Below are 109,363 nucleotides of genomic sequence, written 5' to 3'. Positions count from 1 at the left end.
AAGATGGAAGAGGCCGACTGGGATCTGGTCTACAGGGTCCATGTCGAAGGCGCCTACAAGACCACTCATGCGGCCTGGCCTTACCTGCGCGAGCAGAACTTCGGCCGGGTCATCTTCACGTCGTCCACCTCAGGGATCTACGGCAATTTCGGCCAGAGCAACTACGGCATGGCCAAGCTCGGCCTGTACGGCCTGACGCGTACCCTGGCCATCGAAGGGCGCAAGAACAACATCCTGGTCAACGCCATCGCACCGACCGGTGCCACGCGCATGACCGAAGGGCTGATCCCGCCGCAGGTGTTCGAGCAGCTCAAGCCCGAACTGGTCAGCCCGTTGGTGGTGTACCTCGGCAGCGCCGCCTGTCAGGACACCGGCGGCCTGTTCGAAGTCGGCGGTGGTTGGGTGGGCAAGGTGCGCTGGGAGCGCAGCCTGGGCGCCGGCTTCGACCCCAGCACGGGCTTCAGCCCCGAGGATGTCGCGGCGCAGTGGCAACGCATCTGCGATTTCGAAGGCGCAGCGCACCCGGCCGACAACGTCGAGGCGCTCAGGGAAATGATGGCAAACCTGCAGAAGTACGCGCTCTGAAACACAGGCGAGCACTGAAAGGCCGGCAGTGATCGGATAAGGCGCTCAATGCTGCGTCTGGTGGGACGAGGCGAAGCTTTTCGCTGCTGCGCCGGCCAGATTCGCGGCGGGGCGCCACTCCTGCACTGTCGGTGCATCGACGCGTGACTGTTTGCTGCAGTGAGTAGTACCCGGCTGTTACCTGTCGGAGGAAATAGGGGCGAATAATGGCGTTCGTTCCACCTACCTTCAGGAGACGATCATGGCTGCCAAGAAGATTCTCATGCTGGTCGGCGATTACGCCGAGGACTACGAAACCATGGTGCCGTTCCAGGCGCTGCAGATGGTCGGCCACACCGTGCATGCGGTCTGCCCGGACAGGGTGACCGGCCAGACGGTGCGCACCGCTATCCACGATTTCGAGGGCGACCAGACCTACAGCGAGAAGCCGGGGCACAACTTTGCCCTCAACTTCGATTTCGCCAAGGTCCGTGCCGAGGACTACGACGCCCTGGTCATTCCCGGTGGCCGTGCTCCCGAGTACCTGCGCCTGAATGCCGACGTCATCGCCCTGGTGAAGGCCTTCACCAGCGCCGACAAGCCCATCGCTGCCGTCTGCCACGGTGCCCAGTTGCTGGCGGCCGCCGGGGTGCTGGAGGGCCGCGAGTGTAGTGCCTATCCTGCCTGTGCGCCGGAGGTGGCGTTGGCCGGCGGTAAGTACGTGGACATCCCGGTGGATCAGGCCCACGTGCAGGGCAAGCTGGTCACCGCGCCGGCCTGGCCCGCGCATCCGGCCTGGCTGGCGGCGTTTCTCAAGGTGCTGGGGACTGAAATCCGCTTGTAGCTAACGTAGCACGGATGCAATCCGGGGCCGCACCATTGTCGGCATCCCCGGATTGCATCCGGGCTACGACGCTCGTGAGGAGATAAAGCCGATGTGCGAACTCTATGTGAAGGCCGACCCGATTCTCTACGAGTCGCGCTCACGCTCATTGCGCATCCGCGGTGTGGTCACCACGCTGCGTCTGGAAAATCAGTTTTGGGACATCCTGCGCGAAATCGCCGAAGTCGATGGCATGACCACCAACCAGCTGATCGCCAAGTTGCATGACGAGGTCATGGACTTTCGCGGCGAAGTGGTCAATTTCGCCTCGTTCCTGCGTGTCAGCTGCACCCGCTACCTGGCACAGAAGGCCGGGCGTCAGGTGCCGCTGAGGGTGGTCGGTGCAAGCGGCTGAGTCACTGGTACATCCAGAAGTTCGGGTGTTCCTGCACGTTCGGTGTGGTCGGCTGCTGGCTCGGTTGGGATTGCTGGAAGAAGCGTTTGATCAGGCTCATGCGAAGTTACTCCTGTAGGTAGTGGCTGTTGAACAGGTGTGCATGATCGGAGAAGCGCTTTGATTGATAAAACGGATTGTCTCTATCTTTGTGATTGGGTATGGCTATACCTGACCATCGATATTTGTCGTTGCGATCATTCAGGCACGGCTGCCGGGACGCCGGGGCAAGCGCACGCTGACACGCAGACCGCCGAGCGGTGACTCATCGAGGGCAATACTGCCCTGATGCAATTCCACGATGCGGCGCACGATGGACAAGCCCAGCCCGGCGCCCTGGCCTTCGCCAACGCGGAAGAAGCGCTCGAACAGCCGCTCGCGCAACGCCGCTGGCACACCTGGGCCGCTGTCGAGTACCTGCAGCAGCAGGTCCTGAGGGGTGGCCTGCAGCTGTACCTGAACGCAGCCTCCCGCCGGGGTGTACTGCACGGCATTGCTCACCAGATTCTGCAGCAGGATACCCAGGCTGGGCGCGTCCGCAGGCAGGTAGTAGTCACCTGGTTCCTGTGCGTCGAGAGTCAGCTCCTGGCCGCGATTGAGCGCCAGGGGGGTCAGCTCGGCCAGCTCGCCACGCAGGAAGGCCAGCAGGTCGAGGTGATCCATGTTCAGGCGGATGCCGTTGGGGTCCAGACGTGCCAGTGTCAGCAGTTGTGCGACCACCCGGGTCGCGCGGTCGACACCGCTGCCCAGCTGTCTCAGCGCCTCTTCGCGGTCGCCGGCATCCGGCGCCTCGAGTGCGTTCTGGGCGTGGATGCGCAGCACCGCCAGCGGCGTACGCAGCTCGTGGGCGGCATCGGCGATAAAGCGCTTTTCCTGTTCCAGCAACTGCTTGACCTGCATCAGCAGGCGGTTGAGCGCAGCGGCCATCGGCTCCAGTTCATTGGGCAGCGGTGGGAAGACCAGTGGCGCCAGGTTGTCCGGGGCGCGGCCGCGAATGGCATCGGCCATGCGCTTGAGTGGATACAGGCCCCAACCCACGGTCAGCCACAACAGCAGACCGACGATGGGCAGGCCGATCAGCAGCGGTTGCAGGCTGCGTCGGGCAATCTTGTCGATCAGCTCGCCGCGCACGTCCTCGCGTTCGCCCGCCAGCACCCAGTGGTGGTCGCGGCTGTCGTGCAGGACGAACACGCGCCAGCGATGTTCGCCGATATTCAGGGTGTGATAGCCGATCAGGTAGCGGGCCAGTTGGACCAGGCGCTCGCGCATGGGCTGGCCATCGTTGGGCAGCGCCAGGCCGAGCTGCGCGATCATGTTGTTCAGCAAACCAGGCGGGGCACTGGCAGACTGGAACAGCAGCTCGCCATCGTCATCGAGCATCTGAAAGGCCAGCTTGCCCTCGTATTCGTGACCGAGCAGGTTGTCCGGGTTGCGTGCGCTGTGCAGCAGCAGCGCTTCGTCGAGCACTGCCTGCATCTCACTGCGCTCGCTTTCGCTGAGGTCGTGGCGTACCAGGCCCATGAGCAGGCGCGCGGTCTGCGACAGCTGAGCGTCGAACAGCTCGCGCACCTCATGCACCGAGTCGTTGTAGATCTTGTGGCTGATCAGCCCGAAGCTGGCCGCTACCAGCAGCAGGAGCAGGGCGAGCAGGCGGGTGCGAATGGAACCGAAGGTTTTCAGCAGCCTCATTTGTCCACCAGATAACCGACGCCGCGCACGGTGCGGATCAGCTCCGGGAAGAATTTCTTGCGCAGGTGGTGCACGTGCACTTCCAGGGCGTTGCTTTCCACTTCCTCATCCCAGCCATAGAGCGCCTGTTGCAGCTTGTCGCGGGTCAGCACACGGCCGGGCTGGATCAGCAGTTCGTGCAGCAGCAGAAATTCCTTGCGCGGCAGGTTGATGACCTGACCCTGGTATTCGACCACCTGGCTGGCCGGGTCGAGGCTGATGCCACGGTATTCCAGTGCCGGTTGCGGACGCTGGAAGCTGCGCCGCAGCAGGGCGCGCAGGCGAGCCTTGAGCTCGGCGACGTCGAAGGGCTTGACCAGGTAATCGTCGGCGCCGGCATCGAGGCCCGCGATGCGGTCGCTGGTGGCGTCACGTGCGGTGAGCACCAGCACCGGTACCGGGTTGGCTGCGGCGCGCAGGTGCTTGAGCACCTGCAGGCCGTCCATGCGCGGCAAGCCGAGATCGAGAATGGCCAGCTCGAAGCTCTCGTGGCTCAACGCATGCAGCGCGCTGGCGCCGTCCTGCAGCCAGTCCACGGTGTAGCCTTCGGGTTTCAACGCGGTGCGAATGCCTTCGCCCAGGGCCTGGTCGTCTTCGACGAGAAGAATGCGCATGGTCACTCCTGCAGAGGGTTACTGGAGTTTACCCGTCACCTGCTGCAAAAGCGCTCTGGCTTCTGCGCGGCGGCCCTGGTCGGCCAGTTCACGGCCAGGACGGTCCTTGGCCGCCAGGGCCTTCTCCAGCGCGGCGCGGGCTTGCTCGTAGCGTTTCTGACGTTGCAGGAAGTCGCCGTAGAAATAGTTCGGGTCGAGACCGTCCGGGTTGATCGCCAGTGCCTGCTCGAGCATTTTCTCGGCCTGTTCGTCGTCGCCGAAGCCGATCGGCCAGCCGGGGACCTGGTAATACAGGCTGCCGAGGCTGGTGTAGGCCGAGCCGGCCAGGGCCTGTGGATCGATGGCCAGCGCCAGTTCCAGGCTGGCCTTGGCCTGCTTGACCAGGCCCAGCGCGCCGAGACCACCCTTGGCACCGGCCTGGGTGCTGAGGATGATGCCGCGCCAGATCAGCAGCTCCGGCGCCCTGGGTTCGCTGGCCAGGGCCGCATCGGCTTGCGTGACGAGCCTGGCGAAGGCCGCTTCGCGCTGCTTCTCCGGCGTCTGGTAGTTGATCTCGGCCCAGCGTGTCTGCAACTGCTGCAACTGGGCCTGGCCGTTGTCACTGAGGGCGAAGGCGGGCAGGGCGGTGAAGCCGAGGGCGGCGATGATCAGGGTGCGAAATGCGTTCACGGACAATCTCCTAGTGCTTGTGGCGGGCAAAGCGTTGAATGATCGGCAACTGTTTGCGCAGGGCCTGGTCGACCACGCGCGGCAGCAGACCGTTGAGGCGCACGAACAGGCGTTCCGGCCAGCCCAGGTGACGTTCTTCCTGCTCGCGGCGGAGGGTGTGGAGCAGTTCCTCGGCCACCTGCGCGGGGTCATCCATGGCCACGCCCAACTCATCGTTCATCGCCACCACGCTGGGGGCGTTCATCGATGTGCGGGTGGCACGCGGGGCGAAGTAGAGGACGCCTACGTGGGTGTCGGCCAGCTCGCGGCGCAGTGCCTCGGAGAAGCCGCGCAGGGCGAACTTGCTGGCGCAGTAGGCGGTAAAGCCGGGGTAGCCGATGGCGCCGAAGGTGGAGCCGACGTTGATCACCAGCGCACGCCGTTGTGCTCGTAGCAGTGGCAGCAGGCGCAGGGTCAGTTGCAGCGTGGCGGTGACGTTGAGGCCGATCAATTCGGCGATCTGCTGCTCGTCCTGCTGATCGAGCAGGCCGAAGCGGTTGACCCCGGCCGCGTTGATCAGGCAGTTCAGCCCACCGAAGTTCTGCGCTGCGGCGACCAGTGCATCACGCCCGCTGCGGCTGGCGATATCGGCCTGCACCAGTTGCACGTGCTGCGGGAAGCGTTGCAGCAGTGGTTGCAGGGGCTCCAGTCGGCGCCCGACCAGCAGCAGATGGGCGCCTTCGCTGGCCAGGCGATGCGCCAGGGCCAGGCCGATGCCGCCACTGGCGCCGGTCAGCAGGGCACGGCAATCCGTCGGTTGCATGACCTTACTCCTCGCCAGCCAGCGGCAGGCTGCGGAACATGTCGCCGTACAGGCGGTAGACGACCTTGGCGGTGTGCACCACGGCGGCCTTGTCATCGTCGTTGTCCAGTTGGTTCATCAGCTTCTTGAAGAACTCGATGTGCTCCAGGTCCAGGCTGCCGTGGGAATTGAGGTAGCTGAAGGCCTTGTTCGGCAACTGCAGCTTGTCCTGGATGATGCCGGCGGCCTGGGTGGCCAGGGCGATGCTGGTGCCTTCGAGCACGTTGACCATGCCGAAGAAACTCACCGGGTTGTGCCGGGCGATGCGGTCGTAGACATAGGCCACCATCAGTTCGGTAGCCATGTGCGGGGTGCCGTTGCGCACCGCTTCCTTGTCGGCGCCGCAGGCCGCGATGTCATTGAGCACCCATTCCTGGTGGCCGGTTTCTTCCTCGATGTACTCGGCGATGGCTTCGCGCAGCCATTCCAGGCGTTCCGGCAGGCGTGCGCCACAGGCCATCAGCAGCGGTACGGTGTGTTTGACGTGGTGGTAGGCCTCGGTGAGGAAGGCGAGGTAGCTGGGCAGGGCGACCTCGCCGGTCATGGCCTGCTGGATGATCGGTGCACTCAGCAGGTAGTCGCGTTCGGCCTGGGTCTGGCTCAGCAGGGAATCGTAGAAGCTCATGCATGTACTCCTTCTGCCATCAAGTCATGGATGGCGCTCTGGTAATGAGTGAACAGGGCGGCGCGGCGCAGGCGACCATTGGCCGTGGCCAGGTCGTTGCTCGCGCTGAACGGGGCATCGGCGCGCAGCCAGTGGTGCACGCGGGCGTAATCCGGCAGGCCGCGATTGACGGCGTCCACGGCCGACTGCAACTGTATGTCCGGGGTATTGGGCAGGCGCGGTACCAGCACCGCGACGTTGCCCGGCAGCGCCTCGCCGTGCAGCCAGGCCTGGGCGATGGGCAACTGCTGCACCAGTTCTGACTCCACCCATTCCGGGTTGACGTTGCGCCCATAGGCGGTGATGAACTGATGCTTCTTGCGCCCGTGCAGCACCAGAAAGCCATCCTCGAAATGACCGAGGTCACCGGTGCGCAGCCATTCGCCTTGCGGTGCCGGCTCACCCAGATAACCGAGCATGCGCGCGCCCTTGACCAGCACTTCGCCGTCGTCCGCCAGCGTCACCTGCAGGTGGCCGAGGGGCTGGCCGGTGCTGCCGATGCGGCGCTGCTCGGGCGTGTTCAGGCACACCACCGAGGCGCACTCGGACAGGCCATAGCCCTCGAAGACCGGCAGACCCAACGCGTCGGCGCGCTCCAGCAACTGCGCGGAAACCCGTCCGCCACCGACCGCGACGAAACGCAGCGAGTTCGGCACCGGCAACTGGCGTTCGCCGGCGCTGACCAGCGCCAGCAGCAGTTGCGGCAGCAGGATCAGACTGTGCGGTTGAGCGGCGTGCAGGGCCTGGAGAAAGCGCGCCAGGTCGAAGCCGCTGGCACCGGTCAGGCCGATCTGCGCCATGGGCATCAGTTCGACCCGGGCGCCGGCCAGCAGCGGCGCGTAGACGCCGGCGATGTTCTCCAGCAGGGTCGCCAGCGGCAGGATGCACAGGTGCCGCTGCACATCGCGGCTGGCGCTGGCTTCGACCAGGCTGTCGGCCACTGCCAGTTGCGTTTTCAGGTCCAGGCACACGCCCTTGGGCTGGCCGGTGGTGCCGGAGGTGTAGGTGATCTTGCAGGTGCCCGGATGCAGCGCGGCCGATCGCGTCACCGTGCGGCGATGAATGTTGCCCTCGGCGGTGGCGAAACCGGCGGCACCGTTGCCGATCAGGCAGTCGATGCCGGCACTGTCGAGCACATGGCGCTGCTGCTCGACAGAGAAGAACGCCGGCACCGGTACGCAGACCAGGCCCGCGTGCAACGCCGCCAGATCCCACAGCACCCAGTCGATGCCGTTGTCCAGGGCCAGCGCCACGCGTTGGGCGTCAAGGGCGCGCAGGTGCCTGCCGCGCGCCGCCACCGCGCCGAGCAGTTCGGCATAGGTCAGCGTGCGTTCGCCTTCGGCCAGGGCGATGTGCGGGCCGAACTCGGCCAGGCGGGCGAAGAAGGATTCAGCTGCAGACCACATCGGGCATCTCCTCCGGGGCATAGAGCGGTTGATGACCGAGGCGCGGATAGGCGCCCAGCTGCAGCAGACGCTGGTGGCCGCCATGGATATCACCGGCCATGAGCAGCGGGCGGCTGTCGTAGTAACTGCCCCAGTCGGCCAGCTCCTCGCCCATGCGTGCCGGATCGGCTTCGCCCAGCGCGATGGGGGTCAGGCCCAGGCGCTGGAAGCTGTTGAGCAGGGTTGGGGTGCCGGTGAAGGTGACCCAGCGAAAGCCCAGGGCCACCAGCAGATCGGTCAGCGCGACGATCAGCAGACGCGCGGCGCCGGGGCTGTCGGCGGCCAGGTTGCCGACTTCCACCAGCTCGCCCCGGCTGGGCTCGCTGTGGCCCAGGCGTGCGCCGATGGCAGTCTGGATCGGCTCGTTCAGGTAGCGCTCGAGAAACAGCGGGCCGCTGTTGCCGCTGCGCACGCCTACCGCGCCGAGCAACTGCCCGCGCTGATTTTCCAGGCCGAACAGGCAGGGCATGAAGTGACGGATGCGTGCGCCGTGCTGCAGCTCGAAGCGCTGGCGGATGAACTGTTCCAGGGCAGCGCGCCGTGCGCTGTCGGGAGACGCCAGGTGGAGCTCGTAACTATCGCCGCGCCCGATGCGGGCAACGGGACGATCATGCTGCGCCCAGGGGAGTTCCATGCTCGGAACCTCGGTAATGAATCTGGCGGCGATTGTGTGAGGGGCTGGCTTAACGCTGTATTAAGACTTTGCAGAATGTTTCGGGCTTATGGTCTCGGCGTTGGCCATCGCAGATGAATCCGCTCACAAACGGTTCGAACACTGGCACTTGGCCGGTTGAGTGGGTAAGTTTCGGACTGAATGGCTATCGCTGGCAGGATCAAGACCGAGCATTCAGGGAGGAAAGATGACGTCACTCAATGCTGACCCCAAGTTGCAACCTCTGCTCACCGAACTGGCTGAGCTGATCTGCCAGGCCCGGCAGCAGGCCGTGCGAGCGGTGGATGCGATCCAGGTGCAAACCTGTTGGGAAGTGGGTCGACATATCGTCGAGTTCGAACAGGGCGGGCAGGCGCGTGCTACCTACGGCAAGAAGCTGCTGCCGACGCTGGCCAAGGGACTGACGGCCGAGTTCGGCAAAGGTTTCGATGTAACCAATCTGCGACATATGCGGGCGTTCTTTCTGGCTTTTCCAATTCGCGACGCACTGCGTCGCGAATTGAGCTGGACGCACTATCGCACTCTGCTCAAGGTGGACAGCGACAGCGCCCGCCAGTGGTACATGAACGAGGCCGCTACGCAGAACTGGAGCACCCGCGCGCTGGAGCGGCAGATCGGCACGCTGTATTACGAGCGTCTGCTGGCCAGCCAGGATCGCGCGGCGGTGGAGCAGGAAGCCGCAAGCAACCTGCAGGCGCTGGGCAAGAGCCCGCGCGACTTCGTACGCGACCCGGTGCTGCTGGAGTTTCTTGGCCTGCCCAATGCCGGCACCTTGCTGGAAAGCGAGCTGGAGCAGGCGCTGATCGACCAGTTGCAGCAGTTTTTGCTGGAGCTGGGCAAGGGTTTCGCCTTCGTCGGCCGGCAACAGCGCATCAGCACCGAGAGCAAGGATTTCTACATCGACCTGGTGTTCTACAACTACCTGCTCAAGTGCTTCGTCATTTTCGATCTCAAACGCGGCGAGCTGACTCACCAGGATATCGGCCAGATGGACATGTACGTGCGCATGTTCGATGACCTCAGGCGCGGCCCGGAGGACGGCCCGACCGTGGGCATCATCCTCTGTGCGCAGAAGGATGCGTCCGTGGTGCGTTATTCGGTGCTGCAGGGCAGCGAGCAACTGTTCGCCAGCAAATACAAGCTGGTGTTACCCAGTGAAGACGAGCTACGGGCCGAGCTGGATCGGGAGCGAGCGCGGCTGGCCGAGCAACGTGGGCTGTACTGGGTTCACTGAGCTGGGAGGGGGTTGTGCATCAGGGCACCGAGAGGCTGCCAGGCTCGGCCCCGGGCCTGAGGATATTCAGCCCACCTGCGCAACCCAATCATTGAGGTTGTAGTAGTTGCTGATGCGCGCGACCTTGCCGTCCTTGATCTCGAAGAAAGCGCCGGCCGCTAGCACGTAGGTCTGGCCATTGGCGGGTGGCAGGCCTTCGTCGTCGGCCAGGTACTCGCCGTGCACCACGAACTCGGCAGCGGCGCGGCTGCCATCAGCGTTCTGCATCACCACGAGGTCTTCCAGGCGTTCGCGGTAGCAGCGGTTCATCTTGTCCATGAAGGCGGTGAAGGTGGCCTTGCCGACCTGGCGCTCGCCCTGGTTGATGTCGTGCACCACGTCATCTGCCAGCAAATCGAGGAAGGCGTGCATGTCGCTGGCGTTGAAGGCGGCGTAGTAGGCCTGAACCAGTTCGGTGGCGGTCATGGCTAAGTTCCTTGCGTTGCGTGGTTAGTGGTTTGCCGGTGGGCATGATAAGTTCGCCGCTTCCCGCCGGCATAGCCGTCGGCGTCACCCTGCTGTTGGCCAACGACTGCGCATGGACATTCAGTTGCTCCACGGGGCCGAGATTGCGCCCCATATCGACGACCTGGCGCGCCTGCGTATCCAGGTGTTCCGCGAGTTTCCCTATCTCTACGCTGGCGACCTCGACTACGAGGCCGAGTACCTGGCCACCTACGTGCGCAGCGCCGATAGCCAGTGCGTGCTGGTCGTCGACGCCGGTCAGGTGGTAGGCGCTTGCACGGCGTTGCCGCTGCAGGACGAAACCGAGGCGTTCCAGCAGCCGTTCATTGCTGCGGGCTGGGACCGGGCGCGGATTTTCTACTGCGCCGAGTCGGTGGTCTTGCCGGCCTGGCGTGGGCGCGGCCTGGGCGTGCACTTCTTCGCCGAGCGCGAGGCCCATGCACGCAAGCTGGGGCGTTTCGACTGGTGCGCCTTCTGCGCCGTGCAGCGCCCCGTCGATCACCCGCGACGGCCTGCCGACTACCAGCCGCTTGACGCCTTCTGGATCAGACGCGGCTACCGCCATCACCCCGAATTGCACACCCATTACCACTGGCGTGACCTGGACGAAGCCGAGGAGTCGGCCAAGCCCATGTCGTTCTGGTTGAAGGAACTCACCGCATGATCAAGGTTGCCGCCTGCCAATACCACATCGATCTGCTGCCCACCTGGGATGCCTACGTCGAACACCTCACCACACTCTGCGAAGAGGCTGCCGGGCAGGGCGCTGAACTGTTGTTGCTGCCGGAGTACGCCGGGCTGGTGCTGACCGGGCAGTTGCCGGAAGACGAGCGCGGCGACCTGCATGGTTCAATCGCCGGTATCCAGCCGCTGTTGCCACGCTGGCAGGCGCTGTGCGAGCACCTGGCGCGGCGGTTGAATCTCTACCTGCAGCCCGGCTCGATGGCGGTGCTCGATGACGACGGCATCTACCGCAATCGCGCCTGGCTGTTCGGCCCCGATGGCTGCCTGGGTACCCAGGACAAACTGATCATGACCCGCTTCGAGCTCGAACAGTGGCATATCGCGGCGGGCAGCGGCCTCAAGGTGTTCGACACGGCGCTGGGCAAGCTGGGCATCCTGATCTGCTACGACAACGAGTTTCCGCTGCTGGCGCATACCCTGGCCGAGGCGGGTGTCGATCTGATCCTGGCGCCCAGTTGCACCGACACCCTGGCCGGCTTTCACCGCGTGCGCATCGGCGCCCAGGCTCGCGCGCTGGAGAACCAGATCGCCGTGCTGCACTCGCCCACCGTCGGCCTGGCGCCCTGGTCGCCCTCGCTGGACGAGGGCTATGGCCGCGCCTCGCTGTACGTGCCATCTGACTACGGCATGCCGGCCAGCGGCATCGTCGCCGAGAGCGAGGAGCTGTGCCCCACGGGCAGCCACTGGCTGATCTGCGAGCTGGATCTGGATGAGGTGCGCCGCGTGCGCGAGCAGGGCCAGGTGTTCACCCGTCGCGACTGGCCACGACAGTTCGATGACGGCCGGTTGGTGCTGCGTTGAACGCGCCGCAGGCCCTGCCGGACTCGCCTCGTGCTGCCTACGCGCGTGCGCTTTCAGCCGGCTTCGTGGTCGATGCTGCACAACGCCGCGCGGTCGAGGCGCTGCAGCAGTGCTTCGAGGCCGCGCAACGTGGCGAACGGCCGCTCGGCGTTTATCTCTGGGGGCCGGTCGGCCGTGGCAAGACCTGGCTGATGGACAGCTTCTACAACGCCCTGCGAGTGCCGGCGCGGCGGCAGCATTTTCATCACTTCATGCAATGGGTGCATCGCCGGCAGTTCCAGCTGACCGGCAATGCCGACCCGCTGCGTCTGTTGGCCGAGGAACTGGGGCGCGAGGTACGCGTGCTGTGCTTCGACGAGCTGTTCGTCAGCGATATCGGCGATGCCATGCTGCTGGGCCGCCTGCTCAGCCTGGTGGTGGAGCAGGGCGTGGTGCTGGTGGCCACCTCCAACCAGCCGCCGGATCAGCTCTATGCCGAAGGCTACAACCGCGAACGCTTCCTGCCGGCCATCGCGACGCTCCAGTCGCATATGCAGGTCGTTGCCGTTGACGGCGAACAGGATCATCGCCTGCATCCCGGTGCCGAGGTTCAACGCTATTGGGTGCAGCAGCCACAGGCGCTGGGCGAGCTGTTCGCCCGCTTGAGCGAGGGGCAGGTCATCCGCCGTGAACCGCTGGAATTGGCCCATCGCAGCCTGGTGAGCCTCGGCCACTGTCCGGCGGCGCTGTGGTGCCGTTTTCACGACCTGTGCGAGCAGCCACTGGCGGCGGTGGATTTCATCGAACTGTGCCAGCGCTTCCCGGCCATCCTGCTCGGCGAGGTGCCATGCCTGGGCGCAGAGCCGCGTGAAGGACGCATCGCCCGTGGCACCGAGGATGGCGCCGAACGGGTCGATGCCGGGGATCGACAGTTGCCGGCGCTGTCGCGCAACGACGATGCGGTACGGCGCTTCATTGCCCTGGTCGACGAGTGCTACGACCGCCGCGTGCCGCTGTATATCGAGGCCGAGGTGGCGCTGGATGAACTCTACACCCAGGGTTACCTCGGCTTCGCCTTCCGGCGCACGCTAAGCCGCCTGCGCGAGATGCAACTGCAGCGTTTCGGGGCAAGCTGACTCAGCCCGCCAGGTACTGCTCGGTCGAAACCACGCTCGCATAGGCGAAAGCCAGGGCGGCCATGTACGCGGCATGCACCTGGGCGGCCGCAATCGATTGGCCCTCGAACGCCTGGTCGCGCGTCGCGCAGGCATCGTGAATGACGGTGGTGGCGTAACCAAAGTCGCTGCTGGCGCGTGCGGCGGCATCGATGCACATATGGCTCATGGCGCCGACCAGGGTTACCTGCTCGATGCCGGCGTCGTCCAGCTGGGCCTTGAGGTCGGTGTCGAGAAAGGCATTGACCTGATGCTTGAGCACCACCGCTTCGCCTGCCAGGGGTTGCACCAGCGCATGGATGCGCGCGCCAGTGCTGCCGGGGGCGAAGAAGGGCGCGTCATCGCTCCCGAACTCATGGCGTACATGGATGACCTTGTCGCCCGTCTCGCGTGCGGCCGACAGGACGCGAGCGGCATTGGCGGTGGCACTGTCCATGCCCTCGAGCGTCCATTTGCCGCCTTCGAAATAGTCATTCTGGATATCGATCAGGATCAGGGCGCGCTTGCTCATGGTGTTCTCCGTGGGATGATGTGCGGCACACCTTATCGCCCTGGCACGTTTGCGAGGATGGGCAAGGCCGACAATCTGCGGGGAAAAACTGACAATGAGCGAGCGCTGTCTGGAGATCGGATTATTGCTCTACCCCGGTGCGCAGCTCGCTGCGGTGCATGGGTTGGGGGATCTGTTCAGCGTGGCCAATCGGATGGCGACGGGGCAGGAACGCCAGGCAGTGCCTCGGCTGCGGGTCAGTCACTGGCAGGCCGATGAGGCGGGGGGCGTGCGTCGTGTGTTCGACAGCCTGCCGCTGGATGAGGGGGCGCCGCAGGTGGTGATTTTGCCGCCCTGTCTGGATGGCGATGCCGCGCAGCCGCTCGCCGCGTGTTATCGCGACTGGCTGCGTGAGCAGCATGGCGCGGGTGTATTGCTGGCGTCGGTCTGCGTCGGGGCTTTCGCGTTGGCCGAGGCCGGGTTGCTCGATGGTCGTACGGTAACCACCCACTGGGCGCTGGCCGCGCAGATGGCGGCGCGTTTTCCGCTGGTCCAGGTACTCCCCGAACGCATGGTCATCGATGACGGTGATCTGATCACCGCCGGGGGCTTGATGGCCTGGACCGATCTTGGCCTGGCGCTGGTGACGCGGCTGATGGGGCCGACCATCGCGGCGGAGACCGCGCGCTTTCTGGTGGTCGATCTGAACCGTGAGTCGCAGCGGCATTTCAGCAGCTTTGCGCCCAGTCTCGATCATGGCGACGCAGCGGTACTGGCCGTGCAGCGTTGGCTTCAGGGGGCGGCGGAGGCGAGCCTGGCCGACATGGCCGCCCGTGCTGGCCTGGGGGAGCGTACGTTTCTGCGCCGTTTTCGCGCGGCCACGGGCATGAAACCGACCGAGTATTGCCAGCAGTTGCGCGTGAGCAAGGCGCGCGAGCTGCTCGAGTTCACTCGCCAGAGCATCGAGCAGGTGGCCTGGCAGGTGGGATACGGCGACACTGGTGCATTTCGCAAAGTGTTCACCCGCCTGGTGGGGGTATCGCCTGGCGATTATCGGCGGCGCTTCGGTGCGGCGGCGCGCTAGACCGAATCCTCCGCCGCCAGGCCTGCTGGATTGTCACGTGTGGGCATGGCGAGGATCTCCGGCAGTACGTCGCGGGCGAACACCTTGTGCAGACGGCGCAGTTCGGCCAGCGGATCGAGGTGATGGTCGACGCGGATGTCCCACAGTGGATACTCCTGCTGATCGACCACGTAGATCACGGCGGACGACTCGCCATGCCGGTCGCCGCCGCAACGGTCGCCGGCGGCCAGCGCTTCGATCAGGCGTTCGATCAGCGGGCGTTTCTCGGTGCGGCGAAATGCTTCGGCCGCTGCATCCAGCACCTGCGGGCCGACCAGGCGATTGCCCTGTACGCAGAACTGTGCGCCGGCCAGCGAGCCGGCCCAGGGGATGCATTTCTCTCCGGTCCAGCAGACCGTATCGCCCTGGGCGTCGATCAGCGCGCACTGGCGCAGTTCCATGCAGGGATCGGTGACTTTGAGTCGCTGCAGCGCTTCGTTCGCCGATAAACCCTGACGCAGCAGCTCCAGGCCATCGAGTCCCAGATAGGGATTGACCTGCGCCTGGGTCGCCACTGCTCCTGCACCGGCGGCGGCGTGGCTGAGCAGCTTGCCGACGGCAGGCATCGCCGTGGCGGCGGCTACGCCGAACTGGCCACTGCGGGGGCAGCGGGCAATGATGGAAAAGGTCATGGCACCTCCTTGACGATTTCCGTGTTAGGCCGCGTATGGGCGGGTATCGTTCCGCTTGGCTGATCCATGCCGGCAGCTCCGATTCAATGTCAGCGCCCGGAAACGCAGAAGCCCGGCACAGGGCCGGGCTTCCTCTTGCAGCTTGAAGCTTGTCGCTTGCGGCTGCCTTACTTCACTTCCACCGCCAGGCTTTCGGCGATCTTCTTGTTCCAGATCGCAGGGCCGGTGATGTGCACCGACTCACCGTTGGTGTCGACCGCGACGGTCACCGGCATGTCCTTCACGTCGAACTCGTAGATGGCTTCCATACCGAGTTCTTCGAAGGCCAGGACCTTGGACTTCTTGATCGCCTGGGCCACCAGATAGGCAGCGCCGCCGACGGCCATCAGGTACACGGCCTTGTTGTCCTTGATCGCGTCGATGGCGATCGGGCCACGCTCGGACTTGCCGATCATGCCCAAGAGGCCGGTCTGCTCGAGGATCTGACGGGTGAACTTGTCCATGCGGGTCGCGGTGGTCGGGCCGGCCGGGCCTACCACTTCGTCACCGACCGGATCGACCGGGCCGACGTAATAGATGAAGCGACCCTTGAGGTCCACCGGCAGTTGCTCGCCCTTGTTGAGCATGTCGACCATGCGCTTGTGCGCCGCGTCGCGGCCGGTGAGCATCTTGCCGTTGAGCAGCACGGTCTCGCCCGGCTTCCAGCTCTGCACGTCTTCCGGAGTCAGGGTGTCGAGGTCGACGCGACGTGCGCTCGGGCCGGCTTCCCAGACGATTTCCGGGTAGGCGTCCAGATCCGGCGCTTGCAGTTCGGCAGGTCCCGAGCCGTCGAGCACGAAGTGGGCGTGACGGGTGGCGGCGCAGTTGGGGATCATGCACACCGGCAGCGAAGCCGCGTGGGTCGGGTAATCCATGATCTTCACGTCGAGCACGGTGGTCAGGCCGCCCAGACCCTGGGCGCCGATGCCCAGCTGGTTGACCTTCTCGAACAGCTCCAGGCGCAGCTCTTCGATGCGGTTCTGTGGGCCACGGGCCTGCAGCTCGTGGATGTCGATGTGCTCCATGAGCACTTCCTTGGCCATCACTGCCGCTTTTTCGGCAGTACCACCGATGCCGATGCCGAGCATGCCCGGCGGGCACCAGCCGGCGCCCATGGTCGGCACGGTCTTGAGCACCCAGTCGACGATGGAGTCGGACGGGTTGAGCATGGCCATCTTCGATTTGTTCTCGGAGCCGCCGCCCTTGGCCGCGACGTCCACTTCCACCTTGTCACCGGGAACGATGGAGTAGTGGATCACCGCCGGGGTGTTGTCCCTGGTGTTCTTGCGGGCACCTGCCGGATCGGCCAGGATCGAGGCGCGCAGGACGTTCTCCGGCAGGTTGTAGGCGCGGCGCACGCCCTCGTTGATCATGTCGTCGACGCTCATGGTGGCGCCGTCCCAGCGCACGTCCATGCCGACCTTGATGAACACGGTGACGATGCCGGTGTCCTGGCAGATCGGGCGGTGGCCGGTGGCACACATGCGCGAGTTGATCAGGATCTGCGCCATGGAGTCCTTGGCGGCCGGCGACTCTTCCTTCAGGTAGGCCTCGTGCATCGCCTGGATGAAGTCGACGGGGTGGTAATAGGAGATGAACTGCAGTGCGTCGGCGACGCTCTGAATCAGGTCGTCCTGCTTGATCACGGTCATTGGGGCGCTCCTCTATCAGGGAACATCTACAAGGAAGCGCCGGACAACGACCCGGCGCAACGGCGGAAGGGCGTCTCTGAAAGCTACCTTGAATATTTTTCAGAGCCACCCAAAAAGGCGCGGCAGTATACCGCAGCCGGCTGGGGCGGGCACAGCACGCGAAGGTCGATGCCAGAGGCAGAGGGCGGTTATCGGCACCCTAGGCTTTTTGTGATCACAGGCGTAGAGTACGGCCAGATGCCAGTATGGGATGGAGCCCATGAGCTCAACGACTCGCCGGGGAACGCAACGCAGCCTGCAGAGCCTCCTGCTCAAACGCTTCGCCATGGCCTTCGCCACTTACGCGATGATGGCGCTCGTCTGCTGGTTCGCCGTGTTCAATGGCCTTTTCCTCGGTTCCTTCAGCACTGCCGCCTGGCTGACACTGGGCGTGTTTGGCAGCCAATTGGTGTTTCTGTGGCTGTTTCTCTCCGGGCGCAACCTGCGTTGTGACGATCCCAGCCTGACCGAAGCCCAGGTGCTGGTGGCGCTGGCCTGGCAACCACCGGTGCTGGCGCTGTTCGACAGCGCGCGCGGCGTGTTGATGGTCTTCTATTTGCTGATCCTGCTGTTCGGCGTGTTCCAGTTGCCGCCGCGGGTATTCGTGCGTTGCGCTGCCTTCGCCTTCTTCGGCTTCACGGCCATGGTGCTGATCGAGGCCTATCGCATGCAGCTGGTGGACCCGAGCATGGCCTGGCTGCAGGTGTGGGTGCTGTTCATTCTGCTGGTCTGGCTGTGCCTGTTCTCCAGCTACGTGCAGGCCATGCGCAAACGCATGCGCCAACGCCGCTTCGCCTTGCAGGCGCATCAGGACACCCTGCGCGGGATGATGCGCCAGCTCGAGGATCTGGTCGCCACCGACGAACTCACCGGGCTGTTCAACCGTCGCCATTTCCTGCGTCTGGCCACCCGCGAACTGGAGCATCTGGAGCACGGGCGGCATCACGGTCTGGCATTGATCGATCTGGACCATTTCAAACGAATCAACGATGCTCATGGCCATGCCGCCGGGGATCGGGTGCTACAAACCTTCGCCGCCGTTGCCCGTGCCTGTCTGCGTGACGGCGACATCATTGCCCGCTACGGCGGTGAGGAATTCGTCCTGCTATTGCCCAATACCGATGCCGACCAGTTCACCGCCTGCTGCGAGCGCCTGCGCGAAGCCTTCGCCAGGGCCGAGCCGTTGGGCGTGAAGGTCGACAATCTCAGCCTGTCCGCCGGCATGACGCTGCTGGTCGCCGGTGACGATCTCGATGAAGCCCTGCAGCGTGCCGATCAGGCGCTTTACCAGGCCAAGCGCGGCGGGCGCAATCGTTGCGATGCCAGCTGGGAGAATGCGGGTGCCTGAACTGCGTGTGGGTGACCTGCAGTTGCAGGTCGTCCAACAAACCAACTTGCTCGATGCGTTGCTTGGAGGCGGTGTAGCGGTGCCTTACAGCTGCCGCGCCGGCAGCTGCCACGCCTGTCTGGTGCGCTGCGTAGCCGGTGAGCCGCTGGATCGTCAGCCCGAGGCGCTGGCGGCCGACAAGCGTGCCGAGGGCTGGCGCCTGGCCTGTCAGTGCCAGGTGATCGACGACCTGCAGGTCGAACCCTTCGACCCGCAGCGCGATGGCCTGGCGGCCAGGGTGGTCGCTCTGGACTGGCCCAGCCCGCAGGTTTTACGTCTACGCTTGCAGCCGGCCAGATCGTTGCGCTATCGCCCCGGCCAGCATCTGCTGCTGTGGAATGAACAAGGCGTTGCCCGGCCCTATTCACTGGCCAGTGTGCCAGGCGAGGACGACTGCCTGGAATTTCACATCGACTGCCGCCTGCCCGGTGCATTCTGCGATGCAGCGCGGCGCCTGCGGGTTGGCGACGCGCTGCGCCTCGGTGAGCTGCGCGGTGGCGCCCTGCATTACGACGTCGATTGGCAGGCGCGACCGCTCTGGCTGCTGGCTGCCGGTACCGGTCTTGCGCCGCTCTACGGGGTGTTGCGTGAAGCGTTGCGCCAACAGCACCAAGGCGCCATCCGCCTGCTGCACGTGGCGCATGAGCCGGCCGAGCACTATCTGGCGAGCGAGCTTCAGGCACTGGCGGCGCAATACGCCAACCTGCAGGTGGAGCTGGTAACGGCGGCGCAGTTGCCGGCTGCTTTGGCCGAACTGCGCCTTGTTTCGCGGCAGACCCTCGCCTTACTCTGCGGCGGTCCTTCCACGGTCGACAGCTTTGCGCGGCGCCTCTACATGGCCGGTTTGCCGCGCAGCCAGATGCTCGCCGACGTCTTTCTCACTCGCGCGTAGGCCGTGCGCGGCCGTCAGGCCCGATGCAGGTGCGTGCGACGTACCCATTGGAGCCTTGCATGAGCGAACACCTGCATATCGAACGCGACGGTGGTTTGTTGACCCTGCGCATGCACCGTGCGGACAAGAAGAACGCGCTGACCCGCGCCATGTACGCCGGTATGGCCGAAATGCTGGACGAGGCCGAGCGCGACCCCAGCGTGCGCGTGGTGCTGCTGACCGGTGGCGAGGCGTGCTTCACCAGCGGCAATGACGTTGTCGACTTCATCCAGGCGCCGCCCAGCGGCCTGAACAGCGAAGTGTTCCAGTTCATGCGCGCCCTGTTCGAATTCAGCAAGCCGGTGGTCGCTGCTGTGGCTGGCCCGGCAGTGGGGATCGGCACCACCTTGTTGCTGCATTGCGATCTGGTCTACGTCAGCCGTGATGCGCAGTTGAAGATGCCCTTCGTCAATCTCGGCCTGTGCCCCGAATATGGCTCCAGCCTGATCCTGCCGCGTCTGCTGGGGCATGCCCGAGCTGCCGAGCTGTTGTTGCTCGGCCAGGCCTTCAGCGGGGAGCAGGCTGCAGAGTGGGGCATTGCCAACCAGGCGCTCGATGGCGGCGCCGCGACGCTGAACAAGGCGCGCGAGATGGCGCAGCGTTTTCTCGACCTGGCGCCATCGGCTGTTGCCGACAGCAAGCGTCTGATGCGCGCGCCGGGGCGCGAGGAACTGCGCAAGGTGATCGAGGAGGAGGGCGCCCTGTTCGGCCAGCGCCTGCGCTCGCCAGAGGCCGTCGAGGCGTTGACGGCATTCATGCAGCGCAGGAAGCCGGATTTCTCCCGCTTCACCTAGGGTGCTGCCGGTGCGGTGGTAGCGGTCAACCGCCAGTAGGGTGCGCCGTGCGCACCGGGGGCAGTGTCGTACTGATCTATTCCCAAGGCGGTTCGAGCAGGCGCTGCTGGAGAAACTCGCAAAGCGCCACGACCTTGCGTGAAGCCCGCCGGGAGCGCGGGTACATGGCATAGATCGAGTAAGGCTTGGGCCGCGCCTGAGGCAGGATCTCGACCAGCGAACCGTCTTTCAGATGCCGGTGGACCAGGAAGCTTGGCAGCAGCGCCAGACCCTGGCCGGCCAGCACCAGTTCGCGCATGACTTCGCCGTTGTTGCTGGAAAAACGTCCGCGTGGTGCCACGCTAGCCAGTTCGCCTTGCTCATCGTCGTTTTCGAAGGACCAGAATTGCCGTGAAGCGACGTTGCTGTAGCCGATGCAGTCGTGCTCACGCAGCGCCTCGACATCCTCTGGTGTGCCCTGCCGTTGCAGGTACTCCGGGCTGGCGCAGAGTATCCGGGCGCTGCTGGCGAGCCTGCGGGCGATCAGCGCGCTATCGCCGATGCGTGAGATCCGTACACAGAGGTCGTACCCTTCGCGCTCGAAATCGCTGATGCGATCTTCGAGATACAGGCTGACTTCCAGCTGTGGATGCAGACGCATGAATTCGGCGATCAGCGGCGCCAGCCATAGCGTGCCGAAACTCATCGGCGCCAGCATGTTCAGGCGGCCGCAGAGACCACTGTCGTTGAAGGCTGCCGCCTCGGCCGCTTCGCTCAGTTCCAGTAGCGCCTGCTTGGTCTGCTGGTAGAAGGCCAGGCCGGTGTCGGTCGGTGTGATCTTGCGCGTCGAGCGGTGCAGCAGCTTGCTACCGAGACGTTTTTCCAGATCGCTCAAACGCTTGCTGATCACCGACTTGGATAGCGCCAGGTCCTCCGCTGCCCGGCTTACGCCACCCAATTCCACCACGCGCAGATAGGTTTCGATTTCCTGCAGATCAAGCTTCATGTGCGGGCTTCTCCCCGATTCGATTGGAGGAGGGTAATGCCTTCGTCGAGGTATTTTGTTCTGTTTTTTCGAAAAGCTATTTTCCCTCTGTGCGGTCGATTGCCTGCGGCCCCTGCCACTAGGCTGAGCGTCCTCCGAGATCGCAATGGTCTCGAGGTTCAGCCTCATCACCCGTACAGGAGTTTTCCCATGGCTTTCACTTACAAGCGTTTGGACAAGGACGATGCCGTCGTATTGTTGATCGATCACCAGGCGGGTTTGCTCTCGCTGGTGCGCGACTATTCGCCCGACGAGTTCAAGAACAACGTTATGGCACTGGCCGATATCGCCAAGTTCTTCAAGCTGCCGACCATTCTTACCACCAGCTTCGAGACGGGCCCCAATGGTCCCATCGTGCCGGAGCTCAAGGCCATGTTTCCGGATGCGCCCTATATCGCTCGCCCGGGGCAGATCAATGCCTGGGATAACGAGGATTTCGTCAACGCGATCAAGGCCACAGGGCGCAAGCAGCTGATCATCGCGGGTGTGGTCACCGACGTTTGCGTGGCATTTCCCACGCTCTCCGCACTGGAGGCCGGTTATGACGTCTTCGTGGTGACGGACGCTTCCGGCACCTTCAACACCGCAGTACGCGATGCCGCCTTGGCACGCATGGCCCATGCCGGCGCCCAACTGGTCAACTGGTTCAGCGTCGGTGGTGAGCTGCACCGCGACTGGCGAAATGATGTCGAAGGGTTCGGCGGTATCCTCGGCGGCCACTTGCCGGCTTACGCCAACCTGATCCAGAGCTACAACCAGAAATGAAGCGAGATCGCTGAAACGCAAAAGGCCGCTCGATGAGCGGCCTTTTGCATTCACGCGGGGATCACACCATCGGATCGCCGACGTGGAGGATCTTCATGGTGTTGGTGCCGCCGGTGCCGTGGTAGCTGTCGCCCTTGGTCAGGATGACCCAGTCGCCCGGCTCGACCACGCCGCGCTTGAGCAGCTCGTCCACCGCCGCCTGGCTGACCTTGTTGGCTGGCAGCGAGGCCGGGTCGAACGGCACGGTGTAGACACCACGGAACAGCGCCACGCGAGCCTGGGCTTCGCGGTGCGGGGTGAAGGCGAAGATCGGGATCGACGAGCGGATGCGCGACATGATCAGCGGGCTGTAGCCACTCTCGGTCAGGCTGATGATGGCCTTGACGCCCGGGAAGTGGTTGGCGGTGTACATGGTCGCCAGGGCGATGCTTTCGTCGCAGCGCTCGAAGGTGCGGCCCAGACGGTGGCTGGACTGCTTGCTGGTCGGGTGCTTCTCGGCGCCCAGGCACACGCGGGCCATGGCCTGCACGGCTTCGACCGGGTATTCGCCGGCGGCGCTCTCGGCCGACAGCATCACCGCATCGGTGTAGTCCAGCGCGGCGTTGGCCACGTCGGAGACTTCGGCGCGGGTCGGCATCGGGCTGTGGATCATCGACTCCATCATCTGCGTGGCGGTGATCACGGCTTTGTTCAGGCGACGGGCGTGGGCGATGATCTTCTTCTGGATACCGACCAGCTCGGCATCGCCGATTTCCACGGCCAGGTCGCCACGGGCAACCATCACCGCGTCACTGGCGCGGATCAGGCCGTCCAGCGCTTCGTCATCGGCCACGGCTTCGGCGCGTTCGATCTTGGCCACCAGCCAGGCTGTGCCGCCGGCTTCGCTGAGCAGGCGCCGGGCGTAGTCCATGTCGGCGGCATCGCGCGGGAAGGACACGGCCAGGTAATCCAGGTCCATCTCGGCAGCGACCTTGATGTCAGCCTTGTCTTTCTCGGTCAGCGCCGGTGCGGTGAGGCCACCGCCACGGCGGTTGATGCCCTTGTTGTCCGACAGCGGGCCGCCGATCAGCACGCGGCAGTGCAGCTCGTCGGCACCCTTGAGTTCGACGCGCATGACCACGCGGCCGTCGTCGAGCAGCAGTTCATCACCGACATCGCAGTCCTGGATCAGCGCCGGGTAGTCGATGCCGACCACGTCCTGGGTGCCGGCCGTGCGCGAGTGGCTGGAGGAGAGGCGGAACAGGTCGCCGTCCTTGAGCTCGATGCGCTTGTTCTCGAATTTGGCGATGCGGATCTTCGGGCCTTGCAGGTCGCCGAGCAGGGCGACATGACGGCCGTGCTTGGCGGCCAGCTCGCGAACCAGAGTGGCGCGCGCCTTGTGGTCGTCCGGCGTGCCGTGGGAGAAGTTCAGACGGGCCACGTCGAGACCGGCGAGGATCAGTTGTTCCAGCACTTCCGGCGAGTTGCTGGCCGGGCCCAGGGTGGCGACGATTTTGGTGCGGCGAAAGGTCATGCACGAACTCCCTAGTGAACTATGTCCGGGAGGCTACTACGGCGCCGGGCTGTAGTCATTGTTCCTGTGCACTACCCTTTGCCGTGCGGTTTTATCACCTGCTGATCGTACTCGACAGGTTCCAGCACCCGTTCTGCGGTGTGGCCGACCAGATGGACATGGGGGAGGGCGCCCATCACCAGCGGACCGATATTGTGCTCATGCACGAAACGCTGGATGACGTGCTCTGCAAAACCGTCCAGCAGATGGGCCTGCGCTCTATCGATGGCGTGCTGGGTGATCAGTCTGTCGCAGGCTTCGCGCTGCTCGCGGCTGCACCGAGTCACGTAGTCTTCATATGCCTGCGCTACCTCGGCGTCGAGCAATAATGATGGAGGGCGGCAGGTTTGCCGCTGTTCAGTTTTTGCCTGGGCTGTCGATACACTGCTCATTGGAGGAATTGCCCATGCGTACCCTGATCATTCTGGCCGTGGCCCTGGTTGCCACGGGTTGCACCCGTGTCTCGCTCGACCATCATCTGAACAACGCCTATCGCGCCTACCACGAGGGCGATTGCGCCCGTGTCGCGCTGGAGCTGTCGCAGGCCGAGCGCAAGAGCCGCTCGCGCAATTATCTGCAGCCGGAGATTTCCCTGTTGCGCGGCCAATGCCTGGAGCGCGAGAGCCTGTTCGTCGATGCCGCGCAGACCTACCAGTTCATCATCGCGCGCTATCCGGCCAGCGAGTACGCCTACCGTGCCCGCGCGCGGCTGCAGACGCTGGAGCAGTTGGGGCATCACAGCCCGGCGACTGCGGCCAAGGTCAGTCCGGCCACCCTCTGAGCCTTCGGTCGTCCTGCGTTCCTCGACGACGTGGTGCGGTATAAGCTGGCATATGTCGCTCATGGAGGATGAACATGCGCCACTTGTTGTTGATCGTTGCACTGTTGCCCACGCTGGCCACAGCCGAAATCTATCGCTGGACGGACGAGCAGGGGCGAGTGCATTTCGGCCAACGGCCCGTTGCCGGGGCTGAAACCGTGCAGGTGAGGCCGCAGGTGATCGAGCGCGATGAACACACGCGTGAGCGTGAGGAGCGCCGTCAGCGTTTCTACGATGCGCGTCGTGAAGAGCAACAGCAGGCTGCGGCGTCAGCAGCTGCGCAGCGCGAAGAACGGGCCAACGAATGCCGTGATCTGCGCCGACACCTGGCGCAGATGCCGGAAGGTTTTCGCTACTATCGCAAGGACGCCAGCGGCGAGCGCATCTACTACAGTGATGAAGAAACCGACACCGCTCGTCGCCAGCTGCGTGAGCGGATAGCCCAACGCTGTTCTTGAGGGTGGTTAAGTGGTCGTAGTAGGGCCATACTCAAGCTCCTTTGTAGCGATTTGCCACTATGCGTAGCCAGCGCCGAATCGAACGCCATCAGTTGCCCTACTACCTGAAGGTGTTCAATCGCATCACCGACAAACCGATGGGCTCCATCGGCAATGTCTCCCTCGACGGTCTGATGCTGATCAGTCAGTTGCCGATGCTGGTGGGCGCACGCTTCGACATGCGCCTGAAGATTCCAGGCCAGCCTGGCATGCATTTCATCGACTTCTCCGCCAACTGCCAGTGGTGCCGTGAAGATGTCACGCCCGGCATCTACGACTCCGGGTTCGCCCTGGTGGCACCGCCTGCCGACTACGTCGAGATGATCGACGCGCTGCGTTACTACTTCAGTTTCCACGGTCTGGCGGCGTCTGCCTGATAGGTCGCTCGTGCGAGCCGCCTGAGGCGGCCGTGCTCTGCCGCGTCAATGCACCGCGGGCGCATGTGCCAGGCTGCGCAAGCGCTGGCTCAACTGCAGGCGCAGCCCTTCTTCCTCACAGAACAGCAGCGCGTGTTCCAGGTCATAGCGCTCACCCTGGGGGCAATCCAGTCGTCGATAGACGTCCGCGCGCGCCAGGTGATCGACCAGGTTCGGCGGGCCGAGCTGCAGGACGCGCTCGGCATCCTTGAGTGCCGCCTCGGGCGCATCGTGCTGCACGTGCAGCAGGCGCAGATTGCGAGACAGGCGTCGCAGCATGTCGGCGGCATTGGCTGTCTGCAGGTGCACAGCGCTGAGTTCGACATCCGGGCCCACCTGGCGATAGAGCTGATCACGGCAGTCGCGGGTGTACAGGCGGCGCCCGCCGCAGGGGTCGAGCAGGTGATCGGCGCCAGGTACACGGAGCATGAAATGACCCGGGAAATTCACGCCCTGCAGTGGAATATCCAGGCGGCGCGCCACTTCCAGCGCGATCAATGCCAGGGGCAGCGGCTGGCCGCGTCGGCGGCGTAGCACTTCATGCAGCAGGGAATGGTATGGACGTGTCACGCCTTCGTCGTCTTCCTGGAAATCGAGCTCGGCCAGTCGGCGCAGCAACGGCTGCGCCAGTTCGCGAGCGGGCAGGGCGGGTAGCCCGGCGCTGACCTGCAGCAACAGGCTGTGCAGGTCGCTCAGTATCTGCGTGGGCTGGAGCTGATCATCGTGTTCGGCGGCGATCCACAGCGCCGCCTCGAACAGGGCGGGTGGATCGCGTTGCAGGCACTGCAGGCAGGCTTGGCGTGGGTTCATAGCATTCTCCACTGGATTGTGCTTTTGTAGCCCCTGGCAAGGTCGTCGTCCAGTGTGGCTCTCCTATACTGAGGCCTGAAGTCCGACCGGGAGCTCGCCCATGTTCAGCATGATGGAAGCCGCCCGCCTCGAGGCCCTGCACCTGGCCGAGGATCCGGCCAGCGGTCTCAAGGCCGTTATCGCCATTCACAGCACCCGCTTCGGGCCAGCACTCGGCGGCTGTCGTTACCTGCCCTATGCCGATGAACAGAGTGCCATTGGCGATGCCATTCGTCTGGCTCAGGGCATGAGCTACAAGGCGGCGCTGGCGGGCATCGACCACGGTGGTGGCAAGGCGGTGATCATCCGTCCGCCGCACCTGCAGAGCCGCGCCGCGCTGTTCGAAGCCTTCGGGCGTTTTATCGAAACCCTCAATGGGCGTTACATCACCGCCATTGACAGCGGCACCTCCAGTGCCGACATGGACTGCATCGCCCAGTACACCCGTCACGCAACCAGCACGACCAGCGAGGGTGATCCGTCACCGCACACCGCAATGGGCGTGTTCGCGGGTATTCGCGCCACCGCCCAGGCGCGTCTTGGCAGCGACGATCTGGAAGGACTGCGAGTCGCCGTTCAGGGCCTGGGCAATGTCGGCTTCGCCCTGGCCGAAGCGCTGCATGCCGCTGGCGTCGAACTGCTGGTCAGCGACCTCGATGCCGGGCGCGTGCAACTGGCCGTCGAGCAGCTGGGGGCGCACCCGATTGCCAGCGATGCGCTGCTCACCACGCCCTGCGACATCCTTGCGCCTTGCGGCCTGGGTGGCGTGCTGAATGCGCAGACGGTCGCCCATCTACGCTGCGCAGCGGTGGCAGGGGCTGCCAACAATCAGCTGGCCAGCCCCGAAGTGGCCGACCAACTGGAGGGTCGCGGGATTCTCTACGCGCCGGATTACGTGCTCAATGCCGGAGGGCTGATCTACGTGGCACTGCGTCATCGCGGTGAGGAACTGCCGGCGATCACCGCGCACCTGGCGCAGATCAGCCGGCGTCTGACCGAAGTCTACGCCCATGCCCAGGCTGAAAAACGTTCCCCTGCGCGAGTCGCCGACTATCTGGCGGAGGGCCTGCTTTATCGCACCTAGCTGCTATCCGAGCCTTTCCAGACGAGGGGCGAAGCGAAAGACCAAGGCCAGACCGAGCAGGATCGCGACCATCCCGACCAGAGCGCTGGCCGAAAGGCGGTTCCCCAGCAGCACGTAATCAAGGACAGCCGTAGTCACCGGCACCAGATAGAACAGGCTGGTGACATTGACCAGATTGCCGGTCTGGATCAGCCGATACAGCAGCAGCTGTGCGCCCACCGAAATCACCAGTCCCATCCACAGCAGCGGTACGATCAAGCCGACTTCAAATCGCACCTGCCACTCCTGACTGGGCAACACTATCAGGCTGACCCACAGACAGAGGCCATACTGCAGCGGCAGGGCACGCATGGGCGTCTGTCGCAGGTTCTTCTGGACGATGGTGCCGCAGGTGATGCAGAACAAGGCACCAAGAGCCAGCGCCACGCCGGACAGTGATATCGCGCTGCCCAGTAAGCCGTCCGCGACGATTATCACCAGTCCGGCCATGGCCAGCAGCAAACCGAGCATACGCAGCAGCGATGCGCGCCGCTCAAGCAGCAGGAGGGTCAGGATGGGTTGTACGCCGAGTACCGTCGTCAGTACACCGGGGGTTACGCCTTTGGCCAGCGCCAGCATGTAGCAGATGCTGTAGCCGCCGATCATCAGCAGGCCGGCCTTGGCGGTTGGCCAGCGCAAGTCAGGTTCGGGTAGCCGGACCCCGGAAAAACACGCGATCAGCAGCAGTGCTGCAAAGGCGAGGGCAAAACGCAGGACCAGAAAGGCGAAGGGAGAGGCATGGTCCAGCCCCAGGCGAGCGAATATCGCACCACCGGACCAGAGCAATACGAACAGAGCCGTCGCACCAAAGGTGCGCACAGAAGTCGAGTCGAAACACATGATGGAACACCTGTCGAAAAATCCGCATGAGCTCCGCGCAGGCGAAAATACGCGTATCGGCAGGGCCGACAGAGCGGAGCAAGGAAAGGCGGGATTAGCCCGCTTGGACGGAGGCCGGCGGTGGAGGTGTGCCGGCGCGACAGGCTGGTGGTGGCGCGCAGCCATCGGCAGCGGCGCGGCAGGCGACGCTGGCGAAATCGTGTAGGCAATGCGCGGAGATGGTCATGCAAGCAGGTTCGACTATGTTGCACAAGCCCGAAGGCTAGCCTGCCACGCCAGCCTGGTCAATCGTTGACAGCTTCCTTGGCCATGGCCGCTCAACCAATATCTGCTGGTCACCGCCGGCGTGAGCATCGAGATAGACCCCGCTTGCAACGGATCATCGGATGTCCTCCATGGCCTGCGGCAATGCCGCACCTGGCGCGGCTTGCGGGGCATCTGCCTGTGCGGCGGGGGGCGAGCAGGTGAGCGGCGCCAGGTACACCTAGCAGTGAATGACCAGGGTCAGCGGCTCTGGCTTCAGGCTCTTTTTTGCAGAGTGGCCAGACTGCCATACAGCGCCAGAAGACGCTGGTATTCATCCTCGTCGTGAAAGCGACAGGTGCCGTGCCCGAACTCCTTGGCCACTTCCACGACGAATTTCACCGCCAGAGCAATATCCACCTCATGGCTGGCGCCTGTGGCACAGCCGGGCACCAGCGACTCGCTGCACAGGGCGACGCCCACTACCGGCACGGGGGTGGCCGTCGAGGGTTGCAGGATGCTGTTGAGGTGGTACACGCCGTTGCCGTAAGGCGTGATGTCCTGAGTGGTGATCGGAAAGGTGACCGGCGCACGCCCACTGGTGGCCTCCATGATGCGCAGCAGGTCCTCGGCGACGCGCAGGATGTAGCCCTGCTTCACGGTCGGTGAGAGCGCGTAGCCCTTGTGGTTGAGGATTCGATTGCCCTTGGTGGCATCGATCGACAGAATCGCCTCAGCCTGGGCAATGGCTTCGTTATCGACCATCGTCACATCGTCGATGGGCGCGTCCATGAAGTCCACAGGCGTGCGTGGCAGGGTCGGCGCGTCGGGACAGATATGCGTGATGATGGTCACGTCGCCGGCCAGCACATCGCCTTTACCCTGCATTTCGGCCAGTTTCAGCGCGCTGGCCAGCGCCGCGATGGCGCCGTCGGCGTCAGAAACCAGGCCCAGTCGTGCCGGGCGCGCGCCAATGCCGCCCAGGCGGCCGATTATGCCCAGGGTCGGCGCCAGGCCGCCGGCTTCCTTGCCGTTGCTACCGATCACGTCGATGCGCACGAAATCCGTCGTACCCCGCGCGCCATCGACCTGCCAGGTTCGCGCTCTGACCCGTGGGCAATGCTCGAACAGCTCGATCACCTGCTGACCACTGATGAAGGCATCGTCGAGCAACTCGAAGATCTGCAGCGTCTGTCGCAAACTCATGGTCTATTCCTCGCGAGTAGGGTGAGCGGCGTGCTGCCAGGCTTTTCTCAAGGAACAGCCAGCGCCGGGCTGGCGTCACTTGCGTGCGCTGGAAAGCATCGAACTGAAGAAGCTGTACAGCGCGTCACCGGCAATGAAGCCGGCCGCGACGATATCCATCTGATCCTGGCCCTTCTCGCCCCAGCGGCGCAGTACCAGCAGGCGCAGGGCGATGCCCAGGAGCACCGCCCAGCCGGCAGTGGCACTGTTGATCAGCAAGCCGGTGGCGAGTAACACGCCGAGCTGGCGTTTCGGGCCGCCGCAGAACTGCACGATGGCGCCAGGAATGGCCCAGGTCAGCAGGGCGATGGCAATGCCTGGCTGCAAGCCTGCCTCGATGGTCTTGGCGAAAACCCGCGCAGCCGGTGGCACCAAGTCCTGCTGGAAATAGCTGGCGTGAGACAGATAGACCACGATGATGGCGATGACGAAGGCCAGCATGGCGGCGATCAACTGGGTGCGTCGTCCCAGCAGTTCCTGCGGCATGTCCTCGCCGTATCCGCGCAGAATGAAGCCCGTTTTCAGATCGAAGCCCATATCGGCGAACGCCGGCCCGGTGGCAGCGGTAAAGCCGGTGAGTACGCACAGGGCCAGAGGTGGAAAACCGAGCAGAATGCCGATGATCAACGTGATGAGGGCCACCGCGAAGGCCGGAAACCAGCCCGAATGCATGGCGGCAATGCCCACGATCAGCTCGTGCACGAATGCGGCAAAGGCCGCGTACAGCACGAATGCCGTGAGCATGACCAGCGACATCTCGCTGTACAGGCCCGTCGCCAGTGCGAGCAGCGCGGCAATCGTGACGTAACCCAGCGCACCCAGGCCCAGCGCCACGCGCACTTCGCTATCGGGCTGGCTGTGTGTCGCGGCCGTGCCCGCGGTTTTCCGGCAGATGATCAGCACTACCTGAGCCAGCGCTACCAGGCCGGCGCCGACCATCACGCCATGCGGCAGGTAATGAGCGTTGAGGTCGAACCCGGTCAGTGGTTCGCTATAGGCCCGGATCAGCAGCCCCACACCGAACATCGTCAGTGCCCAGATATTGCCGATGAAGGCGGTACCGAAGGCCGCCATCGGGATTTTCAGGATGGAGCCGACAATCCCGATGGCCACGCCAATCAGCAGCAGGCGTGCCTGGATGCCGCCACGGTCACCGGCCTTGATGGATTCGGCTGCGGCGATACCGGGGGGCCAGGCGGCGGTGGCGGGAAAGACTTTGGTATCGAAGAGCCGATACAGCAGGTAGGCATCGAGCAGCATCGCGACGGCCACGCCGCAGAACATCGGCATGATCAAATGCGGCAGGCCCATCACGTAGGGCAGGGCAATGGGCGCCAGCAGGCTGTTGGCTGCACCGAAGGTGGCCGAGGAAATGACCGTTTGCGCCAGGTTCTGCGTCTCCAGTACCCGAAAGCGTTGAAAAGCCTGCCAGGGCAGGCGAGCCAGCAGCATCGCCACCAAGGCGCCGATGATCGAGGTGATCGGCGTTACCCCCAGTGTAGTGATCAACTGTATGCCGATGATTGCGCCCACCACGGACAACAGCACCATGACGAACAGTATGCCGATATCGCTCAATAAAGGGTTGTGCTGCGCAGGCTTCATAATTGGTCCCTGACGGGTTCGGTGGTTATTGCGAAGGACGTGCAAATTGTTTTTATGAGTTTCGCTATAAGGAACTTGTGGGGCGCAATTACGGGTAGGACTTTAAATGGAGAGTTGGGCTTCTGTAGGTTGTGTGCAAGTGTTTACAGTGCGGATGCTGGCAATTGGCTGGGTGGCTCCCAGTAACTGTCTCCCAGTGTTTCGCCCAGTGTTCGCGATACAGCCATCAAGGCTGCGAGCACTTCGGGTGCACAGGGTTGACCCTCGCTCAGTGAGGGGTACGACAGGCACAGTCCCACCGTTTCGCTGCGGTGCTTGTTGCAGACGGTCGTCGCCAGCGAGCTGATGCCGGGCAAGATTTCATTGCGTGCCAGTGACCAGCCGCGCGAGCGGATTCGCGCGAGCTCGGTCAGCAATGCCTCGAGTGTCTGTGGGGACCCAGGCGACTGCACGCGGTAGCCTTCGGCATAGTGGCTGCGCACCTGCTCATCGCTCTCTCGCGCCAGCAAGGCGCGGCCTACGGAGGTTTCGGCGGCAGGCGACAGGGCGCCAACCGGCGTCACGACATGCATGAAGTGCCTGCCCGGCAGCGCGCGCATCACCCGCCCCTCGCACCCTTCCAGCACCGCGATGTACCCCGTGCACACGCTCAGGTGATCGAGTCGCCTCATGGCCGTCGCGGCACTCTCGACCAGCGGTGTCGACAGGTAGAAGCCGGCCACTTTCAGCAGCAGACTGCCGATGTGGTAGTGGCGAGTGTGCGGGTCGCGTTCCAGCCAGTGCTGACTTTCCAGGGTTTTCAGTAAACGCGACACGGTACTTTTTGGAAGTTCCAGTTGCGCGACTACTTCACTGAAGCTAATGCCTGGCTGACTGAAGTTTGTTTGCCGTTGCGCAAATAAAGACAATATTGCAGCGGCGTTTTCCAATGTGCTCATACCACTCCTTGTTCCGTTATATGGAACTCTATATGTGGCCGATTTTGGAAAAATTAAAACTCGCGCTAATGATCGTCAAGTCATTTATTGGTTATTGTTGAAGTGGCTATTATTGTGGGTGATATCTATTTAGTGGCATCGGAATTGACCTGCGCGCTGCCGTTATAAACCGCGCACGCGTTGCGATTACCGCTGAGAAGCGGTGTCGCGCTGGCGTTGGCGCCTGCGGCAATGCTGCACTTGGCGCGGGGGCCGGGCTGGATTAGCGTGAGGGGAGGGGGAAATTGCCATGGACTATTTCATTGTCGTCGTCACTAGCGCTGCAGGGCTGTATTTCCACTGGTGGCTGTACCGGCGCATCCGCCAGTGGAGTGACCGTGACCTGGCGCTGTCACTGGCCGAAGGCGATGCAGCCAAGCGTGCGTACATGCTGGAACAATTGGCCAGTGCGCAGCGTGAGGGAGTCAGGCGACGTGACCTGCCCACCTGGTTGCAGGCGGCGGCTGCAGATTATCGGGTGAGCAAGGGCTGAAACGATGCTGGCCGGACCCGCATTGCGCGTGCCCGGGCTGTGTGCTTGATCACTCGCTGGCTGCGTCGACCTCGAGTTCGTCGAGGGCATCGGGCTGGCTCTTGAACGCCTTGGCAAACACGTCGCGATTCTTGGCCATGAAGATACCCAGTTCCTCGCCCTGTTCCTCGCTCAAGGACGGCACCGCCTTGTGCAGCACCTCGCTCAGGCGCTCGGCCAGCTCCAGCATCTTGTCGTAACGATCGGCTTCGGCCTTATCCATAAACAAACGCTCCGGATCGCGACTGCTGCGGTACACCACTTCGACGGCCATTCATCACCTCGTCTGCCTTCATGCGTGTCGGTCAGTATTTAACTGGTTGTTTGTACAGTGGTGGCGAGAATAAAGGACTCGCTGCCGTTTGGCCAGTATTGAGTTCGACGCAGAGTATGGATGGCTCGGTTCGCATCTGCTCGCGGTGACTGGTTGCTCCTTGGTGGTGAATGGGCAAAGGCAGTCAGAATCACTCGCTCTGTAAAAGTATTTGTACAGGTGTGTCTGATGCCGGAATGGCCATGCAAGCTTTTCCAGATTAGCGCTTGTACGGCGGCTCAGCAGGCATCTATAGTCTGGCCAGATGTGCCGTCGCGGCCCTTTGCAGTGCCCATTTCATGAGGTGTCCAGCTTGAGTTCAGTGGGTCGGATCGAGCGCAAGCTGCTCGCGCTGGTGGCGCTGTTCTACCTCAGCCTGATGCTGCTGGTCGGCGCGATATGGGGGAGCCAGACGAGCCTCTCCAGTGGTCGTGATGTACAAGAATTGTATCGATCTCTCTACCGGCTATCGTCACTGCTTTCTACCCTGCAAGATGCAGAGATCGGTCAGCGCGGTTATCTGCTGACCGGTGACCTTCAGTACCTCGCACCTTATGAACGAGCCATCGGACGCCTGGACGAGCACCTGTCATTGCTTGTCGAAAGCTCCATGCTGAGGGCTTACAGGCCTGATATCGATGCGATTGCCAGACTTAGTGAGCTCAAGCGCAACGAACTGGCACAGACCATCCTCGTGCGCAGAGAGCAGGGACAGAGCGCTGCGCAGCGTATGCTGGCCGAGGACGTCGGCAAGCTTTACATGGATGAAATGCGTGTCCGCATCGGCAATATCGCACGAGGCGTGACGGCGTCCCTTGAGGAGCAGAAGGCGGATCTGGAGTGGCGCTCGGAGCTGGCGCTATGGGGCGGTGGCGGTGGTGCACTGTTGATGCTCGGGCTGCTCACGCTGCTGTTTATCGATTTGCGTCGTGATCTCGGTGAGCGTGCCGAGTTGCTCGAGCGCCTGGCCTTCGAGTCGCAGCATGACAGTCTCACCCAGATAGCCAATCGACGAGCCTTCAACGAAACGCTGGATCAGGCATTGGCGCTCGCCAGGCGGGGAGAGCGTCAGGTGGCGCTGCTCTATCTCGATCTCGATGGCTTCAAGCCGATCAACGATCAGCATGGCCATGCTGCCGGAGACGCGATACTCAAGGCGGTGGTTGCACGGTGGCAGGGTTTGATGCGTGAAGGTGAAGTGTTGGCACGACTCGGCGGGGATGAGTTCGCTGTCATCGCGGCCGGTGATGCCGAGGCTGTCGAACGCCTGGCTCAGCGTCTGATCGAGGCGCTGGATGCGCCACTGCTGGAGCGGCTTCCCGGCGTGCGGGTCGGCGTCAGCGTGGGGCTGGCGCGCTATGCCGAACATGGCGAAGATCGCCGCCGGCTTATCGCGGCGGCCGATACGGCCATGTATCGCGCCAAACAGGCGGGCAAGCACTGCTTCGCCTGGCCTGAATCACGTCAGCCGGTGCGCGCCGTCGTCTGAACGGCCTGTGTCTTTCCGTCACATCGCTGCATCATCCTCAAGCGGGTGTTTTTCCTGCATGCTCGTCGGCGTGCATCCATGTCGGATGCACGGGCGTCATGTCTGGTTGGGGAGAAGTGACACGATGAATTGGGCGGAACGTCTGCGCACGGGCATGCATGGCCTGGCGGAATCCTTGGGTAATCTGCTGATGGAGGCCTTCCATTACCTGGCGCTGTTCGCCATTGGGGCGATCACGGCCTGGGCGGGGGTGATGACCTTCATCGGCATGCTCGAGAAGGGGCACATCACGGTCGATGACATTCTGTTGCTGTTCATCTATCTGGAATTGGCGGCGATGGTCGGAATCTACTTCAAGACCAACCACATGCCGATTCGCTTCATGATCTACGTGGCGATCACCGCGCTGACCCGTTTGCTGATTTCCGACATTTCCCACACGCACAAGCCAAGTTGGGGCGTGGTGATGGTGTCGGGGGCGATCCTGCTGCTGGCCCTGGCGATTCTGGTGGTGCGCTACGCATCGTCGCGCTTTCCCGCCGTGGCCGGCCCGCATCCGCGCAGCCAGGCGCGCAACCGCGAGGACGCCGAGTCCGAGCGCGACGATGCGTCTGACTGAAATTTAGGGGGATGACGCTGTTTTCATCCACCACTGTCGGCGTGATGGTGGATCGATGAAGCGTGATCCACCCTACGAGGCCTGGCGTCAGTCGAGCGGCGCGAACAGCGCTGCCAGATCGTCTTCATCCAGTCGCCACTGACCCTGGCTGCCACCGTCCAGCACGCCTTTGGCCAGGTTGGCCTTGGTCTGCTGCAGTTGCTGGATTTTCTCTTCGACGCTGCCACGGGCGATCAGCCTGTAGACGAATACCGGCTTGTCCTGGCCGATGCGGTAGGCGCGGTCGCTGGCCTGGGCTTCGGCGGCCGGGTTCCACCAGGGATCGAAGTGGATCACGGTGTCGGCGGCGGTCAGGTTGAGGCCGCTGCCACCGGCCTTGAGGCTGATCAGGAACACCGGAAACTCCCCGGCCTGGAAGCGCGCGACCGGTGTGCGCCGGTCCTGGGTGCTGCCGGTCAGCTTGGCGTAGGCGATCTTGCGTGTCTGCAGTTCTGCTTCGATCAGCGCCAGCATCGAGGTGAACTGGGAAAACAGCAGCACGCGACGACCTTCGTCGACCAACTCCACGAGCATGTCCAGCAGGGCGCTGAGTTTGCCCGAGTCGGCGGCCGTCAGTTCGCTGCCGGCCTCACCGAGCAGGCGCAGGTCGCAGCAGCTCTGGCGCAGGCGCAGCAGGGCTTCGAGGATGACGATATGGCTGCGGGCCAGACCCTGGCGGGCGATTTCGTCACGCACCTTCTGGTCCATGGCCAGGCGCAGCGTCTCGTAGCGGTCGCGCTGCAACTGGGTCATCTCGACCCATTGGGTGATCTCGGTCTTCGGCGGCAGTTCGCTGGCCACCTGTTCCTTGGTGCGGCGCAGCAGGAAGGGGCGGATGCGCCCATTCAGATGGTTCAGGCGCTGGGCGTCGCCACGTTTCTCGATGGGCGTGCGGTAGTCACGGGTGAAGGCCTTGGCGTCGCCGAGCCAGCCGGGCATGAGGAAATGGAACAGTGACCAGAGTTCGCCCAGGTGGTTTTCCAGCGGCGTGCCGGTCAGGCACAGGCGCAGGTCGGCCTGCACCTGAGCCGCTGCGGTGGCCGCCTTGCTGCGCGGGTTCTTGATGTTCTGCGCTTCGTCGAGGATCAGCAGGCGGTAACGCTGCTGGTTCAGCGCCTTGAGGTCGCGTGGCAGCAGGGCGTAGGTGGTGAGGATCAGATCGTGCTCGGCGATCTCCTCGAACAGCGCCTTGCGCTTGTTGCCATGCAGGGCCAGCACGCGCAACTGCGGGGTGAAGCGCGCCGCCTCGTCCTGCCAGTTGGGAATCAGGCTGGTGGGCATGACGATCAGCGCTGGGTGCTTCAGGCGCCCGGCCTGTTTCTCGCACAGGATATGCGCCAGGGTCTGCAGGGTCTTGCCCAGGCCCATGTCGTCAGCCAGCACGCCTCCGACGCGCAGTTCGGCCAGGGTCTGCATCCAGTTCAGGCCCTGCACCTGATAGGTGCGCAGTTCGGCCTGCAAATCCCCGGGTGGCGCAATCTCGCGCACCGCCAGGTTCTGCAGGCGCTCGGCGAAGCCGCGCAATTCATCGCCGCCCTGCCAGCTGAGTTCGGGTCCCTGAGCCAATTCGGCCAGGCGTGCGGCGTCGGCGCGCCCGAGGCGCAGCGGCAGGTGATCGTCGCCGGGGTCGCGGAAATACAGCTCGCCGAGCGTGGCCAGCAGCGGTTTCAGGCGGGCAAAGGGCAGGGCGATGCGTTTGCCGCCCTGCGGCAGGCTGACCAGCAGGCGATCCTCGTCGGCGCGCTGGGCCAGCGCTTCGGGCGCCAGCAGCCAGGGCGTGCGGCGAATGGCCTGGAGCAGGATCGGCAGCAGACTCAGGCGCTGGCCTTCGACTTCGATGCCCAGCTCCAGATCGAACCAGTTCTGCTGCGGATCTTCCTCGACCTCGGCGTACCAGTCGTCGACCTCGGCGAGGTTGTACTGGAAATCTGGGCGCATGTGGATCTGCCAGCCCTCGGCACGCAGTTGCGGCAGTTGCTGCTGGACGAAATCCAGCCAGTCGCGCTCGCGCTCCAGCTCGAACGGCTCGCCAGCTTCGGCGGGCAGCGCTTCGCTCTGGCGCAGGGCGACCTGCAGACCGAAGCTTTCCAGGCGTCTGCGCAGGCTGGCTTCGGCGCCGCCGTCGCGGATCAGGCGCAGGTTGGTTTGCTCGTCCAGGCGTTTGACCAGATCCTTGGCCGGCTTGCCGAAAACCCTGTGTCCGGCGTAGTCGAAGGCCAGCGCCGCACGGTGCTGGGTCTGTTCATGCATGCGTCCCTTGCGTGCGTCGAAGTGCACGCGCACCTGGCTGCCAAGGCTGAGGATGGCGGTGGGGATGACGCCTTCGAGGCGCGTTTCCGCCAGCTCCTTGTTCAGCACGATGATGTCCGAGAGATCGCAGCCGGCACGTTGCTGGTCTTCCAGGGTGAGCAAGGCGGCGACCACGTGCTTGCAGTTGAAACCGACCGGGCAATTGCAGTGGCCGGTCACGCTCCACTTGCGCCCGTAGGGGTGCAGGGTGATGCGCTGCTGATAGGTCTGCCCACCTGAGCCCCGGCAATTGGCGAGCAGGCTATGGTCCTTGAGGCTGAGCAGTTTGCTGCGCTTTTCTTCGGCGTAGGCAATGCCGCGGCGCAGGTCGCCCGCGCCGAACTCGGAACGCCAGTCTTCCTGGCGTAACTGATGGATATCCAGAGGCATCAACGAAGCCCCATGGGGAACAGTGATGGGCGCATGACTGGGCCGTGGCAATGCAAAGCCGCAGATTTTCGCATAGCCGCGCAGGGATTAGCAGGCGTTGCCAGCAGATTGCCGACGGTAGGGCGGGTGGAACTCGTCAGCGCAGTTACTGGAATGCCGCGCGGTACTGCCCCGGTGTGGCGCCCAGTGCCTGGCGAAAACGGTTGCTGAAATGGCTGGCGCTGGCGAAGCCGCAGGCCAACGCCACCTCGCTCAGAGCGGGACCTGGCTGACGCAGCATCTGGCAGGCACGCGCCAGGCGCCGGGCCAGCACGTAGCGATGAGGCGACAGGCCGAAGCTGCTCTGGAACATGCGCGCGAAGTGGTATTCCGAGAGGGCACAAAGCGCCGCCAGCTGGCTCAGCGGCAGTGGCGTCTCCAGATGCTGCTCGATGAACTCGCGCACACGCCTGCGTTGCAGCGGTGCCAGGCCACCCTTCAGGCGCAGGCCCTGGCGCAGGCCGACCTGATTGAGCAGCGCATGGTCGAGCAACTGGTGCGCCAGGCTGCTGGCCAGCAGGCGTTCGCCCGGCTCCTGCCAGTCGAGGGTGCACAGTTGACGAAAGCGTGCGGATTGTTCGGCGTCCTCGAGAAAGGTCGCTTCTTCCAGTTGCAGGCTGCGCGGTTCGCGATCGAGCAGGGCGACCGCGCCGAGGGCGAACTGCTCCTGCTCTATATAAAGATGGGCAAGCTGAATCTCGCCGTTGATGATCCAGGCCGACTGATGCTCGGCCGGCAGGATGCACAGTTTGTCTGGGGCGCCCTTGTTGCCGGGCTGCTCGCGGCGAAAGGTGCCAGTGCCGCCACTGAGGTAGCACGACAGCGTGTGATGGCTGGGGGCCAGGTAGTCACGCGCATCATGGGCGTTGCTCCAGCGTGCCACGCCCATGCCGTTGCCCAGTTCGGCCATGGCGTGCAGCCTGGCGTTGGGCGAGCGGCTCATGCTCTGGAATACCTGCAGGTGTTCGAATTGCGCCATCATTTCCTCCCGAATGCGGCCATGCTACGCCTGCCGACATGCAAAACCAGTGTCGACGAAAAAAATGCGCAAGTTTGTGAAAGTCTGGGGTCGTAATAGCTGGAACGCCTGTGAATGGTGCTTGAGTTTTTTTGCGCCGACCGGCGGCGCGGCACGAGGACTCGGAGTATCGTGGCGGCCATTCAAACAATGATTCGCATCCCGGATGCCGCTCTCGATGAAATACCTGCACCACTTCGCGCTCGCCTCTGCCCTGATCGTCCCCAACCTGCTGGCTGCCGCGCCTTCGATCGATGACAAGTCGGCCTTCATCGCCGATCTGGTAGGTCGCATGACCCTCGAGGAAAAGGTTGGCCAGCTGCGCCTGATCAGCATTGGCGGCGACATGCCGCGTGAGCGCATCCGTGAGGAGATGGCCGCAGGGCGTATCGGCGCCACCTTCAACTCGGTGGTGCGTCCGGAGAACCGCCCGATGCAGGAGGCGGCGCTGCGCAGCCGTCTGGGTATCCCGGTGTTCTTCGCCTATGACGTCATCCATGGCCATCGCACGACGTTCCCGATTGGGCTGGGGTTGGCTTCGAGCTGGGACATTGCGGCCATCGAGAACAGTGCCCGGGTCGCGGCCTTCGAGGCCAGCGCCGACGGCCTGGACATGACCTTCGCGCCGACCGTGGACATTTCCCGCGATCCGCGTTGGGGCCGCACTTCCGAAGGTTTCGGCGAAGACCCGTATCTGGTTTCGCGCATCGCCGCAGCCATGGTGCGTGGCTATCAGGGCGAGCATCCCAGCGACCCGCAGCGCATCATGGCCAGCGTCAAGCACTTCGCCCTGTACGGCGCCGTGGAGGGTGGGCGCGACTACAACGTGGTCGACATGAGCCCGATGCGCATGTACCAGGACTATCTGCCGCCTTATCGCGCTGCCATCGATGCCGGCGCCGGCGGAGTGATGGTGGCGCTGAACGCGATCAATGGCGTGCCGGCTTCGGCCAACACCTGGCTGCTGCGTGATCTGCTGCGTCGCGACTGGGGCTTCAAGGGCGTGGCGCTGAGCGACCACGGCGCCATCACCGAACTGCTGCGCCATGGTGTGGCGGCCGATGGTCGCGAGGCTGCAAAACTGGCGGTCACGGCGGGCGTCGGCATGAGCATGGCCGACACGCTCTACGATCAGGAGCTGCCGGCTTTGCTGCGCAGCGGCGCGGTAGCGCAGAGCGTGCTGGATGAAGCCGTCACCCATGTGCTGAACACCAAGTACGACCTTGGCCTGTTCCACGATCCGTTCCGCCGTATCGGCCGCGCCGAGGACGACCCCGCCGACGTCAATGCCGAAAGCCGCCTGCACCGCGCCGATGCACGGGTCATGGCACGCGACTCCCTGGTATTGCTGGAAAACCATGGAGACACCCTGCCGCTGAGCAAGCAGACCACCGTCGCGCTGATCGGCCCGCTGGCCGATTCGCCGGTGGACATGCTCGGCAGCTGGTCGGCGGTCGGCGTGGCCGAGCAGGCCGTCACGCTGCGCAAGGGCATGGAGGCGGCGCTCAACGGCCGGGGCACGCTGCTCTACGCCGTGGGCGCCAACGTCACCGACGATGCCCATGTGATCAATTACCTCAACCAGCTCAACTGGGACCGTCCCGAGGTGGCGCTGGACAAACGCACGCCACAGGCAATGCTCGAAGAGGCCGTGCGTGTCGCCGCGCAGGCCGACGTCATCGTCGCGGCCGTAGGGGAGGCGCGCGGCATGTCCCATGAGTCGTCCAGCCGCACTCGCCTGGACCTGCCGGACAGTCAGCAGGCGCTGCTGCGCGCACTCAAGGCCACCGGCAAGCCATTGGTGCTGGTGCTGATGAACGGCCGGCCGCTGGCGCTCGGCTGGGAGAAGGAAAACGCCGATGCGATACTGGAAACCTGGTACAGCGGCATCGAGGGCGGCCATGCCATCGCCGACGTGCTGTTCGGTGAGCACAACCCTTCCGGCAAGCTGCCGATCACCTTCCCGCGTTCGGTCGGGCAGATTCCCACCTACTACAACCATCTGCGCCTGGGGCGTCCGTACACACCCGGTACGCCGGGCAACTACACCTCGCAATATTTCGAGGAGCCCAACGGCCCGCTCTATCCCTTTGGTTACGGTTTGAGCTACAGCGACTTCCAGCTGTCGGCGCCTAAACTGTCTGCCGAGCGCATGATGCCGGGCGAGAAAATTCGCGTCAGCGTCACGCTGAAGAACGCCGGGCCCAGGGCTGGCGCGACCGTGGTGCAGCTGTACCTGCACGACGAGGCCGCTTCGGTGATCCGTCCGGTGAAGGAACTCAAGGATTTTCGCAGGGTCAAGCTTGAGGCAGGTGAGGCGCGCGAGCTGAGTTTCGAGATCGACGAAAGCATGCTGCGTTTCTACAACGCGAGCCTGCAGCATGTCAGCGAGCCAGGTGCCTTCCGTGTTCAGTTGGGGCTGGATTCGGAGAGCGTGCAGGAGGCGCGTTTCGAACTGTTGCCACGCCAATGATGGCGTGGCCCAAGGAGGCGAAAAATATACTCGCGCGAGCACCTGTGCCGGACTTCACTATCTGGTAATAATGCGCAGAAAGAATCCGCGCATGCGGAGACGTCGCCGTTCGGTTGGCTGTCTGCATCGTGCTCGCGTTGCTTTATACCTTTCGCCCGTTTTCAACTCCCTGCAGCGGCAGCCCGTGGGCTTGCCGCTGCCTGTCAGTACGTGTTGCCCTGGAGGCTGTGTGTCGATGAGTCGTTGTTCTGGAGCCCGTATGGGCAAGGCCGGCAAGCTGGCCCTTTGTGTGCTCCCTCTGCTGTTCGCTGCCCAGAGTTGGGCCTTCGATCTGGACGATGTGGCGGTCAAGGCCAAGGCTCTCGCGGCCGAGAGCTACAGCGCACCGCAAAGCCGGCTGCCGGCTTCGCTGCGTGAGCTGCCGTTCGCCGGCTATCAGAAAGTTCGCTTCCTCGAGGAAAAGGCGCACTGGGCGGACGGCAAGACACCGTTCCGGCTGTACTTCTTCCACCAGGGCATGCACTTCGACGTGCCGGTGAAGATCAACGAAGTGACCGCCAGCGGCACCCAGGAGATCAAGTACGACCCGTCGATGTTCGACTTCGCCGACCTCAACCTGAACCCGGATGACCTGAAGGATCTGGGTTTCGCCGGTTTCAAGGTGATCCACGAGCTGAACGACAAGGGGCGTCACGACGAAGTGATGAGCGTGCTCGGCGCCAGCTACTTCCGTATCGTCGGCAAGGGCCAGGTGTTCGGCCTGTCCGCCCGTGGTCTGGCCATCGACACCGCGCTGCCGTCCGGCGAGGAATTCCCGCGCTTCAGCGAGTTCTGGATCGAGAAGCCGCAACCGGACCGCCGTAGCCTGGTGATCTACGCGCTGCTCGATTCGCCGCGGGCCACCGGTGCTTACCGCATGGAAATCAAACCGGGCCGCGACAGCGTGCTCGATGTGCAATCGAAGGTCTACCTGCGTGAGAACGTCGAGAAACTCGGCATCGCGCCGCTGACCAGCATGTACCTGTTCGGTGCCAACCAGCCCTGGCCGCGCCCGAACTACCGTCCGCAGTTGCATGACTCCGACGGTCTGGCCATTCATGCGGGCAATGGCGAGTGGATCTGGCGTCCGCTGAACAACCCGCAGCGCCTCAACGTCAGCAGCTATCGTATCGACAACCCGCGTGGCTTCGGCCTGATGCAGCGTGGTCGCGACTTCAGCCAGTACCAGGATCTCGACGACCGCTACGAGCTGCGTCCGAGCGGCTGGGTGGAAACCGTCGGCGATTGGGGTACAGGTCATATCGAACTGGTGGAGATCCCCACGCCGGACGAAACCAACGACAACATCGTCGCCCTGTGGCGCCCGGAGAAGCTGCCGGCCCCGGGTGAGTCGCTGGATGTGGCCTATCGCCTACACTTCAGCCGGGATGACGCCAAGCTGCACGACCCGCAACTGGCCATGGTCAGCCAGACCCGTCTGTCCGAGGGCGATATCAAACAGGCCAACCTGATCCGTCAGGCCGATGGCAGCACTGCGCTGATGGTCGACTTCGTTGGTGAAGAGCTGGCCAAGCGCTCGCCTGATGCAGCGCCGACCGTTCAGGTCAGCGTCGATGGCAACGCCGAATTGCTGGAGGACAGCCTGCGTTACAACCCGGTCAGCAAAGGCTGGCGCCTGACGCTGCGCATCAAGGTCAAGGACCCGGTACAGCCGGTGGAAATGCGTGCTGCCCTGGTCGAGGACGGCAAGCCCTTGTCGGAAACCTGGAGCTATCAGCTGCCTGCCCATGAATAACACTCTAGACCCTACGCAAATCCAGGAGTATCTGGAGGAACTGCCGCTCGATCCTGAGCAGCAGGAGGCTTTGGCTCATCGCCTAGAAGAGGAGGGCGGGGATCTCGCCACCTTGCACCGTGCCCTGCACGAGGACGATCTCGCGGTTGCCGAGCCCCTGGAAGAAACCCGCGAGATGCTCGAGTCGGTGCCGGCTCGTCTGTCGCTGGGCTGGCCGGACGCGCTCGAGCGCGGCTGCCGCATCGTGCAGGATCACCAGGGCCGGCCCACCATCGATTCGACGCCGCCGATCAAGCGCACACGCATGGTGCCGGAACCCTGGCAGACCAATATCCTGGATCGCGGCTGGCGTCGTCTGAAGGGCGAGAAACCCGCGCCGCGGCCGCGCACGCGTGAGAGCGAAGACTTCGCCGAAGAGCGCTGGCGCCACGTCGCGGCCGTGCGCCGTGCGGCGCTGCTGGTGCTGATGCTCGTGCAGACGGTGGTCGCCACCTGGTACATGAAGTCGGTGCTGCCCTATCAGGGCTGGTCGCTGGTCGACCTGGGCCTGGTGTTCGAGCAGCCCTGGCAGGAGTCGGCGCGGCAGATCCTGCCTTACGTGGTGCAGACCAGTATCCTGGCACTGTTCGCCCTGCTGTTCTGCTGGGTGTCGATGGGCTTCTGGACCGCGCTGATGGGCTTCTTCCAGCTGCTCAAGGGGCGTGACCGCTACAGCATCTCCGCCAGCAGCTGCGGTGATGAGCCGATTTCGCCGCGGGCACGTACCGCGCTGGTCATGCCGATTGCCAACGAGCACGTGCCGCGCGTGTTCGCCGGCCTGCGCGCGACCTTCGAGTCGCTCAAGGCCACCGGGCAACTCGAGCATTTCGACTTCTTCGTGCTCAGCGACAGCAACGACCCGGACATCTGCGTGGCCGAGCAACAGGCCTGGATGGACCTGTGCCGTGAGGTGGAAGGCTTCGGTCATATCTTCTACCGCCGCCGTCGGCGCCGGGTGAAGCGCAAGAGCGGCAACATCGACGACTTCTGCCGGCGCTGGGGCAGCAACTACCGCTACATGGTGGTGCTCGACGCCGACAGCGTGATGAGCGGCGAATGCCTGACCCGCCTGGTGCGGCTGATGGAAGCCAACCCGGGTGCAGGCATCATCCAGACCGCGCCCAAGGCGTCCGGCATGGACACCCTCTATGCGCGGCTGCAACAGTTCGCCACCAGTGTCTACGGGCCATTGTTCACGGCTGGCCTCAACTTCTGGCAGCTGGGTGAGTCGCACTATTGGGGGCATAACGCGATCATTCGGGTCAAACCCTTCATCGAGCACTGCGCCCTGGCACCACTGCCGGGCACCGGTTCTTTTGCCGGCGCGATCCTCTCCCACGATTTCGTCGAAGCCGCGCTGATGCGCCGCGCCGGTTGGGGCGTATGGATCGCCTACGACCTGCCGGGCAGCTATGAAGAGTTGCCGCCGAACCTGCTCGACGAGCTCAAGCGTGACCGCCGCTGGTGCCATGGCAACCTGATGAACTTCCGCCTGTTCCTGGTGCGCGGCATGCACGCCGTGCATCGCGTGGTGTTCCTCACCGGTGTCATGTCCTATCTTTCGGCACCGCTGTGGTTGCTGTTCCTGCTGCTCTCGACCTGCCTGCTGGCGATTCATACGCTGATGGTGCCGGAGTACTTCCTGCAGCCCAACCAGCTCTACCCCCTGTGGCCGCGCTGGCAACCGCACGAGGCTATCGCTCTGTTCTCCGCCACCATGACCTTGCTGTTCCTGCCCAAGCTGCTCAGCGTGCTGCTGATCTGGATCAAGGGCGCTGAAGCCTACGGTGGTCGCACGCGGGTGCTGTTGTCGATGCTGCTGGAAGCCTCCTGCTCGGTGTTGCTGGCGCCGGTGCGCATGTTGTTCCACAGCCTGTTCGTCACCGCGGCCTTCCTCGGGTGGTCGGTGCAGTGGAACTCGCCGCAGCGTGTGGATGATTCGACGCCCTGGAGCGAGGCTTTCCGTCGTCACGGTACCCAGGTGCTGATCGGTATCGGCTGGACCGCATTGGTGGCCTGGCTCAACCCTGACTTCCTCTGGTGGCTGGCGCCTATCGTGGTCTCTTTGGTGCTGTCGCCCGTGGTGTCGGTGCTGACCAGCCGCACGGCACCGGGGTTGGCGGCGCGGCGCAGCAAGCTGTTCCTGATCCCGGAAGAGCACAAGGTACCGGTGGAGCTGAGCAACACCTCCGAGTACGAGCAACTGAACAGCGCGCGGGCGCTGCGCAAGGGCTTCCTGCGTGCAGTGGTCGATCCGCTGTACAACGCCCTGGTCTGCGCCATGGCCCGTGCTCGCCACGCCAAGGTGGTGCCTGCCGCCGAAGCGCTGCGCGACGAGCGTATCGATGAGATCCTCAGCGCCGGGCCTGAGGGCAAGGTCGAGGCGACCCGCTGGCGTCTGCTCAACGACCCTGACGGCATGGCGCGCCTGCATGCGCGCATCTGGCAGGAGCCGCAATACCACGCCTGGCGCGAAGCCCTGCGCGACGCCTGATCATCCGCCACGCCCCCGGCTGCCGGGGGCGTGGCGTGATGCATTGCTGACATACCCGCTAACATCTGTAGGCGCATCAACGCTCTGCTGCGCGGCACCATTGCGACTGGGTCGGGTCTTTGCCTCGGATGGAGCATTCTGCCGCCTGGCCCGAACACCGTTTTCGTACATGACATTGGAGAGGAACCAGGATGTCGAATCTGCATGATTCCGCGCAGCGCTATGGTGCGGTTACACGCTGGCTGCACTGGGGGATGGCCGTTGTGCTGGGGTGGCAATTCTCGACCGTATTGGCGCATGCCCTGATGGAAGATAGCGCGCTGGATAAATTCCTCTGGGGTACGCACAAGGCGACCGGGCTGTTGCTCATGGTGCTGGTGGTGATTCGCCTGCTCTGGGCGCTGTACAACAGCCGCCGCCGGCCGGCGCCAGTCAGTGCACTGGCACGTTTCGGCCATCTGGCGTTGTATGGTCTGCTGTTCGTGATTCCCTTTGTCGCGCTGCTGCGCCAGTACGGCTCGGGCCGCGAGTTCGTGGCCTTCGGCATGACCATCATGCCCGGCTTCAGCGACGCCAAGATCGAGTGGATGATCGCCCCCGCCAGCCTGCTGCACGGCAACCTCGGCTGGCTGCTGCTGTTCATGGTCATCGGCCACGTGGCCATGGCGTTCGTTCACCGCCGCCAGGGCGGTGAGGATGTGCTGGCGCGGATGATCGGGCGCTGACTGCCAATGGCAACCGTCTTGCACGCAGTGACGGTGGGCACCCCTTTGGCGAGGCCGACCTGATCATGAGTCTGCACACATCCTTCTGCAGCGACGGATCGCTGAGCATCGGCTAACCGACCCGGCCAGGACTGGCTGACGACAGGATGTCCGGAACCCGCTTCGGTGGGTTTTTTCTTGCCCGTGACAGCTCAGCCCAGGGTCAGGTGATTTCGGCCGGCCTGCTTGGCCTGATAGAGCAGGCTGTCTACTCGGCGATACAGCTCTTCGCTGCTTTCTCCATCCTTGGCCAGGCGTGCGCCCATGCTGACGGTGAGGTGGTTGGCCGTCGGTGAGGCCGCATGGGCAATGTTCAGTGCGGCCAAACCGCTACGCAGCGCTTCTCCGAGTGTTTGCAGCTGCCCAGCATCGCAGCCATACAGCAGCAGGGCGAACTCTTCCCCGCCCAGGCGTACTGCCATGTCCATGGGGCGACGAGCGAAGCCCTGCAGCACTCGGCCCACCTGACGCAGAGCATCGTCGCCGGCTTGATGCCCGTAGTGATCGTTGAAACGCTTGAAGTGGTCGATGTCGAGCATCAGCAGCGCGACCTTGGCCGACTCGCGTTTGCCCTGGCGCAGGGCAAGGTCCAGATGTTGAGTGAAGCTACGACGGTTGTTCAGGGCGGTCAGTGGATCGTGATTGGCTTGCCAGTCCAACAGTTGCAGCAGCAGAAACTGCTCGCGCTGAGTGTGATCTCTGACATAGGCCCCCATGGCACAGATCAGCAGGGCCAGGCTGAAGATGAAGCACAGGCGCAGGTAATCGACCTGTTGCGTCTGCCCCAACAGCCAAAGGCCGGGCGCCACGACCAGTGGCAGGCTGGCCGTTGCCAGCAGCAGATTGCTGCGAAACGACAGGCCGAGGGGAAAGAACAGCGTGATGGCCATCAGCAGCAGCACGCTGTTGGAGATGGGCACGTTGAGCCTCTGGTAGAAAATGATGGTCAGCGTGGTACCCAGCACCAGACTCAGCAGAGTGACGGTGATCACCAGCGGGCCGTAATGCCTGCGGCTGCCGTTGAACAGCAGCAGGGTGAGCAGGAGGAGGGTGAGGATGATCGACCAGCGCACCAGCAGCAGTGCCCAGAGCTCTGCTGGATAGTCGGGGAAGCGTTGCCACAGATCCAGGCGCAGCAGGTCGACAAGGGTGAAGATCATCCATACGCCCAGCCCGAGGAGCACGGCGATTTTCTGATAGCGTGCCTGCACCTTGCTGATGTACTGGTGATATTCCTGTTCCAGCGGCTGGCTGAAACGCAAGAAACGAAAACCGCGGCGCAACTGTTCGGCGTAGCGGTTTTCCGGGAGTGCACGGAGAGCTTGCGGGACAGAATGCATGACGACTCCTTGTTTCACTGAGCATAAAGTGCCCGGTGGGATCGTCGATCAGTAACGCTGTAGTCAATGTCTTACACGCTCTGACGCCAACCGCTGCTATTGCTACTGAGGCTTGATCAGTAGTCTACACACATCCCCTGCAGCAATGGACCGCTGAGGATCAAGGACGATGACCAGGCCAGGATTGGCGACCGACAGGATGTCGGTGGTTGGGAAGAAACCCGCTTCGGCGGGTTTTTTGTTGCCTGCCGGAAAGCGCCAGCGCTTGACAGGCCACTCGCTCAATACCCCGAGCGGGCAGGAGCGGCGCCCTGTCGCGAAGCTGGGCGACCTGAAAGGCCGCGCCCCGGGGCGCGGCTCCCAGGCAAAGGTGCCTGGCGGGCGTCATGACGTCGGAGTCAGCCAGTCTCTATGTCGCCGGGCGATTTAGCCGACCAGGCACTGCGTTGGCCCCTGCGCCTTGCGCGTGTACCACAGCACACGGCTCACACCTCGGGTGATGGCCACGTAGGCCAGGCGACGGGCTTCGTCCTGCATGGCCTGGTCGTAGCTGCCGGCGAAGAAGCCGCAGTGGGCGTAGAGCGCGTTGCGCAGCGGGTGCTTCTCCACCGGCAGGCAGTCGTCGAGGATGATCGCTACCTCGGCCTGCAGACCCTTGGCGCGGTGGATGGTCATGGTTTTCACCGGAAGGTGTTTGTCGAGCTGCGCGCGCACCTGTTGCAGCGGCTCGTTGCGCCGGCTGAGCAGCAGCACGGCGGTGCGATCCGCGTTGGCGCGCTGGCTGACGTGCTGGCACTGCGCGGTGATTTCCTTGAGCAGCGCCGGCAGGCCGCTGACCAGGTCGAAGCGCTGGATCAGCCTGACGCCATGGTCGCCGGGTTGCATCGCCTTGGCCGCAACGCAGGTCTTGGTCTGCTTGTTCTGCACCTCGGCCAGCACTTTCTCGCCGTCGCGGATCACCGGCTCGATGCTGCGGTAGTTGGTGCCCAGCAGCAGCGTGGTGCTCTTGCTGCGACCCCGGCTGGGGAAGTGCCGGTCGAAGTCGATGAACAGCTCCGGCGAACTGCCGCGCCAGCCGTAGATCGATTGCCAGTCGTCGCCGATGGCCATCAGGCTGATACGCTCGCCTGCGCGGTGCAGCCGGCGATGCACGGCCTGCAACCACAGCACGATCTGTGGCGAGATGTCCTGGAATTCGTCGATCAGCAGGTGGCTCAGGGCGAGCAGGGCCGGGCCGGGTTTGCCGTCGTCAGCGCCTTGCAGGCGCTCGCTCAGGTGCGCGAATGCACCGTTGAAACTGATCAGCCCCTGATGCTTCAGCAGGGTGTTGAAGTGCTGGTGCAAGCGCTGCATGGCCTCGATGACATCGCGCTCGCGTGCGCCGCAGTCCAGGGTTTTCACGTCCAGACGGTCGAGACGAATCCCCAGGCTCTCGGCGAAATCGATCTGCCCGTGCAGCAGCTCGAACAGTGGCTGGGCGGCGAACTCGCCGGCCAGCTTGCAGGCATCCAGCGGCGCCTTGGCTTTGCCCTTTGGCGGCTCCTCGGGGGCGGGTAATCCGAGCAGACGATGGGTCAGGGTGCGAAAGCGCGCGTCCTCGGCGTAGGCATTCTGGTAGGCCTGCCTGAGCAGGCGCTGCTGCGCGGGGCGCAGACGGGCGCCGGCAAGTGGGTTGTCCGGCTCGTCGCTGGGGTCGTCCAGTTGCTCGAACCAGCGCGGGTTACCCAGGTTCTCCTTGGCCAGCGTGGCCATGGCCGCATGGAAGGTACGCACGCACTGGCGTGCATCGTGCGGGTAGCGCCAGAAGTCGAGCAGGCGTTGCAGGCGCTCGCGCAACTCGCTGCAGGAGGCGTTGGTGAAGGAAATCACCGTCAGGCGCTTGGGGTCGACCTCCAGGTGGCAGAGCAGGAACACCACGCGCAGTACCAGGGTGCTCGACTTGCCCGAGCCGGCGCCGGCGAAGATGCGTGCCAGCGGCGCACGGCAGAGGATCATCGCCCATTGTTCGTCTGACGGTGCGCCGATCAGCCTGGCGTTCACCGCCTGCGCCACGCGTTCGCGCATCGCCTGTACCTGAGCGTCTTCGACCTTCAGCCGGGTGCCGGGGTAGATGCCGGCAGGGCCGGGTTTACCGCTGCCAGCTTTGCTGCTGGCGGCTTTCTTGTTGCCGGTGGATTTCTTCTTGCCTTGCTTGCGTGCAGGTTTGCGGGGCTGCGCGGCTTCGCGCTCGGCGCGCAGGTAGGCGGTGGTGTGAGGGAAGTAACGGGCGAGGGCGCTGGACAGCAAGTGTTTGTAGCGCGCGACGGCAGAAAGCATGTGCTGAGGATGACCTGGCTGGCAAAGCCGGAATGATAAGCCCTGTGACGCGATGGCAGGCAACGATGGCGCTTTGATAAATGCGCAACTTTGTGCAAGCGCCTGGAGTTCTCCGGTTCCAGACTGTAGTCAGTCTTGGAGAACCTACGATGAATCTGTCGCTATACCTGCTTACCGTACTGATCTGGGGCACGACCTGGATCGCCATCAAATTGCAGATGGGCGAGGTGGCTGTCGCCGCTTCCATCGCTTATCGCTTTGCCCTGGCTTCGGCGGTGTTGTTCGCCATACTCTGGTTCAGCGGCCGCCTGCAGCCGCTGGATCGCCGTGGCCAGGGCATCTGCCTGGTGCAGGGGCTGTGCCTGTTCTGCCTCAACTTCCTGTGCTTCTACACCGCCAGCCAGTGGATACCCAGCGGCCTGATCGCGGTGATCTTCTCCACGGCCACCCTGTGGAACGCGATCAATGCGCGGTTGTTCTTCAAACAGCGCATCGCGCCCAATGTGTTGTTCGGCGGTGCGCTGGGGCTGGCCGGTCTGGGCTTGCTATTCTGGCCGGAGTTGGCCGGGCATGAGGCCAGTCGTGAAAGCCTGCTGGGTATTGGCCTGGCGCTGTGCGGCACGCTGTTCTTCTCGGCCGGCAACATGCTTTCCAGTCTGCAGCAGAAGGCGGGCCTCAAGCCGCTGACCACCAACGCCTGGGGCATGCTTTATGGCGCGCTGATGCTGGTGGGGATCTGTCTGGTCAGCGGCACGCCGTTCGCCTTCGAGTGGAACGCGCGCTACGTCGGCTCGTTGTTGTACCTGGCGATTCCCGGCTCGGTGATCGGCTTCACGGCCTACCTGACCCTGGTCGGGCGCATGGGGCCGGAGCGCGCGGCGTACTGCACCGTATTGTTCCCGGTGGTGGCACTGAACATCTCGGTGTTCGCCGAGGGCTACCAGTGGACGGCTCCGGCGCTGTTCGGCCTGGGGCTGGTGATGTTGGGCAATGTGCTGGTGTTTCGTAAGCCCAAGCCGGTGCTCTCGGAGGCCAGGGTTTGATTGCCGGGTTAGTTCGATGCGCATGGCGCACCCTACGCGGCTACACGGCAGGGTGCGCCGCGCGCCCGTCGATCAGCTCCCGCGAATCAGCTTGCGCAGCATGAAGCGGTTGGGGTGGCAGGCCTCGGCCACCTCACGTGGCAGCGGCAGGGGTTCGTTCTCCAGCCAGGCGGCGATCAGTTCGCCCGACAGCGGGGCGCTGATCAGCCCGCGTGAGCCGTGGCCGCTGTTGATGTACAGGCCGTGCAGCCAGGGGCAGGGTGCGTCCGGTACCTGGCGGGCGTCCTTGGCCAGTACCGCATAGGCCTCGGCGAAGGCTTCGGCATCGGCCAGCGGCCCGACGATCGGCAGGTAGTCCGGGCTGGTGCAGCGGAACGCGGCGCGGCCCTGCAGCGTCGCCGGGTCGAGCGTCTGTGCATCCAGGCGTTCGGCGAGATCCGTGGAAATGTCCCGCAGCAGTTGCAGATTACCGGCGTGCTCGGCCGCGCTGGGCGTGAGGTCGTCGCTGTGGAAGTCGAAACTGGCGCCCAGGGTGTGTTCGCCTTCGCGCGGCGGCGCGACATAGCCCTCGGCGCAGACCACGGTGCGCAGCGCACCGCTCGCGTCACTGGCCGGCAGGCGGCTGATCTGCCCACGGATGCGCTTGAGCGGCAGGTTCGCCGCCGGCAACAGGCGGCCGATCTCGGCAGCGCAGGCCAGTACCAGCACCGGGGCTTCGACCAGCGTGCCGCTCGACCCTTCGACGCGCCAGCGATCATCCTGCCGGTACAGGCTCAGCGCCTCGTGATAGGGGCGCAGTTCGATCGATGGGTGTTGCACCAGTTGCCGGCACAGCGCCGGTGGATGCACCCAGCCGGCGTCGGGGTAGAACAGACCGCCAGCCGGCAGGCCGATGCCGGCCAGCGCTTCGGCCTGCTCGCGCGCCACGGTGTGCAGCAGGTCGGCAGGGAAGGCGTCGGCCAGCTTGGCCTGGCGCGCGGTTTCCTTGTCATCGAAGGCCAGTTGCAGCACGCCGCAGGCGTCCCAGTCCGCACCGCGCTGCAGGCGTTCGAGCAGCCGGCGAGTATGAGCGAAGCCGGCGACGATCAACTGCGACAGCGCGGTGCCATGGGCCGAGAGCTTGAGGTAGAGCACGCCCTGCGGGTTGCCCGAGGCCTCGCAGGCAACCGCCGCGTGGCGCTCCAGCAGGCTCACTCGCCAGCCGCGCGCGGCCAGGCTGGCGGCCGTGGCGCAGCCGGCCAGACCGGCGCCGATCACCACCGCGTGTTTTGCCTGCGCGGGGAGGGCGGGGCGGGCGAACCAGGGTTTGCCCTCGCCTTGCGGGTGGCCGATGAAGTGGCCCCTGAGCACCTCCCATTTCTTGCCCAGGCCGGGCACTCGGCGCATTTTGAAACCGGCCTCGTTCAGCGCCCGGCGCACCACGCCAGCGCTGCTGAAGGTGCCCAGGGTCGCGTTTGCCGCAGACAGTCGGGCCAGTTCGGCGAACAGTTCGGGCGTCCACATCTCAGGGTTTTTCGCGGGGTTGAAACCGTCGAGAAACCAGGCGTCGATGCGCGCATCCAACTGCGGTAATTGTTCCCTCGCGTCGCCGATCAACAGGGTCAGCACCACCCGACCACCGGCCAACAGCAGGCGCTGGAATCCGGGGTGAATGGCGCGGTATTGCGTCAGCAGTTCGGTGCTGAACGGCGCCAGCTCCGGCCACAGGGCCAGGGCGCGCTGCAGGTCGTCGTGACGCAGCGGGTACTTCTCCACGCTGACGAAGTGCAGGCGGGCGCCGGCGGGCGCCTGTTGCTCGAACAACTGCCAGGCGCAGAGAAAATTCAGCCCGGTGCCGAAACCGGTCTCGCCGATGTTCAGGCATTGGCCGTCGGCGAGAGCGGCGAAGCGCGTCGTCAGGTCGTTGTTGGCGAGGAACACGTAGCGCGTCTCTTCCAGGCCGTTTTCCTGGGAGAAATAGACGTCGCCGTAGCTGCGCGACAGAGGCTGGCCGCGCTCGTCCCAGTCGAGCTGGGCGTGATGGGTGTCTGGCATGGCAGGGGTCCGCTGGATCGTGTTGCGATTCTACCGTGCTCGGCTACCCCGGCGCTGGGACAAGGCGCCGCGGCTGCAGGCAAAAGCGGGCTTCATCCGTTACTCTGTGAGGATCGTTTCCAGGGAGGTTGCCGCATGTTCGAATCCGCCGAAATCGGCCGCAGCATTGATAAAACCGTGTTCGAGGCCGAAGAGCCGGCACTGCGCGAGGCGCTGCTGGAAGCGCAGTACGAGCTCAAGCAGCAGGCGCGGTTTCCGGTGATCGTGCTGATCAACGGCATCGAGGGCGCCGGCAAGGGCGAGACGGTGAAACTGCTCAACGAGTGGATGGACCCGCGGCTGATCCAGGTCAGCACCTTCGACATACAGACCGACGAAGAGCTGGCGCGGCCGCCGGCCTGGCGCTACTGGCGGCAGTTGCCGCCCAAGGGGCGCATGGGCGTGTTCTTCGGCAACTGGTACAGCCAGATGTTGCAGGGGCGGGTACACGGCAAGTTCAAGGATGCGGTGCTGGACCAGGCCATCGACGGTGCCGAGCGCCTGGAACGCATGCTCTGCGACGAGGGTGCGCTGATCTTCAAGTTCTGGTTTCACCTGTCCAAGAAGCACATGAAGTCGCGCCTCGAAGCGCTCAAGGACGACCCGCTGCACAGCTGGCGCATCAGCCCGCTGGACTGGCAGCAATCGAAGACCTACGACAAGTTCGTGCGCTATGGCGAGCGTGTGCTGCGCCGCACCAGCCGCGACTATGCGCCCTGGTACGTGGTCGAGGGCGTCGATCACTATTACCGCAGCCTCACCGTCGGGCGCATTCTGCTCGAAGGCTTGCAGGCGGCGTTGGCCAATCCGCAGCGCAGCCAGTTGCAACCGCATGCCGCGCCGCTGGTTTCCAGTCTGGACAATCGCGGTTTGCTGGGCAGCCTGGACATGACCCAGGCACTGGGCAAGGACGACTACAAGGAGCAGCTGGCCACCGAGCAGGCGCGTCTGTCCGGCCTGATGCGTGACAAGCGCATGCGCAAGCACGCCCTGATCGCGGCATTCGAGGGCAACGATGCTGCCGGCAAGGGCGGCGCCATCCGCCGCGTGACCGGTGCGCTCGATCCGCGTCAGTACCGCATCGTGCCGGTCGCGGCGCCGACCGAGGAAGAACGTGCCCAGCCCTACCTGTGGCGCTTCTGGCGACACATTCCGGCGCGCGGCAAGTTCACTATCTTCGACCGCAGCTGGTATGGCCGCGTGCTGGTGGAGCGGGTCGAGGGCTTCTGCAGCCAGGCCGACTGGCTGCGCGCCTACGGTGAGATCAACGACTTCGAGGAGCAACTGACCAATGCCGGCGTGATTCTGGTGAAGTTCTGGCTGTCCATCGACCAGCAGACGCAGCTGCAGCGCTTCAAGGAACGCGAGCAGATCCCGTTCAAGCGCTTCAAGATCACCGAAGAGGATTGGCGCAACCGCGACAAGTGGGACGACTACGGCGATGCGGTGGGCGACATGGTCGACCGCACCAGCACCGAGATCGCGCCCTGGACCCTGATCGAGGCCAACGACAAGCGCTTCGCCCGGGTCAAGGTGCTGCGCACCATCAACGAGGCCATCGAGGCGGCGTTCGCCAGGGATTGAAGCGTTAATCGCGGCTAAAGCGGAATGCCGCCCAGCCGCTCCTACGGTATTCACTGCACTGTGGGAGCGGCTTCAGCCGCGATGCTTTTGTGCCGCTCCCGATGTCCCCGGATTGCATCCGGGCTACGTCCCCGCATCGCCCCGTATACGCCAGATCAATGATGGTCGCATCCTGGGATCGGCTGGATTTATCTTCACGCCATTCGCCATCCAATAACAACGAGGTGCGTCATGCGTGAAGTGGTGATCGTCGACAGCGTCCGGACCGGCCTGGCCAAGTCCTTCCGCGGCAAGTTCAACATGACCCGGCCGGACGACATGGCCGCCCATTGCGTCGATGCGCTGCTGGTGCGCAACGGCATCGACCCGAAACGGGTCGATGACTGCATCGTCGGTGCCGGTTCCAACGAGGGTGCGCAAGGCATGAACATCGGCCGCAATGTCGCCGTGCTCTCGCGTCTGGGCAATCCGGTGGCGGGCATGACCCTCAACCGCTTCTGCTCCTCGGGCCTGCAGGCTATCGCCATCGCCGCCAACCAGGTGGCGTCCGGCTGCAGCGAGATCATCGTCGCCGGCGGCGTCGAGTCCATCACCATGACCCTGAAAAGCATGAACATGGACAACCTGTTCAACCCGCTGCTGCAACAGGACAACCCTGGCATCTACTACCCCATGGGCAAGACCGCCGAGATCGTCGCCAAGCGCTACGGCATCACCCGCGAAGCCCAGGACGCCTACGCCCTGCAGAGCCAGCAGCGCACCGCGCGGGCTCAGACCGAAGGCCTGTTCGCTGACGAAATCGTGCCGATGACGGTGCAGTATCTGGTCGAAGACAAGACCACTGGCGAGAAGAAGATCGTCGATGGCGTGGTCGAGGCCGATGATTGCAACCGCCCGGACACCACCCTGCAATCCCTGGCCAAGCTGCAACCGGCGTTCGACCCGGCTGGCAGTGTGACGGCCGGCAACGCCTCGCAACTGTCCGACGGCGCTTCAATGACCCTGGTGATGAGCCTGGAAAAAGCGCTGGAGCTGGGTCTCAAGCCAAAAGCCTATTTCCGCGGCTTCACCGTTGCCGGTTGCGAGCCGGACGAGATGGGCATCGGCCCGCTGTTCTCGGTGCCCAAGCTGCTCAAGGCCAAGGGCCTGAGCGTGGCCGACATCGACCTGTGGGAGCTCAACGAAGCTTTCGCCTCGCAGTGCCTTTACTGCCGCGACACGCTCGAGATCGACAACGAGAAATACAACGTCAATGGTGGCTCCATTTCCATTGGCCATCCCTTCGGCATGACCGGCTCGCGCCAGGTCGGGCATCTGGTACGCGAGCTCCAGCGACGCGAGCTGCGCTACGGCATCGTCACCATGTGCGTGGGCGGTGGCATGGGCGCCAGCGGGTTGTTCGAGGCGTATCGCGGCTAATCGTAGGGTGCGCCGCGCGCACCACCGGCAATACGCATCGCATGAGCGAACCACGCTGCGCACGGCGCACCCTAGGGTTTGAACGGTGCGCTGTTTATACTCGCGCTCTGCCCTGTTGACGGAGCGCCTGCCGATGCCCTTTGCCGAAAACCTGGTCGCCTTCACTCTGGCTGCCACACTGCTGACCCTGACGCCAGGGATCGATACGGCGCTGGTGCTGCGCACTGCCGCAGTCGAGGGCCGGCAGCAGGCGTTTCGCGCAGCGCTGGGCATCAATGCCGGCTGCTTGCTTTGGGGCGTGGCGGTGGCCTTCGGCCTCGGCGCGCTGCTGGCGGTTTCCGAGTTCGGCTACAACCTCCTCAAGTATTGCGGTGCGGCTTATCTGGCCTGGCTCGGGCTGAACATGCTGCTGCGCCCGCGTACCTCGCTGACACCCGCACAATCGAGCGGCATTCCCGATGCCAACTGGTTCCTGCGCGGTCTGCTGGGTAACGTGCTCAATCCCAAGGTGGGGATTTTCTACGTCTCCTTCCTGCCGCAGTTCATTCCGCCGGGGCAGCCGCTGATCACCTGGACATTCGCCCTGGTGGGTATCCATGTCGCGCTCAGCCTGGTCTGGGCGCTGCTGCTGATCGGTGCCACCCAGCCACTCGGCCACTGGCTGCGGCGCGAGGCGGTGATCAAGTGGATGGATCGCAGCACCGGGCTGATCTTCGTCCTGTTCGCTGCGCGTCTGGCCTTGAGTCGGCGTTGATTCTGGACGCGGCCTCGGCATGAGGTACGCTGCGTCGATGCAACGAAGAACCAGGCGGTGACGATGGATCGGTTTCAGGAAATGAGGGTGCTGCTGGCGGTGACCGAGGCCGAGAGCTTCGCCGGTGGTGCCAAGCTGCTGGGCATTTCGCCGCCCAGCGTGACCCGCGCCGTCGCGGCGCTGGAGGCACGCCTGGGCACGCTGCTGCTGGCGCGCAGTACCCGCAGCCTGCGCCTGACCGAAGCCGGCCAGCGTTATGTCGAGGACTGCCGGCGCATCCTGCTGGAGCTGGAAGAGGCCGAGGAACTGGCCGCCGGCGGCAGCGTGCGCCCGCGCGGGCGGCTCACCGTGACGGCGCCGGTGATGTTCGGCGAACTGTTCCTGATCCCGCGCATCGCCCAGTACCTCGACACCCACCCGGACGTGGAGGTCAATGCGCTGCTGGTCGACCGCGTGGTGAACATGATGGAGGAGGGCATCGACGTGGCCGTGCGCATCGGCTCGTTGCCCGAGGGCGATCACCCGGCGTTGCAGGTCGGGCAGATCCGCTCGGTGGTGTGCGCCTCGCCAGCCTTTCTCGACCGTGTCGGGCGCCCGCGCCACCCGGATGAGTTGCGCGCTGCGCCCATCGTCATGTCCAGCGCCAGCACCCTGCTGTCGCACTGGCAGTTCGTCGGCGCGGACGGCCCGTTCGGCTTCATGCCGCAGCCACGCTTCACTGTCAGTTCCAACCAGGCGGCAATCAGCGTGGCGCGCCTGGGCTGGGGCTATACCCGCGTGCTGTCCTACCAGGTGGCAGCCGCAGTGGCGCGTGGCGAGATCGAGCTGGTGCTCGAGGCCTTCGAACCGCCGGCCTTGCCGGTGCACATCATTCACCAGGGCGGTCGCCAGGTCTCGGCCAAGGTGCGTACCTTCGTCGACCACTGCGCTGCCAGTTTTCGTGCCGACCCGGCGCTGCGTGCGGCCGGTGCAGCGCCTGTTTCATGAACGCTCACCGCGAGATGCAGGTGTTTCTCGCCGTGGCCCAGGCGGGCAGCCTGGCGGCGGCTGCTCGGCAGTTGCAGCTGTCGCAGGCCACGGTGATGCGGACCGTTGCAGCGCTGGAGAACCGCCTGGACAGCACCTTGCTGCTGCGCGGGCCGCGCGGTGTGAGCCTGAGCGCGGCGGGTGCGGCGTTCGCCGATAGCTGCCAGCGCATCCTGCGGCGGGTGGAGGAGGCCGAGCGCTCCGTGACCGGTCTGCACGCCAGTCCCGCCGGACAGCTCAATCTGGCCTTGCCGCTGCTGATGACGCATCAGGTGCTGACGCCCATCGCCGTCGACTACCTGGCGGAATTTCCCGACGTGAGCCTGGCCACCCTGGCGCGCGAAGAACCGCCGAGGTTGCTGGAGGAGGGCATCGACCTGGCCGTGGTGGTCGGCCATCTACCCAGTTCGTCCGGTTTTGCCGTGCCGTTGGGTTGGGCGCGGCCGCTGGTCTGTGCAGCGCCGGCCTATCTGCAGCGCTGGGGCTGGCCGGCCAACCCGCAGGCCTTGCTCGCGCACCGCACCATCGCCCGTTCTTCGACCGGCCACGCGGGGCAATGGCGCTTTGCCGACGGCGCGGTGAAGCTCGCCCCGCGATTGACCTGCAGCACGCCGCAGGCCGCGATCCGCGCAGCGCTCGCCGGTTTTGGCCTGACCCGCTGCCTGAGCTACGAGGCCTATGAGGAGTTGCACAGCGGGCAATTGCAGACGGTGCTGGAAAACTTCGCCGCAGCGCCCGTGCCGGTGCAGCTGTACTACCGTGAAGGGCGCCGGGCAGCGGCGCGGGTACGCAGCTTCCTCGACTTCGCCGTGCCGCGTCTGCGCGCCCATCCGGCGTTTCAGGCTTGATGTGAGGTGATTGCAGAAAGTGAAATAGTGGATTGTTCTGTGTGGTGATTCTTCTTGGGTTTGGATAGGGCGAAGATGCCCCCATCGTCGCGAAGACAAGCTGTCTCGCGGTGACCTTATCCAATCACGCTCGAAGGAGTCATCGCCATGTCCCGTCCCGCCATCAAGCTGTACAACTTTCCGCGCTCTGGCCACGCCCACCGCGCCGAGCTGATGCTGTCGCTGCTGCAACTGCCCACCGAGCTGATCTTCGTCGATCTGGCCAAGGGCGAGCACAAGACGCCGGCGTTTCTGGCCATCAACCCCTTCGGCCAGGTACCGGCGATCGATGACGGCGGCACCATCATCAGCGATTCCAACGCCATCCTCGTCTACCTGGCCAAGCGCTACGGTAATGACGACTGGCTGCCGCAAGACCCCGCCGCCGCCGCTCGCGTACAGCGCTGGTTGTCCGTGGCCGCGGGTCCGGTGGCTTTCGGCCCTGCTGCCGCGCGCCTGGTTACCGTATTCGGCTACTCGTTCAACACCGAAGAAGTGATCAACCGCGCTCATGCGCTGTTCACTGTGATGGAAGGCGAGTTGGGCGAAACCCCGTTTCTCACCGGTGACAAGCCGAGCATCGCCGACGTCGCCAACTATTCCTACATCGCTCATGCGCCGGAGGGCAACGTCTCGCTGGAGCCCTACCCGAACATCCGCGCCTGGCTGGCCCGCATCGAGGCGCTACCAGGTTTCGTGCCGATGCCGCGTACCGCCGCCGGTCTGCAAGCCTGATACACAGCCGCTGCCGGGTACACCGGCAGCACCTCTGAAGGAGGGCGCAGCATGCAACAGCTCCCCAGCCATCGGCACTCGCCCTGGCATGCCGGTGAAAAGCAACTGCAGGAAAAGGTCGGCGTCGGCGAACGCATGGAAGTGCTCGGACAGAAGGTGATCCGCGACTACATGCCGGATCAGCATCGTGAGTTCTACCAGCAACTGCCGTTCATGATCGCCGCTTCGGTGGATGGCAGCGGCCAGCCCTGGGCCACTTTGATCGAAGGCGAAGAAGGGTTCGTCACCTCGCCCGATCCCCGTCACCTGTCGTTCGACCTCGCCGCCATGGCGCTCGACCCGCTCGATCCGGCCACGCCCGGTCTGGGCAGCGGCGAGGCCATCGGCCTGCTTGGCATCGAACTGCATTCGCGGCGGCGCAATCGCATCAACGGGCATATTCATCAGGCGTCGGCACAGCGTCTGGACATCACCGTGGAGCATTCCTTCGGCAACTGCCCGCAGTACATCCAGCTGCGCCATTACCGCCGCGTACCCGAGCGGGGCGTCGAGCGCTTCGATGCGAGCGAACTGGATGCCCGCAGCGCCGAGATGATCCGCAGTGCCGACACCTTCTTCGTTGCCAGTTACGTCGAGCACGACGATGGCCAGCGCTCGGTGGACGTCTCCCACCGTGGTGGGCGCGCCGGCTTCGTGCGGGTGGAGGGCAATCGCCTGACCATTCCCGACTACGCCGGCAACCTGTTCTTCAACACCCTGGGCAATCTCAGCGTCAATCCGCGCGCCGGCCTGCTGTTCGTCGACTTCACCTCGGGCGACGTGTTGCAACTGGCTGGCCGCGCCGAGATCATCCTCGACAGCCCGCTGATCAACCTCTTCGAAGGCGCTGAGCGACTGTGGACCTTCGACGTCGAGCAGGTGGTACTGCGCCCGGCGGCGGCCTCGCTACGTTGGGCCTTCGAGGAATATGCGCCGACCAGCCTGATGACCGGCACCTGGGCAGAAACCGATGCGCGCCTGCGCGAGCGTGAGCAGCGCAATCAGTGGCAGCGCTGGCGTGTGCAGCGCCAGCAGCAGGAGAGCACCGATATCCGCTCGTTCGTGCTGGCGCCGGAGCAGGGCGCTGCACCGCGCTTCGCCGCCGGTCAGCACCTGCCGATACGCATCACCACCGCCACGGGCGACACCCTGCTGCGCACCTATAGCCTGTCCAGCGCGCCGTCGGATGGCCAACTGCGTATCAGCGTCAAGGCGCAGGGCCTGGTCTCGCGGCACCTGCACGAGCAGATCCGGGTTGGCGATGTGCTGGAAGTACGTCCGCCGCTGGGCAGCTTCACCCTTAATAGCGACACCAACCGGCCGCTGGTGCTGATCGGTGCCGGTGTCGGCATCACGCCGTTGCTGTCGATGCTGCGCGAGCAGGTGGCGCTGAGGCAGGGCAAACGCATCCATTTCTTCCAGGGCGCGCGGACGCTGGGCGACCTGCCCTTCCAGGCCGAGCTGCGCGAGCTGGTGCAACGTGCGGGTGGCCTGCTGCACGTTCACCGTGCCCTCAGTGCGCCGGAGCAGGACGCAGTACTCGGGCGCGACTACGAGCAGCACGGGCGCATCGAGCTGGCGCAGATCAAGGCGGCGCTGTCGTTCGACGATTACGATTTCTACCTGTGCGGCCCGGCCGCCTTTACCCAGGCGATCTACGACGGCCTGCGCGACCTGAACGTCGCTGACGCGCGCATCCATGCCGAGGCGTTCGGCCCTTCGACACTGGCGCGTCGCACGGATGGGCAGGGGACGACCTTCGTGCAGCCGCCAGCGGCAACCGAGCCGGTGCCGGTGTATTTCACCACCTCGAGCAAGGAAGCGCGTTGGACGCCGGATAGTGGCAGCCTGCTGGAACTGGCGGAAAGTCGTGGCCTGACGCCCGAATTCAGCTGCCGTGGCGGTTCCTGCGGCACCTGCAAGACGCGCCTGGTCAGCGGCCAGGTGCATTACCCGAACCCGCCAGCCGAGTTGCCGGAGGGCGATAGTGTGCTGATCTGCTGCGCGGTGCCGGCACAGGGTGAGGATGGCGTGCAACCCCTCGTGCTCGATCTGTGAGAGGGCCGAGTCGATGAGCATTCGATCTGAACGTCGTGACATCTGGCCAGATGGTGAAACAGGCGAAGTGCGCAACTCGCCTGGGCGTTACGAGCACGGCGAAATGGAGGTCGGCTATCTGGCGTCGCAGTTGTTGCTGTCGCGCGAGTTGCCCAGGCATGCACCTGAACGCTCGAGGTTCTGGCTGCATATGCTGTGGTGCCTGCGCTATTGGTCGGCGAGGGATTGTCGGGGCTTGCAGGCTGCTGGCGAGGGAGCGTCGGTGGCGCGGTTGAGGGCGCAGAGTGCGTTGGGCTGAGTGCTCGTCTGAAGCTGTTGCCGTTTCGCTCGAAACGGCAACAGCCTCCGCTTAGCCTTGCGGCTGCGCGTCTTCCAGCGCTTTGCGGTAGGCATCGGCTTCGTCCTGAGACGGGAAGATACCGACCAGCTGTCCATTCTGGATCACGTCCCAGACGAGCATCCCCATGGCACGGGCTTCACGGGAAAGGTGCTGGTGGTCACGTTCACGTACGATCACGTTCATGCTGTCTCCTCGAAATGCGGATGCGGCGAAATGTCGCGGTTCGTTTATACACTTCGTTAGCAAGCTAATTAAACCGGAGATTTAGCAAAGGACTGTTCTTTTAATGCAACGAACAGTTGGGTTTTTATTCAGTCGTTTCCTGTCCGGGACGTTTTGAATCATCTTGAAATATTCAGTGGTAAGGATTGGGCCGGAAACTCTGTTTCAGGTCTTTCCGAATTACTGACGACCGTACTGCTGGCGATATTTCGCAGGTGTCAACCCGGTCAGCGCCTTGAACATGCGCCGCAGATTGGCCGGGCTGCTGAAGCCGAAGTTCTGCGCGGCTTACTGCACTGCGCGTCTCTCCATCCGCCGCCGATATTGGCGAGTACGGAAGAGGTCTTTCACCTGCTGCGTCACCAGCGCCCACAAGGGGAATACGCCGGGCTGGGTATCCCGGCCCTGGCTGAGCTTGTGCAGCTGATACTTCACCACCGCCATATTGGCCAGCGAGGCCAGCACCTTGTTGTTCCAGGTGATCGGTGGCAGCTGGGGGGCGCTGCCGAGGCCGAGCTGCCAGTCACGCGGCAGGTTCGGGTCGATGGCCAGGGCCGTGCCGATGCCGACCATCTCGATACCGCTGTCCAGCACCTCTTGTGCAACGGTTGCACGGCGGATGCCGCCAGTGACCATGATCGGCATGCTCGCCACTGCACGAATCTCGCGGGCGAACTCCAGGAAGTAGGCCTCGCGCGCCAGGGTGCGACCGTCGCGGGCCTGGCCCAGCATGGCCGGCGCCTCGTAGCTGCCACCGGAAAGTTCGACCAGATCCACATTCATCTCGCCGAGCAGGTGCACCACCTGTTGCGCGTCCTCGGCGCTGAAACCGCCGCGCTGGAAGTCTGCCGAGTTGAGCTTGACCGCCACGGCGAAGCCCGGTGACACCACGGTACGCACTGCCTTGACGATCTCCAGCAGCAGGCGCGCGCGGTTTTCCAGCGAGCCGCCCCATTGGTCGTTGCGCTGGTTGGTCAGTGGCGACAGAAACTGGCTGAGCAGGTAGCCGTGCGCCGCGTGGATTTCCACGCCCGTGAAACCGGCCTGCTCGGCCAGGCGCGCAGTGCGGGTGAAGCGCTCGATCACGTCCTGAATGACTGCCGGGGTCATTTCCCGCGGCGTGGCGAAACGCTTGGACAGGTTGCCCAGCTCCAGCGCTACGGCCGAAGGCGCCCAGGTTGGCTGGCCCAGGTTGGACTGCATCTGCCGGCCGGGATGATTGATCTGTAACCAGAATTGCGCCCCCTTGGCGCGGCCGATACGGGCCCAGCGTTCGAATCGCGCCAGTTGTTCGTCGTCTTCCAGCACCACGCCGCCGGGGCCGGTCATGGCGCGGCTGTCGACCATCACGTTACCGGAAATGAGCAGGCCGGCGCCGCCCTCGGCCCAGGCCTGATAGAGACGCATCAGGTGCTCGGACGGTGCGTGGTTGGCGTCCGCCATGTTCTCTTCCATCGCCGCCTTGGCGATGCGGTTGGGCAGGGTCGAACCATTGGGCAGGACAAGGGGATCGAACAGGGTCATGGGCGCTTCCTCGGTTGAGTCAGCGCCGACCTTAACTTTAAAGTTCACTTTAATGTCAATGGGCGTGCTCGCCCACTAACGTTCCGAGTCTGCATATGGCCGTGAGTCGTGCAGATGGGGTGCGGTGCAGTGCGTTCGAAGGTGGAAAGGGTCTCAGGTGCGCCCACGGATTTTGCCGGCAGGTCTGGGTAGCTCGCTCGTCTCGCCCAGGTTCATCTTCGACAGCACCCGCTTGGCGTTGGTGGCGCAGTCGATATCGTCCGGTTTGCTTTCGATCTCGTCGATCAGTGCCAGCAGGTGCGCCTTGCTCTGCGCGAGGCGCTGCTCCAGCGCTTCGATGTCCTTCACTTTTGCCTGCAGGGTATCGAGCAGCTTGCCCTGTTCCCACTGCGCCAGATCCTGCGGCAGCAGGGTGCGCAACTCGTCCAGGCTGAAGCCGGCCTGCTGGGCTGTGGTGATCAGGTTGAGCACCAGCACGGCTTGTTCCGGGTAACTGCGATAGCCGTTGGCTTGGCGCTCCACCAGCTTGAGCAGGCCGATGCTTTCGTAGAAGCGAATGCGCGAGGCCGCAAGGCCTGTGCGCTGCGCGAGTTCGCCGATCTTCATCTGGGTGTATCACCGTGGCAGGGGCGTTGAGTTCAAGGTTAACTTTAACCTTCGGCTCTGGCCATGAGGCTGCAACACTGGCATAGCGTCTATGCTTGCCGAGCCACCCTGATCAGAGCCGCTCTTGAACCGCATCCCCTCCAGCAGGTACAGCCCGTGAAGCACTCGATACTCATCGCCGCGCTGCTCTGCCTGCTGATGGGGGCGCTTGCCAAGGCCGAGACGTATCAGCTCGTCACCGAGGAGTGGGCACCCTACAACTACCGGGAGAACGAGCAGATCACCGGCATGGCCACGGAAGTGGTGCGGGCCATCATGGCGCTGACCGGCGACGACTTCGAGATCAGGATGAGACCCAGCATGCGCGCCACTCGCGTGCTGCACACTCAGCCCAGAACCATCATGTATTCGCTGTTTCGCACGCCTGAGCGAGAGCCTTTGTTCAAGTGGGTCGGGCCCATCGCCGAGGAGTCCATCTATCCCTACCAGTTGGCCGCTGCAGCGCAGCCGATCCACACGCTGGAGCAATTGCTGAATGCCCCGCGCATCACCACCCGGCACGCAGGCCTGGTGCCCACGATGCTGGCTTCGATGGGGTTCGACAACCTCGACACGAGCGCAACGGAGAGCGAGCAGCTCTACCGCATGCTGTTGGCCGGTCGCACCGAGGTCATCATCGGCGACACCGACGCCGGCGTGGCCTACTACAGTCGCCGGTTGAACATCACTCCCGACACGATGCGCCGAGTCCCCATCGAGCTGTATCGCTCATCGCTGTACATCGCTTTCAGTCGTGACAGTGACGATGACCTGGTAGCCAACTGGGCCAGAGCGCTCGAGCATCTGCGCGAAACGGGTGAGCTGGAGCGCATTCATGGCCGCTATCGGTAATCCCTCATACCGCTGAGCGGTGGTCACCCGCCGCGCAGCGAAACCGCAGTGACGCTGCGGGCCAGCCTGCGCTAGCCGACGCCTCTCATCTCGCACAAGCAAAGGCATGTGCTTTTGCCGACAGCTCGCACCGAGACTGCATACAATGGGCGCCTGATCATTCCAGGCCATCAACATGGCTGCAGCAACCAAGGAACCCGCCTTATGGCCTCCCCTGACAAACAGAAGAAGCGCGCCCAGCGGGCCAAGACCAAAGCGAAGCAGAACCGCATGGGCAAGCCCAAGGCGCAGGCCAATGTCGTCCATCCGATTCTCGCCAACCCGTTGATCAATGAGCCGTTCGATGATGTCGAGATCGACCTGAGCACCTTCGATTTCAAGGACATCGAGGAGAATGGCTTCGACCCTGCGCTTTTCGATGATCTGTTCCAGGCGATGAAAGTCGGCGAGGGCATCAGCCTGCTCGCCTTGTGCCTGATATTCCTGCAGTACCCGGTGCTGGAACTGGTGGTCGCCGAGGAGTCGGAAGAGGCCGCGACCGACTTCATGATGGGCCTGCTGATCGTCTACCGCGGCATCTTCCACGATGAAGACGAAGAGGCGGCGATCACCTGGATCGGCAGCGACGCCTTCCAGAGCGCCTATAACGAAGCGTCGCTGATCCTGCAGAAGAAGAACGCCCGCGCCTGATCCGCCACGCCGATCAGCCTTTCAGCGCCGCCTCGATGCTGGCGATGTCGATCTTGCTCATGCTCATCATCGCCTCGAAGGCGCGCTTGGCGGCTGCGCGGTCGGGGCTGGCGATGGCGGCGCTGAGGAGGCGCGGGGTGATCTGCCAGGAGATGCCCCATTTGTCCTTGCACCAGCCACATTCGCTGGCCTGGCCGCCGTGGTCGATGATCGCGTGCCACAGGCGATCCGTCTCGGCCTGATCGTCGGTGGCGACCTGAAACGAGAACGCCTCGTTGTGCTGGAATGCCGGGCCGCCATTCAGACCCAGGCAGGGAATGCCCATCACGTTGAACTCCACCGTCAGCACGTCGCCCTGCTGGCCAGAAGGGTAGTCGCCTGGGGCCTGATGCACGGCCAGCACGGCGCTGTCGGGAAAGGTCTCGGCATAGAAGGTCGCTGCCTCCAGCGCGTCGCGGTCGTACCAGAGGCAGATGGTGTTCTTGCTGGTCATCCTGAGTCTCCCACCGTGGGTTGAGACTCAGCAGTCTAGACGGCAGTGGGGCGCTGGCTTGTCCTTGCCTGTTCGTCGTTACGGCTGCGGTTCTGTCATCCAGAACGTCGGGAACTGATCGAAGGGGTAGTGCTTGCCATCGTAGCGGACGGTGGTGCTGACCTTGCGTAGCACGGGCTCCTGCCGGCCAGCACTAACATGAGCGGTTAGCATCAGGTCGGCGTAGCCATGAGCATGCTTGGGCCCAAGGCCCAGCGTCAGGTCGGCACGCTCCGATTGGAAGTCACTGTCCATCACGCAGGACGTGCCCTTTACCGTCGTCCATGAATGCAGATAGGTAGCAAACACCGGCCTCAGCCGAGGGCCTTGCGGCACTACCAGCGTCAGCAGGTCATTGAAGCCGGCATCCGGACAGCTCGCCCCGCGCGCGACACTGCGCACCACTACACCGAACGCGCGAACGCCTGGCGCCAGGTGATAGCGCGCGGTATCCAGCCACAGGCTACCGGCATCGATTTCCAGTGCGGCATCTTCGCCAAGGTAGTCGTCATGGCGTTCGCGCAATTGCCCGCTCTGCGTGTCCACCTTCGCCACCAGCCAGTTGAGGCTGCGCTCGCCCGCTGGCGTGGCGTCCTCGGCGTCACGGTAAGCCAGGGTCACCACGGACAACGCCGGATCATCCGGCCAGGGCTTGCAGGCAGCCGCCAGCAATGGCCCGTCGCCGCGCCCGTCAGGGGGCGTCCACCCGCGCTGCCCCAACTGGGTGGCCAGTGAATCCAGCACTGCAGCGTCGCAAGGCTGTGGCTGGCGCGTATCGGCATGCGCGAGAGGCAACAGGCAGAGCGCCAAGGCGGGCAGGGTGCTGCGTAGACGATCCATGTGGGGGAGTCCTTGTTTGGCGCCATTCATCTGAACGGCAACCTGGGGTGTGGGGTGTGGGGACTTTACGCTGATCGACAACAAGGGAAAGGGGGAAATAGCCGGACTATTTGGGGAGGGCTGCGTCTTCGGGGAAGCGAGGTGGACAAGCTTCGCGTTGTCCACCCTACCCGAGGTTTCACCGGGTGGATGACGCTCTTTGCATCCACCATTGATGGTTCCCACGCTCCGGCGTGGGAGCAAGCCCGTGACGCTCTGCGTCACAGCACAGCGCGCAACTGCCCGTGGTGGACGCTGGAGCGTCGAGGGCTGCATTCCCACGCAGAGCGTGGGAACGATCATGAACTCAGAACGCTAAATAGCGGCAGCGGAGTGAAAAAGACCACGGCTTCTCCGTGGTCTTTTTTATTTGCCTATCCGCCGGGGATTGGTTCTTTCTGAGTAACAATCTATGAGCTGATCAGTGCTCTATTGCAGGCAAGAGGCTCAGTAGCATCGACACAACTTTTCAGAAGTGACCGTTGTCTCTTGCCGTTAATGAGGTGTGCCATGCCCAAGGTTGTCCATTTTCACCGTACCGGTGACGCTGATGTTCTGACTCTCGATGAGGTCGCCGTACCATCGCCGAAAAGCGGCGAGGTTCAGATCGAAGTAAAAGCCATCGGCCTGAACCGTGCTGAAATCATGTACCGCACTGGGCAGTACGTGATCGATCCGCAGTTCCCGGCCAAGCTTGGCTACGAAGCGGCCGGCATTGTCCGCGCGGTCGGCAGTGACGTTAGCGACTTTGTTCCGGGTGACGTAGTAAGCGTCGTGCCGGCGTTCTCCTTCGCTGACTACGGCATGTATGGTGAGGTGGTCAATGCGCCTGTGCATGCTGTCGTCAAGCATCCGTCCAACCTCAGCTTCGTGGAGGCAGCGGCCAGTTGGATGATGTTTGTGACTGCTTACGGTGCCTTGATAGAGTACGGAAATCTCCAAGCTGGTGAAACCGTGCTCATCCCTGCTGCTTCGAGCAGTGTCGGGCTGGCAGCGATCCAGATCGCAAACATGCAGGGTGCCATCCCGGTGGCCCTTACCCGCACAAGTGCCAAGCGTCAGGCATTGCTGGATGCGGGTGCAAAACATGTCATCGCTACCCAGGAAGAGGATCTGATTGCCGAGGTGGCATCGATCACCGATGGCAAAGGTGCGCGTATTGTTTTCGATCCCGTTGGTGGCCCCGAGGCAACCAAGCTGATCAAGTCCATGGCCAACACTGGGATCTTCTTCCAGTACGGTGCGCTGGATCATCGCGATATCCCGGTTCCGGTCTTCGATATTCTTGGCAAGCATCTGACCGTGCGCGGCTACGAGCTGTTCGAAATCACCATGGATATGCAAAAGCTGGCCAATGCCAAGGCTTTCGTTGCCAAAGGCTTGGCAAGTGGTCAGCTCAAGCCTGTCATCGACCAAGTTTTCTCACTCAAGGACATCGCGGCAGCACACCGCCGAATGGAGTCGAACGCGCAGATCGGCAAGATTGTCGTCGTGGTTGACTGAGTAGCCCCCTGCGGCAGTCGATTTGGCTGCTGTATGCCATCGCTGCTCGGGAGCAGCGATGGCATTTTCCGTTGTTGATGCCTGAGAGAGGTAGCCCAGCTTCGCTATCATCCTCAGTGCATAGAACTTCTGGCCCGTGCGCAGGTAGGTAGAGGATGGCGATGAACCTGATTGAAGCCATGCAAATGTTCGTGGCAGTGGTTGAGCATGGCAGCTACACCAAAGCTGCCGAGGCGCTCAATGTGCATCGCCCGGCACTCTCAAAGCTTATTCAGAATCTTGAGCGCGAACTGGGCGTGCAGCTGCTGCACCGCACCACACGTAGAGTGAACACAACACCTGCCGGCGATGAGTTCTATGAACGCAGCCTGAAGTTACTCTCCGACCTTGCAGACACACTGGACTGGTTTTCGCCGACTCGTCCGCCACGAGGAAAGCTCAGGATAGACATGCAGACCGTACTCGGTCACGCCGTCATCATCCCACGACTGCCCGAGTTCATGGAGCGCTACCCCGGCCTGGAAATATCCCTGGGCGCCTCCGACAACCTGAACGACCTCATCGCGGGAGGCATCGACTGTTCGGTGCGGCTAGGCGATTTGGATGATTCGAGCCTGATTGCCAAGCGTATCGGCGAGGTTGCTTTGGTGACCTGCGCGGCCCCCGCATACGTAAAGAAACATGGCTTACCAGACACGCTGGATGATTTGCAGGCGCACGTTGCAGTCAACTTCATGGTTGAGCAGCGTCGCCAGATTATGCCCTGGCGGTTCAGGAGAAACGGTAAAACTATCAGTGTGAAGATGCGCAGCGGCATCGTCGTCGACAATGCCGAGGCGTTGCTCTACTGCGCCTTGGCGGGTATTGGGATGGTGCAGGGGCTGCGCCCAGCGTTGCAGCGATACATCGATAGCGGCCGCTTGGTAGAGGTGCTGCCGGATGTTCCAGTCGAGCCGAAGGTCGTTTCCGTATTGTTCCCAGATAGACGTCATCTCTCACCCAATGTGCGGGTATTCGTCGAATGGGTGAGCGCGCTTTTCCAAGAGAAAAGGCGTTAGTGCGGATCAATTGGTATTGGTTCGAATAACAGTCCATGAATCGTTAACGAATTTATCCCGCCTTTCTCGACGCGTACCGTTCTCTCTACAACTGAATATGACGCCAGTCGCGCAGTGTGGGGGCCTTGCTCGATGAGCTTGCCCATTTGGCAGAGCCCCTCGCGATGAGGTTCACGAACCAGTCAAGCAGCCCGCTTGGCCAACTGGCTTTAACACCTGAGAGAGCGATGATGTCGGAGAAAAGAGTGCCCCCGCATGGACTGGTTGAGAGTGTTTTTACCAAAGTTTTTGTCCCTGGAAAATTGACGTTCGGCCTGTTAACGCCATTAGAGGGCTATCCCCTGAGCGATACTCCGACCATGGCAGAACATACCGGGCTAGCTGCGCTTGCTGACGATCTTGGTTTCGCTGCACTTTGGCTACGTGACGTACCGCTACGCGACCCGGCTTTTGGGGATGTAGCCCAGATATACGACTCTATGGTGTATGCAGCATGGCTTGCTGCGGCAACTCGGCGTATTGCAATCGGCACAGCCGGAGTGATCCTTCCGCTACGAGATCCTATAGCCGTAGCCAAGCAGGCGCTGTCAGTTGATCAGCTTTCCCAAGGGCGATTCCTATTGGGAGTTTCGACGGGAGATCGCCCATCGGAGTACCCTGCGTTTGGAGTCGATTTCGACAACCGAGAATCTCGCTTTCGTGATGCATATGCAGTTATCCGTGCCGTCTCGAACGGGTCATTTCCCATTCACAAGTCGAGTCACTACGGTAGGTTGGACGGAACCCTAGATCTGGTTCCCAAGGCATTTCATGCACGGCTACCGATGTTGGCGCTAGGGCGCTGTGGCCAGGAACTAACTTGGTTGGCAGAGCATATGGATGGCTGGATCTGGCATCAGAGTAACCTTGAGCAATTACCTTCATTGATCAGCCTCTGGCAGTCCGCGTGTGGGCCAGAGGCGTTCAAGCCCTACGGTTATGGAACCTTCTTTGAGCTGGACAAAGACCCCAATGCCCCTATTCGCTGGGGACGAGGACTGCGCGGGGGGCGAAATGCGCTCATCAGTCTCTGGCAGCGACAGCGTGACCAGGGTGTGTCGCACATTGCCTTGAATATGAGGGTGTCGTACCGCTCAGTGAAAGAAAGTACTCAAGAGCTGGCGGAGTATGTGCTTCCACTCTTTGCCTGAAGGAATATGAAGACTTACTGCGTGTCCGCTCTTGGCCGCTTGCCGCCTGTCACCCCCGACTCACCCAGTCAGCTTCTTCACAGACCACATCGGCAATGACAGTGCCGAGTTTCACCTTGGCCGTCAGGCTCTGGAACAGCTTCGGCGACACGTTAAGGAGCAGTTCCAGGCCTTGGCCAGGCGAGGATGACAGGGGCGATCGAGAGCGTGCTGTAACGCTGTAGCCGGTCAGGCCCGATGCCTTGACCGGCTCAGCTCACCCAGCGCTGCCGCGCCCAGCCGCTCAGACCATCGACCGCCAGCACCAGCAGCAACATGGCCAGGATCACCGTGGCCGCCTGGGCTTCCTGGAACAGGCTGAGCGACACGTAGAGCATCTGCCCCAGGCCGCCGGCGCCGACGAAGCCGAGCACGCTGGCCATGCGGATGTTGTTTTCCCAGCGGTACAAGGTATAGGCCACCAGTTGCGGCCAGACGCCGGGCAGGGTGCCGTAGCAGAAGGCGAGCATGCGTCCGCCGCCGCTTTCGCGAATGGCGTCGGCGGGTTCGCGCGGGGTGTTTTCCAGCGCTTCGGCGAACAGGCGGCCGAGCACGCCTGCAGTGTGCAGGCCCAGGGCCAGGGTGCCGGCGTTGGGGCCGAGGCCGGCGGCCAGCACCATCAGCGCCGCCCAGACCAGTTCGGGGATGGCGCGCAGGGCGTTGAGCAGCAGGCGTGTGAGGTGCAGGGCGAAGCCGCCGAAGCGCCCGGCGGCCGGCAGTGCCAGGGCCAGGCCGAGCAGGGCAGCGAGCAGGGTGCCGATGGCGGACATGGCCAGGGTTTCCAGCGCGCCACGGCCGATGGCCTGCAAGTGTGCGGCCGAGAAGTCTGGCTGCAGAAAACCGCTGGCGTACTGGCCCATCTGCGCCAGGCTGTCGCCGGCGACCAGGGCGCCGAGGTCGATGCCCAGATAGAGGAACGAGGCGAGCACCGCGCCGAGCATGGCGGCAAGCAGGACCAGATTGCCGGCTCTCATGTCAGCCTCGCGCGCAGCAGGCGGCTGAACTGGTCGGCCAGCAGTACCAGCAGAAGGAAAGTGAGCAGCATGCTCGCCACTTCGCCGCCGGCGAACATGCGCAGCGACAGGTCGATCTGCTGGCCCAGCCCACCCGCGCCGACGAAGCCCATCACCACCGAGGCGCGAATGGCGCACTCCCAGCGGTACACGGTGTAGGAGAGCATCTCTCCCGCAGCATTGGGCAGCACGCCGTAGGCGAAGGCGGCCAGGCGGCTGCTGCCGGCACCCAGTAGCGCGCGTGTGGGGCGGGCGTCGACCGATTCGAAGATTTCCGCATACACCTTGCCGAGCATGCCGGCATAGGTGATGGCGATGGCCAGTACGCCGGCAGTGGGGCCGAGGCCGACGGCGCGGACGAACAGCAGTGCCCAGACGATCTCCGGCACGCTACGCAGGAAGATCAGCAGGCCGCGCACCGGCCAGCGCGCCAGGTTCGCCCACCAGGCCGGGCGGCCACCCCGGTGCACGGCCGACAGCGACAGCGCGCGGCTGGCCAGCAGCGCGGCGGGGACGGCGATCAGCAGGGCCAGGCTCATGCCGGCGGTGGCGATGGCCAGGGTTTCCAGGGTGGCGCGGCCGAGCAGAGCGAGGAACTCGGCGTCATGCGCAGGCGGCCAGAAACCGGCGAGGAAGTTGCCCATGGCGCGGGTGTTGTCGCCATCGACCAGCACGGTCAGGTCCAGCTCGCTCAGGCTCAGGCCCGGCCACAACAGCAGCAGCGCCAGTGCGCTGATCAGCAGGCGCGGCAGGGCGGCGGGGTCGCGTGGGGCGGTGGTCAGCATCGCGGGATATGCACCGGCTGCGGTGGCACGGGCGAGCTGGGCGTGGTCTGCAACTGCTCGTTGGCGTACAGCGCTTGCAACTGTTCGGGCCGCACCTGCGCGGCCGGCAGGTCGAAGGCGATGCGCCCGTCGCGAATGCCGATGACTCGTGGGAAGTGCGTCAGGGCCAGGTCGACGGCATGCAGGCTGGCCAGCAGGGTCATGCCGCGCTCGGCGGCCTCGCGGTTGAGCACGGCCAGGGTGTGGCCGGCCAGCACTGGGTCCATGGCCGAGACCGGTTCGTCGGCGAGAATCACTTCCGGCGCCTGGTACAGCACGCGGGCGATGCCGACGCGCTGCAACTGGCCGCCGGAGAGCTGGTCGCAGCGCTGGTAGAGCTGTTCGCTGATGTCCAGCCGCGCCAGGGCGGCCTGGGCACCCGTGGCATCCAGCGGATGCAGCAGGTTGATCAGGCCCTTGGCCAATGACCACTGGCCAAGCTTGCCGGCCAGCACGGCGGTGACCACGCGCTGGCGCGGCGGCAGCGGCGGCGCCTGGTGGATCAGCCCGATGCGCGCACGCAGACGCTGGCGCTGGCGAGCGGCCAGGCGCCAGGGGTTGTGCTGCAGCAAGTCGATCTCGCCGTGCGTGGGTTGCAGGCTGGTGGCCAGCAGGCGCAGCAGGGTGGTCTTGCCGGCACCGGAAGGACCGATGATGGCCACCCGTTCGCCGGGACTTACCTGCAGATCGATGTTTTCCAGCGCCACCTTGCCGTTGGCGTGGGCCAGGCCCACGCCACGCAGGGCGATGCTCACTTCAACAGGCCAGCGGCGCGAGCGGCTTCTTCGATGCCTTCGTAGTTTGCAGGCTGGGTCTCGATGAAGCGGCTGGCGGCCTGCAGGTCGAGAATCGCCTTCTGCTCGGGCTTGGCCGGGTCGAGGGCGAGGAAAGCCGCCTTGATCTTCTCTTGCAGCGCCGAATCGAGGTTGCCGCGCACGGTCCAGTTGTAGTCGTAGTAGGTCGGGGTGGTGGCGAAGACCTTGACCTTGTCGGTGTCGACCTTGCCGGCGTCGACCAGCTTCTGCCACACCGAGGCATTGAGCACGCCGGCATCGGCCTTGCCGGCCTGCACCCAGGCAGCGGTGGCGTCGTGGGCGCCGGAATAGGCCACGCGGCTGAAGAAGTCTTCCGGCTTGATGCCGTCCTGCAGCATGAAATAGCGCGGCATCAGGCTGCCGGAGGTGGAGGACACCGAACCGAAGGCGAAGGTCTTGCCTTTCAGATCCTGCAGGGACTTCACCGCCGGATCGGAGGTGATGAACTTGCTGGTGAACTCGGCGTCTTGCTCACGCTGTACCAGCGGCACGGCGTTGCCGGTCTTCAGGCGCGCCTGGACGAAGGTGAAACCGCCCAGCCAGGCCATGTCGATACGGTCGGCGGCCAGCGCTTCGACCACGGCGGCGTAGTCGGCCACTGGCACGAACTCCACCTTCATGCCTAGTTCCTGCTCCAGGTAGGCACCCAGCGGCTTGAATTTGCGCAGCAGTTCGGTGGGGGCTTCGTCAGGGATGGCCGAGACCTTGAGGACGTCGGCGGCTTGTGCAAATACGGCAGATACGGACAGGGCGATGCCGGCGGCGAGCGCCAGGGTGTTCTTGAACATGTCGGATTCTCCGGTTCAATAGCGGGGAAGGCGCGCGGAGTATAGTGGCCTGGCGCTGCCGATGCAGCCCCGGCAGCACACAACTGACGCCGAGGTTAAGATGCGGGTCTGCTCTTCATTGCCTGGAGTTGATCGATGACCGCAACGCTTCCCGCCCTGGCTTTCGCCGGGATTGGTCTGATGGGCCTGCCGATGACCCGCCGCCTGCTCGCCGCAGGCTACCCGCTGACCCTCTGGAACCGCACGCCGGACAAATGCGCGTCGCTGTTGGCGCAGGGCGCGCACCGCGTGGAGAACCCTGCCGAGCTGTGTCGCGATGCCAATGTGGTGATGCTCTGCCTGGCCAACACCGAGGTGGTGCGCGAGGTGGTGTTCGGCCCGGGCGGGATCGTCGAGGGCGCGCGGCCTGGGCAGTTGCTGGTGGATTTCTCCAGTCTGGAACCGGCGGCTACCCGGGAGATGGCCGCCGAGCTGGAGGCGCGTACCGGCATGCGCTGGGTAGATGCGCCGGTTTCCGGCGGCACGCCCGGCGCCGAGGCCGGCACCCTGGCGATCATGGCTGGCGGCCGCGAAGAGGACGTGGAGCGCGTGCGCCCGGTTCTCGCGCACCTGGGCCAGCGCCTGACGCGCATGGGCGAGGTGGGCGCCGGGCAGGTGACCAAGGTGTGCAACCAGATGATCGTCGCCTGCAACGCGCTGGTGATCGCCGAAGTGGTGGCGCTGGCCGAGCGCTCCGGCGTCGATGCCAGCCTGATCGCGCAGGCTTTGGCCGGTGGTTTCGCCGACTCCAAGCCGCTGCAGATCCTCGCGCCGCAGATGGCCGCCAGCCAGTTCGAGCCGATCAAGTGGCACGTGCGCACGCTGCTCAAGGACCTCGATACGGCGGTGAAGCTGTCGCGCGAGCAGGGCAGCGCCACGCCCATGAGCGGCCTGGCGGCGCAGCTGATGCGCCTGCACGGCAGCCAGGGCTTTCTTGAGCGTGACCCAGCGACGCTGGTGGAACTGCTGCGGGAGCAATGCCCATGAAGATCGCCGCCAACCTGTCCATGCTGTTCACCGAGCTGCCGCTGCGCGAGCGCGTGCTGGCGGCGATGACGGCGGGTTTCGAGGGTGTGGAAATTCAGTTTCCCTACGAACTGCCGGCGGTCGCCCTTAAAGAGGTACTGGAGTTGACCGCGCTGCCCTTGGTGTTGATCAACGTGCCGGCCGGCGACCTGATGACCGGCGGCCCCGGCCTGGCCGGCGTGCCGGCGCGACAGACGCAGTTCGATGCCGCACTGCAGGAGGCGCTGACCTACGCCGCCATGGCGCGCCCGGCCTGCATCAACGTGCTGCCCGGCCGCCTGGCCGAAGGCGTGAGCCGCGAGCAGGCACTGGATTGCCTGGCCGCCAACCTGCGCAAGAGCGCTGAGGCCTTCGCAGGCCTGGGCATTGGCGTGCTGGTGGAGGCGATCAACCCCATCGACATGCCGGGCTTTCTGATCAATACGCCGGAGCATCTCGATGAGTTGCTGCGCGCAGTGGATCACCCGAACCTGGCGGCGCAGTACGACCTCTACCACATGGCGCGCCAAGGGATCGACGTGGCCGCAGGCATGCGTCTGCTGGCCGGGCGTATCGGCCACGTGCAGTTCGCCGATGTGCCGGGGCGCGGTGCGCCGGGTACCGGCGAGTTGGCATTCCCGCCGTTGCTGAGCGCGTTGTGTGACAGCGGTTACAGCGGCTGGCTGGGCGCCGAGTACAAGCCCGGTGAAGCGGGCACGCAGGCCAGTCTGGGTTGGTTGGCGCAGTGGCAGCAGCGCACCTAGGGGGCGCCGGCAGTCCAAGCGGGTTGGCGGTACGTGTCGGTGATTACTGTTGCGGCTCGGTGCGCACGGCACACCCTACGGTGCCTGCGTATCGGCCCTGGTGCGCATGGCGCACCCGACTGGAGCTCGACGGGTAGGGTGCGCCGCGCGCACCGGATGGCTCGCGCTGCCGCAGGGTTCTAGAAGCGTGTGCCGACGCGCTCCAGCGGCCGGTAATGCGGAGGGAAGAGGGCCACGATTTCTTCCAGCGGTACCGGTTTGCTGAACAGATAGCCCTGTACCTGATCGCAGTCGCGCTCCTGCAGGAACGCCAGTTGCTCGGTCGTTTCCACGCCTTCGGCGACGACCTTCAAATGCAGGGCGTGGGCCATGGCGATGATGGCGTGGACGATCTCGCGATCCTGATTGGAGTGGGCCACGTCCTGAATGAAGGAGCGGTCGACCTTCAGCGTATCCAGGGGTAGGCGGCGCAGGTAGGCGAGCGAGGAGTAACCGGTGCCGAAGTCGTCGATGGACAGGCTGACGCCCAGCGCGCGGATGTTTTCCAGCAGGCCGATGGCGCGGTTGATGTTGCTCAGCAGCGCACTCTCGGTCACCTCCAGCTCCAGGCAGTGAGCGGGGCAACGGGTCGAGTTCAGCAGCTGTTCGATGCGGCCAGGCAACTGGTCGTTGGCCAGGTTCAGCGCCGAGCAGTTGACCGCGATCTTCAGCCCCGGATAGCCCATGTTGTCGAGGCTGTTGAGGTCGAGGCAGGCACGGCGTAGCACCCAGTTGTCGAGCTGATCGATGAAACCGTTGGCTTCGGCGATGGCAATGAAGCGCTCCGGTGTGAGCAGGCCATGCTGGGGGTGATGCCAGCGCACCAGGGCTTCGAGCTTGCTCAGCGCGCCGCTGCGCAGGTCGATGATCGGCTGGTAGTAGAGGATCAGACCGTTGTCCTGTTGCAGGGCCTGGCGCAGGTCTTCTTCCAGCTGCAGCTCGAACGAGGCTTTCTGCTTCAGATGCGGGTTGAAGAAGTGCACCACGTTGCGCCCGCTGCCCTTGGATTGATACAGCGCCAGGTCGGCGTGCTTGAGCAACTCGTCGGCGCTGCTGCCGTCCTGCGGGAACAGGCTGATGCCGACGCTGGTGGTCATCACGATCTTGCGGCCGGCCAGGCCAATCGGCTCCTTCATGTGCTCCAGCATGCGCGCGGCCAGCGCGCGCGGGTCGGCGTTGCTGTCGAGGCTGGCGACCACGCAGAACTCGTCGCCACCGAAGCGCGCGATGATGTCGCGCTCACGCAACGCGCTGCGGATGCGCTGCGCCACCACGCGCAGCAATTCGTCGCCAGCGTCGTGGCCAAGGCTGTCATTGATGCGCTTGAAGTGATCGATATCGAGGAACATCACCGCCAGGCAGCGGCCGGTGACGGCGTGTTCTTCCAGGGTGGCGGCGAATACCCGGTTGAAGCCCCGGCGGTTGAGCAGCTCGGTCAGGGGGTCGAAATGTGCCACCTGCTCCAGCGATGCCTTGGCCTGATCGAGCTGCACCAGCAGGGTGTTGACCCGTTGCAGGTCGCGCTCCTTGTCGTCGAGCTTGCGACCGATCCAGGCCGCAGCCAGGCTCAGGCTGAGAATCAGCAGGGTGATAGAGGCGACGATCAGTACCAGTTGCACGCTGTTGTCGGCGCTGCGCAACTGCAGCGGCGTGCCGTCCGGCACCACCAGGTGGAGTGCAGTCATGCCGGTGTAGTGCATCGAGGCGATGGCGGCGCCCATCACCAGCGCCGCTGAATATTTCATCCAGCGTTGGCGGCGCTGCGAGCCATGGCGCACGTAGCGGTTGAGCAGGAGCGCAGCGAAGCTGGCGCTGACGGCGATGACGATGGACAGGGTGAACAGGCCGACGTCGTAGTAGGCCTGCGCCTGCGAGCGGATCGCCGCCATCCCGCTGTAGTGCATGGCGCTGATACCCAGGCCGATGATGATGGCGGCCAGCAGCTGCCGACTCAGGCCGGGACGCGGCATGGCCATGTAGTAAACGGCCAGGAGGGCGGCAGCCAGGGCTACCAGCAGCGACAGCACCGTGGTGGCGAGGTCGTAGCGAATGGCGACAGGGGCCTGGAACGCCAGCATGCCGATGAAGTGCATGGACCAGATGGCGCCGGCCAGGCACAGCCCGCCAAGCAAGCCCCAGATCAGGCGCATGCTGCGCCTTTGTACCTGATCGAGATGCTTGGCGATGGTCAGCGTGCTGAGGCTGCCGACGCTGGCGATGGCGTACGACAGGGCCACCAGCCAGGGGTCGTGTTCACAATCGAGCAGGAGCTGACCCTGCTCGGGCAGGTCGGCGAGAAAGCGGATCGATAGTCCTTCCATAGTCACCCCGCTTGGCGGCGGCTTGCGTGCCTTGTTCAGTGAAGCACAGGCACGCGCGTACCACCTATTTTCCGTAATCGTTGAGCGAGATCACCCGCGTTTTGCCGATGCGGTGGCGATAGATTTCGCGCAGGTACTTGATCGCCTGCTTGACGCTTTCGCGTGTCAGGCGGATGTCGTTGATCGACACGAACTTCTCCGCGTCGTGGATCAGCTCGCGGTACTTCTTCTCGTACATCGGTTTGATCGCGTACCAGTTGGTGTCGAGGATCTTCGCCGGGTCTTCGTGCTCGTTGAGCATGGCGTCGAGCTGCGCTTCGTTGAAGCGTTCGGAGACGATGAAGTCGAGCATGGCGTCGTCCAGGCTGTCGTCGAAGCGGTACTGGTCGCGCGCGAAGCAGCGCTTGATGTAGGCGACGATCAGGGTCAGGAAGTCGTCCGACAGGCACGGGCTCTTGACGATCAGGGTGGTCAGTGACAGGTTCGCCGAGGCGCCGATCACCAGCGCATAGCGCTTGAGCGTGGTGTTGGGGAAGAGGTTGTTGAGGTGGGTCTTGAGCCGGTTCAGGTCCATGTAGGACAGCTTGTAGTCCTTGGGCAACGAGACGATGGACACCACCGAGGAGCAGTTCTTGAAGAAGTGCAGGTCGCTCAGTTGCGTGGCGTCATAGCCGCTGGACTTGTACTGCTCCAGCGCCTGGCGATAGCGCTTGGACTCGATCGGCAGCAGGCTGATGCCCTCGATGGCCTGGGTGACCTTGTTGAAGTGCGGCAGGTCGATGGAGCGGAAGAACAGATCATCGATGTTCAGCCGTGGCGGGCTCTGATCCTTGTCCAGCACGCGGAATTTTTCCGAGAGCTGGGCGTGCTGTTCGGGCACCACGGACTCGGCGTAGGCCACGGCCACCGGGCCGGCTAGGCTCATGAACAGGTCGTTGGCGTCGAGGCGAATGGTCTCGCCGATGTCGATGCCGGCGCGGCGGAAGTAGTTCTGGTCATAGTCGCTGGTCACCGCCTGGGCGGTGAGGATGTTGAAGATCTGCTGCGAGATGTACTGGTTGGCGTGGCGCTCCATGGCGGTCACGTCGATGTTGTGGATGCTGCCGTCACCGCTCTCTTCGGCGTACCGCATGATGTCGTTGGAGATCAGCATCATCGCGTTCCACGGGCGGATGCGGCGCATCACGCTTTCGGCGCTGTTCTGCTCGTTGTCGAAGTTGTAGGAGAAGTCCCATTCCTCGGCCAGGTATTTGCACAGCAGGCGCCCGGCGTTGATGTGCAGGGCCTCGGACATCTCGCTGCGCTGGTCGGAGATGTTCGGCAGGATGCAGATGCCGCTGGTGAAGATCGGCTCGAAGACGAAACCACGTTCGCGCTCGGCCTCGCCGTCGTCCGGCGTCTTGCTGTCGAAGGTCTTGCTCATGTAGGCGAACTGCTGTGCCAGGCCGAACTCCGAGGCCATGCCCGAGCCGGTGCCGCCGCCGGCGCTGAAGATATAGAAGTACAGGCGCGACTGGTTGGCCTTGATCCCGCAGGAGTCGATCAGATAGCTGTGGATGAACTTCCAGTCTTCGTTGGAGAAGCGCTGGGTGTCCTTGTTGAGAATGATCTTGGCCAGGTACTGACCGAGGATCGGCGCATTGCCGGCCCCACCGGCATGCACCTCGGACAGGTCCATGATCTTCATCTTGCTGTAATCGTCGAGAAACCCGCTCATCTCGCCCTTGCGCGAGAAACGAATGCGTCCGGCGATGTCCTTGTCCAGGTCGCCGAGCATCACCAGCGGTTCGATCAGGAACACCGGCTTGCTGTTCTTGCGCGGCGCGCGCAACAGGTTGCTGCGTATCCAGCGGCTGGGGCGCGAGGCCTGCTCGATGGCGGCAGTGGCTTCGCTGTGAAACTCTTCCAGATAGAACTGGCGCGCGTTGTAGACCAGGGATGCGACGTCCAGTGCGATGTTCGAGCCGCAGCGGCCAAGGCCGATCAGGCACACCGAGGGAAACTGCTGGATGCGGCTCGACTCGCCCTCGTCCAGCGGCTCGCCCAGCGGGAACACCATGTTGCGCAGGCCGTCGAGGTTATCGAGGATGCGCTCGATATCGCGTTCGGTGAAATACAGATACTGCTCGCCACTAGCGCTGCGCCCCGGCAGCGCGGGGGGCGCCAGCAGGTTGTCGGCGATATCGGCCAGGGTGGCTTCCTTTGCGGGGGCTACGGCGTCTTTTTTAGTTTTCATCGGTGACAGTCCGGCGAGTCAGTGGGGTATTGGCCATTGGCCATAAAATGACCAACCCCATAGGTTCTAGCACGGAAAAAAGTACTTTGCCTTATTCCCCACAGATATGAGCTGCTTTGGCCGGTCGGCCTCATCGCTGCGCATCAGGCAAGCGAATGGCAGTGGCACTGCCCTGCGTAGGGCGTACTCGCCGCAGGCAGTACGCCGCGAGTAGGGGGGCGCACCCTGCAGGAACAGGGGCGCCGGGCGTATTTCGGAAGTAGGGTGCGCCGTGCGCACCAATCGCTGTACGTCTCAGGGCACCAGCAGAATCTTGCCGTCCCGCTCGCCGCTGGCGGCTGCCGCCACGGCGTCCTTGATGTGCTCCAGGTCATAGGTGGCGGCGACGCGGGTCTTCAGTTTGCCGCCGGCGATCAGTTGCACCAGCTCGCCGAACACCTTCATCTGCTGCGCCGGGCTGGCGTTCTGGAACCACTTGGCTAGCCAGAAGCCGCGCAGGGTCACGTCACGGAACACGAAGGAGGCTGGCGAAACCTGGCAGGGCTGGCCGCTCATCATGCCGTAGTTGACCAGCACGCCGCCGTTGGCCAGGACCGCTGCGAGGTTGTCGGTGCTGACGCCGCCGACCGCGTCGATACCCAGGCGCACCTCGGCGCCGCCAGTGGCTGCACGCACACGCTTGGCCAGGTCCGGGCCGTCCACCAGTACCAGATCACCGCCTTCGGCCTCGACGCCGGCAATGGCCGAATCACGACGTACCACGTTGATGGTCTTGAAGCCGCGCAGCTTGGCCAGTTGGATCAGGTAGCTGCCGACGCCCGAGTTGGCGGCGTTCTGGATCACCCAGTCGCCCGGCTTGAGATCGACGAACTCGCTGAGCAGCAGCGAGGCAGTGGGTGGGTTGACGGTCAGCATGGCCAGTTGCAGCGGGTCGGCATCCGGCAGCGGGATGAGTTTTTCCGCCGGAGCATTCAGCGCCGTGACCCAGGTACCGCAGCCGACCGGCAGCAGCACGGTCTGGCCGACCTTGAAGTTGCTGACACCCTCACCGAGCGCCTCGACCTTGCCCACGCCTTCGTTGCCGCCCACGGCTGGCAGCGGCGGCAGCATGCCGTAGGCGCCGGTCAGGGTCAGCACGTCGGACGGGTTGATCGGTGCAGCCAGTACCTTGACCCGCACCTGCCCGGCCGTGGGCTCCGGCAACTGCAGTGGCACGGCGCTGATCACGTCCTGCGGCACCGGGCCGCGTTGTTGGTATTGGGCTTTGAGCATGGTCTTGGTCTCCTGAAGGCAGGCGCAAAATGCGTGCAGCCAGTCTAGCCGCGATAGGGCAAAGCGGAATGAATCGGCTGGCATCCATTCTGGTTATGAGGGGCGCATGGGGTCTATGCTCTGGCAGGGTCATTACCGGAGGTGGCATGTACAGAGGGTGGATGCTGGTGCTGTTGTCGTGCTGGGCCGTAACGGCGACGGCGCAAGTGCTGCACGTCGGCTTTGGCACGCACAAGCCGCCTTATGTCTACGAAGGTGAGCCGCGTGGCCTGGAATATGAACTGGTGGAGCGCGCCGCGCACAACGCCGGTTTCGACGTGACCGCCTATTACGCGCCGATGGAGCGCCTGCACCTGATGCTGCGCCGCGGCGAGATCGACGCCATTGCCACCACTCACGAGCGCAGTGGCGTGCAGGCCTTCTATTCGGACGTCTACATCCAATATCAGAACGTGGCGGTGGCGCTGGCCAAGCGCGGTTATCAGATCGAGCAGATCGCCGACCTCGGTCAGTACGCCGTCAGCGCTTTCCAGCGTGCGCGACTGCTGATGGGGCCTGAGTTCGAGCGCATGGCCATGAACAATCCGCGTTATCGCGAGGAGGCGCTACAGATCAATCGCAATCGCCTGCTCTACAGCGGCCGCACCGATGTGGTGGTGGGCGACAAGCGCATCATCCGCTACCTCGACCGTGAGGTCGCCGATCAGGTCGACATCCATCAGCCATTGGCCTGGTTCGATATTTTCCCGCCCACGCCGTACCGCGTCGGCTTTCGCCGGGACGAACAGCGTCGGCGCTTCGATGAGGGGCTGCGCATGCTGCGTGAGTCCGGCGAGTACCAGCGCATCGAGCAGCGCTACCTGACGGACTGAAACCTGAGGAAACTTTTGCGGGGCTGCCACGGCTCAGGGGCTGTTGCACTATGGCCGCCTGTCTGACGCCTGGAGACGCCACGATGCCGCGCCTGAAACCCCTCGCCGCCCTCGGTCTGCTCGCCCTGTTCGGCTACCAGCACAGCTTCGCCGAAGACCGGCAACTGAGCTCCGAGCTGGGGCCGCTGAACGTTCACACCGTCGCCGAAGGTCTGGCCAATCCCTGGGCCGTCGCCTTCCTGCCGGATGGCCAGGGTTTCCTGGTCAGCGAGCGGCCAGGAGCCTTGCGCCGGGTAAGTGCCGAGGGCGAGGTTTCGCCGCCGCTGCGCGGTGTGCCCAGGGTCTTCGCCGTCGGCCAGGGCGGCTTGCTCGACGTGGTGCTGTCGCCTGATTTCGCCGAAGACCGCCTGGTCTATCTGTCCTATGCCGAGCAAGGCGACGGCGCTGCGGGTACGGCTGTAGGGCGTGGCAAGCTGTCGGCCGATGCCACGGCGTTGGAAGGCTTCGAGGTGATCTTCCGCCAGCAACCGAAGCTGTCCAGCGGCACGCACTTTGGCTCGCGGCTGGTGTTCGACCGCGATGGCCATCTGTTCATCGCCCTGGGCGACAACAACAATCGCCCCACCGCGCAGGACCTCGACAAGCTGCAGGGCAAGCTGGTGCGCATCTTCCCGGACGGGCGCATCCCCGAGGACAACCCCTTCGTCAGCCGTGACGGCGCGCGTGAGGAAATCTGGTCCTACGGTCACCGCAACCAGCAGGGCGCGGCGCTCAATCCCTGGAGTGGCCGCCTGTGGACCCACGAGCATGGCCCGCGTGGTGGCGACGAAATCAACGTTCCTGAAGCGGGCAAGAACTATGGCTGGCCGCTGGCGACGCACGGGGTGAACTATTCGATGCTGGCGATTCCCGAGGCCAAGGGCGAAACGCTGGAAGGCACCGAGCCGCCGCATCACGTCTGGGAAAAATCACCGGCGATCAGCGGCATGGCCTTCTACGATGCCGAGCGTTTCCCGGCCTGGCAGCACAACCTGTTCATCGGCGCGCTGTCCGGCCAGGCGCTGATTCGCCTGCAGCTCGATGGCGACACGATCGTGCATGAGGAACGTTTGCTGGAGTCACTGAACGCACGGGTACGCGACGTACGGCAAGGGCCGGACGGCTATGTCTATGTGCTGACGGATGCGCCGAAAGGGCAGTTGCTGCGCCTGGGGCTGGCGAGCGAGTAGTTATGAGGGGGGGGGCTGGGTGCGCGATGCGCACCCGAGGCGATCACTTCTTGCTGATGGTGATCTGGCGCGTGCCGCCGTAAGTCTGGCCGCTGACGCCCTTGGCGATCTGCTGGATCTCGCCACCGCCCTGCAGGAAGGCAGCAATCTGCGCCTCGATGGACTCGCGGGTTTCCACGGCAGGGGCGGGTTTGCTGACTTTGCTGGAGGAGGACTTCACGCGCAGGGTGGCCATGACCTTGATCTCTTTCAGATGGGCGGCCGGCCATTATGCCTGAAGCAGCCCCTTTCTGCTTGGTTAATCGCCGTGATGAATAGCGTAACGCTGCCTCTCACCCACTTTTCGCAGCAACTTATGGCTTGTTTCCCAGGCACTTATGCCACCAATCGACCGGCCGTCGTTTTGCCACGCGGCCAGCCCGGTCGCGCGTCAACTCGGGTAGAATGGCCGGCTGTTTTGGTGAGGTGAAACGCGATGGCCTTGATTGGGCGGATGAATTCTTTGCAGGTGGTCAAGCACACCGACTTCGGTCTGTACCTGGACGGTGGTGCGGATGGTGAAATCCTCCTGCCCAAGCGCTACATCCCCAAGGATACACCGAGCGAAGTCGATGACTGGCTCAACGTGTTCCTCTACCTCGATAGCGAAGACAAGCTGATCGCCACCACCCTGAAACCGAAGATCCAGCTCGGCGAGTTCGCCAGCCTCAAGGTGGTGGATATCAACCGCGTCGGCCTGTTCTTCGACTGGGGCCTGCCCAAGGACCTGCTGCTGCCGCATTCCGAAGAGAAGCGTCCGCTGCAGATCGGCGACTACTGCGTGATCTACCTCTACCTGGACAAGCGCACCCGCCGCCTTACCGCCACTGCACGCCTGGACCGCCACCTGGACAAGGTGCCGGCCAATTACCAGGTCGGCCAGGAAGTCGACCTGCTGGTAGTCGAGCGTACCGATCTCGGTTTCAAGGCCATCATCGACGGCAAGCATTGGGGCCTGATCCACAAGAACGAGCTGTTCAAGTTCATCCGCAGCGGCATGCGCGAGAAGGGCTACATCAAGGAGCTGCGCGCCGATGGCAAGATCAGCCTGAGCCTGCAGCCCATCGGTCACGAAGCCGCCAGTGGCCTGGCCGAGCAGATCATCGAACGACTGCGCGCGCAGGGCGGTGTGCTGGCGCTGGGTGACAAGAGCCCGCCGGAACTGATCTCCGAGCACTTCCGGGTCAGCAAGGGCAACTTCAAGAAGGCCATTGGCGGCCTCTACAAGCAGGGGTTGATTCGCATCCACGACGACCGCATCGAACTGCTCGACAGCTGACCTCACAGCGACTTGAGCGCGAGCGTGGCAACTCGCATAATGCCGTCGTTTTCCCGCCGGTGTAGCTCAGTCGGTAGAGCAGCGCACTCGTAACGCGAAGGTCGTAGGTTCGATTCCTATCTCCGGCACCATGTCCAGCAAAGGGTCAGCTTCGGCTGACCCTTTGTCGTATCAGCGCTGAAAATTCCCTCGCGCTGTTGTCCAACCCGGTGTGATGATGGTTTTCGGCTCAGGCGCGTGACGTCTGGCCCTGACTCGCAGGGGAGGTGCTCATGTTCATTCGTTCGCTTGTACTGATTCTGGCTGCGTCGTTCGCCGGCGCTGCGTTCGCCGATCAGCCGCAGACCATTCGCGTCATTCCCAAGAGCTACGTCAGCCCCGGCGCCAGTGGCAGCGTCTCGGGTTCGTCGAGTTATCAGCAGCACAATCTCTACGGTGGGCAGCGTCTGCCGCAGGGCAGCGTGCGTCAGGAAAGCAGCTATGGCAGCCATTCCAGCGAAAGCCGTGGTGGCATTCGGCAGAGCATCGAATATCCGGGCGGGCTGATCATCGAGCGCCAGCCGGGCAGTGGCAGTTATCAGCAGCAGCGCAGCCGCTGACGCCTCAGTGGCTGGTGGCAGTCTTGTTCGGGCTGCTCGGGGCATCGGCGATCACCGCGCGATTGCGCCCCTCGCTCTTGGCGCGATACAGGCACTCATCGGCGCGCTGCAGCCAGCTTTCCCAATGCTCGCCACTGTGCAGAATGGCGCCGCCGATGGAGACGGTCACCGCGCCGCCCGGGCTTTTCAGCTCCTGCGCGACCCAGCTGAGCAGATTCTGCGCCGCGGCCTGCAGGCCCGCCAGCTCGGTATTGGGCAGCAACAGGAGAAACTCCTCGCCACCAAAGCGGAACAAGCGATCTTCCTTGCGTGAACAGCGCTTGATCAGCTCGACGAAGGCCACCAGCACCTGGTCGCCAACGTGATGGCCGAAGCGGTCGTTGATCTGCTTGAAGTGATCCAGATCCATTACCAGCAGGCCGTAGCTGTCGCTGTGGCGGCGATGGCTGGCCATGGCGATCTTCAGTTCTTCGTTCATCGCCCGGCGGTTGCGTGCGCCGGTCAGCGGGTCATGAATGGCCAGCAGTTGCAACTGGTCGCGTTGGTTGCGGGTGCGGAAGGCGAAGATGAAGCTGAGCACGCTGGCCATCATGCAGGTGACCAGGAACGACACCATCTGGTAGTGGCTTTCGAACACGCTGCCGGGTACCAGCAGGGCATGGCTGACCAGGCTGACCAGCACCAGCGCAGTGGCCAGCAGGGCCTTGCCGGGGGTGACCATGAAGAAGTTGAAGAGGATCAGCGGGTAGATCCAGAACAGGCCGTTGACCCCCAGGTTGATGGCGATCAGCGTGGCGCCGACAGAGAACACGGCCGCCAGGTAGATACCGGGTTTGACCGTGTCGCGGGTGACCCAGGCATAGAGCACGGCGAACAGCGTGGACAGAACGATGATGGTGTCGGCAATGCCGACCAGATAGTTGCCATTTAGCAGGCGGTAGACGGCATAGGGCGAGATGCCGATGACACCGAACAGACCCATCAGGGTGATGATCGACAGCTGGAAATCGTTGCGCAGGCGCTTCAGCAAACGAGCGGTCTGGGTAGCCATAGCGTTTCTTTTCGTTGTTATGGGGCAAGCATGCAGAGCTTTGACCGCGTATGGCAAGGGGCATTCCTGAGCAAAGTGCCAGTATTTTTGCCCAGGGCGACAGGCTGTTCAGTGGATGCGCAGCGAGATGAGCGATTTGGTGCGCTGATAGCGGGTCAGCCGTTCGGCCAGCGCGGCCGGCAGGCTTTGACAGTCCTCGAAGCCCAGGCGCCGATAGAAGCTGCGCAGCTCGGGATGGCAGAACAGCCAGACGGGTTCGGGATGCAGCGCCAGGCTGTGATCGAGCAGCGCCGCCGCCACGCCTTGACGTCGCCGTGCAGGGGCGACGAACAGGCCGGTCAGCCAGTGCCCGCCCGCCAGTGGGCGCAGGCCGAGGGCGGCAACGATCTCGCTGGAGCTTTGCGCCACCCACAGTTCGTCCCCTGCCTGGCTGCGCATCGGCGAGCGGTGATCGCGGTAGAACTTGTCGACCAGAGGGCGCAACTGCAGGGGCAGATGGCGAAAGTGCGGTGTGATCATGGATTCAGTGGCGGCTTGTTTGGCCATGGCATTTTGGTTAACGGTTACGCATTTACGACCTGGCGGGCGGTGACAGCCCGTTCGCGTCGCCGCATCATGGACAATCGCATTTTGCTCGAGGATTCGCCGCGTGTCTCAGCCTTTCCCCGTATCCGTGGTGTTCGCTGCGCAGAGCGTTGCCGGCCAGGTACGCACGCACAACGAGGATGCCCTGGTCTGCCGTCCCGATCTGCGGCTGTGGGCGCTGGCCGATGGCATGGGCGGGCACGAGCGTGGCGAGGTGGCCAGTGCCCTGGCGCTGGAGGAACTGGTCGGCGCCGTGCAACAGGGCGCGCCGTTGCCGGCAGCGGTGCATGCCGCCCATCGGGCAATCGCAGCGGCGGCGCAACCGGCTGCGGACGAGGCCGGCATGGGCAGCACCCTGGTTGCCGTGCGCCTGGACGGGGATGAGTTCGAGCTGGCCTGGGTCGGCGACAGCCGCGCCTATCGCATCGGCAGCGAACATATCGAGCAACTCAGTCACGACCACAGCTGGGTCCAGGCCATGGTCGACGCCGGCCAGATGAGCGCCGAGGAGGCGCGTGAGCACCCGCGTCGCAACGTGATTCTGCAGTGCCTGGGACAGGTCGGGCAGGTGCCTGATGTCGGTTTGCTGCGCGCCCGGCTGGCGTCGGACGAACTGCTGCTGCTGTGCAGCGACGGGCTGACCAGCGAGCTGGACGACGCCGTTATCCAGCGCTGTTGCGCCGAAGCGGCCACGCTGGAGACGATGGTCGAGCAACTGGTGGGGCTGGCTAATAGCCATGGCGGCAGAGACAATATCAGCTGCATCGTCCTGGGCCTCGGCCCGGCTGCCGAACCGCGCGAAGCACCGCCCCCCGGGCTGCTGCGCAAGCTGTTCAAGTCCCTTCAACCCTGAGTGCCAGTCGAGCCGCATGAGCCAGCCTTCCATCAGCGTACCCGGTTACAGCATTCACCACCGCCTGGGCAAAGGCGGCATGGCCGAGGTCTATCTGGCTACCGAGCAGGCGTTGCAGCGCCAGGTGGCGCTCAAGGTGCTGCTGCATCGTGAGGACGCCGCCTTCACCCAGCGCTTCATCAAGGAAGGCCATACCGTCGCCTCCCTGCAGCATCCTTCGATCATCACCATCTACCGCATCGACCAACTGGATGACGGCCGCCACTTTCTCGCCATGGAATACCTGGCTGGCGGTGATCTGGCCCAGTACAAGGGCCAGCGCCTGGAGCCGGCGCGTGCGCTGCGCATCGTCCGGCAGATCGCCAGCGCCCTGGCGCTGGTACACGACAAGGGCCTGGTGCACCGCGACATCAAGCCCGGCAACATCCTGTTTCGCGACGATGGCACCGCCGTGCTCAGCGATTTTGGCGTGGCCAAGGAGCTGCAGCTCGACAGCGAGCTGACCCAGTCCGGTATCGCCGTCGGCAGCCCGGCCTACAGCAGCCCCGAGCAGGCGCAGTGTCAGGCGCTGGACGCACGCAGCGACATCTACAGCCTCGGCGTGATCCTGCTGGAGATGCTCAGCGGGCATAACCCCTTTCGCGGCGGCAACTACACCCAGACCCTGATGAACCAGTTGCAGCTGGAGGCGCCGCCGCTACCGGAACCGCTGGGTGAGTTGCAGTGGCTGCTCGACCGCATGCTGGCCAAGGACCCGGAAGATCGTTTCGCCGACTGCCACGTACTGCTGGCCAGCCTCGATCAGCTGCAGGATGCCGAGCAGGACCAGACCCGCCTGAGCCCGGCCGTCAGCCTGCCGCCTCGTCGATCCCGGCGGCGCTGGCTGCCCTGGGCCGTGCTCGGTCTGTTGTTGCTCGGCATGGGCAGCGCGGGCGGCTACTACTGGCAACTGCAGCAGCGCATCGCCGGGCTGCTCGCGCTGGCTGAAACGCGCCTGAGCGAGGGGCGTCTGCTGACCCCCGGCGCAGGACAACGCCGACTACTATTTTCGCCAGACGCTGGCCCTGGACGCAGACAACCAGCAGGCCAGCGACGGCCTGCAGCGCGTGCTGCAGGCACGCATCCAGCAGTATCTCGAGCTGGCCGAGCAACGCCTGGGCGAGGGCTTGCTGATCCTGCCCGAGGACGACAGTGCGGTGCATTACTTTCGCCAGGTGCTCGGCTGGGAGCCTGACAACCTGCTGGCCCTGGCTGGCATCAATCGCGTGGCGCAGCGCTTCATCGAACAGAGCGAGGCGGCCTATGCGCGGCGTGAATACAACCTGGCGCTGGAACAGATCAAGCAGGGCCTCGAGGCAGAGCCCGACAACGAACGGCTGCTGGCCCTCTATGACAGCCACGAGCAGCGCGTGCGCCAGGCGGCGAACCGTCCACGCGGCGCGCAGCCGGCCCAGCAGAACCCGATCAAGCGTCTGCTGAACAACCTATTCGACTGATCCGAGGCGACCACGATGCTCAGACTGCAGTTCCTGGATAACCGCCAAGCGCCGGTCTGGCTGACCGACGAGCGCCTGACCATCGGCCAGGACAGCCGTAACCAACTGGTGCTCGGCGATGCCGGCATCGCCAGCTTCCACGCCGAGATCCGTCAGGATCACGGCTACTACTACCTCAGCGATGCCGGGCAGGGCGCCACCTGGGTCAACGACCAGCGCGTCGGTACCCGGTTTCAGCTGCGCGATGGCGATCGCCTGCGCCTGGGCGCCGTCGAACTGCAGCTGGTCGACCCGGCGAAAAGCGCGGCCAGGCCCGAGGCCGCTGCGCCGCGCTGGTTTCTCCAGGTGATCCAGGGTGAGCACCAGGGACGCAAGTTTCATGTTCACGGCTCGATGACCTTCGGCCGTTCGAGCAAGTGCGAGCTGTGCTTCAGCGATCTGGAACTGTCGCGCCGGCATTGCGAGTTCTTTCTCAAGGACGACGTGCTGGAGGTCAAGGACCTCGCCTCGGCCAACGGCGTGCTGGTCAACCAGCAGAAGGTCAGGACCGCCGTGCTGCAACCGGGCGATCAGTTGAAGATGGGCACGGTGACGCTGCTGGTGATCGGGCCGAAGGTGAACGTGAGTGATGCGCCCGACGAGGATGCCACTCAGTTCATGCGTGTGGCGGACCTGCCGCCTGCGTTGGCTGCCAAGGCGGCTGGCGGCGCCACGCAGATCGCCCCGGTACCGCAGGCGGCGCGCGCCAGTGCCAGGGCTGCGCCAGCGGCGGCCAATCCACTGCGAGCAGCTCAGGCCAAACCCGCGCCCGTTGTCGTGGCGCCTGCGACCAGTGCGGGCAAGCTGTGGCTGGGTGGCATCGTATTGCTGCTGATCGGCGTGGGCCTTGGCGCTGTCGCGGTGCGGCTATTGGGCTGAGCCGGGCGCACCAGCCATTTAGCGTCCAGACTGAGGCGCGCGTCGCCCGACAGAACCGGCATGGCGGGTTGCACCCGCCCTACGGGGTCGCGATCGTGTCGTAGGGCGGGGGCACCCCGCCGTTGTGATCCCGGTGGGTTGGTGCGCACCGAAGCCACCGAGACACGCCACGTCTCAAGCCGGTGTCAGGCGCCGCCGCTCGGCGTGGATTTCCGGCAGGTCGCTGCGGCGCAGGTAAATGCGCAGCGGTTCGCTGAGGTTGACCCGGTCATCGATGCGCTGTTCCTGCAGCCAGGCCAGGCGCTGGCGATCCAGGCGCATCAGTTCGCCTTCGGCGCTGCTCCACACGTACTCGCAGGTTGGGGTGATGGTTTCGGCCGGCACGTCGAGGCCGAAGCTGTCTTCGGAAAAACGCAGCAGGTACTGGCCGGTCTTGGCATTGAAGCCGACGAAGCCCTGCAACTGGTCGGCGGCCTGGCAGATATGGGCGGAGCTGATACTCATGGCAAACCTCGGAGTCCTGTGGGGTTTGCACGCAAAACGAATGGTTCTGGTTATCGGCGCAGCCTAATCGCTGGCATTGTCACCCGCGTTGTCGTGGATCAAGAAACGGCCGGGAGCGGTTTTTGATGTCGCTGGCGACGGCCCTACAGCGATGGCTGGCGTTGCAGGGCCGGCAGCACCTGATCACGCAGCAGCGGTGCCAGGTCATCGGGCAGGGGTAAGGTGGTATCGAGCCAGCGCAGCTCTTCCAGCTCGGCGGCCGGCTGCACCGCGTGGGGCAGGGCGGCGCGATAGATGTCTGCCTGCACCCAGGTGTCGGCCTCGTTGGCGGCGGGCGCCTGGAACTGGCCGAGCGGTCGCAGTGCGCCGGCCTGCAGGTGCAGCTCCAGCTCTTCGAACAGCTCACGCTCGAGCGCCGACAGCGCGTCTTCGCCCGCCTCACGCTTGCCACCTGGCAGCATGAAGAATCGGGTGTTGCGCTTGCGCACGAGCAGCAGGCGACCTCGTGCGTCGAACAGGCAGGCGGCGGCGATATGCAGGGTGGTTGTCATGGGGGTGTGGCCGTTGCATGCCTGGCTGCAAAAATTTATCGACGATGCCGCGGATGGCTCGGCTGGTGTAGGAGCGAATTTATTCGCGATTGTGCCGCGAATTTCGCGAATCAATTCGCTCCTGCAGCGTCAGGCTGGGAACCTGGCGAACATCAGCCAGCGAGGCCGACGTAAACGTTCTGCACGTCATCGTGGCCGTCGATGGCTTCGAGGAAGGCTTCGACTTCTTCCATCTGCTCCGGCGTCAGGCTGCTTACCGGGTTTTTCGGGCGGTAGCCGAGCTTGGCCGAGTTGACGGTGAAACCCTGCTCCGGCAGTGCCTTGCACACGGCGTCGAGGTCGGTCGGGTCGGTGATGAACAGGGTCGAGCCCTCGTCATCGGGCACGAAGTCCTGGGCACCGGCTTCGATGGCGGCCAGTTCCGGGTCGGAACCTTCTTCGGTAGTGGCTTCGATCAGACCAACGTGGTCGAAGTCCCAGCTGACCGAGCCGGATGCACCGAGCTGGCCCTTGCGAAACAGCACGCGGATCTCGGCCACGGTGCGGTTGACGTTGTCGGTCAGGCACTCGACGATCACCGGCACCTGATGCGGGGCGAAGCCCTCGTACTGGGTGCGCTCGTAGTTGATCACTTCCCCGGACAGACCGGCGCCTTTCTTGATGGCGCGTTCGAGGGTGTCCTTGGGCATCGAGGCTTTCTTGGCCTGGTGCACGGCCAGGCGCAGCTTGGGGTTCATGTCCGGGTCGGCGCCGTTACGCGCGGCGAGCATGATTTCCTTCACCAGCTTGCCGAAGATCTTGCCTCGGGCATTGGCGGCGGCTTCTTTGGGTTTGGCTTTCCACTGGGCGCCCATCTGGGGTCTCCTGGCCGATAGGTGAGAGGGTGTCGCGGCGCGCAGAGGCGGCCGGACGATCACTTAGGCTGCGGATTCTAGTGCCTTGCGGCGCCGGCGGCACGCGCAATTTCCCGGATGGTGTTTTTGCGGCAGGGGAGGGCCGACGCAGCGAGGCTGCGCCGGCAGGCTGGAACTCAGGCGTCCGCTGAGTGGCTGCCGAGCAGGGTCTGGCCGTGCTTTTTCTCGCGCTTGGCCATGCGCTTCTCATGCGCCGTTTTCAGCGGTTTCTTCTTGCCTTCTTTGTGTGAATCCATGCTTTTGCTCATGGTCGCGTCTCCGGGAAGCAGTTCATTGACTGGGGGGATGCGTTCGGGTCACTGCCACCTCCTCGGCCCCTGTAGCCGACTGCAATGCAATATCGCCTTTCAAGCATAGCTGGCGGGCAACACCCTGTTGCGAATCCTTGGTCGTCCTGGTGTCCGGTTTTTCTATGCTTGCTCTTCGTCGTCACTCGCTCGAGGAGCTCACCATGCCCCCTTTACTTCAGCGTTTCGCCGCCGCGCTCGGCCTGCTTGTGCTGCTGGGCGGCGCCCCAGTGCTGGCGCACGCGGACGCCTTGCGTATCGGCATCATCGGCACCGGCAATATCGGCGGCGCGCTGGCGCGATTGTGGGTCGAAGCGGGGCATGAGGTGATGATGTCCTCGCGCAATCCCGAACGCCTGCAGGCGCTTGCCGATGAGTTGGGCGAGCGTGCCCGCGTCGGCACCCCGCGTGAGGCGGCGGCCTTTGGCGAGGTGATTCTGCTGGCCGTACCCTATGGCGCGACGCCGCAGGTCGGGCGCGACTACGCCGCTGAGCTGGCTGGCAAGGTGGTGCTGGACGCCGGTAATCCCCGTCCGGGACGCGACGGGCCGATGGCCGAGGAGGCGGTCGAGATGGGCGCCGGATTGGCCTCGCAGCAGTTTCTGCCGGGCGTGCGCCTGGTGCGCGCGTTCAATGCCATCTCCGCGCACAACCTGCGCAGCCAGGCCCACCGCAGCGGCGAGAAGCTGGCCATCCCGCTGGCCGCGGATGACGAGGCGGCGCTGGAGGTGGCGGCGCGCCTGGTGAGCGATGCCGGCTTCGACCCGGTGATCGTCGGGCCGCTGGCCAGCGCCAAGGCCTTCGATTTCAACAGCGGTGTGTCGGCGCGCATGCCCACCGCGCGTGAGCTGCGCGAATTGCTGGGGTTGTGATGGCGCTTGCCTGGCTTGCTCGGGCCAGGGAACATGACGGCCCTGCGCAATCATCAAAAGGAGTTGTTCATGTCGCGTCGGATGCTGATCTCGGCTCTGCTGCTGGCGGCGGGAATGGTCCAGGCAGCGCCCGAGCAGGTGCCGCTGTACCGGGAAATCAAGGACTGGGTGATCGCCTGCGACAACCTGCGGGCATGCCAGGCGATCAGTGCTGCGCAAGGCTTTGATTACACGCCATTGAGTCTGCATCTGCAGCGTGCTGCGGGTGCGCAGGCGCCGTTGGCGTTGTCGCTGCACCATGCCGGGCGAGGTGGATATGCACCGCTGCAGCTCGATGGTCACGCATTATCCAGTGCCGGTCGCCTGCGCCTGGTGGACGAGGATGGTGAAACACTGCTGGCGGCCGAGGGGGCCGATGCCCAGGTCGTGCTGGCCGAATTGCGTAATGGTGCGCAGCTGCGTATGGCAGGCGATGGCGAGCACCAGGCGCTGGTGTCGCTCAGTGGGCTGTCCGCCGCATTGCTGCTGATCGATGCCGTGCAGGGGCGGCTGGATACCCGCACGGCGCTGTACCGGTCGGGTACGCGCCCTGACAGCGAGGTCCCGGCGCCGCCGCAGGCGCCACGCCTGCGTGCCTATCCTGGCGCTGCGCCACTGAGCGAAGTCGAACAGCAGGACATCGCCCGGCACCTGATGGCCACGACGCGCAACCAGTGGTTCGAGGAGGGCATGACAGACGAGCCTGAGGCCGAGGCCTTCGCGCTCAACGAGCGCGAGGCGCTGGTCATCATCCGTACCTGGTGTGCGGCCTACAACTGCGATTTCGCCGTCTATCGCGTCAGTCGTCAGTCGCCGTATGTCGAGCAGGACATGCAGATCGATCCGCTGCCGTTGGGGCACGATGGCTTATCCGGCTGGGTCAGTTATCAGCCGCAGACAGGCGAGCTGGCTTACCTGCACAAGGGGCGTGGCATTGCCGATTGCGGCGAGTCGGGCAGTTGGCGCTTCGATGGCGAGCGTTTTCAGTTGGCCTCGTTCAGCTTCCTGAACCGCTGTGCAGGGCGTAACCCCGGCGAGTGGCCGCAGCTGTGGCGGGTGATCGAGCCCTGAACCGGCGTGGGCAGTGAGGCGCGGTGCGCACGGCGCACCCTACGGGCGGGGGATCTACAGGTAGCGCCAGATCAGCTGCAGCCCGGCCAGCAGAATGCCCAGCCGCGCGATACGGTAGAACCACAGGTGGTTGACCCGTGATTGCAGCCACAGGCCGCTCCATACGCCCAGCGGTACGATGGGCGCGAGCATCAGGCTCAGCAGCAGATTGTCCTCGGTGAACTGGCCCAGCGCCGCGTAGGGGAACAGCTTGGCGGCGTTGGTCAGCAGGAAGAACAGGTTGATGGTGGCGACGAAGCGCACCTTGTCCAGTTGCTGCGGCAGCAGGTGCATCATCACCGGCGGGCCGCCCGCGTGGGCGACGAAGCTGGTGAAGCCCGCCAGGCTCGACAGCAGTGTGCCGCGCCCTTTGTGCAGCGGGCGTGGCGCCTGGTTGCCAGCCACCAGGCCGAGCCCGACGAAGGTGATGGCGATGGCGCCTATCAGCAGGCCAATGGCGCGTTCGTCGAACAAACCGAAGGTCATCGAGCCGATGGCGATGCCGATCACTGCACCCGGCAGCATGACCTTGAGATTGGCCATATGCCACTTGCCCCAGTAGGCCTTCAGGCCCACCACATCGGCCAGGCAGAGAATCGGCAGCATCACCGCCACCGCCTGTTTCGGCGAAGTGGCCAGTGCCAGCAATGGCACGGCGATGCCGCCCAGGGCGCCGCCGAAGCCGCCCTTGGACAGCCCGGTGAGAAACACGGCGGGCAAGGCGAACAGAAGGAAATCGTGCAGAGTCATGGGGCTGGCGTAACGCTACAAAAGCGCGCAGGTTAGCAGCCGCCAGTGGCTGTGTGGCTTTTTTCCATGGCGTCTGTGTCTATCTGCTGCGGGGTGAGGCTGCTCTAATGCCGGCTCACTCAACCTGAGGTTTGTGCTCATGACACCCAAGGATCTGCTGCTGGCGCTGCTGGTGATCGTCGTCTGGGGGCTGAACTTCGTGGTGATCAAGGTCGGTCTGCATGGCATGCCGCCGATGCTGATGGGCGCCCTGCGCTTCATGCTCGCGGCCTTTCCGGCGATCCTCTTCGTGCGGCGGCCGCAAGTGCCGCTGCGCTGGATGCTGGCCTATGGCATGACCATTTCAGTGGGGCAGTTCGCCTTTCTCTTCTATGCCATGTACGTCGGCATGCCGGCTGGCCTGGCGTCGCTGGTGTTGCAGTCGCAGGCGTTCTTCACCCTGTTCTTCGCCGCGCTGTTTCTCGGCGAGCGGCTGCGTCGCAGTAACCTGTTCGGTTTGCTGGTGGCGGCCAGCGGTCTGGTATTGATCGGTCTGCAGGGCGGGCAGGCGATGACCCTGGCGGGCTTCGCCCTGACCATCGCGGCGGCCTCGATGTGGGCGCTGGGCAACGTGGTGACGCGCAAGCTGGGCAGGGTCAATCTGGTCGGCCTGGTGGTCTGGGGCAGCCTGATTCCACCGCTGCCATTTCTGGCCCTGTCGCTGTGGCTGGAAGGGCCGGAGCTGATCAGCCAGTCGCTGCGCACGCTCAGCCTGGACTCACTGCTGGTGCTGGCCTACCTGGCATTCGGCGCCACCATTCTCGGTTACGGGCTCTGGAGCCGCCTGCTGTCGCGCTATCCGGCCAGCCAGGTGGCGCCGTTCTCGCTGCTGGTGCCGGTGGTGGGGATCAGCTCCTCGGCGCTGTTGCTCGGCGAGCGCCTCGGCAGTCTGCAGATGGTGGGGGCGGCGCTGGTCATGACCGGGCTGCTGATCAACGTCTGGGGCGGGCGTTTGCTCGATGGCTGGCGTCAGCGCGAGGCGACGCTGCGGTAGGGTGCGTCGTGCGCAGCGCTGTCTGGATCATGACCCGATACTGCCTGGAGCCTTGGTGCGCACGGCGCACCCTACGACAACGGGCTCAGTCGTGCGGGCGCTTTTGCGGCAGACGTTCGGGGGATCTGATCGAAGCCCAGGCGGGCAGCCAGACGATCTTCATCGCCTGGCCGCGCTGGCGACTCTTCGGTCCAGTCAGATCAATCCTGGCGGCTGGTGACTTCCAGCAGGTGGTAGCCGAACTGGGTCTTCACCGGGCCCTGCACCACGCCGACCGGCGCGCTGAAGACGACGGTGTCGAATTCCTTGACCATCTGGCCGGGGCCGAACGAGCCCAGGTCGCCGCCGCTGCGGCCGGACGGGCAGGAGGAGTTGTCTTTGGCCAGTTGGGCGAAGTCGGCACCGCCTTCGATGGCGGCTTTCAGTTCGTTGCACTTGTCTTCGCTGGCAACCAGGATGTGGCGGGCAGTGGCGCGGGCCATGGGAGTACCTCCTATCAATGAAGGTGCAGAGCCTAGCGCAATAATGCGGTGATGGTCGATCTGCGGGGGTGACCGGCACAGGCAAAACCTTGCCCCGTGGTGGCAAGCCGCTGCCGCGAATGGATGCGCAGCCCGCGTAATGACGGGCCTGCAGTGGCTGGCCCGGAACCTGCTTTGCATGAGGCGAACGGATTTCGCGGAGGCCGCATGACCAGTATCAACAACAGCATGCCTGCCATGCTCAGCTACTACGGCAGTCAGCTCAACAATCGCTCGAGTGCAGGCACTGGCGACACCGGTGATCAGGCCGGTCAGGACCCGCTGGCCGACCTGCGGCGTTTCGCCCAGCAGGTGGTGGCGCGCAGTGAGGGCGGACTGCTGCGTGCGATGAATGGCGGCGCGGCGCAACCCGGCAACGCCGTGCAACCCAGTGGCGACAGCCAGCCGGCGGCACCTGCGGTGATTCAATTGCCGGACGTGATGCAACTCGATCGCGACGATGCCGCCACGCTGCTGGCGCAGGTACAGAAGATGGTGGATGCCGGCATGGAGGGCAGCGTGCGCATCTCCGGCTACAACGGCGACCAGCAGACCGACTCGCTGGAGACCTACCGTCAGTGGCTGCAGGAGAAGGGTGGGGTCAGCATCTACGTCTGATCCGCACCCGTTCAGCCCGGAACGGGCTCTCCGTTCTCTCGGGTGATCACCCGGTTACGCCCGGCGCGTTTGGCCGCATAGGTGCGCCTGTCCGCCGCCAGCATCAGCTCGTCCAGTGATTGCCCGTCCACCCCGAAGCAGGCCACGCCGGCGCTCAGGGTCATGCGCAGCGTGGTCTCATCCACCGCCAGCGGCTGTGCCGCCAGGCGTTCGCGCAGGCTCTCGGCGATTTCTCGAGCGTGCGCCGCCGTGCTGCCTGGCAGCAGCACGGCAAACTCCTCGCCGCCCAGGCGGCAGAACAGATCATTGACCCGCAAACGCTGCGCCAGCACCGTGGCGAAGTGAACCAGGGCGCGGTCGCCGACCTCGTGGCCGAAGCGGTCGTTGATCTGCTTGAAGTGATCGATATCGACGAATACCAGCGAAAGCGGCGTGCCATTGCGCAGCGCATGGGCACGCTCGCGCTCGAATACCTCGGCCAGCTTCAGCCGGTTTGGCAGGCCGGTCAGGGAGTCGGTGGTCGCCTGATCGGTCAGACGCTGCTCGTTGAGAAGTCGGCTGCGCTCGTAGATGTGCGCAAAGATCATCACCGCCAGGCTGGCCAGGCCAAGATTGGCGATGATCTCGATGTTTTGCAGCCATTGATCGGAAGAAAACCGCCGGCTGAAGACGAACAGACCGATACCGACGAACAGCACCGAGCCGTACATGCCCAGGCGCAGCCCCAGCAGCAGGTAGCAGATGATCGGAATCGACTGTATCCAGGCGAACACCGCGAAGCTGGTGTGGGTCTGAGCCAGCGCCAAAATCATGATGCTGAAGAACGGCAGCAGGTAAACCGCGGTCAATAGCTGCAGGTTGTGCGTTCGCTCGACGATGCTCAGCAGATACAGCGACACAGCGGCGTAGCCGATCTCCAGAGCGGCCAGCAGCCAGTTGTCGTGCAGCAGATTGACCACGGAGAAGAACAAACCACCGCTCAAGGTGATCCATAGCAAGGCTTTGAGGACCAGGCGACGATGTTGTTCGTTCTTGGCGAAGTAACCGGGCATCAGTGTTCTCGAGCGGGAGAGGCCAGTGCGCAAATTGTTCGATGACGGCAGATGGCGTCATGCAGCAAGCCTGCCGTTCGGCCGCGATGCCAGTGCATGCGGGCGTTCGATGGGACCAGGCAACCGGCCATGATCCTGCGCCGGAAATTGCGTCAGAATTGCGACGCTAGTTGGGAGAGGGCGGTATGACAACAACAATGGACAAATGGGGATGGCAACGCTGCTTGCTGGCGCTGCTGCTGATGGGCTTTTGGGGCGCGGCTCAGGCCACTGAGGACCTTGCGCTGATCGAGACGATCAACAACTACCGCAGCGAGGTGCAACGCTGCGGCGTGCAGGCCTCCGAGCCACTGCCACCCTTGACCAACGATCCACGCCTGATCCTGCCTGCCAATGGCACCGCGGATCTGCAGGATTCGCTGAGCGCGGCCGGTTATCCGTTGGTCAACGTACAGGCCATCACGCTCTCCGGCCCGCGCAATGCGCAGGCGGCCATGCAGGCCTTGAGCGAGAGTTTCTGTCGGGTGTTGCTCGATCCGCAATTCATCGACATCGGTGTCAGCCAGCAGGATCGTGACTGGCGCATCGTGCTTGCACGGCCGCTGCTCAGTGCGCGCCTGCAAACCTGGCAGACCGAGGGGGAAAGTCTGCTGCTGCTGATCAACTCGGCCCGCGCCGAGGCGCGCCAATGCGGTGACCAGCGCTTTGCCGCTGCCGCGCCGCTGGTATGGAACGCCGAGCTGGGCAACGCTGCCGAGAGCCACAGTCGGGCCATGGCCAACGGCAACTTCTTCGCCCACCAGGGGCGTGACGGCCTGACGCCGGGTGACCGCGCGGAGCTGGCGGGTTACAGCGGTAGCAAGGTTGGCGAGAACATCGCGGCGGCGCTGGATAGCACCGCCAAGGTGGTCGAGGGCTGGCTGGCCAGCTCCGGGCACTGCGCCAACATCATGAACCCGGCGTTCAGCGAACTGGGCGCTGCCTACGCCAACGACCCGCAGAGCGATGCTGGCATCTACTGGACGGCGCTGTTCGGCGGGCAATGAGCCGGTGGCTCAGGCGACGCCGAACACCTGGGCCAGGTGCTGCTCGTAGCGCGCCACGTCGCGCTCGATGTTCGGCACCTTCATCACGTCGTTGCAGATGAAGGTGGGCAGGCCGCTCATGCCGAGGAACTCGTTGGCCTTGTGGAAGGGGAAGTACACCGCGTCCACGCCTTTGCCTTCGAAGAAATCGGTCGGGTCCTCGAAGGCCTGCACCGGTGCGTTCCAGGTCAGCGACAGCATGTACTGCTTGCCCTGGATCAGGCCGCCGCTGCCGTACTTCTGCGAGGCGTCGGAACGGGTACGGCCGTCGCTGGCATAGAGGCTGCCGTGACCGGCGGTGAACACCTCGTCGAGGTACTTCTTCACCGTCCAGGGGGCGCCCATCCACCAGCCGGGCATCTGGTAGATCACCACGTCGGCCCAAAGGAATTTCTGCACTTCTTCTTCCACGTCGTAGCCGCCGTCGATGAAGGTGGTCTTGACGTCGAAGCCGGCGCGGTCGAGAAAGGCCAGCGCCGCGTCATGCAGGGTGCTGTTGTACTGGCCGTGGGAGTGGGCGAAGGCTTTGCCGCCGTTGAGCAGGAGGATCTTTTTCATGGGGGTTCTCCAAAAATGTGGCGGCAGGTTATCCGGCCTTGCGCGTGCGAAACACCCCGGAACGGTCAAATGATTGTTGACTTAAAGTCATTAAAGGCTTGCCGAATGCTGCGTTATGGTGAGGCGTCTTCCCACATCGAGGAACCTGCTCCATGTACGGCTTCATCCTTCACGCTCACACCAGGCCCGAACAGGCCGAGGCCTTCGAGCAACTGTTTCGCGCTTACGTCGAACCCAGTCGCGCCGAGCCCGGCTGCATCGAATATCACATGCTGCGCGACGCGCAGGACCCGACGCTGTTCATCTTCTTTGAGGTGTGGGCGTCACGGGAGGCGCTGGCCGAGCACACGGCTCTGGCGCACATGCGCGCGTTTCACGACACGCGCATGGACTACCTGCGTGGTGATGTCGAGATGCGTGAAATCGAGATGCTCAGCCCGGCCCGGTGAGTGAGTCGCTGAAAACCCGCTGCGCACGACCTGGGCGGCCCCGCGACAGCCTACGGAGCGCGTCGCTGTTGTAGGGTGCGCGGTGCGCACCGAGGCCAAGACGATGCAGCCGCAGGCCCCAGCACAAGCCGACAACACAGGCGTTGCGGCCGTTCAAGCCCGTTCGGCAGCGGCAGGGCGCTTTCGGCCCATCTGCTTGCTGGCCATGCTCATCAGGCGCTGAAAGGTGGGGCAGCTCAGGTGGTTGTCGGCCGGGCACAGCGCTGCATGGCGCAGCCCGTCGCGAATGGCGGACAGGCGGCGAATGGTGTGATCCAACTGCTCTGCCTTGCGCTCCAGTTGCGCACGGTCGATGGCAGGGCCGCCCTCGGCTGCCAGCATCTCGGCGATGGCGTCCAGTGAGAAACCGGCCGTGCGCCCGAGTGCGATCAGCGACAGGCGCTGCAGCACCGACTCGGCGAAGACCCGCTTCAGGCCATCGCGCCCGATGGAGTGGATCAGCCCTTTTTCTTCGTAGTAACGCAAGGTCGAGGCCGGCAGACCTGACCAGCGCGCGACCTTGCCGATATCCAGCTCTTTCATGCTTGACCTCAAGTCGACTTTAACTGGCAGCCTTGTTTTGAAGGCTTTCCAGATAGGTTAGATGGAGATGTGTATGGCAGTCGAGAGCATCATGCTGGGTATTGGCGCAACGCTGTTGATGGATATCTGGGCGCTGGCGCGCAAGCGCTGGTTCGGTGTGGCGGCGCTGGATTACGCCTGGGTCGGGCGCTGGCTGGGGCACATGGGCCATGGGCAGTTTCGCCATGCGGCGATTGGCAAGGCGCCCACCCTGCGCGGTGAGCGTGCGCTGGGCTGGGGCGTTCATTACCTGACCGGGTTGTTGTTCGCCGCGCTGTTCCTGGCCTGGGTTGGCGAAGCCTGGTTGCAGCATCCCACGCTCGCGCCGGCGCTGGCCTTCGGTGCGCTCAGCGTGGTTGCGCCCCTGCTGCTGATGCAGCCGGCGTTCGGCATGGGCGTGGCCGCTTCACGCACGCCGCAGCCCTGGCGGGTGCGGGTGCGTGCGTTTCTGACCCATCTGGTATTCGGCCTGGGCCTGTACCTGATGGGGCTGTTGGCTCAGTGGCTGTAACCCGGCTTCTGGCGAATGGTCTTGAGCAGGTCGTCCGGGCTGATGTGGCCGACCACCTGAGTGGCGGCGCTGCCTGGGTGTGGCAGGTCGAGGATATGGCCCTTCATCTTGCCGATCACGTGCATTTCGCACGGCTTGCAGTCGAACTTCAGGGTCAGCACTTCATCCCCATGTACGAGCTGCATCGGCGCCACCTTGGTGCGTACGCCGGTCACGCCCTTGGCCTGCTTCGGGCACAGGTTGAAGGAGAAGCGCAGGCAGTGCTTGGTGATCATCACCGGCACTTCGCCGGTTTCCTCGTGCGCCTCGTAGGCCGCGTCGATCAACTGCACACCATGGCGATGGTAGAAGTCGCGCGCCTTCTGGTTGTAGACGTTGTAGAGGAACGACAGGTGCGACTCCGGGTACACCGGCGCCGGGTCGGTCTCGGCCTTGCGGCTGCCGCGTGGGTGAGCGGCGACGCGCGCTTCGGTCAGCGCTTCGATGGCCTCGCGGCGCAACGCCTTGAGCTGCGAGTTGGGCACGAAGAACGCCTGCGGCGCGTCGAGGGTGACGCCCTGGGCGTGGTAGATGGTGGTGCCGAGCTGAGTGAGCAGGTCGCGCAGGCCGTCGAGCGCCTGTTCGGGTTTGTTGGCGACACCGAACGGGCCGGGCAGGGCGACGTCGACGCTGATGCCTTCTTCGCTGGTGGCGGTGAGCGTGAGGGCATCTTCATGCAGCTCGGCCTTCCAGCTGACGCCGATGCGGCGTTCGGCGCTGGTGCGTTGCAGCGCCTGCTGCCAGTTGTGGTCGAGGTTGCGGCTAAGCGGATGGTTCGGACGCAAGCGGAACAGCCCTTCGGGCATTTCGTTGGGCTCGACGCGGTAGCGGTAGCGCTTCTCGCCGTCTTCCTCGAACTCTGCCTTCAGTTCGGCGATATTGGCGCGGAACCCCACCACCTCGCGCTTGACCAGCACGTTGAGGCCGTCGCCATTGGACAGCGGCTCGTGAGTGACGGCGATCAGGTCGCGCTTGCCCACTTTCTCGACAAAGCCCACAGACAGCCCGGTGAATGTGGGCGAGTCGAAGGCGCCGATGTCCACCTTGCGCTCGGTGACGAAGTAATCGGTGCTGCCGCGATGGAAGGTCTTGTCCGGGTCGGGCACGAAGAAGTGCGCGGTACGGCCGCTGGAAGCGCGGGCCAGGTCCGGGCGGTCTTCGAGGATGGCGTCGAGTTCGCGGCGGTAGTGGGCGGTGATGTTCTTCACGTAGGCCACATCCTTGTAGCGGCCCTCGATCTTGAACGAGCGCACGCCGGCCTCGACCAGGGCGCGCAGGTTGGCGCTCTGGTTGTTGTCCTTCATCGACAGCAGGTGTTTCTCGTAGGCGATCACGCCGCCTTTTTCATCCTTGAGGGTGTAGGGCAGGCGGCAGGCCTGCGAGCAGTCGCCACGGTTGGCGCTGCGCCCGGTCTGCGCGTGGGAGATGTTGCACTGGCCGGAGAAGGCCACGCACAGCGCGCCGTGAATGAAGAACTCGATGGCCGCGTCGGTGGCGTCACTGATGGCGCGGATTTCCTGCAGGTTCAGCTCGCGCGCCAGCACCAGCTGGGAGAAGCCGGCCTGGTCGAGGAATTTGGCCCGCTCCAGCGTACGGATATCGGTCTGGGTGCTGGCATGCAGCTCGATGGGCGGAATATCCAGCTCCATCACCCCCATGTCCTGCACGATCAACGCATCCACGCCCGCGTCGTAGAGCTGGTGGATCAGCGCGCGCGCCGGCTCCAGCTCATCGTCATGCAGAATGGTGTTGATCGTGGTGAACACCCGCGCGTGATAGTGGCGGGCGAACTCCACCAGCCTGGCGATATCGCTCACCTCGTTGCAGGCATTGTGCCGCGCGCCGAAGCTCGGGCCGCCGATGTAGATGGCGTCGGCGCCATGCAGAATGGCCTCGCGGGCGATCTCGACATCACGCGCAGGGCTGAGCAGTTCCAGGTGGTTCTTGGGCAAGGACATGGTGTTTTCTTTTATCAGGCTGGCACACGGGCAAGGCGCGCATTGTACCGGGCTGTTGGCCTGTGGGCACTCGTCAGATGCCGGACGGCTGGTAATACGCACCGATGGCGGTACAGTAGCGGCCTTTTTCAGGCGGAGGCGTGGCGATGGACAACAGAGGGTTGGAGAAGCTCGATCAGTGGCTGCTCAAGTACGGCAACGATGACTCGATCCTGTCCGCCAGCGAGCTGGACGGTTACTTCGCCGCCATCGTCTCCGGGCCGCGCCAGGTCGCGCCTGCCGTCTGGTATTCGGCGATCTGGGCCGACCAGCCGCCGCAATGGCCGAGTGACAAGGATGGCGAACGCTTCATGAAGCTGGCCGTCGAGCTGATGAGCGAGGCGGCCTACATGCTCAGCGAGGAGCCGGATGACTACGAGGCCATCTTCCTCGCTGACGACAACGGCAAGGGCGAGAAGCTGATCGTTTCCGAGTGGTGCGCAGGCTACCTGCGCGGCGCTGTGGTTGCCGGTTGGCTGGAGGAGGCACTACCCGACTCGGTACAGGCAGCCCTGGCGCTGATCACCCTGCATGGCGATGAAAGTGGCAGCGAGACGCTCAAGGCCATGTCCGACGCCGAATACGAGGCCAGCACGGCGATGCTCGAACCGGCTGCCGTCGAGCTCTACGAGTACTGGCAGCAGAACTTGCAGCCGGTACTGCCGGTGCGACGTGATGACGCCAAGGTGGGGCGCAACGACCCCTGCACCTGTGGCAGCGGCAAGAAGTACAAGCAGTGCTGCATGCGCTGACCGGTTGCCGTCACCCGGCCCGGCGCGCGAGCCCCGATGTCGTGCTCAACTGCAGGGCGGGTCCTCGGTCATGGCCAGCAGTTCCGGCCGCGTGCCGAAAACCTGCATCACATCATTGACCGACATCCACCAGTCGTCGTGCCACTTGATTACGCGCAGGCGCTTGTCTGCCGTGCTCAGCTGTCGATAGCTGGGCAAGCTGGCGCTGTTGAACAGGTGCGGCAGCAAGACCTGGCAGAGCCAGCTGCGCAGACGCTCAGCGCGTGAGCTGGTGGTGCTCAGGCTCAGGCGCAGCAGGTTCTCCAGGTCGATCATGGCGTGAGGCGCTTGCTCATTGCCGAAGAGGATGCCCTCCGGTCGGCAATGCAGCAGCAGGGCGGCTTCTTCGTCCGCCAGTTCCAGGGCCTGGCAAACGGCCTGTGCGGCGAACCAGTAGCGGCCGTCGGCGGCGCTGCGCACGGTGAGACGAATGTCTTCGAAGACGGGATTGATCGGACGGGTCATGGCGCCCTCCCTCGTGCATCAAACAATGGCCTGTTGAGCGCGATGAAACCATAAATTTCATTTAATATACAACAGACTGTTCAATCAAGCATGGAAGCGGAATTTAACGTCCGCGTCCATGACCGATAAAATCGAATTCGCCCAGCGCCTGCGTGGCGCCATGATTGCGGCTGGATATCCAGATCGCCCTACCGTGCTCGAGCGCGAGTTCAATTCGCGTTACTGGGGCCGTTCCGTGACCTTCCAGGCGGTCTCCCGCTGGTTGCGTGGCGAGGCCATACCGTCGCAGGACAAATTGCAGGTTCTGGCACAGTGGCTGCGTATCGAACCGCAGGTACTGCGCTTTGGCGAGCAGGCCGGCGCTGCCGTACGCGAGCAGCGTGGCCGTTGGGAAGATCCCAAGTTCTATCAGGAACGTGAGGTCATCGAGGCCTTTCTGGACCTGCCGGCAGCACAGCGCAAGGTGGCCCGCGAAGTGGTGATGGCCCTGGCTCTTGCAGCCAAGGCCGAGAAGAAGCCCAGCGAGCACTGAGCGTGCATTCGCCTGGCCCGGAGGGGCCCAGCCGGCGTTACTGACGCGGCGCGGTGCTGGTTTCGGCCGCTGCAGACCACAGGCGGTAGCGCACTTCGACATCCTTTGGCGCGTAGATCACCAGCGGCAGCTTGCTGTTGTAGCGCACCAGTTGCGGCTCACCGCCAACGCGTACGAAGGCCTGCTTGCGGCTGCCGTCCGGGCAGGCCATCAGGGTGCTCATGGCCGGGCCGACCTGGCCCAGCTCGTAGTAGCTGTAGCCCCAGCCTTCCACGGTTTTTTCCTGCCACTGGCCGCCCAGGTGTTGCGGGTTGCAATCCACTTCCAGGGTCTTGCCGGCGATGATCTCTACCTGGTGTTCGGCTTCGTTGGCTTGCGCCGGTAGTTCGATTACATGGCGGTTATAGCCGTCGGCAGCGGCGGGGTAGGGCTTGAGCGCTTCCGGGGTTGCCGCGCAGGCCACCAGCGGCAGCGCGCAAGCGAGGGAGAGCAGTGGCAGTTTGAGTCGGTTCATGATGATTCCTTGCTGAAAGGCCTTCTGGCCTGTCCGTGGTTGGGAAATCGCCTGATCGGCGGCGCAGCACTGACCTTGGTGAATAGGCCAAGTTCCTGCGCTTTTCAAGAAGTTTCAGGGCGCCTCGGTTGAGGGTTTAAGCTCGGCGGGCAAGGCTTGCTGAAGGTAATCCATGAACAGGCGCACCTTGGGCGTCAGCTCGTAGCGGTCGCGTACGCACAGGTAATAGTCCAGCGGGGCGCTGGTCGCCCGGCTGTGCGTTGGCGTGGCCGAGGAGAACAGTTCGACCAGTTCACCGCGAGCCAGATAGGGGGCGGCGACAAAGGACGCCAGTCGGGTGATGCCGCCGCCTGCCACGGCGCACTGCGCCAGGACATCGATATCGTTGCTGCTCATGCCCACTCTGACCTGGGCATCGAAATGCACGCCCTCGCGGACGAAGCCCCAGCGCAGCAGGCGTCCGTCGGTGGCGAAGCGAAACAGCAGGCAGTCGTGGTCGCGCAACTGTTCGGGTTCGCTGGGGTGTCCGGCGCGTTGCAGATAGGCCGGTGCGGCGCAGAAGCGCGTCTGCGCGGTGGCGATGCGCCTGGCCACCAGGCCCTCCTGCAACTGCTGTGCGATGTGGATGCTGATGTCCACGCCTTCCTGGACGTGATCGACCGTGGCGTCGGTGGTCAGCAGTTCGCAGCGGATACGCGGATGTTGCGCCATGAAACCGGGGAGCAGCGGCGCCAGTACATGACGACCGAACGCTGCGCTGGCAGCAATGCGTAACTGCCCGCGTGGCTCGTCCTGCAGGTCGGCGATGGCAGCGCGAGCGAGTTCCAGCTCCTGAAGCACAGCTTGCACGCGCTCGAAATACAACGAGCCCGCGTCGGTGAGTGCCAGCCTGCGGGTGGTGCGGGTGAGCAGGCGCAGGCCGAGGCCTTGTTCCAAACGAGCGATATTCTGGCTCGCTGCGGCTGCGCTGATACCCAGCAGGCGTGCGCCGGCGGCGATGCTGCCGCTCTCCACGGCCTTCACGAAACTCTCCAGGCCGCGCAGGGTATCTGTGCCTTTGCTTTCCAATGTTTCATTCATTCGTAAGTTGATCTTGATACTCAACTTACCTTTCGCCCTCTACCGCCGCAATCGTCTTCATCGCTAGAGTGCCCGACACTTTTATCGAACAGGGAACCTGAGCATGTCCGATCTCGACCTCGCTGCAACCACCAGGCGCAACTGGAAACTGCCGGCCCGCGCCATGCCCGTGGCCTTCGCCTTCTTCATGTCGGGCATCATGGCCATGCTCATGTCGCTGGTCATTACTGCTGCAAACCGGGGCATCGGCGAGGGTTATCTGCAGGCGGTATTGGGCGCTTACAGCCTGGCGATGCCGGTGGCGTTTGTCTGTGTGATGCTGGTGCGGCCGATCGTGATCAGGCTGGTGAGCCTCACGGTACGGGTGTCCTGAGCAGCGCTACGCCGCCATCCAGAGTGAGGGCTTCAGGATTGGCGCGGGCGACAAGCAAGGGCAATCGGTGGGCGCCGTGCTGGGCGCACACGGATACGAGGTGCTGCGATCAGGCGAACACGAAGTACTTGCGCACCGTTTCCACCACTTCCCAGGTGCCTTTCATGCCGGGCTCCACGACGAAGATGTCGCCGGCCTTGAGGTGAATCGGCTCCATGCCGTCCGGGGTGATGATGCAGTAGCCTTCCTGGAAGTGGCAGTACTCCCACTTCACGTACTCCACGCGCCATTTTCCGGGCGTGCAGATCCAGGTGCCCATGATCTTGCTGCCGTCATCGCTGGTGTAGGCATTGAGGTTGACGGTGTGCGGGTCACCTTCGATGCGCTCCCACTTGCAGGCATCGACGACGGGCATCGGCTGGGTATCGCGCAGAACGGTGATCGGTTTGTTGGCCATGGGGGGCTCCGGTGAGAGATCAAAGGGGCGTTCACCATAGAGCGGGGGCGGGGCGGTCGATTGCCTGGGGTCGACACGGGGCTACTCATTCGCGCAGTGCGCGGGGCTTTCTATCGCTGAAAAAACCAAGGCCGGCTTATCAGGCCGGCCTTGTGGGGCTGCGTTTGGCATCGAGTCATACGACGTTCTCGATCAGGTCATCAGGAAGGTATCAGGCGACGCGGTTCTCGATCAGGCGATCCGAGCCACCTTCGGCAACGCGGTTCTCGATCAGACGGTCCGAGCCACCTTCGGCCACGCGGTTCTCGATCAGGCGGTCCGAGCCACCTTCGGCGACGCGGTTCTCGATCAGACGGTCGGAGCCACCTTCGGCCACGCGGTTCTCGATCAGACGATCCGAGCCACCTTCGGCAACGCGGTTCTCGATCAGGCGATCCGAGCCACCTTCGGCCACGCGGTTCTCGATCAGACGGTCCGAGCCACCTTCGGCGACGCGGTTCTCGATCAGACGGTCCGAGCCACCTTCGGCGACGCGGTTCTCGATCAGACGGTCCGAGCCACCTTCGGCGACGCGGTTCTCGATCAGACGGTCCGAGCCACCTTCGGC

Annotated in this window: 109 protein-coding genes, 1 tRNA gene and 2 pseudogenes (1 of these 112 cut by a window edge); 57 read left to right on the top strand and 55 right to left on the bottom strand. The window is 64.1% G+C overall.

Features of this window, described 5'->3' with window-relative positions; genetic code table 11:
- The 3 genes from ACN0X6_RS18090 to ACN0X6_RS18080 all read left to right on the top strand — a co-directional run.
- On the top strand, window positions 1-585 hold the 3' portion of the coding sequence (locus tag ACN0X6_RS18090) for an SDR family oxidoreductase (RefSeq protein ID WP_417706052.1). 327 nt of this gene lie to the left of the window's left edge; only the last 585 of its 912 coding nucleotides appear in the window; its start codon lies off the left edge, out of view; its stop codon occupies window positions 583-585.
- A 238-nt stretch (window positions 586-823) separates the two neighbouring features.
- Window positions 824-1,408 carry a DJ-1/PfpI family protein gene (locus ACN0X6_RS18085; protein WP_417706081.1) on the top strand — a complete coding sequence of 195 codons (585 nt, stop codon included), beginning with the start codon at window positions 824-826 and terminating at the stop codon, window positions 1,406-1,408.
- A 91-nt stretch (window positions 1,409-1,499) separates the two neighbouring features.
- Complete coding sequence (locus ACN0X6_RS18080) at window positions 1,500-1,802, top strand: ribbon-helix-helix domain-containing protein (RefSeq protein ID WP_017675012.1); 303 nt, start codon at window positions 1,500-1,502, stop codon at window positions 1,800-1,802.
- 240 nt (window positions 1,803-2,042) lie between these two features.
- Here ACN0X6_RS18080 and ACN0X6_RS18075 read toward each other — a convergent pair whose 3' ends face one another.
- The 7 genes from ACN0X6_RS18075 to ACN0X6_RS18045 are packed head-to-tail and all read right to left on the bottom strand — an operon-like array spanning window position 2,043 to window position 8,436.
- Complete coding sequence (locus ACN0X6_RS18075; protein ID WP_417706050.1) at window positions 2,043-3,530, bottom strand: ATP-binding protein; 1,488 nt, start codon at window positions 3,528-3,530, stop codon at window positions 2,043-2,045.
- The gene (locus ACN0X6_RS18070) at window positions 3,527-4,183 is read right to left on the bottom strand and encodes a response regulator transcription factor (RefSeq protein ID WP_021490245.1); all 657 of its coding nucleotides are present in this window, start codon (window positions 4,181-4,183) and stop codon (window positions 3,527-3,529) included. Before ACN0X6_RS18070 ends, ACN0X6_RS18075 begins: the two co-directional genes overlap by 4 nt.
- Window positions 4,184-4,201: 18 nt before the next feature.
- Window positions 4,202-4,852: a tetratricopeptide repeat protein gene (locus tag ACN0X6_RS18065; RefSeq protein WP_417706048.1), complete on the bottom strand. Its 651-nt coding sequence runs from the start codon at window positions 4,850-4,852 to the stop codon at window positions 4,202-4,204.
- A 10-nt stretch (window positions 4,853-4,862) separates the two neighbouring features.
- Window positions 4,863-5,654 carry an SDR family oxidoreductase gene (locus tag ACN0X6_RS18060; protein ID WP_417706046.1) on the bottom strand — a complete coding sequence of 264 codons (792 nt, stop codon included), beginning with the start codon at window positions 5,652-5,654 and terminating at the stop codon, window positions 4,863-4,865.
- Between the two features lie 4 nt (window positions 5,655-5,658).
- A complete protein-coding gene (locus ACN0X6_RS18055; protein ID WP_417706045.1) occupies window positions 5,659-6,318 on the bottom strand; it encodes a TenA family transcriptional regulator in 660 nt (219 codons plus the stop codon).
- The gene (locus ACN0X6_RS18050; protein ID WP_417706043.1) at window positions 6,315-7,763 is read right to left on the bottom strand and encodes an AMP-binding protein; all 1,449 of its coding nucleotides are present in this window, start codon (window positions 7,761-7,763) and stop codon (window positions 6,315-6,317) included. Before ACN0X6_RS18050 ends, ACN0X6_RS18055 begins: the two co-directional genes overlap by 4 nt.
- Window positions 7,747-8,436, bottom strand: coding sequence for a thermostable hemolysin (locus ACN0X6_RS18045; RefSeq protein WP_417706041.1), 690 nt, complete (start codon window positions 8,434-8,436; stop codon window positions 7,747-7,749). Before ACN0X6_RS18045 ends, ACN0X6_RS18050 begins: the two co-directional genes overlap by 17 nt.
- A 226-nt stretch (window positions 8,437-8,662) precedes the next feature.
- On the opposite strand from ACN0X6_RS18045, the gene ACN0X6_RS18040 reads away from it, so the two are divergent.
- Window positions 8,663-9,709, top strand: coding sequence for a PDDEXK nuclease domain-containing protein (locus ACN0X6_RS18040; protein WP_417706039.1), 1,047 nt, complete (start codon window positions 8,663-8,665; stop codon window positions 9,707-9,709).
- A gap of 66 nt (window positions 9,710-9,775) precedes the next feature.
- On the opposite strand, the gene ACN0X6_RS18035 is transcribed toward ACN0X6_RS18040, so the two are convergent.
- Complete coding sequence (locus tag ACN0X6_RS18035; RefSeq protein WP_417706038.1) at window positions 9,776-10,174, bottom strand: ketosteroid isomerase-related protein; 399 nt, start codon at window positions 10,172-10,174, stop codon at window positions 9,776-9,778.
- 112 nt (window positions 10,175-10,286) lie between these two features.
- Between ACN0X6_RS18035 and ACN0X6_RS18030 the strand changes: the two genes are divergently transcribed.
- From ACN0X6_RS18030 to zapE, 3 genes are read left to right on the top strand one after another with little or no spacing between them, the layout of a single operon-like run.
- Entirely contained in the window at window positions 10,287-10,877 is a 591-nt protein-coding gene (locus ACN0X6_RS18030) for a GNAT family N-acetyltransferase (RefSeq protein WP_417706036.1), read from the top strand.
- A complete protein-coding gene (locus tag ACN0X6_RS18025) occupies window positions 10,874-11,758 on the top strand; it encodes a carbon-nitrogen hydrolase family protein (protein WP_417706034.1) in 885 nt (294 codons plus the stop codon). The genes ACN0X6_RS18030 and ACN0X6_RS18025 overlap by 4 nt, the downstream gene beginning before the upstream one ends.
- The gene (zapE, locus tag ACN0X6_RS18020; RefSeq protein ID WP_417706032.1) at window positions 11,755-12,873 is read left to right on the top strand and encodes a cell division protein ZapE; all 1,119 of its coding nucleotides are present in this window, start codon (window positions 11,755-11,757) and stop codon (window positions 12,871-12,873) included. Before ACN0X6_RS18025 ends, zapE begins: the two co-directional genes overlap by 4 nt.
- A gap of 1 nt (window position 12,874) precedes the next feature.
- Here the strand turns inward: zapE and ACN0X6_RS18015 are convergent, their stop codons facing one another.
- Complete coding sequence (locus ACN0X6_RS18015) at window positions 12,875-13,423, bottom strand: cysteine hydrolase family protein (RefSeq protein WP_417706030.1); 549 nt, start codon at window positions 13,421-13,423, stop codon at window positions 12,875-12,877.
- Window positions 13,424-13,517: 94 nt separating this feature from the next.
- Here ACN0X6_RS18015 and ACN0X6_RS18010 point away from each other — a divergent pair, with 94 nt between their 5' ends.
- Window positions 13,518-14,486 (top strand): GlxA family transcriptional regulator, encoded by a 969-nt coding sequence (locus tag ACN0X6_RS18010; protein WP_417706028.1) that lies wholly within the window; start codon window positions 13,518-13,520, stop codon window positions 14,484-14,486.
- On the opposite strand, the gene ACN0X6_RS18005 is transcribed toward ACN0X6_RS18010, so the two are convergent.
- Together ACN0X6_RS18005 and ACN0X6_RS18000 are read right to left on the bottom strand one after the other, a co-directional pair.
- Complete coding sequence (locus ACN0X6_RS18005; RefSeq protein ID WP_417706026.1) at window positions 14,483-15,157, bottom strand: DUF1028 domain-containing protein; 675 nt, start codon at window positions 15,155-15,157, stop codon at window positions 14,483-14,485. The two genes, ACN0X6_RS18010 and ACN0X6_RS18005, sit on opposite strands and share 4 nt — an antisense overlap.
- Window positions 15,158-15,324: 167 nt before the next feature.
- Window positions 15,325-16,848 (bottom strand): fumarate hydratase, encoded by a 1,524-nt coding sequence (locus ACN0X6_RS18000; RefSeq protein ID WP_417706025.1) that lies wholly within the window; start codon window positions 16,846-16,848, stop codon window positions 15,325-15,327.
- 259 nt (window positions 16,849-17,107) lie between these two features.
- Between ACN0X6_RS18000 and ACN0X6_RS17995 the strand changes: the two genes are divergently transcribed.
- From ACN0X6_RS17995 to ACN0X6_RS17985, 3 genes are read left to right on the top strand one after another with little or no spacing between them, the layout of a single operon-like run.
- Window positions 17,108-18,235 (top strand): diguanylate cyclase domain-containing protein, encoded by a 1,128-nt coding sequence (locus tag ACN0X6_RS17995; protein ID WP_417706023.1) that lies wholly within the window; start codon window positions 17,108-17,110, stop codon window positions 18,233-18,235.
- On the top strand, window positions 18,228-19,166 hold the full coding sequence (locus ACN0X6_RS17990) for an iron-sulfur-binding ferredoxin reductase (protein ID WP_417706021.1): 939 nt from the start codon (window positions 18,228-18,230) through the stop codon (window positions 19,164-19,166). Before ACN0X6_RS17995 ends, ACN0X6_RS17990 begins: the two co-directional genes overlap by 8 nt.
- 59 nt (window positions 19,167-19,225) lie before the next feature.
- Window positions 19,226-19,999, top strand: a complete 774-nt coding sequence (locus ACN0X6_RS17985; RefSeq protein ID WP_417706019.1) for an enoyl-CoA hydratase — start codon at window positions 19,226-19,228, stop codon at window positions 19,997-19,999.
- A 76-nt stretch (window positions 20,000-20,075) separates the two neighbouring features.
- Here the strand turns inward: ACN0X6_RS17985 and ACN0X6_RS17980 are convergent, their stop codons facing one another.
- Window positions 20,076-20,984 (bottom strand): LysR family transcriptional regulator, encoded by a 909-nt coding sequence (locus ACN0X6_RS17980; RefSeq protein ID WP_417706017.1) that lies wholly within the window; start codon window positions 20,982-20,984, stop codon window positions 20,076-20,078.
- 189 nt (window positions 20,985-21,173) lie between these two features.
- On the opposite strand from ACN0X6_RS17980, the gene ycaC reads away from it, so the two are divergent.
- Window positions 21,174-21,788 carry an isochorismate family cysteine hydrolase YcaC gene (gene ycaC / locus ACN0X6_RS17975; RefSeq protein WP_021490228.1) on the top strand — a complete coding sequence of 205 codons (615 nt, stop codon included), beginning with the start codon at window positions 21,174-21,176 and terminating at the stop codon, window positions 21,786-21,788.
- A gap of 61 nt (window positions 21,789-21,849) precedes the next feature.
- On the opposite strand, the gene pyk is transcribed toward ycaC, so the two are convergent.
- Complete coding sequence (pyk, locus tag ACN0X6_RS17970) at window positions 21,850-23,301, bottom strand: pyruvate kinase (RefSeq protein ID WP_417706015.1); 1,452 nt, start codon at window positions 23,299-23,301, stop codon at window positions 21,850-21,852.
- Window positions 23,302-23,372: 71 nt separating this feature from the next.
- On the bottom strand, window positions 23,373-23,732 hold the full coding sequence (locus ACN0X6_RS17965) for a hypothetical protein (RefSeq protein ID WP_417706013.1): 360 nt from the start codon (window positions 23,730-23,732) through the stop codon (window positions 23,373-23,375).
- 14 nt (window positions 23,733-23,746) lie between these two features.
- On the opposite strand from ACN0X6_RS17965, the gene ACN0X6_RS17960 reads away from it, so the two are divergent.
- From ACN0X6_RS17960 to ACN0X6_RS17950, 3 genes are all read left to right on the top strand, one after another.
- Window positions 23,747-24,121 (top strand): tetratricopeptide repeat protein, encoded by a 375-nt coding sequence (locus tag ACN0X6_RS17960; protein WP_417706011.1) that lies wholly within the window; start codon window positions 23,747-23,749, stop codon window positions 24,119-24,121.
- A gap of 74 nt (window positions 24,122-24,195) precedes the next feature.
- Window positions 24,196-24,618 carry a DUF4124 domain-containing protein gene (locus ACN0X6_RS17955; protein WP_417706009.1) on the top strand — a complete coding sequence of 141 codons (423 nt, stop codon included), beginning with the start codon at window positions 24,196-24,198 and terminating at the stop codon, window positions 24,616-24,618.
- Window positions 24,619-24,677: 59 nt separating this feature from the next.
- Complete coding sequence (locus tag ACN0X6_RS17950; protein ID WP_417706007.1) at window positions 24,678-25,034, top strand: PilZ domain-containing protein; 357 nt, start codon at window positions 24,678-24,680, stop codon at window positions 25,032-25,034.
- 45 nt (window positions 25,035-25,079) lie between these two features.
- Here the strand turns inward: ACN0X6_RS17950 and ACN0X6_RS17945 are convergent, their stop codons facing one another.
- The gene (locus tag ACN0X6_RS17945; protein WP_417706006.1) at window positions 25,080-25,883 is read right to left on the bottom strand and encodes a SirB1 family protein; all 804 of its coding nucleotides are present in this window, start codon (window positions 25,881-25,883) and stop codon (window positions 25,080-25,082) included.
- Window positions 25,884-25,983: 100 nt separating this feature from the next.
- On the opposite strand from ACN0X6_RS17945, the gene ACN0X6_RS17940 reads away from it, so the two are divergent.
- On the top strand, window positions 25,984-27,006 hold the full coding sequence (locus tag ACN0X6_RS17940) for a Leu/Phe/Val dehydrogenase (RefSeq protein ID WP_417706004.1): 1,023 nt from the start codon (window positions 25,984-25,986) through the stop codon (window positions 27,004-27,006).
- A 3-nt stretch (window positions 27,007-27,009) separates the two neighbouring features.
- Here ACN0X6_RS17940 and ACN0X6_RS17935 read toward each other — a convergent pair whose 3' ends face one another.
- From ACN0X6_RS17935 to ACN0X6_RS17920, 4 genes are all read right to left on the bottom strand, one after another.
- Entirely contained in the window at window positions 27,010-27,885 is an 876-nt protein-coding gene (locus tag ACN0X6_RS17935; RefSeq protein ID WP_417706002.1) for a DMT family transporter, read from the bottom strand.
- Window positions 27,886-28,404: 519 nt separating this feature from the next.
- Window positions 28,405-29,334, bottom strand: coding sequence for a DUF1177 domain-containing protein (locus tag ACN0X6_RS17930; RefSeq protein ID WP_417706000.1), 930 nt, complete (start codon window positions 29,332-29,334; stop codon window positions 28,405-28,407).
- 75 nt (window positions 29,335-29,409) lie between these two features.
- Window positions 29,410-30,978, bottom strand: a complete 1,569-nt coding sequence (locus tag ACN0X6_RS17925; RefSeq protein WP_417705999.1) for an OPT/YSL family transporter — start codon at window positions 30,976-30,978, stop codon at window positions 29,410-29,412.
- 143 nt (window positions 30,979-31,121) lie between these two features.
- Window positions 31,122-31,916 (bottom strand): IclR family transcriptional regulator, encoded by a 795-nt coding sequence (locus ACN0X6_RS17920; RefSeq protein ID WP_417705997.1) that lies wholly within the window; start codon window positions 31,914-31,916, stop codon window positions 31,122-31,124.
- A gap of 289 nt (window positions 31,917-32,205) precedes the next feature.
- Here ACN0X6_RS17920 and ACN0X6_RS17915 point away from each other — a divergent pair, with 289 nt between their 5' ends.
- Complete coding sequence (locus ACN0X6_RS17915) at window positions 32,206-32,448, top strand: hypothetical protein (protein ID WP_417705996.1); 243 nt, start codon at window positions 32,206-32,208, stop codon at window positions 32,446-32,448.
- A gap of 49 nt (window positions 32,449-32,497) precedes the next feature.
- On the opposite strand, the gene ACN0X6_RS17910 is transcribed toward ACN0X6_RS17915, so the two are convergent.
- On the bottom strand, window positions 32,498-32,761 hold the full coding sequence (locus ACN0X6_RS17910; protein ID WP_017674979.1) for a YebG family protein: 264 nt from the start codon (window positions 32,759-32,761) through the stop codon (window positions 32,498-32,500).
- A 304-nt stretch (window positions 32,762-33,065) separates the two neighbouring features.
- On the opposite strand from ACN0X6_RS17910, the gene ACN0X6_RS17905 reads away from it, so the two are divergent.
- Window positions 33,066-34,289, top strand: a complete 1,224-nt coding sequence (locus ACN0X6_RS17905) for a diguanylate cyclase domain-containing protein (protein ID WP_417705994.1) — start codon at window positions 33,066-33,068, stop codon at window positions 34,287-34,289.
- Window positions 34,290-34,413: 124 nt separating this feature from the next.
- Complete coding sequence (locus tag ACN0X6_RS17900; protein WP_417705993.1) at window positions 34,414-34,908, top strand: phosphate-starvation-inducible protein PsiE; 495 nt, start codon at window positions 34,414-34,416, stop codon at window positions 34,906-34,908.
- An 87-nt stretch (window positions 34,909-34,995) separates the two neighbouring features.
- On the opposite strand, the gene ACN0X6_RS17895 is transcribed toward ACN0X6_RS17900, so the two are convergent.
- Both ACN0X6_RS17895 and ACN0X6_RS17890 read right to left on the bottom strand, forming a co-directional pair.
- A complete protein-coding gene (locus ACN0X6_RS17895; protein ID WP_417705991.1) occupies window positions 34,996-37,626 on the bottom strand; it encodes a DEAD/DEAH box helicase in 2,631 nt (876 codons plus the stop codon).
- A gap of 145 nt (window positions 37,627-37,771) precedes the next feature.
- Window positions 37,772-38,644 (bottom strand): helix-turn-helix domain-containing protein, encoded by an 873-nt coding sequence (locus tag ACN0X6_RS17890; protein ID WP_417705989.1) that lies wholly within the window; start codon window positions 38,642-38,644, stop codon window positions 37,772-37,774.
- A gap of 217 nt (window positions 38,645-38,861) precedes the next feature.
- Here ACN0X6_RS17890 and bglX point away from each other — a divergent pair, with 217 nt between their 5' ends.
- From bglX to ACN0X6_RS17870, 4 genes are all read left to right on the top strand, one after another.
- On the top strand, window positions 38,862-41,156 hold the full coding sequence (gene bglX, locus ACN0X6_RS17885) for a beta-glucosidase BglX (RefSeq protein ID WP_417705988.1): 2,295 nt from the start codon (window positions 38,862-38,864) through the stop codon (window positions 41,154-41,156).
- Between the two features lie 259 nt (window positions 41,157-41,415).
- Entirely contained in the window at window positions 41,416-42,951 is a 1,536-nt protein-coding gene (locus tag ACN0X6_RS17880) for a glucan biosynthesis protein G (RefSeq protein WP_417706079.1), read from the top strand.
- Complete coding sequence (gene mdoH / locus ACN0X6_RS17875) at window positions 42,944-45,484, top strand: glucans biosynthesis glucosyltransferase MdoH (protein ID WP_417705986.1); 2,541 nt, start codon at window positions 42,944-42,946, stop codon at window positions 45,482-45,484. The genes ACN0X6_RS17880 and mdoH overlap by 8 nt, the downstream gene beginning before the upstream one ends.
- 191 nt (window positions 45,485-45,675) lie before the next feature.
- Window positions 45,676-46,209 (top strand): cytochrome b, encoded by a 534-nt coding sequence (locus ACN0X6_RS17870; protein WP_417705984.1) that lies wholly within the window; start codon window positions 45,676-45,678, stop codon window positions 46,207-46,209.
- A 191-nt stretch (window positions 46,210-46,400) separates the two neighbouring features.
- On the opposite strand, the gene ACN0X6_RS17865 is transcribed toward ACN0X6_RS17870, so the two are convergent.
- Entirely contained in the window at window positions 46,401-47,588 is a 1,188-nt protein-coding gene (locus tag ACN0X6_RS17865; protein WP_417705982.1) for a diguanylate cyclase domain-containing protein, read from the bottom strand.
- Window positions 47,589-48,014: 426 nt separating this feature from the next.
- The gene (locus ACN0X6_RS17860) at window positions 48,015-49,904 is read right to left on the bottom strand and encodes a UvrD-helicase domain-containing protein (protein WP_417705980.1); all 1,890 of its coding nucleotides are present in this window, start codon (window positions 49,902-49,904) and stop codon (window positions 48,015-48,017) included.
- A gap of 149 nt (window positions 49,905-50,053) precedes the next feature.
- Between ACN0X6_RS17860 and ACN0X6_RS17855 the strand changes: the two genes are divergently transcribed.
- Complete coding sequence (locus ACN0X6_RS17855; protein ID WP_417705979.1) at window positions 50,054-50,947, top strand: DMT family transporter; 894 nt, start codon at window positions 50,054-50,056, stop codon at window positions 50,945-50,947.
- A 72-nt stretch (window positions 50,948-51,019) separates the two neighbouring features.
- Here the strand turns inward: ACN0X6_RS17855 and mnmC are convergent, their stop codons facing one another.
- The gene (gene mnmC, locus ACN0X6_RS17850; protein ID WP_417705977.1) at window positions 51,020-52,981 is read right to left on the bottom strand and encodes a bifunctional tRNA (5-methylaminomethyl-2-thiouridine)(34)-methyltransferase MnmD/FAD-dependent 5-carboxymethylaminomethyl-2-thiouridine(34) oxidoreductase MnmC; all 1,962 of its coding nucleotides are present in this window, start codon (window positions 52,979-52,981) and stop codon (window positions 51,020-51,022) included.
- Window positions 52,982-53,116: 135 nt separating this feature from the next.
- Between mnmC and pap the strand changes: the two genes are divergently transcribed.
- The 8 genes from pap to ACN0X6_RS17810 all read left to right on the top strand — a co-directional run bounded on the left by pap (window position 53,117) and on the right by ACN0X6_RS17810 (window position 61,820).
- On the top strand, window positions 53,117-54,604 hold the full coding sequence (gene pap / locus ACN0X6_RS17845; protein WP_417705975.1) for a polyphosphate:AMP phosphotransferase: 1,488 nt from the start codon (window positions 53,117-53,119) through the stop codon (window positions 54,602-54,604).
- Between the two features lie 231 nt (window positions 54,605-54,835).
- Complete coding sequence (locus ACN0X6_RS17840) at window positions 54,836-56,023, top strand: thiolase family protein (RefSeq protein ID WP_417705973.1); 1,188 nt, start codon at window positions 54,836-54,838, stop codon at window positions 56,021-56,023.
- 133 nt (window positions 56,024-56,156) lie between these two features.
- Window positions 56,157-56,777, top strand: a complete 621-nt coding sequence (locus ACN0X6_RS17835) for a LysE family translocator (protein ID WP_417705971.1) — start codon at window positions 56,157-56,159, stop codon at window positions 56,775-56,777.
- Between the two features lie 63 nt (window positions 56,778-56,840).
- The gene (locus ACN0X6_RS17830; protein WP_196476512.1) at window positions 56,841-57,764 is read left to right on the top strand and encodes a LysR family transcriptional regulator; all 924 of its coding nucleotides are present in this window, start codon (window positions 56,841-56,843) and stop codon (window positions 57,762-57,764) included.
- Window positions 57,761-58,651 carry a LysR family transcriptional regulator gene (locus ACN0X6_RS17825; protein WP_417705969.1) on the top strand — a complete coding sequence of 297 codons (891 nt, stop codon included), beginning with the start codon at window positions 57,761-57,763 and terminating at the stop codon, window positions 58,649-58,651. The genes ACN0X6_RS17830 and ACN0X6_RS17825 overlap by 4 nt, the downstream gene beginning before the upstream one ends.
- Before the next feature lie 147 nt (window positions 58,652-58,798).
- Complete coding sequence (locus ACN0X6_RS17820) at window positions 58,799-59,425, top strand: glutathione S-transferase family protein (protein ID WP_417705968.1); 627 nt, start codon at window positions 58,799-58,801, stop codon at window positions 59,423-59,425.
- 51 nt (window positions 59,426-59,476) lie between these two features.
- Window positions 59,477-61,522, top strand: a complete 2,046-nt coding sequence (locus ACN0X6_RS17815) for a pyridoxamine 5'-phosphate oxidase family protein (RefSeq protein WP_417705966.1) — start codon at window positions 59,477-59,479, stop codon at window positions 61,520-61,522.
- A gap of 13 nt (window positions 61,523-61,535) precedes the next feature.
- Window positions 61,536-61,820 carry a hypothetical protein gene (locus tag ACN0X6_RS17810; RefSeq protein WP_417705964.1) on the top strand — a complete coding sequence of 95 codons (285 nt, stop codon included), beginning with the start codon at window positions 61,536-61,538 and terminating at the stop codon, window positions 61,818-61,820.
- Between the two features lie 51 nt (window positions 61,821-61,871).
- On the opposite strand, the gene ACN0X6_RS17805 is transcribed toward ACN0X6_RS17810, so the two are convergent.
- From ACN0X6_RS17805 to ACN0X6_RS17790, 4 genes and pseudogenes are all read right to left on the bottom strand, one after another.
- Window positions 61,872-62,045 (bottom strand): hypothetical protein, encoded by a 174-nt coding sequence (locus ACN0X6_RS17805; protein ID WP_417705962.1) that lies wholly within the window; start codon window positions 62,043-62,045, stop codon window positions 61,872-61,874.
- Between the two features lie 219 nt (window positions 62,046-62,264).
- Window positions 62,265-62,357 (bottom strand): annotated as a pseudogene (locus ACN0X6_RS17800) (hypothetical protein); the annotation flags it as partial.
- Between the two features lie 15 nt (window positions 62,358-62,372).
- Window positions 62,373-63,608, bottom strand: a complete 1,236-nt coding sequence (locus ACN0X6_RS17795) for an NADH:flavin oxidoreductase/NADH oxidase family protein (protein ID WP_417705960.1) — start codon at window positions 63,606-63,608, stop codon at window positions 62,373-62,375.
- A gap of 153 nt (window positions 63,609-63,761) precedes the next feature.
- Window positions 63,762-64,214, bottom strand: coding sequence for a MerR family transcriptional regulator (locus tag ACN0X6_RS17790; RefSeq protein WP_417705958.1), 453 nt, complete (start codon window positions 64,212-64,214; stop codon window positions 63,762-63,764).
- Between the two features lie 156 nt (window positions 64,215-64,370).
- Between ACN0X6_RS17790 and ACN0X6_RS17785 the strand changes: the two genes are divergently transcribed.
- Together ACN0X6_RS17785 and ACN0X6_RS17780 are read left to right on the top strand one after the other, a co-directional pair.
- Window positions 64,371-65,105 (top strand): substrate-binding periplasmic protein, encoded by a 735-nt coding sequence (locus ACN0X6_RS17785; RefSeq protein WP_417705956.1) that lies wholly within the window; start codon window positions 64,371-64,373, stop codon window positions 65,103-65,105.
- Between the two features lie 204 nt (window positions 65,106-65,309).
- A complete protein-coding gene (locus ACN0X6_RS17780) occupies window positions 65,310-65,795 on the top strand; it encodes a hypothetical protein (protein ID WP_417705954.1) in 486 nt (161 codons plus the stop codon).
- A gap of 13 nt (window positions 65,796-65,808) precedes the next feature.
- Here ACN0X6_RS17780 and ACN0X6_RS17775 read toward each other — a convergent pair whose 3' ends face one another.
- The gene (locus ACN0X6_RS17775) at window positions 65,809-66,288 is read right to left on the bottom strand and encodes a VOC family protein (RefSeq protein ID WP_417705952.1); all 480 of its coding nucleotides are present in this window, start codon (window positions 66,286-66,288) and stop codon (window positions 65,809-65,811) included.
- Window positions 66,289-66,366: 78 nt separating this feature from the next.
- Complete coding sequence (locus ACN0X6_RS17770) at window positions 66,367-67,167, bottom strand: hypothetical protein (RefSeq protein ID WP_417705950.1); 801 nt, start codon at window positions 67,165-67,167, stop codon at window positions 66,367-66,369.
- Window positions 67,168-67,716: 549 nt separating this feature from the next.
- Here ACN0X6_RS17770 and ACN0X6_RS17765 point away from each other — a divergent pair.
- The 3 genes from ACN0X6_RS17765 to ACN0X6_RS17755 all read left to right on the top strand — a co-directional run bounded on the left by ACN0X6_RS17765 (window position 67,717) and on the right by ACN0X6_RS17755 (window position 70,957).
- Entirely contained in the window at window positions 67,717-68,709 is a 993-nt protein-coding gene (locus ACN0X6_RS17765) for a zinc-dependent alcohol dehydrogenase family protein (RefSeq protein ID WP_221104026.1), read from the top strand.
- A gap of 161 nt (window positions 68,710-68,870) precedes the next feature.
- Window positions 68,871-69,767 carry a LysR family transcriptional regulator gene (locus ACN0X6_RS17760; RefSeq protein WP_417705948.1) on the top strand — a complete coding sequence of 299 codons (897 nt, stop codon included), beginning with the start codon at window positions 68,871-68,873 and terminating at the stop codon, window positions 69,765-69,767.
- Between the two features lie 227 nt (window positions 69,768-69,994).
- A complete protein-coding gene (locus ACN0X6_RS17755; RefSeq protein WP_417705946.1) occupies window positions 69,995-70,957 on the top strand; it encodes an LLM class oxidoreductase in 963 nt (320 codons plus the stop codon).
- 251 nt (window positions 70,958-71,208) lie between these two features.
- Here the strand turns inward: ACN0X6_RS17755 and phnE are convergent, their stop codons facing one another.
- The 4 genes from phnE to ACN0X6_RS17735 are packed head-to-tail and all read right to left on the bottom strand — an operon-like array spanning window position 71,209 to window position 74,436.
- The gene (gene phnE / locus ACN0X6_RS17750) at window positions 71,209-71,970 is read right to left on the bottom strand and encodes a phosphonate ABC transporter, permease protein PhnE (protein ID WP_417705944.1); all 762 of its coding nucleotides are present in this window, start codon (window positions 71,968-71,970) and stop codon (window positions 71,209-71,211) included.
- Window positions 71,967-72,794: a PhnE/PtxC family ABC transporter permease gene (locus ACN0X6_RS17745; protein WP_417705942.1), complete on the bottom strand. Its 828-nt coding sequence runs from the start codon at window positions 72,792-72,794 to the stop codon at window positions 71,967-71,969. The genes phnE and ACN0X6_RS17745 overlap by 4 nt, the downstream gene beginning before the upstream one ends.
- A complete protein-coding gene (locus tag ACN0X6_RS17740) occupies window positions 72,788-73,588 on the bottom strand; it encodes a phosphonate ABC transporter ATP-binding protein (protein ID WP_417705940.1) in 801 nt (266 codons plus the stop codon). Before ACN0X6_RS17740 ends, ACN0X6_RS17745 begins: the two co-directional genes overlap by 7 nt.
- Window positions 73,585-74,436 carry a putative selenate ABC transporter substrate-binding protein gene (locus ACN0X6_RS17735; protein ID WP_417705938.1) on the bottom strand — a complete coding sequence of 284 codons (852 nt, stop codon included), beginning with the start codon at window positions 74,434-74,436 and terminating at the stop codon, window positions 73,585-73,587. The genes ACN0X6_RS17740 and ACN0X6_RS17735 overlap by 4 nt, the downstream gene beginning before the upstream one ends.
- A 135-nt stretch (window positions 74,437-74,571) precedes the next feature.
- Here ACN0X6_RS17735 and ACN0X6_RS17730 point away from each other — a divergent pair, with 135 nt between their 5' ends.
- The gene (locus tag ACN0X6_RS17730) at window positions 74,572-75,462 is read left to right on the top strand and encodes an NAD(P)-dependent oxidoreductase (RefSeq protein ID WP_417705936.1); all 891 of its coding nucleotides are present in this window, start codon (window positions 74,572-74,574) and stop codon (window positions 75,460-75,462) included.
- Window positions 75,459-76,244 (top strand): hydroxypyruvate isomerase family protein, encoded by a 786-nt coding sequence (locus tag ACN0X6_RS17725; RefSeq protein WP_417705934.1) that lies wholly within the window; start codon window positions 75,459-75,461, stop codon window positions 76,242-76,244. The genes ACN0X6_RS17730 and ACN0X6_RS17725 overlap by 4 nt, the downstream gene beginning before the upstream one ends.
- A gap of 179 nt (window positions 76,245-76,423) precedes the next feature.
- On the opposite strand, the gene ACN0X6_RS17720 is transcribed toward ACN0X6_RS17725, so the two are convergent.
- The 3 genes from ACN0X6_RS17720 to ACN0X6_RS17710 all read right to left on the bottom strand — a co-directional run bounded on the left by ACN0X6_RS17720 (window position 76,424) and on the right by ACN0X6_RS17710 (window position 82,112).
- Window positions 76,424-78,604 (bottom strand): putative bifunctional diguanylate cyclase/phosphodiesterase, encoded by a 2,181-nt coding sequence (locus ACN0X6_RS17720; RefSeq protein ID WP_417705932.1) that lies wholly within the window; start codon window positions 78,602-78,604, stop codon window positions 76,424-76,426.
- A 64-nt stretch (window positions 78,605-78,668) separates the two neighbouring features.
- The gene (locus ACN0X6_RS17715) at window positions 78,669-80,840 is read right to left on the bottom strand and encodes a hypothetical protein (protein WP_417705930.1); all 2,172 of its coding nucleotides are present in this window, start codon (window positions 80,838-80,840) and stop codon (window positions 78,669-78,671) included.
- 294 nt (window positions 80,841-81,134) lie between these two features.
- A complete protein-coding gene (locus ACN0X6_RS17710) occupies window positions 81,135-82,112 on the bottom strand; it encodes a zinc-dependent alcohol dehydrogenase family protein (RefSeq protein ID WP_417705928.1) in 978 nt (325 codons plus the stop codon).
- 146 nt (window positions 82,113-82,258) lie between these two features.
- Here ACN0X6_RS17710 and ACN0X6_RS17705 point away from each other — a divergent pair, with 146 nt between their 5' ends.
- Both ACN0X6_RS17705 and ACN0X6_RS17700 read left to right on the top strand, forming a co-directional pair.
- A complete protein-coding gene (locus ACN0X6_RS17705; RefSeq protein WP_417705926.1) occupies window positions 82,259-82,984 on the top strand; it encodes a substrate-binding periplasmic protein in 726 nt (241 codons plus the stop codon).
- Between the two features lie 83 nt (window positions 82,985-83,067).
- Window positions 83,068-84,213, top strand: a complete 1,146-nt coding sequence (locus ACN0X6_RS17700; RefSeq protein ID WP_417705925.1) for a PQQ-dependent sugar dehydrogenase — start codon at window positions 83,068-83,070, stop codon at window positions 84,211-84,213.
- A gap of 43 nt (window positions 84,214-84,256) precedes the next feature.
- On the opposite strand, the gene ACN0X6_RS17695 is transcribed toward ACN0X6_RS17700, so the two are convergent.
- Complete coding sequence (locus ACN0X6_RS17695; protein WP_003462311.1) at window positions 84,257-84,448, bottom strand: hypothetical protein; 192 nt, start codon at window positions 84,446-84,448, stop codon at window positions 84,257-84,259.
- 240 nt (window positions 84,449-84,688) lie between these two features.
- On the opposite strand from ACN0X6_RS17695, the gene ACN0X6_RS17690 reads away from it, so the two are divergent.
- From ACN0X6_RS17690 to ACN0X6_RS17680, 3 genes are all read left to right on the top strand, one after another.
- Entirely contained in the window at window positions 84,689-85,531 is an 843-nt protein-coding gene (locus tag ACN0X6_RS17690; RefSeq protein ID WP_003462310.1) for a S1 RNA-binding domain-containing protein, read from the top strand.
- Between the two features lie 55 nt (window positions 85,532-85,586).
- A tRNA-Thr gene (locus ACN0X6_RS17685) sits at window positions 85,587-85,662 on the top strand.
- A 141-nt stretch (window positions 85,663-85,803) separates the two neighbouring features.
- Window positions 85,804-86,130, top strand: a complete 327-nt coding sequence (locus ACN0X6_RS17680) for a hypothetical protein (RefSeq protein ID WP_417705922.1) — start codon at window positions 85,804-85,806, stop codon at window positions 86,128-86,130.
- 4 nt (window positions 86,131-86,134) lie between these two features.
- Here the strand turns inward: ACN0X6_RS17680 and ACN0X6_RS17675 are convergent, their stop codons facing one another.
- Entirely contained in the window at window positions 86,135-87,181 is a 1,047-nt protein-coding gene (locus ACN0X6_RS17675) for a GGDEF domain-containing protein (protein WP_417705920.1), read from the bottom strand.
- A 108-nt stretch (window positions 87,182-87,289) separates the two neighbouring features.
- On the bottom strand, window positions 87,290-87,700 hold the full coding sequence (locus ACN0X6_RS17670) for a GNAT family N-acetyltransferase (protein WP_417706077.1): 411 nt from the start codon (window positions 87,698-87,700) through the stop codon (window positions 87,290-87,292).
- Window positions 87,701-87,830: 130 nt separating this feature from the next.
- Here ACN0X6_RS17670 and ACN0X6_RS17665 point away from each other — a divergent pair, with 130 nt between their 5' ends.
- The 3 genes and pseudogenes from ACN0X6_RS17665 (at window position 87,831) to ACN0X6_RS17655 (ending at window position 91,033) form a co-directional block, all read left to right on the top strand.
- On the top strand, window positions 87,831-88,619 hold the full coding sequence (locus ACN0X6_RS17665) for a PP2C family protein-serine/threonine phosphatase (protein ID WP_417705918.1): 789 nt from the start codon (window positions 87,831-87,833) through the stop codon (window positions 88,617-88,619).
- A gap of 16 nt (window positions 88,620-88,635) precedes the next feature.
- Window positions 88,636-90,115, top strand: a pseudogene (locus tag ACN0X6_RS17660) (protein kinase domain-containing protein).
- 15 nt (window positions 90,116-90,130) lie between these two features.
- Window positions 90,131-91,033 (top strand): FHA domain-containing protein, encoded by a 903-nt coding sequence (locus ACN0X6_RS17655; protein WP_417705916.1) that lies wholly within the window; start codon window positions 90,131-90,133, stop codon window positions 91,031-91,033.
- Between the two features lie 174 nt (window positions 91,034-91,207).
- Here the strand turns inward: ACN0X6_RS17655 and ACN0X6_RS17650 are convergent, their stop codons facing one another.
- The 3 genes from ACN0X6_RS17650 to ACN0X6_RS17640 all read right to left on the bottom strand — a co-directional run bounded on the left by ACN0X6_RS17650 (window position 91,208) and on the right by ACN0X6_RS17640 (window position 92,942).
- The gene (locus ACN0X6_RS17650; protein ID WP_196477062.1) at window positions 91,208-91,537 is read right to left on the bottom strand and encodes a DUF2025 family protein; all 330 of its coding nucleotides are present in this window, start codon (window positions 91,535-91,537) and stop codon (window positions 91,208-91,210) included.
- A 143-nt stretch (window positions 91,538-91,680) separates the two neighbouring features.
- Window positions 91,681-92,088 (bottom strand): NUDIX hydrolase, encoded by a 408-nt coding sequence (locus tag ACN0X6_RS17645; RefSeq protein ID WP_417705914.1) that lies wholly within the window; start codon window positions 92,086-92,088, stop codon window positions 91,681-91,683.
- Window positions 92,089-92,240: 152 nt separating this feature from the next.
- The gene (locus tag ACN0X6_RS17640; protein ID WP_417705912.1) at window positions 92,241-92,942 is read right to left on the bottom strand and encodes a YebC/PmpR family DNA-binding transcriptional regulator; all 702 of its coding nucleotides are present in this window, start codon (window positions 92,940-92,942) and stop codon (window positions 92,241-92,243) included.
- 511 nt (window positions 92,943-93,453) lie between these two features.
- Here ACN0X6_RS17640 and ACN0X6_RS17635 point away from each other — a divergent pair.
- On the top strand, window positions 93,454-94,161 hold the full coding sequence (locus ACN0X6_RS17635; protein WP_417705910.1) for an NADPH-dependent F420 reductase: 708 nt from the start codon (window positions 93,454-93,456) through the stop codon (window positions 94,159-94,161).
- Window positions 94,162-94,230: 69 nt separating this feature from the next.
- The gene (locus tag ACN0X6_RS17630; protein ID WP_417705908.1) at window positions 94,231-95,271 is read left to right on the top strand and encodes a DUF1176 domain-containing protein; all 1,041 of its coding nucleotides are present in this window, start codon (window positions 94,231-94,233) and stop codon (window positions 95,269-95,271) included.
- Window positions 95,272-95,325: 54 nt separating this feature from the next.
- On the opposite strand, the gene ACN0X6_RS17625 is transcribed toward ACN0X6_RS17630, so the two are convergent.
- Entirely contained in the window at window positions 95,326-96,060 is a 735-nt protein-coding gene (locus ACN0X6_RS17625; protein ID WP_417705906.1) for a sulfite exporter TauE/SafE family protein, read from the bottom strand.
- Between the two features lie 139 nt (window positions 96,061-96,199).
- Here ACN0X6_RS17625 and ACN0X6_RS17620 point away from each other — a divergent pair, with 139 nt between their 5' ends.
- Complete coding sequence (locus ACN0X6_RS17620) at window positions 96,200-97,093, top strand: EamA family transporter (protein WP_417705904.1); 894 nt, start codon at window positions 96,200-96,202, stop codon at window positions 97,091-97,093.
- A 200-nt stretch (window positions 97,094-97,293) separates the two neighbouring features.
- Here ACN0X6_RS17620 and ACN0X6_RS17615 read toward each other — a convergent pair whose 3' ends face one another.
- Window positions 97,294-97,575 carry a peptidylprolyl isomerase gene (locus ACN0X6_RS17615; protein ID WP_003462270.1) on the bottom strand — a complete coding sequence of 94 codons (282 nt, stop codon included), beginning with the start codon at window positions 97,573-97,575 and terminating at the stop codon, window positions 97,294-97,296.
- 207 nt (window positions 97,576-97,782) lie between these two features.
- Between ACN0X6_RS17615 and ACN0X6_RS17610 the strand changes: the two genes are divergently transcribed.
- Window positions 97,783-98,232 (top strand): hypothetical protein, encoded by a 450-nt coding sequence (locus ACN0X6_RS17610; protein ID WP_417705901.1) that lies wholly within the window; start codon window positions 97,783-97,785, stop codon window positions 98,230-98,232.
- Window positions 98,233-98,243: 11 nt separating this feature from the next.
- On the opposite strand, the gene ACN0X6_RS17605 is transcribed toward ACN0X6_RS17610, so the two are convergent.
- Complete coding sequence (locus tag ACN0X6_RS17605) at window positions 98,244-99,284, bottom strand: GGDEF domain-containing protein (protein ID WP_417705899.1); 1,041 nt, start codon at window positions 99,282-99,284, stop codon at window positions 98,244-98,246.
- A 185-nt stretch (window positions 99,285-99,469) separates the two neighbouring features.
- Here ACN0X6_RS17605 and ACN0X6_RS17600 point away from each other — a divergent pair, with 185 nt between their 5' ends.
- Window positions 99,470-100,330 (top strand): CAP domain-containing protein, encoded by an 861-nt coding sequence (locus ACN0X6_RS17600; protein ID WP_417705897.1) that lies wholly within the window; start codon window positions 99,470-99,472, stop codon window positions 100,328-100,330.
- Window positions 100,331-100,339: 9 nt separating this feature from the next.
- On the opposite strand, the gene ACN0X6_RS17595 is transcribed toward ACN0X6_RS17600, so the two are convergent.
- A complete protein-coding gene (locus ACN0X6_RS17595; RefSeq protein WP_417705895.1) occupies window positions 100,340-100,927 on the bottom strand; it encodes an NAD(P)H-dependent oxidoreductase in 588 nt (195 codons plus the stop codon).
- Between the two features lie 152 nt (window positions 100,928-101,079).
- Between ACN0X6_RS17595 and ACN0X6_RS17590 the strand changes: the two genes are divergently transcribed.
- A complete protein-coding gene (locus ACN0X6_RS17590) occupies window positions 101,080-101,376 on the top strand; it encodes a putative quinol monooxygenase (RefSeq protein ID WP_417705894.1) in 297 nt (98 codons plus the stop codon).
- Window positions 101,377-101,529: 153 nt separating this feature from the next.
- Here the strand turns inward: ACN0X6_RS17590 and ACN0X6_RS17585 are convergent, their stop codons facing one another.
- Window positions 101,530-101,958 carry a helix-turn-helix domain-containing protein gene (locus ACN0X6_RS17585; RefSeq protein WP_417705892.1) on the bottom strand — a complete coding sequence of 143 codons (429 nt, stop codon included), beginning with the start codon at window positions 101,956-101,958 and terminating at the stop codon, window positions 101,530-101,532.
- 73 nt (window positions 101,959-102,031) lie between these two features.
- On the opposite strand from ACN0X6_RS17585, the gene ACN0X6_RS17580 reads away from it, so the two are divergent.
- On the top strand, window positions 102,032-102,508 hold the full coding sequence (locus tag ACN0X6_RS17580; protein WP_417705890.1) for a DUF2938 domain-containing protein: 477 nt from the start codon (window positions 102,032-102,034) through the stop codon (window positions 102,506-102,508).
- Here the strand turns inward: ACN0X6_RS17580 and ACN0X6_RS17575 are convergent.
- Window positions 102,496-104,505 carry a peptidase U32 family protein gene (locus ACN0X6_RS17575; RefSeq protein WP_417705888.1) on the bottom strand — a complete coding sequence of 670 codons (2,010 nt, stop codon included), beginning with the start codon at window positions 104,503-104,505 and terminating at the stop codon, window positions 102,496-102,498. The genes ACN0X6_RS17580 and ACN0X6_RS17575 overlap by 13 nt on opposite strands.
- 146 nt (window positions 104,506-104,651) lie before the next feature.
- Here ACN0X6_RS17575 and ACN0X6_RS17570 point away from each other — a divergent pair, with 146 nt between their 5' ends.
- Window positions 104,652-105,296 carry a YecA family protein gene (locus tag ACN0X6_RS17570; RefSeq protein WP_417705886.1) on the top strand — a complete coding sequence of 215 codons (645 nt, stop codon included), beginning with the start codon at window positions 104,652-104,654 and terminating at the stop codon, window positions 105,294-105,296.
- Between the two features lie 45 nt (window positions 105,297-105,341).
- Here the strand turns inward: ACN0X6_RS17570 and ACN0X6_RS17565 are convergent, their stop codons facing one another.
- A complete protein-coding gene (locus tag ACN0X6_RS17565) occupies window positions 105,342-105,800 on the bottom strand; it encodes a BRO family protein (protein WP_417705884.1) in 459 nt (152 codons plus the stop codon).
- A gap of 118 nt (window positions 105,801-105,918) precedes the next feature.
- Between ACN0X6_RS17565 and ACN0X6_RS17560 the strand changes: the two genes are divergently transcribed.
- The gene (locus ACN0X6_RS17560) at window positions 105,919-106,332 is read left to right on the top strand and encodes a transcriptional regulator (protein ID WP_417705883.1); all 414 of its coding nucleotides are present in this window, start codon (window positions 105,919-105,921) and stop codon (window positions 106,330-106,332) included.
- A gap of 37 nt (window positions 106,333-106,369) precedes the next feature.
- On the opposite strand, the gene eco is transcribed toward ACN0X6_RS17560, so the two are convergent.
- Both eco and ACN0X6_RS17550 read right to left on the bottom strand, forming a co-directional pair.
- Complete coding sequence (gene eco, locus ACN0X6_RS17555; RefSeq protein ID WP_417705881.1) at window positions 106,370-106,846, bottom strand: serine protease inhibitor ecotin; 477 nt, start codon at window positions 106,844-106,846, stop codon at window positions 106,370-106,372.
- Between the two features lie 114 nt (window positions 106,847-106,960).
- The gene (locus ACN0X6_RS17550) at window positions 106,961-107,926 is read right to left on the bottom strand and encodes a LysR substrate-binding domain-containing protein (protein WP_417705879.1); all 966 of its coding nucleotides are present in this window, start codon (window positions 107,924-107,926) and stop codon (window positions 106,961-106,963) included.
- A gap of 103 nt (window positions 107,927-108,029) precedes the next feature.
- Between ACN0X6_RS17550 and ACN0X6_RS17545 the strand changes: the two genes are divergently transcribed.
- Complete coding sequence (locus tag ACN0X6_RS17545) at window positions 108,030-108,299, top strand: DUF2798 domain-containing protein (protein WP_417705877.1); 270 nt, start codon at window positions 108,030-108,032, stop codon at window positions 108,297-108,299.
- Window positions 108,300-108,408: 109 nt separating this feature from the next.
- Here the strand turns inward: ACN0X6_RS17545 and ACN0X6_RS17540 are convergent, their stop codons facing one another.
- Both ACN0X6_RS17540 and ACN0X6_RS17535 read right to left on the bottom strand, forming a co-directional pair.
- Window positions 108,409-108,756 carry a cupin domain-containing protein gene (locus ACN0X6_RS17540; RefSeq protein WP_013716543.1) on the bottom strand — a complete coding sequence of 116 codons (348 nt, stop codon included), beginning with the start codon at window positions 108,754-108,756 and terminating at the stop codon, window positions 108,409-108,411.
- A 211-nt stretch (window positions 108,757-108,967) separates the two neighbouring features.
- Window positions 108,968-109,363, bottom strand: a 396-nt coding sequence (locus ACN0X6_RS17535) for a phage infection protein (protein WP_417705875.1), incomplete at its 5' end; no start/stop codon positions are given.

The sequence above is a fragment of the Pseudomonas sp. genome (assembly GCF_048269965.1).
Classification (GTDB): Bacteria; Pseudomonadota; Gammaproteobacteria; order Pseudomonadales; family Pseudomonadaceae; genus Aquipseudomonas.
Note: the sequence above shows the minus strand (reverse complement) of the source record. Positions and strands in the feature narration are given on the sequence as shown.

Coding starts and splice junctions, on each gene's coding strand:
- ACN0X6_RS18080 (WP_017675012.1), top strand. CDS start 1,500: ATGTGCGAACTCTATGTGAAGGCCGACCCGATTCTCTACGAGTCGCGC.
- ACN0X6_RS18075 (WP_417706050.1), bottom strand. CDS start 3,530: ATGAGGCTGCTGAAAACCTTCGGTTCCATTCGCACCCGCCTGCTCGCC.
- ACN0X6_RS18070 (WP_021490245.1), bottom strand. CDS start 4,183: ATGCGCATTCTTCTCGTCGAAGACGACCAGGCCCTGGGCGAAGGCATT.
- ACN0X6_RS18060 (WP_417706046.1), bottom strand. CDS start 5,654: ATGCAACCGACGGATTGCCGTGCCCTGCTGACCGGCGCCAGTGGCGGC.
- ACN0X6_RS18055 (WP_417706045.1), bottom strand. CDS start 6,318: ATGAGCTTCTACGATTCCCTGCTGAGCCAGACCCAGGCCGAACGCGAC.
- ACN0X6_RS18050 (WP_417706043.1), bottom strand. CDS start 7,763: ATGTGGTCTGCAGCTGAATCCTTCTTCGCCCGCCTGGCCGAGTTCGGC.
- ACN0X6_RS18045 (WP_417706041.1), bottom strand. CDS start 8,436: ATGGAACTCCCCTGGGCGCAGCATGATCGTCCCGTTGCCCGCATCGGG.
- ACN0X6_RS18040 (WP_417706039.1), top strand. CDS start 8,663: ATGACGTCACTCAATGCTGACCCCAAGTTGCAACCTCTGCTCACCGAA.
- ACN0X6_RS18035 (WP_417706038.1), bottom strand. CDS start 10,174: ATGACCGCCACCGAACTGGTTCAGGCCTACTACGCCGCCTTCAACGCC.
- ACN0X6_RS18030 (WP_417706036.1), top strand. CDS start 10,287: ATGGACATTCAGTTGCTCCACGGGGCCGAGATTGCGCCCCATATCGAC.
- ACN0X6_RS18025 (WP_417706034.1), top strand. CDS start 10,874: ATGATCAAGGTTGCCGCCTGCCAATACCACATCGATCTGCTGCCCACC.
- ACN0X6_RS18015 (WP_417706030.1), bottom strand. CDS start 13,423: ATGAGCAAGCGCGCCCTGATCCTGATCGATATCCAGAATGACTATTTC.
- ACN0X6_RS18010 (WP_417706028.1), top strand. CDS start 13,518: ATGAGCGAGCGCTGTCTGGAGATCGGATTATTGCTCTACCCCGGTGCG.
- ACN0X6_RS18005 (WP_417706026.1), bottom strand. CDS start 15,157: ATGACCTTTTCCATCATTGCCCGCTGCCCCCGCAGTGGCCAGTTCGGC.
- ACN0X6_RS18000 (WP_417706025.1), bottom strand. CDS start 16,848: ATGACCGTGATCAAGCAGGACGACCTGATTCAGAGCGTCGCCGACGCA.
- ACN0X6_RS17995 (WP_417706023.1), top strand. CDS start 17,108: ATGAGCTCAACGACTCGCCGGGGAACGCAACGCAGCCTGCAGAGCCTC.
- ACN0X6_RS17985 (WP_417706019.1), top strand. CDS start 19,226: ATGAGCGAACACCTGCATATCGAACGCGACGGTGGTTTGTTGACCCTG.
- ACN0X6_RS17980 (WP_417706017.1), bottom strand. CDS start 20,984: ATGAAGCTTGATCTGCAGGAAATCGAAACCTATCTGCGCGTGGTGGAA.
- ycaC (WP_021490228.1), top strand. CDS start 21,174: ATGGCTTTCACTTACAAGCGTTTGGACAAGGACGATGCCGTCGTATTG.
- pyk (WP_417706015.1), bottom strand. CDS start 23,301: ATGACCTTTCGCCGCACCAAAATCGTCGCCACCCTGGGCCCGGCCAGC.
- ACN0X6_RS17965 (WP_417706013.1), bottom strand. CDS start 23,732: ATGAGCAGTGTATCGACAGCCCAGGCAAAAACTGAACAGCGGCAAACC.
- ACN0X6_RS17960 (WP_417706011.1), top strand. CDS start 23,747: ATGCGTACCCTGATCATTCTGGCCGTGGCCCTGGTTGCCACGGGTTGC.
- ACN0X6_RS17955 (WP_417706009.1), top strand. CDS start 24,196: ATGCGCCACTTGTTGTTGATCGTTGCACTGTTGCCCACGCTGGCCACA.
- ACN0X6_RS17950 (WP_417706007.1), top strand. CDS start 24,678: ATGCGTAGCCAGCGCCGAATCGAACGCCATCAGTTGCCCTACTACCTG.
- ACN0X6_RS17945 (WP_417706006.1), bottom strand. CDS start 25,883: ATGAACCCACGCCAAGCCTGCCTGCAGTGCCTGCAACGCGATCCACCC.
- ACN0X6_RS17940 (WP_417706004.1), top strand. CDS start 25,984: ATGTTCAGCATGATGGAAGCCGCCCGCCTCGAGGCCCTGCACCTGGCC.
- ACN0X6_RS17935 (WP_417706002.1), bottom strand. CDS start 27,885: ATGTGTTTCGACTCGACTTCTGTGCGCACCTTTGGTGCGACGGCTCTG.
- ACN0X6_RS17930 (WP_417706000.1), bottom strand. CDS start 29,334: ATGAGTTTGCGACAGACGCTGCAGATCTTCGAGTTGCTCGACGATGCC.
- ACN0X6_RS17925 (WP_417705999.1), bottom strand. CDS start 30,978: ATGAAGCCTGCGCAGCACAACCCTTTATTGAGCGATATCGGCATACTG.
- ACN0X6_RS17920 (WP_417705997.1), bottom strand. CDS start 31,916: ATGAGCACATTGGAAAACGCCGCTGCAATATTGTCTTTATTTGCGCAA.
- ACN0X6_RS17915 (WP_417705996.1), top strand. CDS start 32,206: ATGGACTATTTCATTGTCGTCGTCACTAGCGCTGCAGGGCTGTATTTC.
- ACN0X6_RS17910 (WP_017674979.1), bottom strand. CDS start 32,761: ATGGCCGTCGAAGTGGTGTACCGCAGCAGTCGCGATCCGGAGCGTTTG.
- ACN0X6_RS17905 (WP_417705994.1), top strand. CDS start 33,066: ATGTGCCGTCGCGGCCCTTTGCAGTGCCCATTTCATGAGGTGTCCAGC.
- ACN0X6_RS17900 (WP_417705993.1), top strand. CDS start 34,414: ATGAATTGGGCGGAACGTCTGCGCACGGGCATGCATGGCCTGGCGGAA.
- ACN0X6_RS17895 (WP_417705991.1), bottom strand. CDS start 37,626: ATGCCTCTGGATATCCATCAGTTACGCCAGGAAGACTGGCGTTCCGAG.
- ACN0X6_RS17890 (WP_417705989.1), bottom strand. CDS start 38,644: ATGGCGCAATTCGAACACCTGCAGGTATTCCAGAGCATGAGCCGCTCG.
- bglX (WP_417705988.1), top strand. CDS start 38,862: ATGAAATACCTGCACCACTTCGCGCTCGCCTCTGCCCTGATCGTCCCC.
- ACN0X6_RS17880 (WP_417706079.1), top strand. CDS start 41,416: ATGGGCAAGGCCGGCAAGCTGGCCCTTTGTGTGCTCCCTCTGCTGTTC.
- mdoH (WP_417705986.1), top strand. CDS start 42,944: ATGAATAACACTCTAGACCCTACGCAAATCCAGGAGTATCTGGAGGAA.
- ACN0X6_RS17870 (WP_417705984.1), top strand. CDS start 45,676: ATGTCGAATCTGCATGATTCCGCGCAGCGCTATGGTGCGGTTACACGC.
- ACN0X6_RS17865 (WP_417705982.1), bottom strand. CDS start 47,588: ATGCATTCTGTCCCGCAAGCTCTCCGTGCACTCCCGGAAAACCGCTAC.
- ACN0X6_RS17860 (WP_417705980.1), bottom strand. CDS start 49,904: ATGCTTTCTGCCGTCGCGCGCTACAAACACTTGCTGTCCAGCGCCCTC.
- ACN0X6_RS17855 (WP_417705979.1), top strand. CDS start 50,054: ATGAATCTGTCGCTATACCTGCTTACCGTACTGATCTGGGGCACGACC.
- mnmC (WP_417705977.1), bottom strand. CDS start 52,981: ATGCCAGACACCCATCACGCCCAGCTCGACTGGGACGAGCGCGGCCAG.
- pap (WP_417705975.1), top strand. CDS start 53,117: ATGTTCGAATCCGCCGAAATCGGCCGCAGCATTGATAAAACCGTGTTC.
- ACN0X6_RS17840 (WP_417705973.1), top strand. CDS start 54,836: ATGCGTGAAGTGGTGATCGTCGACAGCGTCCGGACCGGCCTGGCCAAG.
- ACN0X6_RS17835 (WP_417705971.1), top strand. CDS start 56,157: ATGCCCTTTGCCGAAAACCTGGTCGCCTTCACTCTGGCTGCCACACTG.
- ACN0X6_RS17830 (WP_196476512.1), top strand. CDS start 56,841: ATGGATCGGTTTCAGGAAATGAGGGTGCTGCTGGCGGTGACCGAGGCC.
- ACN0X6_RS17825 (WP_417705969.1), top strand. CDS start 57,761: ATGAACGCTCACCGCGAGATGCAGGTGTTTCTCGCCGTGGCCCAGGCG.
- ACN0X6_RS17820 (WP_417705968.1), top strand. CDS start 58,799: ATGTCCCGTCCCGCCATCAAGCTGTACAACTTTCCGCGCTCTGGCCAC.
- ACN0X6_RS17815 (WP_417705966.1), top strand. CDS start 59,477: ATGCAACAGCTCCCCAGCCATCGGCACTCGCCCTGGCATGCCGGTGAA.
- ACN0X6_RS17810 (WP_417705964.1), top strand. CDS start 61,536: ATGAGCATTCGATCTGAACGTCGTGACATCTGGCCAGATGGTGAAACA.
- ACN0X6_RS17805 (WP_417705962.1), bottom strand. CDS start 62,045: ATGAACGTGATCGTACGTGAACGTGACCACCAGCACCTTTCCCGTGAA.
- ACN0X6_RS17795 (WP_417705960.1), bottom strand. CDS start 63,608: ATGACCCTGTTCGATCCCCTTGTCCTGCCCAATGGTTCGACCCTGCCC.
- ACN0X6_RS17790 (WP_417705958.1), bottom strand. CDS start 64,214: ATGAAGATCGGCGAACTCGCGCAGCGCACAGGCCTTGCGGCCTCGCGC.
- ACN0X6_RS17780 (WP_417705954.1), top strand. CDS start 65,310: ATGGCCTCCCCTGACAAACAGAAGAAGCGCGCCCAGCGGGCCAAGACC.
- ACN0X6_RS17775 (WP_417705952.1), bottom strand. CDS start 66,288: ATGACCAGCAAGAACACCATCTGCCTCTGGTACGACCGCGACGCGCTG.
- ACN0X6_RS17770 (WP_417705950.1), bottom strand. CDS start 67,167: ATGGATCGTCTACGCAGCACCCTGCCCGCCTTGGCGCTCTGCCTGTTG.
- ACN0X6_RS17765 (WP_221104026.1), top strand. CDS start 67,717: ATGCCCAAGGTTGTCCATTTTCACCGTACCGGTGACGCTGATGTTCTG.
- ACN0X6_RS17760 (WP_417705948.1), top strand. CDS start 68,871: ATGAACCTGATTGAAGCCATGCAAATGTTCGTGGCAGTGGTTGAGCAT.
- ACN0X6_RS17755 (WP_417705946.1), top strand. CDS start 69,995: ATGATGTCGGAGAAAAGAGTGCCCCCGCATGGACTGGTTGAGAGTGTT.
- phnE (WP_417705944.1), bottom strand. CDS start 71,970: ATGAGAGCCGGCAATCTGGTCCTGCTTGCCGCCATGCTCGGCGCGGTG.
- ACN0X6_RS17745 (WP_417705942.1), bottom strand. CDS start 72,794: ATGCTGACCACCGCCCCACGCGACCCCGCCGCCCTGCCGCGCCTGCTG.
- ACN0X6_RS17735 (WP_417705938.1), bottom strand. CDS start 74,436: ATGTTCAAGAACACCCTGGCGCTCGCCGCCGGCATCGCCCTGTCCGTA.
- ACN0X6_RS17730 (WP_417705936.1), top strand. CDS start 74,572: ATGACCGCAACGCTTCCCGCCCTGGCTTTCGCCGGGATTGGTCTGATG.
- ACN0X6_RS17725 (WP_417705934.1), top strand. CDS start 75,459: ATGAAGATCGCCGCCAACCTGTCCATGCTGTTCACCGAGCTGCCGCTG.
- ACN0X6_RS17720 (WP_417705932.1), bottom strand. CDS start 78,604: ATGGAAGGACTATCGATCCGCTTTCTCGCCGACCTGCCCGAGCAGGGT.
- ACN0X6_RS17715 (WP_417705930.1), bottom strand. CDS start 80,840: ATGAAAACTAAAAAAGACGCCGTAGCCCCCGCAAAGGAAGCCACCCTG.
- ACN0X6_RS17710 (WP_417705928.1), bottom strand. CDS start 82,112: ATGCTCAAAGCCCAATACCAACAACGCGGCCCGGTGCCGCAGGACGTG.
- ACN0X6_RS17705 (WP_417705926.1), top strand. CDS start 82,259: ATGTACAGAGGGTGGATGCTGGTGCTGTTGTCGTGCTGGGCCGTAACG.
- ACN0X6_RS17700 (WP_417705925.1), top strand. CDS start 83,068: ATGCCGCGCCTGAAACCCCTCGCCGCCCTCGGTCTGCTCGCCCTGTTC.
- ACN0X6_RS17695 (WP_003462311.1), bottom strand. CDS start 84,448: ATGGCCACCCTGCGCGTGAAGTCCTCCTCCAGCAAAGTCAGCAAACCC.
- ACN0X6_RS17690 (WP_003462310.1), top strand. CDS start 84,689: ATGGCCTTGATTGGGCGGATGAATTCTTTGCAGGTGGTCAAGCACACC.
- ACN0X6_RS17680 (WP_417705922.1), top strand. CDS start 85,804: ATGTTCATTCGTTCGCTTGTACTGATTCTGGCTGCGTCGTTCGCCGGC.
- ACN0X6_RS17675 (WP_417705920.1), bottom strand. CDS start 87,181: ATGGCTACCCAGACCGCTCGTTTGCTGAAGCGCCTGCGCAACGATTTC.
- ACN0X6_RS17670 (WP_417706077.1), bottom strand. CDS start 87,700: ATGATCACACCGCACTTTCGCCATCTGCCCCTGCAGTTGCGCCCTCTG.
- ACN0X6_RS17655 (WP_417705916.1), top strand. CDS start 90,131: ATGCTCAGACTGCAGTTCCTGGATAACCGCCAAGCGCCGGTCTGGCTG.
- ACN0X6_RS17650 (WP_196477062.1), bottom strand. CDS start 91,537: ATGAGTATCAGCTCCGCCCATATCTGCCAGGCCGCCGACCAGTTGCAG.
- ACN0X6_RS17645 (WP_417705914.1), bottom strand. CDS start 92,088: ATGACAACCACCCTGCATATCGCCGCCGCCTGCCTGTTCGACGCACGA.
- ACN0X6_RS17640 (WP_417705912.1), bottom strand. CDS start 92,942: ATGGGCGCCCAGTGGAAAGCCAAACCCAAAGAAGCCGCCGCCAATGCC.
- ACN0X6_RS17635 (WP_417705910.1), top strand. CDS start 93,454: ATGCCCCCTTTACTTCAGCGTTTCGCCGCCGCGCTCGGCCTGCTTGTG.
- ACN0X6_RS17630 (WP_417705908.1), top strand. CDS start 94,231: ATGTCGCGTCGGATGCTGATCTCGGCTCTGCTGCTGGCGGCGGGAATG.
- ACN0X6_RS17625 (WP_417705906.1), bottom strand. CDS start 96,060: ATGACTCTGCACGATTTCCTTCTGTTCGCCTTGCCCGCCGTGTTTCTC.
- ACN0X6_RS17620 (WP_417705904.1), top strand. CDS start 96,200: ATGACACCCAAGGATCTGCTGCTGGCGCTGCTGGTGATCGTCGTCTGG.
- ACN0X6_RS17615 (WP_003462270.1), bottom strand. CDS start 97,575: ATGGCCCGCGCCACTGCCCGCCACATCCTGGTTGCCAGCGAAGACAAG.
- ACN0X6_RS17610 (WP_417705901.1), top strand. CDS start 97,783: ATGACCAGTATCAACAACAGCATGCCTGCCATGCTCAGCTACTACGGC.
- ACN0X6_RS17605 (WP_417705899.1), bottom strand. CDS start 99,284: ATGCCCGGTTACTTCGCCAAGAACGAACAACATCGTCGCCTGGTCCTC.
- ACN0X6_RS17600 (WP_417705897.1), top strand. CDS start 99,470: ATGACAACAACAATGGACAAATGGGGATGGCAACGCTGCTTGCTGGCG.
- ACN0X6_RS17595 (WP_417705895.1), bottom strand. CDS start 100,927: ATGAAAAAGATCCTCCTGCTCAACGGCGGCAAAGCCTTCGCCCACTCC.
- ACN0X6_RS17590 (WP_417705894.1), top strand. CDS start 101,080: ATGTACGGCTTCATCCTTCACGCTCACACCAGGCCCGAACAGGCCGAG.
- ACN0X6_RS17585 (WP_417705892.1), bottom strand. CDS start 101,958: ATGAAAGAGCTGGATATCGGCAAGGTCGCGCGCTGGTCAGGTCTGCCG.
- ACN0X6_RS17580 (WP_417705890.1), top strand. CDS start 102,032: ATGGCAGTCGAGAGCATCATGCTGGGTATTGGCGCAACGCTGTTGATG.
- ACN0X6_RS17575 (WP_417705888.1), bottom strand. CDS start 104,505: ATGTCCTTGCCCAAGAACCACCTGGAACTGCTCAGCCCTGCGCGTGAT.
- ACN0X6_RS17570 (WP_417705886.1), top strand. CDS start 104,652: ATGGACAACAGAGGGTTGGAGAAGCTCGATCAGTGGCTGCTCAAGTAC.
- ACN0X6_RS17565 (WP_417705884.1), bottom strand. CDS start 105,800: ATGACCCGTCCGATCAATCCCGTCTTCGAAGACATTCGTCTCACCGTG.
- ACN0X6_RS17560 (WP_417705883.1), top strand. CDS start 105,919: ATGACCGATAAAATCGAATTCGCCCAGCGCCTGCGTGGCGCCATGATT.
- eco (WP_417705881.1), bottom strand. CDS start 106,846: ATGAACCGACTCAAACTGCCACTGCTCTCCCTCGCTTGCGCGCTGCCG.
- ACN0X6_RS17550 (WP_417705879.1), bottom strand. CDS start 107,926: ATGAATGAAACATTGGAAAGCAAAGGCACAGATACCCTGCGCGGCCTG.
- ACN0X6_RS17545 (WP_417705877.1), top strand. CDS start 108,030: ATGTCCGATCTCGACCTCGCTGCAACCACCAGGCGCAACTGGAAACTG.
- ACN0X6_RS17540 (WP_013716543.1), bottom strand. CDS start 108,756: ATGGCCAACAAACCGATCACCGTTCTGCGCGATACCCAGCCGATGCCC.